The 89,304-nt window shown below is 43.7% G+C and carries 73 protein-coding genes, 2 tRNA genes and 1 rRNA gene; 24 read left to right on the forward strand and 52 right to left on the reverse strand.

Going from position 1 to position 89,304, the window contains the following annotated elements; all coding sequences use genetic code 11:
• Positions 1-422 precede the first annotated feature (422 nt).
• Together BTW00_RS03935 and corA are read left to right on the forward strand one after the other, a co-directional pair.
• Positions 423-812 (forward strand): DUF2237 family protein, encoded by a 390-nt coding sequence (locus tag BTW00_RS03935; protein WP_058024362.1) that lies wholly within the window; start codon positions 423-425, stop codon positions 810-812.
• Between the two features lie 154 nt (positions 813-966).
• On the forward strand, positions 967-2,121 hold the full coding sequence (gene corA, locus BTW00_RS03940) for a magnesium/cobalt transporter CorA (RefSeq protein WP_371915057.1): 1,155 nt from the start codon (positions 967-969) through the stop codon (positions 2,119-2,121).
• A gap of 64 nt (positions 2,122-2,185) precedes the next feature.
• On the opposite strand, the gene BTW00_RS03945 is transcribed toward corA, so the two are convergent.
• From BTW00_RS03945 to BTW00_RS04030, 18 genes are all read right to left on the reverse strand, one after another.
• Positions 2,186-2,704 carry a phosphate-starvation-inducible protein PsiE gene (locus BTW00_RS03945; protein WP_071003358.1) on the reverse strand — a complete coding sequence of 173 codons (519 nt, stop codon included), beginning with the start codon at positions 2,702-2,704 and terminating at the stop codon, positions 2,186-2,188.
• A 99-nt stretch (positions 2,705-2,803) separates the two neighbouring features.
• Positions 2,804-3,682 carry a bifunctional methylenetetrahydrofolate dehydrogenase/methenyltetrahydrofolate cyclohydrolase FolD gene (gene folD / locus BTW00_RS03950; RefSeq protein WP_075106328.1) on the reverse strand — a complete coding sequence of 293 codons (879 nt, stop codon included), beginning with the start codon at positions 3,680-3,682 and terminating at the stop codon, positions 2,804-2,806.
• A 230-nt stretch (positions 3,683-3,912) separates the two neighbouring features.
• Positions 3,913-5,394, reverse strand: a complete 1,482-nt coding sequence (locus BTW00_RS03955) for a capsule assembly Wzi family protein (protein WP_075106329.1) — start codon at positions 5,392-5,394, stop codon at positions 3,913-3,915.
• A 26-nt stretch (positions 5,395-5,420) separates the two neighbouring features.
• The gene (locus BTW00_RS03960) at positions 5,421-6,956 is read right to left on the reverse strand and encodes a hybrid nucleoside-diphosphate sugar epimerase/sugar transferase (RefSeq protein ID WP_075106330.1); all 1,536 of its coding nucleotides are present in this window, start codon (positions 6,954-6,956) and stop codon (positions 5,421-5,423) included.
• Positions 6,957-6,979: 23 nt separating this feature from the next.
• Positions 6,980-8,098, reverse strand: a complete 1,119-nt coding sequence (locus BTW00_RS03965) for a glycosyltransferase family 4 protein (protein ID WP_083603562.1) — start codon at positions 8,096-8,098, stop codon at positions 6,980-6,982.
• Between the two features lie 27 nt (positions 8,099-8,125).
• Positions 8,126-9,289: a hypothetical protein gene (locus tag BTW00_RS03970; RefSeq protein WP_075106332.1), complete on the reverse strand. Its 1,164-nt coding sequence runs from the start codon at positions 9,287-9,289 to the stop codon at positions 8,126-8,128.
• Between the two features lie 9 nt (positions 9,290-9,298).
• Entirely contained in the window at positions 9,299-10,648 is a 1,350-nt protein-coding gene (locus BTW00_RS03975; RefSeq protein WP_075106333.1) for a phenylacetate--CoA ligase family protein, read from the reverse strand.
• 9 nt (positions 10,649-10,657) lie between these two features.
• A complete protein-coding gene (locus BTW00_RS03980) occupies positions 10,658-11,779 on the reverse strand; it encodes a glycosyltransferase (RefSeq protein ID WP_075106334.1) in 1,122 nt (373 codons plus the stop codon).
• On the reverse strand, positions 11,776-12,720 hold the full coding sequence (locus BTW00_RS03985) for an ATP-grasp fold amidoligase family protein (RefSeq protein ID WP_075106335.1): 945 nt from the start codon (positions 12,718-12,720) through the stop codon (positions 11,776-11,778). Before BTW00_RS03985 ends, BTW00_RS03980 begins: the two co-directional genes overlap by 4 nt.
• Positions 12,721-12,909: 189 nt before the next feature.
• Positions 12,910-14,001 (reverse strand): glycosyltransferase, encoded by a 1,092-nt coding sequence (locus BTW00_RS03990; RefSeq protein ID WP_075106336.1) that lies wholly within the window; start codon positions 13,999-14,001, stop codon positions 12,910-12,912.
• Between the two features lie 109 nt (positions 14,002-14,110).
• A complete protein-coding gene (locus BTW00_RS03995) occupies positions 14,111-15,313 on the reverse strand; it encodes a polysaccharide pyruvyl transferase family protein (RefSeq protein WP_075106337.1) in 1,203 nt (400 codons plus the stop codon).
• A gap of 2 nt (positions 15,314-15,315) precedes the next feature.
• Positions 15,316-16,635 carry a polysaccharide biosynthesis C-terminal domain-containing protein gene (locus tag BTW00_RS04000; RefSeq protein WP_075106338.1) on the reverse strand — a complete coding sequence of 440 codons (1,320 nt, stop codon included), beginning with the start codon at positions 16,633-16,635 and terminating at the stop codon, positions 15,316-15,318.
• Positions 16,636-16,677: 42 nt separating this feature from the next.
• Entirely contained in the window at positions 16,678-17,712 is a 1,035-nt protein-coding gene (locus BTW00_RS04005) for an NAD-dependent epimerase/dehydratase family protein (RefSeq protein ID WP_075106339.1), read from the reverse strand.
• 39 nt (positions 17,713-17,751) lie between these two features.
• Positions 17,752-19,029, reverse strand: coding sequence for a Vi polysaccharide biosynthesis UDP-N-acetylglucosamine C-6 dehydrogenase TviB (gene tviB / locus BTW00_RS04010; RefSeq protein ID WP_075106340.1), 1,278 nt, complete (start codon positions 19,027-19,029; stop codon positions 17,752-17,754).
• Between the two features lie 40 nt (positions 19,030-19,069).
• On the reverse strand, positions 19,070-20,989 hold the full coding sequence (locus BTW00_RS04015) for a nucleoside-diphosphate sugar epimerase/dehydratase (RefSeq protein ID WP_256713998.1): 1,920 nt from the start codon (positions 20,987-20,989) through the stop codon (positions 19,070-19,072).
• Between the two features lie 112 nt (positions 20,990-21,101).
• On the reverse strand, positions 21,102-23,381 hold the full coding sequence (locus BTW00_RS04020) for a GNVR domain-containing protein (RefSeq protein WP_075106341.1): 2,280 nt from the start codon (positions 23,379-23,381) through the stop codon (positions 21,102-21,104).
• 45 nt (positions 23,382-23,426) lie between these two features.
• Positions 23,427-23,858 (reverse strand): low molecular weight protein-tyrosine-phosphatase, encoded by a 432-nt coding sequence (locus BTW00_RS04025; protein ID WP_075106342.1) that lies wholly within the window; start codon positions 23,856-23,858, stop codon positions 23,427-23,429.
• 12 nt (positions 23,859-23,870) lie between these two features.
• Positions 23,871-24,956 carry a polysaccharide biosynthesis/export family protein gene (locus tag BTW00_RS04030; protein ID WP_058024345.1) on the reverse strand — a complete coding sequence of 362 codons (1,086 nt, stop codon included), beginning with the start codon at positions 24,954-24,956 and terminating at the stop codon, positions 23,871-23,873.
• A gap of 551 nt (positions 24,957-25,507) precedes the next feature.
• Here BTW00_RS04030 and rluB point away from each other — a divergent pair.
• Positions 25,508-26,434, forward strand: a complete 927-nt coding sequence (gene rluB, locus BTW00_RS04035) for a 23S rRNA pseudouridine(2605) synthase RluB (protein WP_075106343.1) — start codon at positions 25,508-25,510, stop codon at positions 26,432-26,434.
• Between the two features lie 111 nt (positions 26,435-26,545).
• On the opposite strand, the gene BTW00_RS04040 is transcribed toward rluB, so the two are convergent.
• The 3 genes from BTW00_RS04040 to BTW00_RS04050 all read right to left on the reverse strand — a co-directional run bounded on the left by BTW00_RS04040 (position 26,546) and on the right by BTW00_RS04050 (position 28,781).
• Entirely contained in the window at positions 26,546-27,103 is a 558-nt protein-coding gene (locus tag BTW00_RS04040) for a hypothetical protein (RefSeq protein WP_075106344.1), read from the reverse strand.
• 53 nt (positions 27,104-27,156) lie between these two features.
• Entirely contained in the window at positions 27,157-27,825 is a 669-nt protein-coding gene (locus BTW00_RS04045; protein ID WP_075106345.1) for a hypothetical protein, read from the reverse strand.
• A gap of 206 nt (positions 27,826-28,031) precedes the next feature.
• The gene (locus BTW00_RS04050) at positions 28,032-28,781 is read right to left on the reverse strand and encodes a hypothetical protein (RefSeq protein ID WP_075106346.1); all 750 of its coding nucleotides are present in this window, start codon (positions 28,779-28,781) and stop codon (positions 28,032-28,034) included.
• Positions 28,782-28,960: 179 nt separating this feature from the next.
• Here BTW00_RS04050 and BTW00_RS04055 point away from each other — a divergent pair, with 179 nt between their 5' ends.
• Entirely contained in the window at positions 28,961-29,563 is a 603-nt protein-coding gene (locus BTW00_RS04055; protein ID WP_075106347.1) for a LysE/ArgO family amino acid transporter, read from the forward strand.
• Between the two features lie 119 nt (positions 29,564-29,682).
• Here BTW00_RS04055 and BTW00_RS04060 read toward each other — a convergent pair whose 3' ends face one another.
• From BTW00_RS04060 to BTW00_RS04070, 3 genes are all read right to left on the reverse strand, one after another.
• Positions 29,683-30,324, reverse strand: coding sequence for a MarC family protein (locus BTW00_RS04060; protein ID WP_075106348.1), 642 nt, complete (start codon positions 30,322-30,324; stop codon positions 29,683-29,685).
• A 219-nt stretch (positions 30,325-30,543) separates the two neighbouring features.
• Complete coding sequence (nadC, locus tag BTW00_RS04065; protein ID WP_075106349.1) at positions 30,544-31,404, reverse strand: carboxylating nicotinate-nucleotide diphosphorylase; 861 nt, start codon at positions 31,402-31,404, stop codon at positions 30,544-30,546.
• Positions 31,405-31,564: 160 nt separating this feature from the next.
• Positions 31,565-32,596, reverse strand: a complete 1,032-nt coding sequence (locus BTW00_RS04070; protein ID WP_075106350.1) for a hypothetical protein — start codon at positions 32,594-32,596, stop codon at positions 31,565-31,567.
• Between the two features lie 376 nt (positions 32,597-32,972).
• Here BTW00_RS04070 and nadA point away from each other — a divergent pair, with 376 nt between their 5' ends.
• The 3 genes from nadA to BTW00_RS04085 all read left to right on the forward strand — a co-directional run bounded on the left by nadA (position 32,973) and on the right by BTW00_RS04085 (position 37,192).
• Positions 32,973-34,112: a quinolinate synthase NadA gene (nadA, locus tag BTW00_RS04075; RefSeq protein WP_075106351.1), complete on the forward strand. Its 1,140-nt coding sequence runs from the start codon at positions 32,973-32,975 to the stop codon at positions 34,110-34,112.
• A gap of 1 nt (position 34,113) precedes the next feature.
• Positions 34,114-36,084, forward strand: a complete 1,971-nt coding sequence (gene nadB, locus BTW00_RS04080; RefSeq protein ID WP_256713999.1) for an L-aspartate oxidase — start codon at positions 34,114-34,116, stop codon at positions 36,082-36,084.
• Between the two features lie 196 nt (positions 36,085-36,280).
• Positions 36,281-37,192: a lysine exporter LysO family protein gene (locus BTW00_RS04085; RefSeq protein WP_075106352.1), complete on the forward strand. Its 912-nt coding sequence runs from the start codon at positions 36,281-36,283 to the stop codon at positions 37,190-37,192.
• Between the two features lie 116 nt (positions 37,193-37,308).
• Here BTW00_RS04085 and BTW00_RS04090 read toward each other — a convergent pair whose 3' ends face one another.
• The 4 genes from BTW00_RS04090 to BTW00_RS04105 form a co-directional block, all read right to left on the reverse strand.
• Positions 37,309-37,899: an OmpA family protein gene (locus tag BTW00_RS04090; RefSeq protein ID WP_075106353.1), complete on the reverse strand. Its 591-nt coding sequence runs from the start codon at positions 37,897-37,899 to the stop codon at positions 37,309-37,311.
• Between the two features lie 12 nt (positions 37,900-37,911).
• The gene (locus tag BTW00_RS04095) at positions 37,912-38,529 is read right to left on the reverse strand and encodes an OmpA family protein (protein ID WP_075106354.1); all 618 of its coding nucleotides are present in this window, start codon (positions 38,527-38,529) and stop codon (positions 37,912-37,914) included.
• A gap of 81 nt (positions 38,530-38,610) precedes the next feature.
• The gene (locus BTW00_RS04100) at positions 38,611-39,870 is read right to left on the reverse strand and encodes an FAD-dependent monooxygenase (protein WP_075106355.1); all 1,260 of its coding nucleotides are present in this window, start codon (positions 39,868-39,870) and stop codon (positions 38,611-38,613) included.
• A 108-nt stretch (positions 39,871-39,978) separates the two neighbouring features.
• A complete protein-coding gene (locus tag BTW00_RS04105; RefSeq protein WP_075106356.1) occupies positions 39,979-41,286 on the reverse strand; it encodes a UbiH/UbiF/VisC/COQ6 family ubiquinone biosynthesis hydroxylase in 1,308 nt (435 codons plus the stop codon).
• Between the two features lie 608 nt (positions 41,287-41,894).
• Here BTW00_RS04105 and BTW00_RS04110 point away from each other — a divergent pair.
• Entirely contained in the window at positions 41,895-42,980 is a 1,086-nt protein-coding gene (locus BTW00_RS04110; RefSeq protein WP_058024365.1) for a PhoH family protein, read from the forward strand.
• A 285-nt stretch (positions 42,981-43,265) separates the two neighbouring features.
• Entirely contained in the window at positions 43,266-43,871 is a 606-nt protein-coding gene (ybeY, locus tag BTW00_RS04115) for an rRNA maturation RNase YbeY (RefSeq protein WP_083603564.1), read from the forward strand.
• Positions 43,872-43,882: 11 nt separating this feature from the next.
• Here the strand turns inward: ybeY and BTW00_RS04120 are convergent, their stop codons facing one another.
• Complete coding sequence (locus tag BTW00_RS04120; protein WP_075106357.1) at positions 43,883-44,758, reverse strand: mechanosensitive ion channel family protein; 876 nt, start codon at positions 44,756-44,758, stop codon at positions 43,883-43,885.
• Positions 44,759-44,934: 176 nt separating this feature from the next.
• On the reverse strand, positions 44,935-45,822 hold the full coding sequence (locus tag BTW00_RS04125; protein ID WP_178379248.1) for an energy transducer TonB: 888 nt from the start codon (positions 45,820-45,822) through the stop codon (positions 44,935-44,937).
• 351 nt (positions 45,823-46,173) lie between these two features.
• On the opposite strand from BTW00_RS04125, the gene BTW00_RS04130 reads away from it, so the two are divergent.
• Complete coding sequence (locus BTW00_RS04130; protein WP_256714000.1) at positions 46,174-46,953, forward strand: hypothetical protein; 780 nt, start codon at positions 46,174-46,176, stop codon at positions 46,951-46,953.
• A gap of 100 nt (positions 46,954-47,053) precedes the next feature.
• Here BTW00_RS04130 and BTW00_RS04135 read toward each other — a convergent pair whose 3' ends face one another.
• From BTW00_RS04135 to ndhC, 14 genes are all read right to left on the reverse strand, one after another.
• Entirely contained in the window at positions 47,054-47,869 is an 816-nt protein-coding gene (locus BTW00_RS04135) for a ferredoxin--NADP reductase (RefSeq protein WP_075106358.1), read from the reverse strand.
• 177 nt (positions 47,870-48,046) lie between these two features.
• The gene (locus BTW00_RS04140) at positions 48,047-49,525 is read right to left on the reverse strand and encodes an NADH-quinone oxidoreductase subunit N (RefSeq protein WP_075106359.1); all 1,479 of its coding nucleotides are present in this window, start codon (positions 49,523-49,525) and stop codon (positions 48,047-48,049) included.
• 3 nt (positions 49,526-49,528) lie between these two features.
• A complete protein-coding gene (gene nuoM / locus BTW00_RS04145) occupies positions 49,529-51,151 on the reverse strand; it encodes an NADH-quinone oxidoreductase subunit M (protein ID WP_178379251.1) in 1,623 nt (540 codons plus the stop codon).
• 5 nt (positions 51,152-51,156) lie between these two features.
• Positions 51,157-53,031 (reverse strand): NADH-quinone oxidoreductase subunit L, encoded by a 1,875-nt coding sequence (gene nuoL, locus BTW00_RS04150; protein WP_075106361.1) that lies wholly within the window; start codon positions 53,029-53,031, stop codon positions 51,157-51,159.
• 4 nt (positions 53,032-53,035) lie between these two features.
• Positions 53,036-53,344: an NADH-quinone oxidoreductase subunit NuoK gene (nuoK, locus tag BTW00_RS04155; RefSeq protein WP_025653102.1), complete on the reverse strand. Its 309-nt coding sequence runs from the start codon at positions 53,342-53,344 to the stop codon at positions 53,036-53,038.
• Positions 53,345-53,442: 98 nt separating this feature from the next.
• Entirely contained in the window at positions 53,443-54,174 is a 732-nt protein-coding gene (gene nuoJ / locus BTW00_RS04160) for an NADH-quinone oxidoreductase subunit J (protein WP_075106362.1), read from the reverse strand.
• Positions 54,171-54,719: an NADH-quinone oxidoreductase subunit NuoI gene (nuoI, locus tag BTW00_RS04165; protein WP_010198902.1), complete on the reverse strand. Its 549-nt coding sequence runs from the start codon at positions 54,717-54,719 to the stop codon at positions 54,171-54,173. Before nuoI ends, nuoJ begins: the two co-directional genes overlap by 4 nt.
• A 55-nt stretch (positions 54,720-54,774) precedes the next feature.
• Positions 54,775-55,818, reverse strand: a complete 1,044-nt coding sequence (nuoH, locus tag BTW00_RS04170) for an NADH-quinone oxidoreductase subunit NuoH (RefSeq protein WP_075106363.1) — start codon at positions 55,816-55,818, stop codon at positions 54,775-54,777.
• 1 nt (position 55,819) lies between these two features.
• Entirely contained in the window at positions 55,820-58,900 is a 3,081-nt protein-coding gene (gene nuoG / locus BTW00_RS04175) for an NADH-quinone oxidoreductase subunit NuoG (protein ID WP_075106364.1), read from the reverse strand.
• Between the two features lie 10 nt (positions 58,901-58,910).
• Positions 58,911-60,335, reverse strand: coding sequence for an NADH-quinone oxidoreductase subunit NuoF (gene nuoF / locus BTW00_RS04180; RefSeq protein ID WP_075106365.1), 1,425 nt, complete (start codon positions 60,333-60,335; stop codon positions 58,911-58,913).
• The gene (nuoE, locus tag BTW00_RS04185) at positions 60,332-60,841 is read right to left on the reverse strand and encodes an NADH-quinone oxidoreductase subunit NuoE (protein ID WP_058024550.1); all 510 of its coding nucleotides are present in this window, start codon (positions 60,839-60,841) and stop codon (positions 60,332-60,334) included. Before nuoE ends, nuoF begins: the two co-directional genes overlap by 4 nt.
• 168 nt (positions 60,842-61,009) lie before the next feature.
• On the reverse strand, positions 61,010-62,785 hold the full coding sequence (nuoC, locus tag BTW00_RS04190) for an NADH-quinone oxidoreductase subunit C/D (RefSeq protein ID WP_075106366.1): 1,776 nt from the start codon (positions 62,783-62,785) through the stop codon (positions 61,010-61,012).
• 126 nt (positions 62,786-62,911) lie between these two features.
• The gene (locus BTW00_RS04195) at positions 62,912-63,580 is read right to left on the reverse strand and encodes an NADH-quinone oxidoreductase subunit B family protein (RefSeq protein WP_058024548.1); all 669 of its coding nucleotides are present in this window, start codon (positions 63,578-63,580) and stop codon (positions 62,912-62,914) included.
• A 179-nt stretch (positions 63,581-63,759) separates the two neighbouring features.
• Positions 63,760-64,383, reverse strand: coding sequence for an NADH-quinone oxidoreductase subunit A (gene ndhC / locus BTW00_RS04200; protein ID WP_075106367.1), 624 nt, complete (start codon positions 64,381-64,383; stop codon positions 63,760-63,762).
• 801 nt (positions 64,384-65,184) lie between these two features.
• On the opposite strand from ndhC, the gene BTW00_RS04205 reads away from it, so the two are divergent.
• From BTW00_RS04205 to BTW00_RS04230, 6 genes are all read left to right on the forward strand, one after another.
• Positions 65,185-67,218, forward strand: coding sequence for a UvrD-helicase domain-containing protein (locus BTW00_RS04205; RefSeq protein ID WP_075106368.1), 2,034 nt, complete (start codon positions 65,185-65,187; stop codon positions 67,216-67,218).
• A 120-nt stretch (positions 67,219-67,338) separates the two neighbouring features.
• Positions 67,339-68,730 (forward strand): magnesium transporter, encoded by a 1,392-nt coding sequence (gene mgtE, locus BTW00_RS04210; protein ID WP_178379252.1) that lies wholly within the window; start codon positions 67,339-67,341, stop codon positions 68,728-68,730.
• Positions 68,731-68,856: 126 nt separating this feature from the next.
• Positions 68,857-69,321, forward strand: a complete 465-nt coding sequence (gene dut / locus BTW00_RS04215) for a dUTP diphosphatase (RefSeq protein WP_075106370.1) — start codon at positions 68,857-68,859, stop codon at positions 69,319-69,321.
• A 163-nt stretch (positions 69,322-69,484) separates the two neighbouring features.
• On the forward strand, positions 69,485-71,332 hold the full coding sequence (locus tag BTW00_RS04220) for a phosphomannomutase (RefSeq protein ID WP_075106371.1): 1,848 nt from the start codon (positions 69,485-69,487) through the stop codon (positions 71,330-71,332).
• Positions 71,333-71,406: 74 nt separating this feature from the next.
• The gene (gene argB, locus BTW00_RS04225) at positions 71,407-72,324 is read left to right on the forward strand and encodes an acetylglutamate kinase (protein WP_075106372.1); all 918 of its coding nucleotides are present in this window, start codon (positions 71,407-71,409) and stop codon (positions 72,322-72,324) included.
• Between the two features lie 13 nt (positions 72,325-72,337).
• Positions 72,338-72,574: a hypothetical protein gene (locus BTW00_RS04230; protein WP_075106373.1), complete on the forward strand. Its 237-nt coding sequence runs from the start codon at positions 72,338-72,340 to the stop codon at positions 72,572-72,574.
• 22 nt (positions 72,575-72,596) lie between these two features.
• On the opposite strand, the gene BTW00_RS04235 is transcribed toward BTW00_RS04230, so the two are convergent.
• On the reverse strand, positions 72,597-72,968 hold the full coding sequence (locus BTW00_RS04235; protein WP_075106374.1) for an arsenate reductase: 372 nt from the start codon (positions 72,966-72,968) through the stop codon (positions 72,597-72,599).
• Between the two features lie 236 nt (positions 72,969-73,204).
• Here BTW00_RS04235 and leuS point away from each other — a divergent pair, with 236 nt between their 5' ends.
• The 7 genes from leuS to BTW00_RS04270 all read left to right on the forward strand — a co-directional run bounded on the left by leuS (position 73,205) and on the right by BTW00_RS04270 (position 82,249).
• Positions 73,205-75,892 (forward strand): leucine--tRNA ligase, encoded by a 2,688-nt coding sequence (gene leuS, locus BTW00_RS04240; RefSeq protein ID WP_075106375.1) that lies wholly within the window; start codon positions 73,205-73,207, stop codon positions 75,890-75,892.
• 50 nt (positions 75,893-75,942) lie between these two features.
• The gene (locus tag BTW00_RS04245; RefSeq protein ID WP_083603566.1) at positions 75,943-76,656 is read left to right on the forward strand and encodes a hypothetical protein; all 714 of its coding nucleotides are present in this window, start codon (positions 75,943-75,945) and stop codon (positions 76,654-76,656) included.
• 161 nt (positions 76,657-76,817) lie between these two features.
• Positions 76,818-77,903 (forward strand): DNA polymerase III subunit delta, encoded by a 1,086-nt coding sequence (locus tag BTW00_RS04250; protein WP_075106376.1) that lies wholly within the window; start codon positions 76,818-76,820, stop codon positions 77,901-77,903.
• Positions 77,904-78,181: 278 nt separating this feature from the next.
• Entirely contained in the window at positions 78,182-79,501 is a 1,320-nt protein-coding gene (locus BTW00_RS04255) for an efflux RND transporter periplasmic adaptor subunit (RefSeq protein WP_075106377.1), read from the forward strand.
• Between the two features lie 250 nt (positions 79,502-79,751).
• Positions 79,752-81,701, forward strand: a complete 1,950-nt coding sequence (locus BTW00_RS04260; RefSeq protein ID WP_075106396.1) for a MacB family efflux pump subunit — start codon at positions 79,752-79,754, stop codon at positions 81,699-81,701.
• Positions 81,702-81,895: 194 nt separating this feature from the next.
• Positions 81,896-81,971: transfer RNA gene (locus BTW00_RS04265), tRNA-Lys, on the forward strand.
• Between the two features lie 202 nt (positions 81,972-82,173).
• Positions 82,174-82,249 (forward strand) — tRNA-Lys (locus BTW00_RS04270).
• Positions 82,250-82,323: 74 nt separating this feature from the next.
• Here the strand turns inward: BTW00_RS04270 and BTW00_RS04275 are convergent.
• The gene (locus tag BTW00_RS04275) at positions 82,324-83,112 is read right to left on the reverse strand and encodes an MBL fold metallo-hydrolase (protein ID WP_075106378.1); all 789 of its coding nucleotides are present in this window, start codon (positions 83,110-83,112) and stop codon (positions 82,324-82,326) included.
• A 280-nt stretch (positions 83,113-83,392) separates the two neighbouring features.
• Complete coding sequence (locus BTW00_RS04280) at positions 83,393-85,480, reverse strand: catalase (protein WP_075106379.1); 2,088 nt, start codon at positions 85,478-85,480, stop codon at positions 83,393-83,395.
• 441 nt (positions 85,481-85,921) lie between these two features.
• On the opposite strand from BTW00_RS04280, the gene BTW00_RS04285 reads away from it, so the two are divergent.
• Positions 85,922-86,713, forward strand: a complete 792-nt coding sequence (locus tag BTW00_RS04285) for a dienelactone hydrolase family protein (RefSeq protein ID WP_075106380.1) — start codon at positions 85,922-85,924, stop codon at positions 86,711-86,713.
• A gap of 99 nt (positions 86,714-86,812) precedes the next feature.
• On the opposite strand, the gene BTW00_RS04290 is transcribed toward BTW00_RS04285, so the two are convergent.
• The 5 genes from BTW00_RS04290 to rrf all read right to left on the reverse strand — a co-directional run bounded on the left by BTW00_RS04290 (position 86,813) and on the right by rrf (position 89,279).
• Complete coding sequence (locus tag BTW00_RS04290) at positions 86,813-87,472, reverse strand: DUF938 domain-containing protein (protein ID WP_178379249.1); 660 nt, start codon at positions 87,470-87,472, stop codon at positions 86,813-86,815.
• 67 nt (positions 87,473-87,539) lie between these two features.
• Positions 87,540-88,004, reverse strand: a complete 465-nt coding sequence (locus BTW00_RS04295; RefSeq protein ID WP_075106381.1) for a flavodoxin family protein — start codon at positions 88,002-88,004, stop codon at positions 87,540-87,542.
• A gap of 1 nt (position 88,005) precedes the next feature.
• Positions 88,006-88,419, reverse strand: coding sequence for an OsmC family protein (locus BTW00_RS04300; protein WP_075106382.1), 414 nt, complete (start codon positions 88,417-88,419; stop codon positions 88,006-88,008).
• A 236-nt stretch (positions 88,420-88,655) separates the two neighbouring features.
• Positions 88,656-88,895, reverse strand: coding sequence for a hypothetical protein (locus BTW00_RS04305; RefSeq protein WP_075106383.1), 240 nt, complete (start codon positions 88,893-88,895; stop codon positions 88,656-88,658).
• A 270-nt stretch (positions 88,896-89,165) separates the two neighbouring features.
• Positions 89,166-89,279 (reverse strand): 5S ribosomal RNA (gene rrf / locus BTW00_RS04310).
• Between the last annotated feature and the right edge of the window lie 25 nt (positions 89,280-89,304).

Here is an 89,304-nt window from a genome sequence, read left to right on the forward strand (position 1 = left end):
TTTACCAAGTATTGACGCCGAGTGTTTTTATTTTTAACGCGCAACATCATTGACCCAATTATTTATAAACAAACCAGGTGACTTTAAGAGGGTGAGTAATAAGTATAATTTGGAATGATAAGACGAGTATCTTTATGCGCTAAAAAATTGCGACCAATAATCAAGGCACTTTATGCTTTAGTTTAGCATAGCACTCAAGGTTCGCCTAGTGACAATTAGCCACAATCCGCATCTAATTACCGTCTAAGTGCTTCTCATTAGTACGGTAGAGGTAGCCGTTGACACTCATATATTCAGCTCGGCATTGACAGACCACAACAGCGTTTATTTTTTGTTATACATACACTGATGAGCATGATTACGGCAGCGTCATCAATACCGACTCATGGTACACTAACACATATTTTTATCTCGGAAGCCTTATGTCATCTGATTACCACCCAAACCCTGCCATCAACCAAACCAATGTCTTAGGCACAGCGCTTGCCAGCTGTTGCTTCGACCCTATCACTGGCTATTATCGCAATGGCTTTTGTCATACGGGCAACCATGATGTTGGTCAACATACCGTCTGTGCCAAGATGACCAGCGAGTTTTTAAACTTCTCAGCCAGTCGTGGCAATGACCTTATCACCCCGCTGCCTGAATATAACTTTGCTGGTCTCAAGCCTGGTGATTACTGGTGTATCTGCGCCCTGCGCTGGGTTGAAGCACTAGATTTTGACATTGCCCCGCAGATAAAACTAGAAGCTTGCCACGAGAGCCTATTGGCATTGGTAGATATCGACACGCTAAAAAGCTATGCATTGTAAAAGGTTGTTCATAGATAGTGCGATCAAATGATAATGGCTTTGCTTAAGACAAGTTTTGATTCTTGCAGCTGTTTATTATATGACAGGAGGGTGTGTGGAAAACGACAATAACCAATTAATCAAAAAAACGGCTCACATTGCACCTGACTCTAATATGAGCCACATTTATGCCAATATGAATGATCGGCATCTCTACCTAGATGACGATGACAGCTATATCTACGGCGATGCTGAAGCCACGACTCAGGATACCATCGAGACCATGACGGTCTACGATCCTGACTCTGAGCGTTATGAAGATATTGATTCATCAAGTAAGGATGAAGTGGTTAATTGCTATGCGTATTCGCGAAAAACAGGCGAAAATCTAGATAAAGTGGCACTTACTGATGTGAGCCGTGCGCTGAGTAATAACGGTCAGTTTATTTGGCTCGGTCTTTACGACCCTAGCCTAGAGACCATGGTCAAGGTGAAAGACGCCTTTGATCTACACGAATTGGCGATTGAGGATGCCTTTGCTGACCACCAGCGAGCCAAGGTAGAGAACTACGACAACGATATGGTCTTTGTGGTGCTACGTACGGCCAAACTCGAAGACAATGTCATTCGTTATGGTACGACTGCGATATTTATGGGCAAAAACTACCTGATTACGATTCGTAATGGTCCGTCAAACTCCTATGCGCCTGTACGCGAGCACTGTCATCGTCGCCCAGAAAAGCTACGCATGGGGCCCATATTTGTACTCCATGCCATACTCGATTTTATCGTTGATAACTATATGCCGATCACTGATCGATTGGGACGATATTTGCGTGAGCAAGAGCGTTATGTCTTCACCTATGAATTTGATAAAGGCACATTAAAAAATCTGTATCAGCTCAAATCACAGCTGGTACATATGCGCGCTATCATCCTACCCGTGCAAGACATCTGTAGCTTCTTTATCAATCATAAAAAAAGCGAGATAGTCTCAGGGTTTTCTCAAGCAGCCAAGCCATATTTTCGCGATGTGAACGATCATCTCCTGCACTCATTGGATGCCATTAATGGTCTTAATGAGATGCTAAGCGTGGTCATGAACACTTATATGGCCATGGTCAATATGGGACAGAACGAAGTCGTACGTAAGCTTGCGGCATGGGCGGGTATCCTTGCCGTCCCAACCGCCATCGCTGGTATCTATGGTATGAACTTTGATTTTATGCCCGAGCTCCATTGGAAGTACGCTTACTTCATTATTATGATAATCATCATCGCTCTTTGTAGCTTCTTGTATTACAACTTTAAGCGACTCAAATGGCTGTGATAACTCATTCATACACAAAAAAGGGCTACCACTGGTAGGCCTTTTTTATGCTGATCGTCAATCATTATTCGCGGCGGTGCTTGGTATGGCTGTCTGGTGCTTGCGCATTATCAGGCAGCATAGCCTTGACCGTTAAATTTGCATACTGTTTATCAAGATTGTCTTCTGGGCGACCAAATGTTTTTGCCGTCCAAGTGAGTATGACAATAGCCCCACTCAATAGCATGATTGCCACAGAAATCGTGGCCAGCAACCATAGATGAAAATAATCTGACACTGCCTGCACATCAACCACTAAATGTCGTGATAAAGCCGTTATGGCAATAAATATCAAAAACTGTACGGGCAGACGATGGGTTTTAAAGTAAATCCCTATCATAGCCAGCAGCTCAAGATAAATGAATAGCATCAAAATATCTTTTAAATCCGCTGAGCCTTTTTGGACAATATAGATAAACTCTTTACCTGCCGTCCAGACCACCACCACGCTGATTAAAAATAAGATAACGTAATGACAGACATCGACAAACTCTCTACCAATACCTTGTAGTCGCTCATGAATACCTACGTCTTTTTTAGCCATTTTCAGGTCCTATCAACTAAGAGGTGGTTGATTTGGCCTGAGGCTACTTTGCCTCAAGCCCGTTATTTATTGGCGATCAGCACTCACATGACTATCTTTTTAGTTAATACCCAAACCTGCTGATTTTTCAGCCGCATCGACTGTCTGGCGAATAAGCGTGTTGATGGTCATTGGGCCAACGCCACCTGGCACTGGTGTATACGCGCTAGCAATGTTTTCCATGCCTTGCATTTCGATATCGCCAACACCGCCGTTATCCGTTGGATGGAAACCAGCATCAACGACTACCGCGCCTTTTTTGATCCAAGCGGCTTTGATCAGCTCAGGCACACCCACAGCACCAACTACAATATCGGCACGCTTGATATGCGCCGCCAAATCTTGCGTTCTTGAATGGCAGATAGTCACCGTACAGTTCGCATTCAATAGCATCATCGCCATTGGTTTACCCAAAATAGCGCTACGCCCTACGACCACTGCTTCTTTACCCGCAAGCTCGATATTATGATGCTCTAATAGATGCATAATGCCTTGCGGTGTGCACGAGCCGTAAGCAGATTGCTGCATCGCCATACGACCAAAACCAAGACAAGTCACGCCATCGACGTCTTTTGCCAAGTCGATTTGCTCAAAGCAAGCACGCTCATCGATATGTCCAGGGACAGGATGCTGTAACAAAATACCGTGTACGTCTGGATTGCTGTTTAGCTCATCAATCTTTGCCATGAGCTGCTCAGTGGTCGTGGCACTCGGCATCTCAACACGTATAGAGTCCATGCCAACACGCTTGCAAGCGTTGCCTTTCATACGGACATAAGTGGCAGAGGCTGGATCGTCACCAACCAATATCGTCGCTAAGCTTGGGGTGCGCCCCGTTTTATCTTTGATCGCATCCACGCGCGTGCGTAGATCCTGTTCTATTTGTTTGGCAAGTGCTTTGCCGTCCAAAACGGTGGCGGACTCGTGGGCAATAGACATAGTAACTCCAATAGAGGATACGATATAAAAAAATAAAGACAGCGCGTGCAAGTACTTTGCATGCCTGTCTTTTGCTTCGTCAACCTTTGACTGATAATAATATTGTACCTGTGTACGCTGCAAAATCCTAGCGTGTATTGGGATACAATAAAAAAATGGCCTACTATCATCTAGCAGACCATTTGACTCTCATGTATTCACGTTATTTATTAGCCGCTATAGGCTTTGGGCTAATAAGTCAGAAACTCTAGCCCAACGCCTGCTCCAATATCACTCGACTGAGTATCAGAGTCTACGCCCCATAAGCGAGATGTCACTAAAGTTTTTGGATTCAACTGATGCGCCCATGATATGTCAATAGCGGTCAGTTTATCTTTCATTGGAAATGCTTGGTTATCAGACTTCCCAGTGCGACGATCCAACTCTCCTGACTGATTAACCTTAGCATATTGCAGTTTTGTATTGACAAAGTTTCGACTATCTAGCCATAACTTGCCACCTACTGATATGCTCTCAGCATCACCGCCAAGAGCGTGACCGAGCGGATAGCCTTGCTGATAGTACCCATCGGTATAGAGAAAATGATCATACGATACTCCTTTGACATCGCCACTACTCCGCGTGTCTGCATACTCAGCATAAACCTGATAAGGCAGGCCTTGGTAGCTTGACGCATAGTCTGCGCCAGCTAAGTACATGTTTTTAGCAGGCAAGCCGCCCGCTTCATCTTCACCAATGTATTGTGCATAGAAGCTAGCTGGAACATTGATCAATGAGGATAACTGAACTCTAGCGTCAAAACCGCCTAGCTGATTAGCAGGATCATCGTCAGTATTGCCAGCAGTAGAGTCGTTATCTCTAGTACCTAATAGAGCATCTCCAAAAGAGCTAAAACTCTCAGGTCGACCCTCACCGCCCCACATAAAGGTTCGAGACGCACCAACTTCTAGCCATGGTAAAGGACTGGCCGTCAGACGAGCACCAAATAGCTTAGCATCTGGTACGGCATCATAATCTTCAAGTTGACCTGCAAATAATTGATACTGCCATGGACCAACCCATGAAAGATAAGGCGAGGTTGGTGCATTTTGCTCATCACGTTGCATGGTGACACCTGCAACAGGACGACTGGCATCGCCACGAATCAAACTGCCGTCAGTACCAGGGCCCCACCATGTCGGGATCTGACCAGCAATCAACCATTGATTGGCAGCAGAGCCAGCAATATATGAGCCTTCAAAACTCAAATCATTACTGTCTTCGAGCAAACTGTCGTTTTTTAGATTGGCTTGAAGTTTCATTTCCCAATTTTCTTCACTCAAACTGAGCGCTGCTGAAACCTCTTGCCCTGCTAAATGGTCATCAGCAAAAGTTTGCGGCAACTGCTGACGATCGGTCTGTACATAAGCGTCTACTTCAGCCTTCACCAAGGAGTTGGGGTTTTTAGCAAGTGTTGCACGGACTGACTGTAGTACTTTTTGCTGTGCGTCAGTACTCACCTGAGCCGTGGTGATTGCTTTTGTAATTTCATTAGCAGTTAAAGGCCATGTACTGGTACTAATGTGAGTGACGCCTTGCGCATTTAACCATTCTAGCTCTGACTTGAGCTTCATATCATTCATATACAAATTCTGTGCTGAAGCACTCATCGACAATGTAGAAATAGCAAGTGAGCTACTGATAATGGCCAGCAAAGTCATTTTTTTAGACATGTTTGAATACTTCCCAATATTTAAGTTTATTTAACAGCATCCCCACTACCTTTGCCTAAAGCTGTTCTAGCAATATAGTAAAAGTAATTTTTCAAGTTGAGATTATCGATCATTTCTTTATCAGTTTTGGCTAAAAGCTTGGGAGTAGACATATCTACGCCACTTAACTGAGCTAGCCCTGTAATACCAGGTAACACGTCATAAACGCCTTGATCTGTTCTGGCTTTTATGAGTTCCTCTTGATTGAATAGATTAGGTCTCGGTCCGACTAAGCTCATCTCGCCTTTTAATACATTAATCAGCTGTGGCAGTTCATCAAGTTTGGTCTTGCGTAATACCTTACCCAATTTAGTGATAGAGCTATTATCAGCTAGGTGACTCGCTACAGACGCTGTATCTACTTTCATAGTACGAAACTTCACTAGTTTAAAGGGCTTTTGGTCTTTACCGACACGTTCTTGCACAAATAAAGGCGAGCCTGTATCCAAGTAACCAATAGCAGTTGCACCAATTAACAAGGGTGACGCTGCTACTAACCCCGCAGCTGAGAACATAATATCCAATGGTCTTTGTAAAGGCATAGACTGGGAAGTTGCTAAACTTGACTTATAACATTTAGCAGTTTCCTGAATGGACTCACTAGTTGAATATTTAGGCTTCCAACCTAATAAGGTTTTAGCCTTACTAATATCTACTTGCAATGAGCCTGATAACCTTTGAGCCACACCTGACTTACCAACTGCACTTGCTGCCGTATTAATAAATTCAACAGGTATATTTACCGCTTTGTTTTTAACGCCTAAGCCTTTTGATATCTCTTCTAACAAACCAGCGGTAGAAATATCATCATTGTCAGATATCAAAAAAACTTCATTTTTAGCATCTTTGTGCTCGATACAGGTAATAATAAAATCAACCAAATTATCGACATATACTAAGCTACGTAGGTTCTTTTTGATGCCACCTATAGGAAGTGGAATACCTTTATAAGTCCATTTCATTAAAGAATGAAAGTTACCTTTTACATTTTCGCCATATACTAAAGTAGGACGAATAATTACAACTTCTAATGGCGTAGTCTCTGCTAACTTGAGTAAACCCTGCTCAGCTTCATATTTTGAGATGCCATAAGGATCGGTAGGATTAGGCTTAGAACCTTCTGTATAAGGTTTACCGATCTTCGTGCCTTCACCATTAACTTTAATTGAGCTAATAAATATAAAACGCTTTACACCTGAATCAGCTGCTTGGCGAGCTAGATTTAAAGTCCCTTCCACATTTACTTTACGAAACTCAGTTAAAGGATCGGTAGACTTGTCATCCATTACATGCACACGAGCAGCTGTATGAACAACTACATCGACACTTTTTAGTGCATCACTCCAATCAGTGCTAGTTGTCAAATCATCAACTTTGACAATCCGTACAGCGTCCGACTGCTCATTAACATTACGCACAGCAATCGTTAAATCATAGCTCCCATCTGCTACAATACGTTTTTGTATAGCACTGCCAACAAACCCAGTTGCCCCAGTGAGAAGTAATCTATGTTTATTACTCATGGATAGATATCCTAAATCAAATTTCAATTGGTTTGCTGATAAATAGATAGATGCTGCTCTATCACTTTTTCAATCGCAAATTCTCTCTCTGCTAGCTGACGTCCAGCAATACCCATTTCTACTCGAAGCTCAGTATCTGTCACTAGCTTTTCAATAGCATTAGCTAATTCCTTCGAGTCTTTAACTGGAACTAATAATCCCGTCTTATTTTCTTCTATAGCATCACGGCATCCGGGTACATCTGTAGTAATCACAGCCCTACCACATGCGGCAGCCTCAATTAAAACTTTGGGTAATCCTTCGCGATAAGACGGTAGCACTACAACATTAGAGTCTCTAAATACAGTAGACATATCCTTCTGATACCCCAATACAACTAAATTGGGGATAGCTTTCCATTCTTCAATATCTTGCTCTGTGGCGCTCGTATTATTACCTAAATCTAGATCTCCCACTATCTGATAGTTGGCTACCACACCTTTTTTATTCAGTAGTCTGATAGCTTCAATATATTCTGCTAATCCTTTATCGAATAGCAGACGTGCTGCGAAAGTCACTACAGGCGTATCATTTAAGTTTTCAGGAATAGACTGAAAGGTAGATAGGTCTATACCTGAACCACGTATGAGTGTAGTTTGCTCAGCCTTGACAGCTTTTAAATCTATTAATAACTGCTTGTCATCAGGATTTTGCAGTATAACTGTGGTTTTTTTAGAGCGTAAAGCAAAACGATATAAGCCTACTCCAATTTTTCGTTTTAAGTCTGCTTTAACACCTTCTGCCAAAAATAAAGTGCCTAACCCTGATACAGCAGCCACTACCTTATTAACTGATGTAAAGCGAGAAGCTATACCGCCATATAAAACAGGCTTAATAGTAACTAGATGCAATACATCTGGCTTAATATTATCTATAAGCTTCCAAAACGCTAATAAACTATTTAGCTCACTTGGTATACTGCTACCGTTACGTGATAATGGTATCTCATGATGGACAAAACCGTTGTTTATAATCTCTTGAACAGCTGCGCCATTTCTAGTAGCCACGTGTACTGCATATCCCTGCTCTTGAGCCGCTATAGCGATAGGCAAGCGATGTGATAAGAAGAACCAAGGCTCGTTAATTATATATAATATTTTCAATTTTATTCCTATAAAACTAGTATAGACTCACTGCCTATAGAACAATATTCTTTTATTTGGAAATAGTTTATCAACCTTACAGTCAGCACAGACGAATAACACATATATAACTACGAAAGCATAGCGATAGCGAACAGCTGTCCCATAGTTTGCAACAACCAAACCATATACCGACATTGCTAGCGCCATAAATAGCAACCAAAAAGCAAGCTTATCTAAATTTTTCCTCCAAGCTTGTCGAGTAATTAAAAATAAAACACCCAAAACAAATACATTTTCAAGTGACTGTATTAACTGTAAGGCACTAGTTGCTTCCCAAGGCAGTGGTTTGGAGAGAAAATAGAAACCTGAAGTAAGACCCTGAAATACAAAGTCTCCTGCACCTGTAATAAGTTCAATATCTTCTGCATCACCACCATCTTCGACGAACATAGCCACTCTAAACTTATTAACTAAAGGTAGAGCAATAGGAGCAGAGGCTAGTAACGATGCTAAAGCAATGGCACCAATAATTACTGCTTTAGTCAGACTCATACCTTTCTTGGCAACATTGAATATGAAGTAAAGCAATACTATTGGACCAACAATATAAAAATTCTGGAACTTAATTAAATATATTGGAATAATACAAACAGCACTCTTTAAAGCTTTAGACTCACGAGCAAAGATTATCGCCAAAGTCATAAAGAAAAATATTAACGTCTCTCTTAAGCTCAGAGCCGTATACAAAGCCATGCTTGGAAACAATAAGTAAAACCACAAAGATAGCTTCGTAAATATTTTTTTTATATAAAGTATAAAAAATAAAACTATATAAATAAAAGTGTTATAAAACCCCAAGCTAATAGGCGATACAGGAGTAGGAAATGGCATTAATGCAAAAAAGACACTAGCTTGTACAGTATTTTTACCACTCGCTAATGCTTCAACAAAGCCAATATTCCCATTTCTTAAATCATTAACGCCATACCAATATCTATATTGATCAGGCATATAATCAACACTAAACAACACATCATTTAAAACGAATGGCAAAAAACAATGTAATGCTAGTACAGTCTGGTACTTAACTGAGATTTTAAGTTCATAACCACCTATTAATATTAATAACAAACATATAAATAAGCTGGGAATTTCAAACAGTCTAACACCCAAAAAACCATATGTATAAATCCAATTTAGATCTGACATACACTATCTCTATATTTTAAGACTGTTTTTAACAAATCTAAATTTGCCACTTTTTTCTTTTGGTATTTCATTAACTACTTGCAAATGAATCTCTAGCTGCGGGCCAAAACGCTCTGCTAAGTTTTTCTTAAATTTACTTTGTTCTTTAGCAACAAAGGCTGGTCCAGCAACAACCAACACATTCACACGCTCTAATTCTTTTTGAATTACTTGAAACTGAATAATGCCTGCGATATTTTTAGTACTGTTACTAATATTGCCAAGGTTTACCTTACCATGTGTCGGTGACAGAATATAGTCTGAGGTACGTCCTTCAATACTCTTAACTAGTGGAAATATTGAACCGCAGGTACAGGTATCTTGGGTATCTGCCAATGTGATACGATCGCCTATACGATAACGAATGAGTGGTGTCCCATGCGTTGTATAAGAAGTCACCAACAGCTCGCCACTTTGTGCAGGTTGTAAGTGCTCATCTACTACTTCAAAAACACCTGTCAATGGATGAATATGTAGACGACCATGCGTACACTCCAATATAAATGGGGCACCTTCAGAAGACGCATATTGATCAACCAATTGACAGCCCAACACACGCTCAATAACTTCACGATACTTTGGCAACACTGTCTCAGCTGTAGGAAAAAACACTTTCACAGGTGTTAGCAATTGCAAACCTAAACTATCTGCAATCTCGCATAGCTCATAAACACTAGACGGAAAGCCTACTATAAACTCTGGCTGAAACTTAACTAGCGACTGCCAGTACACATGAAAACTGTCTTGATTAATATGAAAAGTAGAATAGAAACGAATCTTATTAATAAAGTCATAATGCGAGCAGATATTATTTTGAATGTCATTCTCAGATATTAAGTTTTTTCCAGAAAACCAGGCCGTCTTTTTACCTAAACGGTAGCCATGTTGCGCCCTAAAGTGATCTAAAATAGCAAAACGCTCTTGCATATCTTTTTTTGTGTACACAACTTTCATAGACGCACCTGTCGTACCGCCCGTCAAGCTCACAATGCCATTCTTTTCTTTAATCGTTTTAATTCTATCAAAATCGTTAATGATATCCTGCTTTTCTAGGGGAACATTTTTTGTTAAATCTCTAGTATTGAGTTTATTATACCAAGCCGATTTTCTTTTAACGTATTTGAAAAAAGATTTTTGTTTCTTTTTGACTTCTTTATCCAGTTGGCTAGCAGTAAAACCTTCAACTTTAGCATAATATTCACGAAATTTTTTATATTCACCGCCATGGCGAACCTTATACTGATATGTATTGAATAAAGAAATGGCAGAACTCTGTACGAACATAGGCGTTTTTTTGATTACTTTCTCTTTCAAGGACATATTGACCTCCTAGCGATACAGTGCTTCAAAATCATTGACAACTTTATCTAAAGTATAGTTTCTCTCAATAGTTAATCGCGCCTTTTTAGCAACAGCTTCTAACTGCGAAGGCTCGGCATTTAACACATTTTTCTCAAGTGTTTTAGCAATATCCTGATAATCAGTCGACGGTATATGATAGCCACTATCGTTCAATATAATCTTTGCGTCCCCTGCATCAGTACTCAAACATACTTTTTGCGTTGCCATTGCTTCACCTAATACATTAGGAAAACCCTCTGTAATTGAGGTTAAGCAAAATACATCTATAGCGTTGTAAAAGATAGCGGTATCCTGTACTTGACTTAAAAACACGAAACTATCTTTGTATAAGTTATTGGCAAATAATCTCGCAATTTCAGGATTATCTAGGTCAACCTCACGACCGCCTAGAAGCACTTTAAAACGATATCCTTTATCAAGCAACAATAAGCACGCCTTAATAAAATTGATATGGTTTTTAGCAGGTGCAAAGCGCCCTATGTGACCAATTGCTAGCTCTTCAGAGGATATATTGAGCTGTGTCCGCAGTCTTTCTCTTTTTTGTTCATCAGGATAGAATATTGACAAATCAAAACCATTAGGAATGACGACCATTTTTTGATCATCGTAACCTATTACAATATGTACTTCTTTTGCTTTATTTGCAACACAAACGATAGAAGAAGGTATAAAGTTCGAAACGCCAGCACAAGCTTGGCGAATCACTTTTTTAGCAATACCACTATTGCTGTCTATCTCAGAGTTACGTATACCCCAAATAATTTTTTTAATACCTAAGCTTTTGGCTGCCATTCCTCCTAAAAAATCAGCATGATACATCCAAGTCTGCACTACATCAGGATTAATTTTTTTTAACAGCTTTCTCAGACGTATGAAAGCAACAGAAGTTGATGCAAAGGAATTCATACCTACACTATATACTTCTATGCCAGCATCTCTGAGTTGTTGCCCAATAATTCCCAAGTCTGTGAGAGATATTACACAATGCTCAAACTTACCTTTTGCTGAACTATGCAACACCAATCGCTTAAGCATTAGCTCTGCACCACCAACGTTGAGGCCGATAATTATATGCACTATCTTCATCATTTCACCCTCAACCAACTCGAAACCATTCTATCTGACTCGTCTGTACTGAACTGTTGAGTTGCACCACCAGGGAAAAAAGTTATTTCTCCAAACTTTATTTCTCCATTATTATTATATAAATCTACTCGACAAAATGGGAATGGACTAGAAATTTTTTCAGCATATTCAATCATAAGCTCTAGATTTTCAGGCTTCTTAACCAACTCATTATCAAAGTTTTCTCGCCCTACAGTGAAATTTTGCAAGTTAAATTTTCTATCATAAATATTTCTCTTAGCGCTTGGATTATGACTACCATCTATTGCAGCAGTATCGATATCTACAAAAATTAATTTCACTTCCCCATGAAAACAAAAAAACCTATAATCTAATAGCGCAGACTGACTTTCTATAAAGTTTTCGACTATAATTTTTGGTTCAATATTTTTATAATTCCATTCTCTAGACTGATAGTAATAGTTCATTTTTAATGCTTTATTAAACGTTTTTTCAAATTCTCTGATATCAAAATTTGATTCATTCTCGGAATCAAATATTCTATTGATTCCTGAAACATGATTGCATTTAATAAAGTACTTTCCTTTCATATCTTTAAAAGGAACTTCTTCTGCTTTATCGTATACTCCGTAAATATCAGTCAGTAACTTGCCTAAGCCAATTCTAGCGATATAGTCTCTAACTCTCACTTTATCACTACACTCAGTCATCAGCGAGTGACGATAATTTATCTTTAGCCACCACAGTTTCTCATTGAAATACTTAGGATTTTCAATATTTAACCTTTGTCCAGTTGCTTCCCAGTATTTAATTTTAGCAAAGACTTCGTCATTGAATATATTCAAACTTTGGGTTTTGAAATTATTCAAGCTAGAGTATAAATACTTTAATTTCTGAGATGAATATGTAAGCTTTCTAATTTTTTTCTTAATTTGATAGTACATTCAGTAGCCTTGTGAATAATTTAGATTAATGTTTACTATTCAGTAGAAGTAAAAAAATGATTATCAGTAGTAATTAAATTTATAAGATTCAAATTTATATAATTCTCCCTCGATCTAAAGAATCTCAAAAAAGTCAGTATAAACTATCAAGTAGCGTTCAAACATATCTAGCAATAAGGTTTTACGAGCTTAGCGAGTAAGCAATTCATAATATTTGTCTACAGAGTTTGTTACACTGAAAAAAGAGGCTCTATCTTTTACATCTTTTTGCACGGAGTTATTTAATGTCTTTATTATAGCCTGGGCTAATAGATTAGAATTGCGTGGAGGAACCAGCTCTCCCCAAAGTCCATCTGCTAAAATCTCACTTGGTCCACTTGGGCAGTCTGTGCTTACCACTGGAGTTCCACATGCCATAGCTTCTACTAGTACGTTACCAAACCCTTCATATATTGATGACAAGACGAATAGGTCGGCGTGAGACATCCAAGCGTAAGGATTATCAACGAAGCCTGGTAACTGTACACTATCATTTAGGTCCAAATTATTAATTAACTGCTCTAGTTCAGATCTTAGCTTACCTTCACCCAGAATCATCAAGTTGCAATCTTTTTTCTCACGAACTTTCTTAAAAGCGTGAATTAATGTCTCAAAGTCCTTTTGGTGCGTTAGCCTACCCACACCCATGATTAAGGGCAATGAACCTTCTTTAGTCCAACAATGTGAAAGCGGCTCTTTTGAGCGCTTTACAAGATCTTTTGAGAATATAGGATTGTAAATCGTCGTAATCTTATTGCGACCAATATTAATTTCATTCACCAAAGAATGTGCAACCCCGTCTGAAACAGCGATAATCGCATGAGGTTTTTTATAAGCCCAACGCATTAATGAAGTAACAAGAGTACTCTTCATCCGCCCAAGGTTTTTCTTTGACTCTGTTAAGTCACAATGTTCACTAAAAACCACTTTTGTATTTGACCCACTAATTAACTGTGCCAGTATTGTGGCAATATTAACGTAATTCATGGCTGAAAGAATGGCATCAGGTTTTTCTTTGTATAAATACTTTGATAAAGGGATGATACTATTTAATACTCTCGATGTACCTAGATTGACGATATTTACTTTTGGAGAGGCATCCTTTATATATGGTCCGTCTACTCTGTTCAATACTAAATCAACCAGAATATCTTTTTCAGCTAAGCCGTTCGCGAGAGCAAGCATAACTCGTTCTGCACCCCCTCCATTCATTGAAGGGATATATAATGCGACTTTTTTCATGCGATGTCCTATTAGCTTTCTTTGTCTACTGATATTTTACTAAGTAGCTAAAAAGTCTTGTTTTTATTTCGACAGATGCTTATCTTTAGTAAAAAATATTGCTTATCGTTTAGTTGTAAATTACTTCCAAGCATTTATCTACACTGATAGATATTTTTCTATTTAAATCAGAAAGTAAAATATTGTTAGAAGCTTCAAACGCTGACTTCACCTCATCCCAAGGATGAGGATTTAGGATGATGTCGCTGTTAATAGCTACCTTTTGATCACCCGCTTCTTGCCATACCCCAGGAATCTTATCATCCCAGATCAAGGTAGATACTGATTTACCATAGGCTTTACCAATTATTCCAGCGTGCATACGCATCGTAATCAAATAGTCTACATCAGATATTTGGTCATATAGGTTGAGGGGAGATGAGGGTCTATCTAGTAGCCTTACGTCCAAATCTTCTAACAATATCGACTTATATATAGACGTTGCTTGTTCATAATCTTGAATACTACCGTTAGTCACTATATGAATTTGCATATTTTCTTTAGCAGTAGCCTGAGCCAATTGCTTCCAAAATATCACGTAGGCTTCAGCATCAACGTCTCGTAAATTTGGATTATATTTCTTGAAAGCAGCAAGAGGCATAATATTAAAGGCACAGACAGTTTTCTTCAGTTCAGGCTCTTTTTGGAAAGTATTGTTGTTATTGGCTGAACTCAATGCAAATGCTAAGTCAGGATATACATTTAATGATATATCTTTTCTTACAAAATGTTTAAGCCTATTTGCAGAATCAAGATCTCTTAGAGAGACAAACCTTGCAGAGTTCAGAATTTTTTTAATATTTTTTTGTGCTTTCTTACTAAGGTCACTTCCAACGCCACAACCTAATATACAAATAGGTTTATTAAACTCATTAGCTATATCAGTTATGAGTGCTAACTTAGTGAGAAAACCAGCGCTAGTATCTGTTAATAATTGACCACCTCCAATTATTACGGCATCAGAACTGCTAATTAGTTCGCTCCAGTATGTCGTAATTTCCTGTTGATGAAATACATACCACATAGTACGGGTTATGATATGCTGAGTTAGTTTATGATGCTTTATTTTCTTTGGGATAAATGACTTCCAACTTCTGTTAGTCAATTTTGGCTGTGAGTCAGTGCAGCCTACAGGAAAACCACGTCTGAAAGATATGTCTAGAGGTATAGCTTCAATATCTCTTGATGAAAGAAGTGTGCTCAAGCTATCATAAATAGCATAGTCTCCAAGGTTAGAGCTAAAGACCTCTGCTGCTATTACTATCTTTTTCATTTTCAAGCTATCCTTCTAATTAAACCAAAGAAAGTACAATCTATATTTAATTGTTTTTTTATTACTATCCAAAGATAAATATTCCAAACTAGCAGAGCTGTAGTGGCCCCTAAAGCTGCCCCATCTATGCCAAGATGTGGTATTAAAGCTAGATTTAATACCACATTTATTATGGTAGATAATGACATACCTTTAATTACGAATTTTTCATTACCTGACATTGTCAAGATTGAGATGGAAGAGCCAAAAAAAGCATTTACCGCTTGTCCCAATGAAATTATTAGTAGTGCACGATAGCCAACTACATATTCATTACCAAAAATAAGACCCAATATTTCTGTACCAAAAAAATAAAAGACCAATACTACTGGAAAAGTGAGACCAAAACTTAGAATTGAGCCAAGAGAGGCTGTTTTTTGAGCTTTCAAGGTATCCTTTTGGGCAAAAGCACTTGCCAGTCTAGGTGTAATAACCATATTTACGACTTGTAATCCAAAGACAGCTAGAGCAGCACCAGATACAACGATTTTATATACACCTACATCTGAAGCTATTCCCATACTACCTAGCATTAAGATATCTACTTGTGAGCTCAGCGACTGCATTCCTGTCATTAAAGCTAGTGGTAGAATAGTAAATAACCAAGGCTTGTTGTAAAAAATAGGCCTAGTAACCTTTAGCTCTGGAGGTTTAGCTTTTAGTAGGAGTACTGCCCCTATTATGAATGCTATCAGCGCTGCTACAAGATGGATGCCCATGGAGTATGCTGGATCTAAAGTAATATCTAACTGTATTAGTATTAGCAAAAATGCTGCAAAAAGGATAGGTCTTATTAAGCTCTCAGGAAGTTGACCTTGGATTATTAGCCCTAATCCTCTAAGGGCAGCTCCTCGCACATTTCCCATTGCCATGAGAAGAGACATAGCTAAGCCTAAAGCAAAAGTTTTATACTCTATAAATACTTTAGATCCCTCAAAGAAGTTCAAAATTGCCAAAGTAGAAAAAGAATATATTACGAGTGATAGTGTTATTATTACAAAACCACTCCATAACCATATACCCTTCATCTTACCCCAATCATTTAAAGCTTTAGTACTAGCAGTCTCTCTAAGTACTAGTGTGGGCATCCCTGCTGTCGCAGGTAAAGCTAAAAGGCTGACCATAGCTAGAATGTAAGAATAGATCCCAAAATGCTCAGGTCCTAAGGTTCTAGCAAGTAATACAGAACATAGGAAAGTAGCTCCTACGGATAATACTCGTACTAAAAAAGTTCCTGCAAGCAACCTAGATAGTTTAGATGTTAGGAGGCTTTGTTTACTCATATCTTAATTAGCCTGAGTTGAAAAGTTCTAATAGTATAATTATTATTTATTAGTTAAATAACTAACATACCAAGGCATTGCTTTTTGGATCCCTTGGATAATATCGAACTGTGGCTCATAGCCTAATGCATTTTGTATCTTAGTAATATCAGCCTGACTATGACGCACATCCCCTGCTCTAAAATCTCGATAGACTGCTGCTTGAGTGTAGCTAACACCATTAGTACTTAAATGCTCTGTAAGCGCTGAAAACAGCGTATTAAGGGTCGTACGTCCACCTACTGCCACGTTATACACCTGATTTTTAGCTTCTTCAGTGGCAGTTGCTGCCAGAATATTGGCCTGCACGGCATTTTCAATAAAATTAAAGTCGCGACTGGTATCACCGTCGCCATTGATGAATACCTCATCACCTGCGATCATAGCGGCCGTCCATTTCGGTATCACCGCTGCATAGGCACCATCTGGTGTTTGACGCTTACCAAAGATATTGAAATACCGCAGACCGATCGTCTTAAAGCCATAAGTACGTGAGAATACATCTGCATATAACTCATTGACATATTTAGTCACCGCATACGGCGATAAAGGATTACCGATATTTTCTTCAACCTTAGGCAGCACCGGATGATCACCGTATGTTGAGCTACTAGCAGCATAAGTAAAGCTAGCTACATTAGCATCACGAGCGGCTACCAACATATTTAAGAAGCCTGAAATATTAGTCTCATTGGTTGCGATAGGATCAGCGATAGAGCGCGGTACTGAGCCTAGCGCTGCTTGATGCAGCACGTAATCAACACCTTGACAGGCTTTCGAACAATCAGTTAACTGACGAATATCACCCTCTATAAAAGTGAAACCTTCCCACTGTTCAGCGCTTACTAAACTTTTTACTTCATCTAAATTATGCTGAAAACCTGTGGCGAAATTGTCTAACCCAACCACTTTTTGATCAAGCAATAATAGTGTCTCAAGCAAATTAGAGCCGATAAAGCCCGCTACTCCTGTGATAAGCCAAGTTTTAGGCGTCTGTACTAATGTTTCTTTCACTTTATTGTAGGTTGTCGCTGTCATAGTATTGCTCGCATGCTGTTATTGTAAGACTATATAGGCTTATAGACGGATATCTGTGTCTTCTTTGGCGAACACATATTTCAGATCATATAGCACATGATTATGTTTACCTAAACTTCTTATATGCGCTACGCCCATATCGACAAACTCACTGTGAGCTACTGCTAAAATAATACTATCATAGCTATTGGCTGTAGCCTCATTGACAGGCTTAACACCGTACTCTTTTTGAGCCTCTACAGCATCTACCCATGGGTCGTACACATCGACATCGATATTATATTCTTGCAGCTCGTGTACGATATCGATGACTTTCGTATTACGCACGTCTGGGCAGTTCTCTTTAAAGCTCAATCCCAAAATCAGTACCTTAGCGCCCTCTACCTGAATGCGCTTTTTGATCATGGTTTTAATAAGCTGCGTGGTGACGTATTCGCCCATACTATCATTGAGGCGACGACCTGCCAAGATAATCTCAGGGTTATAACCGATTGCTTGAGCCTTATGCGTCAAGTAATACGGATCGACACCGATGCAGTGACCACCGACCAGACCTGGGCGGAATGGCAAAAAGTTCCATTTGGTGCCTGCAGCTTCTAGTACTGCCTGCGTATCGATACCCATCTTATTAAAGATAACGGCAAGCTCATTAATCAGTGCAATATTGACATCTCGTTGCGTATTTTCGATAACTTTTGCTGCCTCCGCTACCTTAATACTAGGTGCTTTATGAGTACCAGCAGTGATGATTAAGTTATAGACTTCGTCGACAAAGTCCGCAATCTCAGGCGTTGAACCAGCTGTGACTTTTAAAATATTAGTCACACGGTGCTCTTTATCACCTGGGTTAATACGCTCAGGGCTATAACCTGCATAAAAGTCTTGATTAAAGGTTAGGCCTGATACCTGCTCTAGTACAGGGATACACACTTCTTCAGTCGCGCCAGGGTATACGGTTGATTCATAAACGACGATATCACCTTGCTTCAATACGCCGCCGATGGCCTCTGAAGCTTTGATAAGCGGTGTCAGATCTGGCTGCTTATACGCATCAATCGGTGTCGGTACAGTAACGATAAAGAAGTTACAGTCCTTTAACTCATTGATATCTGAGCTGTACCCTAAATGTGTAGCTTCTGCTAACTCCTCTTCACTGACTTCTAAAGTATGATCAATACCTGTATTAAGTGCTGAAATACGTTCAGCATTGATATCAAAGCCTATAACCGAGTGATTTTTACCGAACTCTACTGCTAATGGTAGCCCCACGTAACCGAGACCAATAACGGCAATTTTAATATTATCAATATTTAGCATAGTATCTATCAACCAACCTTATCAATGAGTGTTTTCCAAATTAGGAGTGAACTGTAGTATCTTCTTTATATCCATCTACAAAATATTTGAACTGCAACTTTAACCATACAACGTCGTATAATTGAGATTTTTCTGGTAACTTCTCTAATACCCGTTCAAGATCTGCTAGAGAAAACCTATGCTCCATAGCTTGCATAATAAGAGGATGAGCAGTTTCTTCAACATTGTCATCACCGATTATGAGCTCTTCATAGAGCTTCTCACCAGGACGAAGACCTGTAAAGACAATTTCGATATCACCATTAGGATGCTTATCGTCTTTGACCTCATGCCCACTTAGGCGAATCATACGCTGAGCCAGATCGACAATCTTTACTGGCTCTCCCATATTAAGCACAAAAACCTCACCACCTTGCGCCATGGCACCTGCCTGTATTACTAGATTAGCAGCCTCTGGAATAGTCATAAAATAGCGTGTCACATCAGGATGGGTGACAGTAATCGGAAGACCTTTTTCGATTTGTTTGGTAAAAACAGGTACTACAGATCCTGATGAGCCTAGTACGTTGCCGAATCGAACCATACTGATACAGGTTTTGCTATCTGGCTTTATTGAGGTAGCTTCATAACTTAATGCCTGACATACAAGTTCTGCCAAACGCTTTGTGGCACCCATCACATTAGTAGGTCTAACAGCTTTGTCAGTAGATATCAAAACAAAAGTTTCTACATCTGATCGAATAGCAGCACGAGCACAATGGTAAGTACCGCGACTATTATTAATAACCCCTTGAAACGGATTGTGCTCGACCATAGGCACATGTTTATATGCTGCTGCATGGTAGACTGTTTGTACATGATAAGTCTGAAATATCCGCATAAGGTTATGCTCATCAGTCACATTACCAATAATGGATACGATTTGAATGTCCTGATATTCATTACTACTAGCCTGTTTTGCCAAAAGCTCTTGGTGAATACTATAAAGGGCAAACTCTGATAGCTCGTATAACACCAGACAAGTTGGTTTATTTTTGATGATTTGACGGCACAACTCACTACCGATAGAGCCACCCGCTCCAGTTACCAAGACGGATTTATGAGCGATATTTTTCTTCAGCAACTCTTCGTCTGGGTCTACAGTTTGGCGGTCTAATACGTCTAATATATCGATCTTGCGCATATGGCTAACCGTGACTTTTTCGTCAGCCAATTCTTGTAGACTGGGTAGCTCTTTTATCTTGATAGAGATATGTGAAAGCTTCTCAATAATTTTGCGCTTACGAGCACGGCTAATCGAGGGTACTGCCAAAAATACTTGGGCAATATCAAGGGTATTTACGATATCCAATAAGTTATCAGTATGGTAAATCTTTTTACCCATAATATGGGCACCTGTTAGCTGACGATCATCATCAACAAAAGCAACCACACTATATTTATGTGAGTTACTCAAACCTTTCATCAACTCCTGCCCTGCGTCACCTGCACCATAAATCAAAATATTATCGTAATCTATAAGCTCACCCTCAAAACGCTTACCTTGCCATCGCTTCAATAATTCTTTAATTGTCAGACGACTGTTCCACAGCCAGATATAAAGCAAAAACAGAAACAAAATAGGGGTCGATCGAGGGATTTGTGGCAGTACATCAAAGTAGATAATCAGTTCATAAAAAACAATCAGCACAAAAAACAGCTGCAATACACCACTCATAACCGTATCAAGAAACCCTCTAGATACGCCATGATAAAAGCCTACAAGGTATAAACCAATGACAGGAATTAAGGCATATAAACTTAATGTCCATAAACTAATATGAAGCTCGATATAACCATATCGCAATAATAGTGACAAAAACAGACAGGCAATAGCCATTATAAAGTCTGCGCTAATCAAAATCAGACGCTTGACATATCTTGGCAGCGACAACAGGTACTGAGCGATAGATTGCAACACATTTCCACCTATAAGCTTCGGCTACGTTTGACACTATGTAAAGACTTTTCAACCATATGGATTGTCTATTCATCCCACATCGTTTTTAAGAACTAAGTTAGTTAATAGCATACTACTGGTTGTTACCATAGGCATAACTATAATGATAGCTGTATTTGCTCATGATACCCTGCTGTACGTCATTTAAGATAATTCCATCTACTTCTATATTTGCCTTATTCATCTGATTGACCGCATAGACCAGTTGTCCCTCAATTGAGTTATCGTATCTAGTTACCATCAATACTTTATTAGCATATTGCGCCAGTATCATTGCATCGGAAGCTGCGAGGATCGGCGGTGAATCAATAATGATATAGTCATAGTGTGAGCTTAACTCTGTTATTAGGTTATTGAGCCTGCTATCAGACAACAGTGATGCAGGATTGCGTGGATACTCACCTCTTGGCATAAAATCAATATTATCTATATTGGTCGGATGGATAAAGCTCGCTAGATTACTGATCTTTTGGGTGGTGATAGCTTCTGGGACTTGAGCGTTATTCTGCGCAAAATCAGTCATATTTTGTGATAATTTATCTTGCGATAGATAGTCGGCCAAACCGTTATCTTGGGTCATACCAAATATTTTATGCAGCTCACCCAAGCGCATATCTGCGTCCATAATCAGCACCTTCTTGTCTAACTGAGCAAAAACTTCCGTTAGATTGGCCGAGATAAATGATTTACCAACGCCAGGGCTCTCACCAGTGATAAGTATAACTTTCGCCCTTTGGCCCCCTTGCTCTGGTGTCGTCATACCGAACATCAGGCTCGTTCTTAAGCTTTTGATGGCTTCATAACTCAAGCTGTTACTATCAGCATAGGCCAGCAAACGATTAGGCACTTTCTTATCTTTACGTAATCTGGTCAGTAGAGGTGAACGAGGAATCGTTGCGACCACAGGTACACCCGTTTTTGCTTCAATACGTTCAGGGTCTTTAACCACATTTCTAAGCATGTTTTTCAGGAGTACGAGCATTGTTCCAAGCATCGCCCCTGACAACATCGCCAATATGATAATTTGTAGTTTCTTTGGCGCAATAGCATTGAAAGTATTGATTGGTAAATCAATGATACGGGCGAAACCAATTTGACCAGCTTTGACGATCTTTAACTGTTCATAGTTTTTGAGTAGCGTGAGATAGATCTCTCTGTTGATCGTCGTATCAGCTGATAGTTGTAAAAACTCTCTTTGTATCTCAGGTAATCCTGCAATAGTGTTATCTATTTCTTGTCTTCTAGCATTAAGTACCGCAAGTTGATCATTAATTTGAATTACTAATGGATGCTCTTCCGTATAATAAGTAGTGAGATCCGCTTTTTTCAATTTTAGCTCATTGAGCTGTAGCTCGATTTGCGAGCTTTCGGTTAAGAGCAATTCGGCTTCTTTCGCCACATCAATAGTACCGTATTTTTTACGGAATTCATTAAATATTGCTTCAGAATCTTCCAATCTTTTCTTTAGGGTCGGGATTTGAGTTTCCATAAAGCTGATGGTTTTAGTGGTTTCTTCAGAGCCACGAGACTGATTTTGATCAATATAAGACAAAACGATTTGTTTTAGGATCAGACTGGTTTGTTGCTGATTGTCTCCGGTCATAGACAGCTGAATAATACCTGTTTGCTTGCCTTTTTCAACCACAGATAAAGCACTATTTAACCGCTCTGTCGTCATTTGAAGAGACTGCTTAGTAAGATTGATTGAATAACCATCGGCAGGTAAATTATTTACTGTGATTTGAATTTGACCATCTGTGCCTCTAAACTGCTGGGGCTGGCCAATCTCACCTTTAAAATCTTCAAAGCCGTTACTTAAGACAAATCCAGTCTCTGAGCGCATCAAGCTAAATGATTGATTTAAATACTCTTGAGATACATTAAACTGACTAATTTCTACTTCACCATCTTTAGTTTTAAGCGACACACCTTCAGGTTTATTTATTTGAGTCGCAGTACTATCACTTTTTATTCTATCTAAAGTTCCAATATTAGGGTCAGATAGGCGAATACGTAAATGCAATAAACTGACAACAGGCTCTAAAATCATACGTGACCTTATCAGCTCTGCCTCTGCTTGGGCTTTACTACCTTCCGACCCAACTAACTCAGAAATATCAGCCCCTAGTGCTGCAACTCCTTTGGAGTTCTCTTCAATTTGAATAAGTGCATCTGACTTAAAGGTAGGGTTGACATATCTACTATACAAAACCCCAATTATCAGGCCTAACACAGCAAAAAATACGATGATTTTCCAACCACGCAAAATGGCAAACAGCAGCGCCATAAGATCAATGTCATCATTATTTTCTTTCGAAACAGGGTTTGATAAATTTTTCGAATCTGTACTCATAACTATAGGTCTACCACTTCAGCTTGTTCATCGGATAAGCATTACTTAGTTAATTTTATCGGCCCACTGATCGAGACCATCAACAATATCTTGATATGCTGTCTCAAAAGCGCTCATTTCATGTTTATATGGGTCAGCAATATCCTTATTTTGCCAGTGACCAAGCTTGAAGGTTTTACCACGGCAAAATGGCCAACGTTCCTCAATCCATTTAGTCTGACTATCTGACATGGTAAAAATAAGATCAGCCTTTTTTACTAATTTTTCGTCGATTTGTTTGGCTATATGGTCTGTAATATCTATCTGCTGTTCAGACATAATTTTGAGAGCAGATGAATCTGCAGGATGCCCAATTAGAGCGCCAACGCCTGCGGAGTCAATTACTTTGTTAGGATAACGCTTTTTTAGTAACGCTTCTGCCATCGGGCTGCGGCAAATATTACCTACACAAACAACCAAAATATTATCAAACGCCATGCTTATCACTTCCTATAAAGTTGAAAAACTTCTGATTGCTGAAGTTGATGGTAACAAAGCACTGATAACACGGTTCCAGCGCGTCAGACCAGTTGGGTCGACATAGACAATATCATTAGGCAACATCTCAAACCGGCTAGTCAGTGGAAAGCTAGTGAGCGCCTGCATATCTACATAGTATATATTTGTACGCTGATATTCAGGTTGATCACGTACTACGTAGATCTTAGCCGCATTAGCCGTATTAGAATTCAGACCAGCTGACTCCCCAATCACCTGCGCTAAGCTCAACCCCTGGTCAATAATAGGTACAGGTGCAACTTTGCCAAACTCTCCCAAAACATACACTTTATTGATGTCTTCGCTACTGACACGAATAGAGTCACCATCTTGTACATAAATTTGATTGGCTGATAATCCCGCCTGCTGCAGAGACTGTAATCCCATACGATAATCAATACCATTTCTTCTCAATACAATACTGTTTGAGTTACCTTCTCTCGTCGTACCACCAGCCATAGATATTGCACTGTACAATGACACAGGTTCGTCAGCAATATTGAATTGACCAGGCTTGTTAACCTCACCATCGATAAAAAACTTATTGCCTCGATACTCAGCAACTTTCACTTGCGGATCTGCATACTTTAGGTAGCGTTGCAATCTTGAACTTAAGTTTGCGGTGAACTGTGGAACACTTAGCCCGCCAGCTTGTATACGACCTATCAACGGAAACTGTATAAACCCCTGCTGATCAACAGGATAACCAGATGCTCCTGCAGCATTAATATCAGGATAATCTACCAAAATAATACTTAATACATCAGAGGATGCAATACGGTAATTCATCCTATTAGACGATCGTACTAGGTCAGATAGGTTGGCACTCATTTGTGAGCGGGCGATTTGTTTAGGTGGCAACGTGGCGAGAGTCAATGGCAGTACATTGAAATTAATACCATTCTCTGCAGTAAAAGATCCACTGGGCGGTAACTGACCAGCTTGAAGCCCAGAATTGATGGTTGTAGTAGCACAGCCGTAAAGCATACTACTAGCTAACAAACACGCTGCACTCAACAACTTAGTTGTCTGTCTCATATCAAAAAGCCTCTTCTATTACTGCAATCACATAAAACGACTAAAAACAGTTTTGTATTAATAAATTTGTATCGATGTTATTTTTTTACATCTTTCACAAAAATAATCGGCATCATAACATAAGTTATCTGTTATACAGTAATGTTCTTATTGATTGATACAAAAAGCTATTCTTAAACTAATTACTCCATGTAGGATATAAATTCTTTTTATCAATTACAACTAAATATATTACGTATATTAATAATTGATTGAATTTATACTAAATTCTTACACTGCTATGTTGCTGCATATGTACGGTTATCTAAAAGCTATTAAACATTCTTAGTAAAAATATGCAAGATTTTGTTCAAATTGGCTTGAGTACAGTTGCAAGGTATATACATCGGAGAAATAAGCCAAAAAATACAGTGTAAGTAGTCTTTTACTAGTATAATGCTGCTCACAGCAAACAATGCATTTTCTTACCTATTATCATTTATAATCTAGTATAAACAATTGTGAATCATTATACATTGAGAAATGTAACCCACCGACTCAAGGAGCTTCAGATGAAAGACGAAAAATTGCAAAAAGCACTCGCCCGTATGGGCCTTGGCTCACGCCGTCAAATGGAAGAAGTGATTAAAGCAGGTCGCGTATCTGTTAATAACGGTCCAGCAACGATTGGTGACCGTGTCACACCAGGCGATGAAATACGTGTGGATGGTCGTCAGATCAAATACACCGCCGAAAACGAGAAGCGTCGCCGAGTGATCGCTTATTACAAGCCTGAAGGTGAAGTCTGCTCAGCCAAAGATCCAGAAGGTCGTCCGACTGTGTTTGAGCGCTTGCCAAAGCTCACTCATGATCGTTGGGTCATGGTTGGACGTTTGGATATCAATTCAACTGGCTTACTATTATTTACCAATGATGGTGAGATGGCGCATCGCCTGATGCATCCCTCTAGCGAAGTGACGCGTGAATATGCCGTTCGTGTGTTGGGTGAAGTCACTCCTGATATCGCCCGCACCTTGACTGCTGGTGTCATGTTAGAAGACGGCATGGCGCAGTTTGACGACATTAAAGAAGGCGGCGGTGAAGGGGTTAATAAGTGGTATCACGTTCAGCTCAAAGAAGGTCGTAACCGTGAAGTACGCCGCTTGTTTGAGTCACAAGGTCTGAAAGTTAGCCGCCTATTGCGTACACGTTACGGTACGATTGCCTTGCCAAAAGATTTACGTACAGGTCGTTTCTTAGAGCTCGATAAAAAAGAGATCAATACATTGACCGATTTGGTGAGCTTACGTCCACGTTATGGCACAGGTCTACATGGTGCGGCTAAAGAAAAGCAAGAGCGTATCAGAAACAAGCCGCTTAAAGCGCGTCGCACGGACACTCGTAATGACAATCGCAACAGCAGCGCGAAGCCTAAAAGTAGCGCCAGCCCTGCAAGTCGCGGGACACGCAACACCCGTGATCGCAATAACAAACGCTAATTCACGCTACCCTTAAGAGTCTTATAGTCTCAGACTTATTATAAAAAGCGGCCAAAGATTATAAATCTTTGGCCGCTTTTTATATCCAGTACAAAAACTGAGTGTTGCCTTCTACTGATCATGACTGTCGATATAACGATCCATCACGCGCAGATCCTGTAGATGCTGTCCTTCTATTTGTGCCAGCAATTCATCCAAGCGCTGCTCGATATTGTCTAGCATTTTTTGCAATAAGGCATCGGCTTCAAGTTTTTTCTCATGACGCGCACCATTGTCATTGGTATTGAAGCTTATGAAATGATGATGACTGGCTAGCATGTCAGGGAGTCTGGTTTGTAACATTTTATTCAAAACAAACTGCGCTTCTGTTATAGCAGGTGTTTTATGTTGAGCTTGTAATGCTGCCTGATAAGCTTGATAGCTACTCACTTTGTTATCGATACGCTTTAATTGCCGTAGCTGCTGATCTGACAAGCTTTTTAAGTGCTTTTTATTCAAGTTAAGCTGTTCCCAACTTAACGTAACCAGTGACAATGGCGCATAATCATCTTGATATATAAGCACACCTGGAGTAATACCGACCGCTTTGTGCAATGCATGCCAGCCTTTTCTACCTAGATAAAAAGTCGTGACGGTCGTCACAATACCGATGCCTATTAATATACTCATAACTGCTCGCTACTCATCACTCAATTCTATGTATGACTACTTATCGTTGGCACTTAGCGTTTAATATCTTCTGCTACTGGATTTTTCACATCCGTGCTACTCAAAGTAGGTGACTCAATAGCCTCTGTTTTCTTACTGAGATTACTCAGCGGCTGCATTGTTGAATCCATATTTGGATGATCAAAACGCGTTTGCAGATAGCGATTGGTCGCGAGCAGTTTTTGCCCATCTTGATGGTATGAGGCATTGAGTAAATCGTCAAACTGGGTATTTATCGTCTTAAGCACTTCTAACAATGCTTGTTTACCAGTGACGTCTGAATGTTTGATTTTGGTGGTATCAGCACGCGCCCCATCTGTCACATCTAGATCATACAAGCGGCGATAATCGGCCACTGCTTGCGGAATGTGTCGGTCCATCAGATTTTGGATCATAATATAAGTTTCAGTGACAGTGTCTTTATCATCAATTTTACCGTCATTATTGGTATCACCATAAATCAAGCGGAGTTTTTTGCCTTTTCGATTGATTTGCTCAAGTGCTGTTTTGACTTCAACGGGTAGGCTTTTCTCTGGTATATAGCCCAGTTGCGGCATGGCATTATATTCCAGCATTTTGGGCGCGGTAACTTTCTTAATACCACGATACCCCAGATATAACCCAGCGGCCGGCAGCACTCCGTATAATACAAACATCACTAACATAGCAGTCACTTGGGTCATCAGGTTGTCCTTATTATTTGACAGAATAGTTTGGCAAATTTCTTGTTATTTTAATCAGTATTTTAAGCTAGGCGGTTTTAGTGTCATCAACTTTATTGCTTAGCACTGCTTTTATTAAACAAAAAAATAAGGCTCTATGAAAGCCTTATATTGTTATACATTGAGTCTGCACTGTTTTTGGATAATCTTTTATTTTATAAAATACGCTAGCTTTGCGTGCGGCTCTTGACGTAACGATGGGTTGAGGCAAGACGATTTAAAACGGTTTGATGCAATTCATCCAATAGCTCATCAAGCTCATAATCAACTTCTAAAAACAAATCGGTCAACATATCACCTGCGGTCATTTTTCCCTGAACCATATTGTTTTTGGTGCGATGCGGACTGAAGCGCTGCAACTGCTCGTAATGATGTAGCGCTTCAGGGATACTTTCGGACACCAGCTTGTCAATGACAAACTGACGTTCATTATGTTGCTGCTGCTGTTGCTCGTTTAGCTCACTACTCCACTCACGATAGCGTTTTAGCTTGCCATTGATACGGTCTAATATCGCAACGGCTTCGATGGGCATCGCATTTAGGGTGGCCTCATCGACCACATCAACAAGCTCAGTCATAATCGGACAACGTCCATGTTTGAGATACCACAAGGTATCGGGGTCAAAAGGTGGTCTATTGGTCGGGCACATGTGCGCACGATTGGACAAATAGCGATCAGTCAATGGGGTTGATGAGTGAATATCATTTACCTGCGCCAATGCATCACGTATACGGTCTACCCGCTCAGGTGGCGTTAATGCAGCACGCTCGTGATTTGATTGAGTGCCGTCATTATTATGATGGATATCGACATTATCACTATTGTCATTTAAATTATGGTTAACACCCATCTCCTGCGCATTGTTGGCAGCTAGCGTTGGTAGGTCATCTTGCGCTTGCCCAAATGACTTTAGCATTCTTGTCAAACTAACGACCATAACTTGCTCTGCCCCTCGTTCGATACCTGCAATCTGTGCTCATATTGCATACGTTCATTCAATAGCGTATCTTAACAGGTTTTTGCTGACCTGCCAGTACGCAAAGTGTCAACATTCCTACTCTCCATACTTACTCTGTCAATGCTAAGCGCCTTGTTATGAATGCTCCCGATTATCTCTCTGGTTTTTTGCTTGGGTTATCGCTCATCATCGCCATTGGCTCACAAAATGCCTTTGTACTCAAACAAGGTCTCAAACGTGAGCACATATTTTTTGTTTGCCTATTTTGCGCAGTGAGCGACGCGCTGTTGATATCAGCGGGCGTTGGCGGATTTGGTGCGGTCACCGCACGCTATCCGCATGTGATAGATATCGCAAAAATAGCAGGCATTTTATTTTTATTAGGCTACGGCTTACAGAGTTTGTATGCCAGTGTGCGCGTATCTCATGCGCTGACGGTCGAGGGACAAGTAGTGACCAGCTTAAAAAAAGCGCTGCTGCTCTGCTTTGGCTTTACGTGGCTAAACCCGCACGTCTACTTAGATACATTGGTACTCGTTGGGATGGTTTCAACAGGCGCAAGTAGTAAGCTCACCTTTGCCATTGGGGCAATTAGCGCCTCATTCTTTTTCTTTTTTGGGCTCGGTTACGGTGCACGCTTGCTGAGACCTCTGTTTGCCAAGCCAAAAGCGTGGAACATACTAGATGCTTTGGTAGGGTTACTGATGCTGTATCTGGCTTGGCATTTATACCAAAGCTAAATACAACAGTAGGCATTAAATCCAGATAAATTAAGAGGCCATTATCAGCTATATGATAAGGCCTCTTAATTCAATTATTAGGATTTTAAGTGCTCAATATTAGAAACACAATAAACATCCTACATCAAAGCAGGGAACAGCGTACGCAGACCACTAACAATAATCTCGATAGACACGGCTGCCAATAGCATACCCATGATTCGGCTCATAATATTCAGACCAGTATCACCGAGCAAGCGGCTGATACGACCAGCTGCCATCAATGCCAGATAGCAAAATAGACTAATGAAGAGACCAGCAATGATGATGGCAGATACCTGCAAAATGCCTGAGACTTGTGATGAATAAATAATAACGGTAGAAATACCACCTGGTCCAATCATCATCGGTATCGCAAGGGGGACCACTGCTGAGGCCATCGTCGGCGGTGCATCTTGCACGTGGTCGACATCGAAGTTCTCTTGATCAGGCTTAACAGGGTTGCCTTCACCGTTCATCATATTTAGTGAAATCAAGAACACCAATATACCACCAGCCAGCTGAAACGAGCCAATAGAAATACCTAGTGCTTTTAGTAAGGTCTCACCCGCCACCGTAAAAAAACTGATGGTGATAAAAATGGTCAGACAAGCAACACGCGCAACTTTGCGTCGATTGTTCATCGAATAGCCGCGAGTCAAATCCAAGAACAACGTCAATGCGCTAAATGGATTGATCAATACCATAAAGGCTAGGATTATCTTGATAATTTCAGTATTCACTGAGCGCTCGCTTGTCTATTGATACCACTGGTGCAAAAAGATAAGGCCATCGTGCGAGTGCGACGATGACCCAATAGGCAATTCATAATGACATTGTAACATAGGCAGATAAGCGAGTTAAATCATTAACTTTGCTCGGTTACCCTTCTATGTCATCTTGGCGAGAAATCCAGCGAATATAAAAGCTATGACTCAGGTTAAGCTGAAATAATTGATGGCCTATGCACTAAAATCTAAGCCAATATCCAAAGCGGTAGTACTGTGCGTTAGGTAGCCTATCGCGATAAAATCAACCCCTGTACTGGCGGCGGCTCGTACCGTTTCAGGCGTAATACCACCGGATGCTTCAGTCTTTGCGCGACCTTTACACATAGCAACCGCTTGCGATAGCGTTTCAGGCGACATATTGTCTAGCAATACCAAACTCACACCCGCCTCTAGCGCCTGCTCTAATTGCTCTAGTGTATCGACTTCAACCTCTATAGGAATCAGATGCCCAGCAAAATGTTGTGCTTGCTCGATAGCCGTCTTTATGTCACCAGCAATGGCGATATGATTGTCTTTGATTAAGATCGCATCATCCAGTCCCAAACGATGATTGCGACCGCCACCGCAGCGTACCGCGTATTTTTGTACAATACGCAGACCTGGGATGGTTTTACGCGTACAAGTAATTTGTGCCGGATATTGCGCCACGCTATCGACAATCTGGCGGGTCGCAGTCGCAATACCGCTAAGATGCGTCATGAAGTTTAATGCTGTACGTTCTGCTGTGAGCAGATGGCGTGCATTACCTTTTACAGTAGCCAATACGGCACCAGCGGCGACTGTTTCGCCATCCTGCACTTGAGCCACAAACTCAATGCTTGCATCAACTAAGGCAAAAGACAACCGCGCCAAATCCATACCGCATATCACACCTGATTGCCGCGCCTTAATCTGTAATTGTGCTTGCATATCTGCTGGGATAGTGGCTTGCGAGGTGACATCACCACGCCTGCCCAAATCTTCCGCTAGCGCATCTTCTACCAAAGGTTTAAGCAATACGTCATCCAATACTGGCTCTTTTTCAATTGTCATGTTTGACCCTTATGTAGGCGTAATATGAATAAAAACGTCTAAATATTTAAACTCAAAATGAGCATAAATATAGCGTAAAGTTGACGCTCCTGCAAGGGAAGGTGAAAAAGTTTTTATTGAGCAAGTCGATTTCTATATGAGCTGTATTTGTTAGTAGCAATTATTTACGCTTAGGAAGTTTGCTGTCCATCAATAAGCTTTGTAGCTCGATATCATGGCGAAAACGATAGAGTTTGGCGGGGCGACCACGCTGAGCACTACTACTCTCTCCTGTCTCCATCACAAGATTCTGAGATTCCAGCAAACGGCGAAAGTTTTGTTTGTGCAAGCGTATGCCTGATAAGGCCTCAACACTTTGCTGCAATTGGGATAAAGTAAACACATCTGGCATCAACCCAAAGATAAGCGGTCGATATTCAATCTTGGCGCGTAGTCTGGAGATAGCGGTGGCAATCACGCGGCGATGATCGTAATACATCGGTATGCCGATACGCTGAGACCAGTCGCTTGGCAGCTCAACCGTTTGGTAATTAGGCGGATAATTGGGCGCTTCTGGTATCAGTCCTGCTTCATACAGCATCTCGTAGCGCAGCAGCACATGCTCTGCGATCCATTCTCTGCTTTCATCAGCCTTATCGCCAACTGGTTCAGTTTCTATGAACTCGCTATCTGTCAAAAACTCTTCGCTAAGTCCCCAGCACAAACCAATACGCTGACGCCGGCGCTGCCGGGCAACTGAGTCTTCAGCGGTATCTGCCCACTCTAAGAGCATAGGAACGATAAAGTCGGTAATAATACTGGGCATACCATCCAAATGATTTTCCCACGGGAAATAATCATACCAATCTCGCCATAGCGCTTGGCTTTGCAATGCCTGCATTTGAGTTTCTTGTACCAAACCAAGGTAGCTGACGTACACCAATGCATGACCATCAACGTTACGTCTGTTGGTATCAACAAAGGTATATAGCTGCTCCAAATATCCGAGCGGCTGCTGCGTCTGCTCTTCTACCCATTGACGTACGCCTGCCTGTAGCGAGCGATGTAGCGGCATAAGCGGCCCATTTGGCAGCAGCTTACCTTGATCAACGGTTAGGACACGAGCGATATGATCGGTAATCGCGACCAATACAGCGACCACTTCTGTCGTGCCGCTACCTTGCTGGTGCGCATGTGAATAAGACAACGTCATAGTTTTGGGGGTTATCCTGTCTCTTTAAAATAGCATAAAAGTCATAAAAGGGTTCTCAAGGCTAATAATGATGGTACGCCTCAAATCTAAAACAGTATAACGTGAATCTTGAAATATCATAGTCTGGCGTTGTAATCATAAAACATCAAAACCAATGGCTAAACGTTAGCTTCTGTATAAAGACAAACTAGAAATGCAGATCATTTGGTTAAATCATAGGTTATGAAAATAGCTGTACTTAATCAGCAGGTATACAAAAAACACTTGTATTTATGCTCAAAATGAGCATAATTAAAACAACGGATTAATTTTATTTAACCAAACATCTTGTTTTAGCACACCATTTATCACTATAGCGCCAACAGAGGTTGCCATTATGAAAAGTTATCCTTACGACGCACCCATCATGAGTACCGACAATCGCATCGCCACTCAGATGAACATCGAATATGCCAGAGCAAAAATGCCAGCAGACTTGCCTCGTGCTGAAAGACTCGTGGTTGAAGAAAACATCAAAAAATTATTGAAAGATAATAACGCCGTACTAGTGGCACATTACTACGTTGACCCTTTTATTCAAGACTTAGCACTCGCGACAGGTGGCTGCGTCGGTGATTCACTCGAAATGGCTCGGTTTGGGCAAGCCCATAGCGCCCAGACTCTAGTCGTGGCGGGTGTACGCTTTATGGGCGAATCAGCAAAGATTTTAAGTATGGAAAAAACCGTGCTTATGCCTGATTTGGAGGCGGAATGTTCGCTCGATTTGGGTTGCCCTGCTGATGAGTTTTCCGCATTTTGTGATGCCCACCCTGAACGTACCGTCGTCGTTTATGCCAATACCAGCGCCGCGGTAAAAGCGCGCGCCGACTGGGTCGTGACCTCGTCGGTCGGTATCGACATCGTCCGTCATTTGCATGCACAAGGAGAGCCGATCATCTGGGGGCCTGACCGTCATTTGGGTAAATACATCGCTCGTGAGACGGGTGCAGATATGCTGCTGTGGCAGGGGTCTTGCCTTGTACACAACGAGTTTAAAGCCACTGAATTGCTGCAATTAAAAGCCGAGTACCCAGAAGCCAAAGTATTAGTACATCCTGAGTCGCCCGATAGCGTGGTGGCACTTGCTGATGTTGTCGGTTCAACCAGTAAACTGTTGCAATCAACATATGAGATGGATGCTGACACCTTTATCGTTGCGACTGACCTCGGCATATTGCATGAGATGCAAAAACGCTCGCCGAACAAACGCTTTTTGGCAGCGCCTACCGCTGGTGAAAGTGCGAGCTGTAAGAGCTGTGCCTTTTGTCCTTGGATGGCGATGAATGGCCTAAAAGGTATCGAGCAATGCTTGACCAATAACAGCGGTGAGGTACTAATGACGCCTGAGCTTGCCGCCGCCGCTAGAAAACCCTTACAACGTATGCTTGATTTTGCTGAATCACAAAAGCAACGCGTGGCGGCCAGTGGCGATATCGTCCAAGACCGTGCATTGTTTGCCAATGTTGGGGCAGCCTAGCATGAGTCAGCCACACTCAGCCAATCAAACCCGTACCACCATCCCTGATAACTGTATTCCTGATAACTATAGGAGTAGTCACATGAGCCATATTGTCAACACTGACGTCCTTATCATTGGTGCTGGACTGGCAGGCTTGAGCACGGCGTTATCGCTACCGAAGTCACTGAATATCACGGTTTTGAGTAAAGCGGGACTTGAGGTTTGCTCAAGTCACTATGCTCAAGGCGGCATTGCCGCTAGTCTAGACAAAGATGACTCTGTGTCTGACCATGTTGCTGATACCTTAGTGGCTGGTGCAGGGCTTTGCACACCGGATAATACTGCCAGTATTTTGGGTGCAGGACAGCAAGCGGTTCAGTGGCTATGCGCGCAAGGTGTCCCTTTTACGCAGAACTCAACTAACGCTTTGGATAATACAAACACACAGGAATTTTCTCAGTTACAGACTAGCGACTTGCATTTAACAAAAGAAGGCGGTCACGGCTGTAGACGCGTCGCCCATGCAGATGATGCGACGGGTCGACACGTGATGGACGCATTAACCATCAAAGCGCAAGCTGCTACCAATATCACTATTTTGCCTTATCATGAAGCGCTTGAGTTATTCACACTGCCTATAGCGAGCAGTCAGCCTTTTTTTACAGATAATAGCGATGCTAAGCATTGCCGAGGGGCGCTTGTCTTTGATCATATCAATGGGCGCCCGCTCACCTTTCATAGTCGTGCAGTGGTACTAGCTAGTGGCGGCTTAGGTCAATTATTCAAGCGTGCCAGCGCGCCTAATGTCTGCGTCGGTGATGGCGTGATGATGGCATGGCAAGCAGGCTGCCGCTTAGCAAACTTGGAGTTCATTCAGTTTCACCCAACAGGCTTAGCGTTAGATGACAGCAGCTTTTTGATATCTGAAGCACTGCGCGGTGAAGGGGGACGATTATATTGTCCGCAAACTGGTGTCCGCTTTATGTTGGATGTGGACGCACGTGCTGAATTGGCACCGCGCGATATCGTCGCTCGGGCGATAGCCGCGCAGATTGATAACAACGGGCTTGGCTACGTGCATCTTGATGTCAGTCACTTAGCCACTGACTTTGTAAAAGCGCATTTCCCGCAGATTTACCAAACGCTATTAACGCTTGGGATTGATATCACGACAGATCCTATTCCAGTCGCCCCGACGGCGCATTATAGTTGTGGCGGTGTGGTGACTGATGCCAATGGATTGACGGATGTACCAGGACTTTATGCGGCTGGTGAAGTCGCTTATACAGGGCTACATGGGGCGAACCGCTTAGCAAGTAATTCTTTGTTGGAGTGCGTGGTGGTTGGTCGCCATATTGCAGCCCACTTGCCTCAGTATTTAGAAGACTTAGAAGAGATAAATGGTGACATTTATTATGAGGCAGCTCAATCAGCTACTACTGTTTGGTCAGCGCCAATTCTTACAGATATGCAGCCTGTGGTCTTGCCTATCTCTGGGCTTGTCGCACAACAATATGGTCATGGCAATAAAACACTCGATGTTGTTGACACTAATCTCGCAAAAACTGATGTCGCAACCATAGCCACAGAACTAAAAGCACTCATGACAGCCAATATGGGTATCACCCGTAGCGCCAGTCAATTAGAGCAAGCACTAACCCAAATACAAAAGTGGCAAGACTGGTTCACAGATGCTGAGTCTGATCAATCCGATGCAAGTAATAGACGCAGCCCTACTACTGCTAGCGAACTTGCATGCTTTCAATTAACAAGACAGCTTGAATTAGCGACCTTAATTATTCAGTCTGCTTATCAGCGTATGGAGAGTCGCGGCGGACATTATCGCCATGATTATCCCAAGCTATCGGATATACCTCGGGCAAGTGTGGTTGAGCCGCAGCGTGAGCCATATCAGCAACATATCTCTGCTGCTCAATCTATAAATATATCGAAAACGCTAAACAATATGTGGAAAACGTTGATTGCTTGACGGAGCAGTGTGCACATCAACGTCCTAGAAAAAGTCAGCCAATAGCAGAGATTGATTAACTTGCCGCAAGTCCTATCAGCTCACAAAATATCAATCAATGTAGGCTACCTAGTGGGTTTTTAGTATTCGGTCAGGGTTATGGTACAATCGCAAGCTTCCTAAAATGTCTTGTTAAAATCGCTGCGAGCTGACCACCATGCAAAGCCTAATTACCCTCGTTTTGGTCTTGATGCCAATGTTTATTGGCTTTGCCATTCCCTCTAATCCGACCTTGACCAAACTTGCCGATACAGGCTTGTCTTATTTAGTCTATCTTATCTTGGCACTGATCGGTATTGAGCTATCACAGGTAGAAGGGCTGGGTAACCAAGTTGGCGAAATTGCACTGTACGTGACTGTCTTATCCATATTGACGATTGGCACAGGATTGTTTGCACTGATGGTATTTGACCGTGTCCGACCATGGCATGCCAAAAAACCAAGCGTCAAATCTAAAGAGCATCGTGTCAGTATCCGCGGTAGCCTAGCACAGGTCGTTTGCGTGGTGATTGGCATGGTGATTGGCTACTTCTTGCCTGCTGATTATATGCCGCCTGAAAACTCTATGACGGTCATGCTGATGATTTTGATCTTATTGGTCGGTATCGGCTTAAAAGGCTCAGGCATTACGTTAAAAGAAGTCATGCTCAATAAGCGCGGCGTCGAGATGAGCGTTATTTTTACGCTGTCGGTGTTGGTTGGTGGGCTTGTGTTTGCCTTACTATTTACCGATGTGTCGTGGATGAAAGGCTTGGCAATGGCGTCAGGGTTTGGTTGGTATTCGTTATCAGCGATTGTCATGACCGATGCTTATGGCGCTGTGTGGGGCAGTGTCGCGCTATTTAATGATTTGGTACGGGAGTTCTTTGCGCTGCTATTCATTCCTGTATTTATGCGCAAATACCCTTCTGCTGCGGTGGGGCTTGGCGGTGCGACCAGTTTGGATTTTACCTTGCCTATTATTCAACAGTCAGGTGGTCTAAAAGTTGTACCACTGGCGATTAGTTTTGGCTTTTTGATTAATATTGTCTCGCCAGTGCTGATGGTGTTCTTTTCGGCTTTGGGGTAAGTATAGATTTAATAGTCGCTAATTCAGCTGATAGCTAAGACCGATAGCAAATTTACTTAAAACTCAACGTATTAATCTGTACATAAATCGTTTATCGAGATATAAAACAAGTTGCTTTAAGGCTCTTGAGCTAACCCATAAACTCGGCGGTTCATAGACCTACCCTCTTCGGTATCAGAAGAGGCTATGGGCCGCTGAGCACCATAACTGGCGGTACTTAGACGATTAGGATCAATTTGATGCTGCATTATCAGATAGTTTTTGACGATAATTGCTCTATTTCTTGCCAGAGAATTTGATCGCAATTTTTTATCTACTTCATCTGCTGAAGCGTGCCCCTCAATACGCATAGTTGCTGTGTCGTACTCTTGCAATTTTTTTGCTACTTTATCAAGCTCAAGCTGGTACTCTTTTGATAACTCACTACTACCCTTGGCAAAAAAAGCACGATACTCCATTTTGAGACCTACTCCAATACCTGCAATAGGACAACCTACTTCATCTACTATCACTTTCCAAGGTGTGGCTGGACACTCGTCTATATCATCAAGCACACCGTCACTATCTGGGTCAATCGCTGCTTGCGTCGTCCTGATGTTTTCATGTTGAGGTAACTCTTTAGACGGCGCAGTTGAAGTGGTTTGGCAGGCTGATAACGCCAAAGCACTTACCAAAATTAAAAATGCATTTCCCAATTGAGTTTTCATAATATTTTTCCTTTAAAATTCTCTACAATCTAGTAGCATTTGGTCATACCTATCTCGCGCTGATATCCAACCGAACGCTCGCTGATTCATAATAGCTCCCTCCTCGGTATCATTAGGAGCAATAGGATTATCAGCGCTACAGTCAAAGGTGCGAATTCTATGCGCTGGCAGGTCAAGATTAACCAAATAATTTTTGATACTTTGTGCACGATCACTCGCTAATGAGATAAAGTCCAGTTGCTGAGACGAGCCTTTGAGATGTATAGCTTTCTCGTCAATGGCTTGCTGTTCAATTTTGGAGGTATGCCCTTGGACAAAAAAAGTCAGGTTAGAACATCGTTCCGCGAACGTTATGATCTTATTTAATTCCGGAGCATATTGTTCCTTTAGTGCGGCACTATCTTTATCGAAAAACACTCGTAACTCCATAGATAATCTATCGTCCAAATCCACTGGCATAGGTTTGCCATTTTCATCAACAGGTGACGGTTCAACCACGCAAGTGGAGGGCTTTAAAACCTCTTGTGCAACGTTACTTGTGGTTGGATTCACTGATTGGCAGCCTGCTATTACCACAATCCCTATCATCCATAAGGCAGTAGAGACTTTTATTGTTTTAAACTTCGTCATAGTGAACGCCTTACTGGTTATGATAGGTCATACTTATACTTACTCTGTGTCACAACTCTATGTCACTAAAAATAAGCAACCTCAAACCCCACTCGCCTGCTTCGCAAACAAGCGCATCAATGGCTTGATTTTGCCGACGCGGTACATGCCTTCATTACGAATTTGCTGCACAGGGCGCACTTGGGCAAGCGACCCTGCAAACAACCAGTTGAGTGCAGAGAAGCTGTGCATCATTAGGCTGTTGTGCGGACGACGCGAACGCTCATAATGACGCAGCGTTTGATTGCTGCCCCACAGCGTGCCGCCACTACGGGTAAAGTCATGCGCTAATTGCTCACTTAATACCTTCACATCGAGCATACCGAGGTTCAACCCTTGACCTGCGAGCGGATGCACGCCATGGGCGGCATCGCCGATGAGTACCAGGTTGTCAGCTACATAGCTTTTTGCTTGTTGTGCCGCTAAAGGAAAACTGGCGATGGATTCGATCTGATGGATAGCGCCCAGCTCGTAATGGCTCGCTGCTGCAAGTTTGTCCGCGATAAAGCGATCCTCTTCCTCTATCAATGCCAATGCCTGATTGCGGGGCAATGTCCATACGATAGATTGCCAATGTTGTGGATTTGCCTTATCGTCATCAGTAATATCCGCTAGCGGCAATAGCGCTAGCGTCCCCGTTGGCAACATGGCTTGACGAGCAGTCGCTTGATGCGGTTTCTCGGTCTGAATCGCACAGCAAATCGCTGTTTGATTATAATTGAGCGTATCGAGCCCAATCCCTGCTTGCTGACGGACAAATGAGCCACGACCATCAGCACCAACCAACAGACGCGCATCAATCGCTGTCCCATCATCCAAGGTCACACGGTAACCTTGCTGTGCACCTAGCCAATCCATATTCACCACTTTATGCCCAGCGATAACGGTCAGGTAGTCGCTGACATCCGCTTCATGCAAACGCTGCCATAAGGCGTGCTCAATAACGGCTGGCTCCACCATACTACCGAGTATCTCAGGCGCAGCGCTCTGGTCATGACTATCACCAAATAATAGCTCGCCCATGCCGTTCAACTGCCATACCTGCATTTGCGAATAGTCGGCTTTACGCTTGGATGCGGTAATGTGTTGCCACGCGCCAACCTCTTCGAGCAAGTTAATACTCGCCAAACTGAGCGCATAGACACGCGCGTCGCGTTTACTCAGCACCGCTTGCCACGCTGACTCATCACGGGCAGGACAGGCATCAACCAATGTCACTGGCATTTTATCCTGCGCAAGCTTTAGCGCGAGCGTCGCCCCAACGATACCGCCACCGATAATCAGCGTATGATTGTCTTTCATGAATCATCCTTTTTGGAGCATTATCCATCCATCATCCTATAAATGATGCACGGACCACTCCCATTTTATTTATTGTATATTTTAAAAAAATCGTATTTTGATACGCTGTTATGACTTTAGACCCATCGCGTAGGTCGCAACCAATGGCTTGATATTTGGCAACTTATCAAAGGCCAGTAATGCCATATTACGTGCCAGCTTAATGGCTGGATTAGGATGGGTGAAGCCATGTACCACGGCATCACAAAAGCGAATCACCCGTTTTTGATCCGTTTGACGTGCTTTCTCATAGCGCTGTAGTAATTGTGCATTACCGATATCTTCACCTTTGAGCACTTGTGAGCTCATCATCTGCGCCAATACATGCGCATCGCGCATACACAGATTGAACCCTTGACCCGCGACAGGATGCAAAGTATGAGCGGCATTGCCCATAATGACGCAGCGACCCTCTACTTGCTTATCTGCTAGCACACGCGATAACGGATACGCGCCGCGGCGACCAGCAGCGATAAACGTGCCCGCGCGCTGCCCAAATGCTTGCTGTAGCGTCTGTAAGAAATGGGCGTCGTCTTCTAGATATTTGGTTTCTTCACCTGTTGGACAGACCCAAACCACAGATCGTCTATAGCCTTGTTGATAGTCATCATTGCCGTCACCCTCTGGATCCGTCAGCGGCAGCACCGCCAGTGGCCCTGCTGGGCTAAAACGCTCAATTGCCACATGCTCGTGCGCCGTATCGGTCTCTACCACGCCAACGATAGCCGTCTGCTGGTAGTCATAGGTGGTGGTGCCGATATTTAACAACTGACGTACCGTAGAATCGCTTCCATCACAAGCGACTAACACGCTGGCTTGTAGCTGTTGCTCACTTTCTGCTGCGTCATCGTTGCTAAAGCTCAGCGTCACGCCATCCGCTTTTTGGGTCACTGCGTTGACACTGGCATTATCAATCAAGGTAACGAGTGGCGACTGCTGTGCGGCTAATAAGAGCTTACGTCCTAGCCAAGCGTTTTCAATGACTTGTCCAAAGGATTCTACTTTCTCTTCGGCTTTATTCAGCTGCGCGCGCCCAAAACTGCCTTGCTCACTAATTTGCACGCTATCAATACGGCACGCATGGCTTTGCAATTCATCCCACAGCCCAATCTCTTGATAGATCTGTACCGTACGCCGCGATAATGCCGTATTACGGCTGTCTAGATAATGACTGCGCGTACGGTCATCGGTCGGACTGATGGTTGGATAACGGTTTTTTTCTAATAGCGTGCTAGCAATGCCGTGATGCGCCAGTAGTAAGGCAAAAGACAAACCGACATGACCGCCACCAACGATAAGCACTTGCTGGTCGGTGATTGCTTCTCTTTTTTCAGGTAGGCTTTCAGAATTGGATAAAGGTGAACCTGTTTCTTGCATCGTTATTGTTCCTATTATAATTGTTGGGCAGACACGTCTTTAGTGATCGATAGCCGTTTTATTGGATAGTCTTCATCTGGTAAAGGCCGCTTCTGGCTCAATCGTAAAGCGTTGTAATATCGCTCATAGATTACCACAAATTGCCTATCATGCTGCGCTCTTAACCGTAGACAAATCGTTCGTCCATCCTCATTGCAAGCAAGGTTTATATCGGTAAAATCAGTAAAAACTCAACTTATTCATATCTCAATGCGAGCGTCACTTTTCACTGATCATATTATTTAACCGATAAATGAACTTAATAGACATGCCGTTGACTCGATTTAGAGTAGGCCTGTGTGTTGATTGCAATCGACATACAAAAACAACGCTATCTGCTCAATGTATCGCTTGAATTTTAAAAATTCTCTACCATAATGAAGACAAGACTTTTATTTATTATCTTCCACAAAACCAACAATAATATTACCGTCATTTTTAGTATCTACTATAACTACTCGACACCTATATAACGCTACTAACTACTTTATCTCTGAAACCCGTGACGCTATCAAAATTAAATCACAGCGCCGGGCACACAATACAAGGATAATCGCTTGACTGATACCATGAGCCGCCGTATAAAGTTTGAATCCCTAACGCCAGCACAGCTCAAAACCGTGCTGGGCGAATATAACAATCACATGAAATACATCCAAGAACGCCTCGATATCAAAATCATGCAACGCCAAGGCGATTTTTGCTTAAGTGGCGATGTAACCGCTGTCGAGCGCGGTGAACGTATCATCTATAAGATGGTCGATGAAGCCCAAAATACCAAGGATATCAGCGCAGAAGAGCTGCATCTGATTATCCAATCTAGCATCTCGCGTGATGAGGATATGGACGACGATGAGCAGGATGATGATATCGAGGATGCAGAATCAGATGAGGCTAATGAGTTTACGCCTGTCAGTCTGCGTACGCGCAAAGGTCGCATCATACCGCGCGGTGGCAACCAGCAGCGCTATGTAAAAAACGTCTTAAGCTCTGATGTGTCGTTTGGTATTGGCCCTGCTGGTACTGGTAAAACCTATCTTGCGGTCGCTTGTGCAGTCGATATGCTAGAGCGTAACGAGATTGAGCGTATCTTGCTAGTACGTCCAGCTGTAGAAGCTGGCGAAAAACTGGGTTTCTTGCCTGGTGATTTGACGCAAAAAATTGATCCTTACTTGCGTCCATTGTATGACGCGCTCTATGAGATGATAGGTTTTGAGAAAGTTGGCAAGATGATCGAAAAACAAATCATCGAAATTGCACCGCTTGCGTATATGCGTGGTCGTACGCTCAATAACTCATTTGTCATTTTGGATGAAGCACAGAACACCACGCCCGAGCAGATGAAAATGTTTTTGACACGTCTGGGCTTTGGCTCAAGAGCTGTCATTACTGGTGACATCACGCAGGTCGATTTGCCGCGCGGTCATAAGTCAGGTCTCGCGCAAGCGATGGAGATCTTAAAAGACATCGAAGAGATTCATATCACCAAATTTGATTCAAAAGACGTGGTACGCCATCAGTTGGTACAACAAATCGTTGAAGCGTATGACGTATACGATGAAGAGCAAATGGCTCTAGAAGAAAAACGTAAGTTTGAACGTATCAAAGAACAAGAACGTAGACAAGCTGTGGCTAATGCTGCTGCCAAACTATAATATAGTCAATCCACTATAAAAGCGTTATAGCGTTAACCTCGCTTGAAGTATGACATATACATCTGCACTCGGTTGCCTTGTACCGCTCTTAAATTGGATCAACTATAATAATGCTGGAACAATTTACTATAAAGATTTATTTTGCATAGAAAAACCGGATTACTAAAGTAGTCCGGTTTTTTCTTGGCAGAGATTGCTTAGGTTTAGCATTACTTGGGTGAGGCATGGTCTAGATTGAGTATAGCCAACTAAACACGCCCATTCATAATAAAACAGGACAACGATATGAACCAATTTGACAGTAATAATAGCCACCAAGATCATAGTGCCACTAATGATGATGACAGCTTGGTAGCACTAGATATTAATGCAGCCGATAGTATCGATGATGAGACGCTTGATACATTTTATGATCGTAAGTATCTATTATCTGTCATGATGGCGACTTTAGATTATATGAACGCGCGCATCAATGAAGGGCTGACACTACCCTACTTTGCAGATATCGATTCTGAGCTGTGGCAAGAAAAACCTAAAACCTTGGATATATATATTACAGATGAAATCGAAGGCCAAGCCCTCAATTTAGAGGCGCGCGGTAAGGACTACGCGACCAATATTTTGTCCTATCCAAGTGAGTTGCCTATCGCCATCATCGGACTAATGCCAACACTGTCTCTTGGTGAGCTTATTATCTGTCATGAGGTCATGGTACGTGAGGCACAAGAGCAAGACAAAACCGTGGTGCAGCACATCAGTCATTTACTGATACATGGCGTGCTGCACCTACTGGGTTTTGATCATGAGCTCGGAGAGGCCGAGCAAGATGAGATGGAGCGCTTTGAGATTGAGATTTTGGCAGGCCTAAACCTACCAAATCCTTATCTTTAATTCAGTCTTAATCAATCTTTAGTGGTCAGCAGCTTTTGCGCTTGACCCATTTGATTGATCATTTGATCCAAGCCTTTGACATGGACACTGCGCTGCGGGAATGGAATCTCAATATCCTCATCATCCAACGCGTGTTTGAACTGCTCAAGCAACTGGCACTGCATGGTCCACCAATCAGCATTGGTCGTCCATACGTTCAATGTCAAATCAACTGAATTGTCGCCAAGATTGGTCACTCGTACAATAGGCTCAGGATCAGTAAAAGACAACGGGTTATTTCTGGCGAGGCTCAGCATCAGATCTTTGGCCGTTTTGATATCTGCATCATAGCCAATGCCCACGGTGATATCGACGCGGCGATTGGGTAGTGCTGTATAGTTGACCACCGCTGAGGTTGTGATGTCGCTGTTAGGAATGATGATGTCATGATTGTTAATGGTCGTTAGATGCGTGTTGACCAAGGTAATCTCGGTCACTGTACCCGTATAGCTGCTGATCTGCACATAATCACCGCGTACAAATGGGCGAAAAGTCACGATCATAATGCCAGCGGCAAAATTTGATAATTGATCCTTTAGTGACAAACCAACTGCAACCGCGGCACCGCCCAATATAGCAACGACCGAGGTGGTCTGTACGCCAACTTTGCTAAGTGCGGCTAAGACTACGACAACCAATAGCACGCCATACAACAGACGGCTTAAAAAGCCAGAGACTGTTTCATCTAAATGACTACGCGCCATGAGACGGCCAGAAAAGTCGACTGCTTTTTTGGCAAGCCAACGTCCAACGATAAATATAATTATTGCCAAAGCCACCTTGATGACTATCTCTAATGCATTGCTGGTGAGCGTTGCAACATCTACTGTAAAACCTAAAAATTCCATACTAACTCTTTACTCGATAGCGGTGTGTTATAAATTTGGGTGTCGATTAATCTTAATTGCCGATTAATCTTAATTATTGTCGTCAAATATTATGACGTATTCGTTGATATTCTATGTTTATTTATCGTGTCACTGATTTTTTATCGCTTTAGTTTTGTAGTTTTAGTTTTGTGGCGTTAGTAGGTGACATCCACTTCGTCGCTATAGCGATAAGTACGTATCAGTCGTAACTCGACAATATCACTCATCTCTTTGGTAAATTGTCCAAAAGGTGCTGCTTGTCGTACTGACTGTTTTGCGGCCTCATCCAGTATCGTCGAATTTGAGCTTTCTAGCAGACGAATGGCTTTGATATTGCCATTATTACTAATGATGACCATGAGCCGCACTTCACCCGTAATGCCTTGCGCCCGTGCTTGAACAGGATAATGCAGATTGCCGACACGCTCGACATGCTCACGGAAGGTATTTATATAGTCAGCTGCTGCCCCGCGCGTGGTCGAGTTACTATCCATAGTGACCACTTTGGATTTGGTCGCATAGACTTGCTGACGTTGAGACAATTGCGCTTCTAAAGTAGCGATTTGCTTACGCAGACGCGCTTCTTGTGCCATGATGTCATCTTGTGCTTGTTTGCTATCATTATCCGACTCTACGCTTGCCTGACGCCAGCTTAACGTGGTGCGCAGATAGCTCTCTTGGTAGCGCTGCTGTCGAACTTGGCGCTGTAGATTGATGACGTCTTGTGTCTCGCTCATTTGCTCAGCAGACAATGGACTCATTTGGTCATTCTCTTGTCTCAGTCGCTCCTCTATGGTACCGCCGCCTTCTTGTGATGCGTTGGCAATAAAATGCGCGTCTTCGTTTGGCTTCATATTATCGGTGAGTGCCTTTGCCACATCCTGCATCATAGCAGCCGGGTTTTTACCCATCGAAAAGCTGATGCCAAAAATAATCAATACGTGTATGGCGACCGCAATGACAATCGCTACAGGTAAGCTCACATCACGCTTGGGAGGCTGCGCCGAAAAATGGTAGCTCTGTGAGTCTTTGATATAGGCCACAATGGGTCTCAGCTGATAGGTAAGGCGTATGATTTATAAATGAGCATGTAGTGATATGCACGATATATGTCGGCGCTATCATAACATGACATAAAACTATGTCGCTAGCCTAACCATCAATGGCATAGTTTTGACCTAATCCTTCAGTGTTTATGACCTTTGATTCATTTAATAAAACATTTATCGCCTTAAGAAAAACTATATCGACAAAAACATTATAAAACAGGTATAACACTCATGATATCAAATGAATTGTCATAAAACGCATGTGTCCATTTTGAAGCCACTGTATTTGTTATATACTGTTTTAGAATGGTAGTGCTAAGCCCTATAATTGTAAGGATAATAAGTTTGAGCGACTTTGATAATGTGAATAATTCAGACAGTTTTGACGAGTTCTTTGAGAACATCGGCTATCGTTTTGACGAGTCACTTGATAGTGGTTGGGAGCGTATCGCTCAATCGGTTAAAGACATCTATCATAAAACGACAGACAAACTCGAAGATGAGATATCCCTACCAGTCGCACAAAAATACGTCAACGAGGCGCTACAAAGCTTTGTGACGGATAATGTAAAAGCCATACTAGAGCTGCGCGTTGAAATGCATGATGATTGGTTTCGCTTATACTGTACGGTTGATGCTGGCGGTATTTACGCTGAAGTGGCCAGTAACTTTAGTTTGGTCCATGTGCAGCTAGATCGTAATGTTCAACGTTTTGTGTTTGGTCAGCAGACGTATACCGATATATTAAATCTACGCTGCGAGTCTTTTGTTAAGCGCCAAGGGATCAAGCTTGCTATTTGGTTTTATCATAGCGTCCTCAAAAAAGACCCATTGGGCTTTATTCTCTCCTACGTCAATATTGCTCGCCCAAAAGATGAAGTGATTTACCTCGATATTAACCGCTGGCTAAAAAACAACAAAAAGATCATGAGTACGTTGTATAAAGTACAGGTCAACTATGGAAAGCTTGAAGAAGAGCAAATGGTTTTGAAGGCGCAGATTAACTATCGTGACTTATTGGCCTCAAGCAATAACGAAGATATCATTAGCGACTATGATGAGCCGCAATTGATGCAAGGCCCTATCAACCCTGTAGACGATGCCACCGAACCCAGCCAAGAATAACGATCCATAAACGATGTCTCCAAAAAAACGCTACATCTCACAGGTTATTAGCCTAATAGATGTAGCGTTTTTTATTAGATAAGACAATCGTCAACTGCCCCTACCAATAGTTCTCAACAGCGATATTACCCTCACCGCGTCGATTCATCACCAGACCCAATGTCTTCAATGCCTCTTTGGTATCATCTACCATATCTGGATTGCCGCATAGCATGACATGGGTGGTATCAACATCCAAATCGATACCCGCACGCGCTTGCAACGTGCCTTCTAATAACAGCTTTGGCAGACGCTCTGATAACGCGCCGTCGACAGTCTCTCGGGTGACGATAGGAATGAAAATCAGCTTTGCTGGATTATCGACCAGCGAGCCAAAATCGTCTTGCAAGCGCTCGATTTGCTCAACGTAAGCAAGCTCATCCGTCGAGCGTGCGCTATAGGCTAGCACGATATGCTCGTAATCTTCCCATGTCTTTAGGTCTTGTAGCATCGATAAAAATGGTGCAAGACCAGTCCCTGTAGCGAGCAGCCACAAATCCTTTGGCAATGGTTTTTGATAACGCGCTAACGTTAAGAATCCAAATGGCATGGTATTAAGCAGTAACTCATCGCCCACTTGTAGATGTTGCAGCTGTGAGGTAAAGGCACCATCAGGAATCACAATAGAAAAAAACTCTAGCACCTCATCGAATGGCGAAGACACAATCGAATACGCTCGAAAGATATCTTCATTCAATGCTTCATCACTTGCCTCAACCTGTTGGTAATATTTCAACTGGCTGGGATTGACACCCAAGCGCACAAACTGTCCGGCAGTAAACTTAAAACTATCAGGACGGCTGACGGTAAAGCTAAATAAATTTGGCGTCCATGTGGTTTTGCTGAGCACCGTTACCGTTTGAATATTATCACTCATAACTGTTCATCACTCATATTTTATTAAATGGTATTTTTATAAGATAAGTTTGCCAAAGACAAAAATTAAGCAAAAAAAGATGCGCCAAGCTTATCATAAAGCGGGCGCATCTTGGTTTTTTAACCGTAACAACAGATAAGCAACAAATGGCTTATCTTATCGCATAAATCATTGAATCTACCAAATACGAGCCAAGCTTGCCCATTCGATCATACTATTTGGCAAAATACCAAAGAACAGGATAATGGCCGTCACCGCAATAACCATAATACCGCCGGTACGAATACCCCATTGTCCGGACACGTCAAACTCGATGAACTGCTTAGGACGTTTGAATAGTGTGAGTAACACGCGCAAATAGTAGAACAGGCCAATCGCACTACCTAGGATAATCATCGCAGCTAAGAACCAGTTGGTTCCTTGTACAGCAGCCAATATCGCAAATAGCTTGGTGATAAAGCCTGCGGTCAATGGAATACCAGCCAATGACAACATCATGATAGTCATCACAGCCGTCAATACTGGACGACGCCAGAATAACCCTTGATAATGTGTCAGCTCATCGGCCTCACCAGATAGGCGATATGGACTCGACATCAATGTCACCACACCAAAGGCACCGATAGAGGTAAAGGCATACACCGCCATATACATACTAGAGATGCTATCAGCAGCAGCGCCAATACTGACGATGACGATCATCACATAACCCATATGGGCAATGGATGAATAACCCAATAGACGTTTGAGGCTGGTCTGACGCACAGCCAACAAGTTACCTACCAAGATAGACAAGGTTGCCATGACCATTAATAGCATCTGCACTGATGGTAATGCCAGCAAAGCAGTATCGATTAAGAAACGCACGGCTAGTGCCATCATCGCCACTTTTGATACTGATGCTAAAAAGGTAGCGATAGGCGCTGGTGCACCTTCATAAACATCTGGTGTCCACATATGGAAAGGAGCAGCTGAGAGTTTAAAGGCGATACCAAACATCATCATTGCCGCACCCAATATCAGTAGTGGCGACTCAAAGATATTGCCTAGCACCATGCTGATTGGCTTAAATGCCAGTGAGCCTACTTCTGCATAGATAAAGGCCATACCCATCAGCAACGTCGCTGATGCAGTCGCCGACAATACCAAATACTTCAATCCCGACTCAAGCGACTGGTTGCGCTTGTAAGTATAAGCGAGCAAACCATATAACGGTACTGACAGCATCTCTAGGCTCATAAAGAACGCTGCCATATGCTGCGCAGTTACCATTAGCAGTGCACCAATGGTCGATAGCAACATGAGCAAGTACAGCTCTTCTTTATTGTCTTTGAGGTTGGCCAGATACGCATAAGACAGCGTACAACAAGCCAAGGCACAGATAAAAATCACCACCATATTAAACTGAGCAAAGTTATCTATAACAAATAACTGCTCAGCGTTTGGCGCAATAGCACCGCTTTCAATAAAGCCCATCATTTGCCCAAGTAACGTAACCAGAGCAATATTCAAACCGACTACGGTGATTGTACCAGTGACCATATGCGAGCGTTTAAAGGTAATCGCGATCATAACCGTCAGTACCGTAATCACTACGGCGATAATCGGCGCGTAAGGCAACAATCCTATCAAATCATTCATCGTAATATCATTCATGACTTAACGTGCCTCCATTACATCAAGCAGCTGCGACGCATCTACCTGTGTCACTTGACTGTATATATATGCGTTGTTGATCCACTGCATTGCGTGACTTGAGGTATCAAGGAACGGCTGTGGATATAATCCGAGCCATACCAAACCAGCCGCTAACATCAATAGTAATGACAGCTCGCGCTTGCCCAAATCTTTTAATCTACGTGCAGGCAAACCATGTGACTTAGTCTCTCGCTCTGCCAATGCAGCGATGTTGTTTTCACCAAATAACGCGCGATGAATCAAAATAAGTGAGTATAGACCTGCAAGCACCAAGCTGAATGTCGCAAATACCACAAACACGGGATACTGAGCAAATGAGCCAAATAAAATCATGAACTCGCCAATGAAGTTACCTGTACCTGGAATACCAAGCAACGCTGCACAGAAGAACATCAATATCGGTGCGTAGTAACGGAACTGTCCCCACATACCACCCATCAAGGTCAAATCACGTGTATGCAGACGCTCATATAGCTGCCCTGCCATGATAAATAGTGCGGCTGAGCTAAGCCCGTGCGCAAGCATCTGAATCATCAGACCTTGTAAGCTGAGTAATGTTCCAGCATAGATTGCTAATACCACAAAGCCCATGTGCGAGATACTGGTATACGCTAGCAAACGCTTCATGTCGGTCTGCATAAACGCGAGCCAAGCACCGTAGAAGATACCAATCGTCCCTAAGGTTATCGCAATCGGTGCAAACTCTTGTGACGCTACTGGGAATAGCGGCAACACAAAACGAATCAAACCATAGGCAGCAGTTTTAATGAGCACACCTGCCAAATCCACCGAACCTGCCGTTGGTGCTTGCGCATGCGCATCTGGCAACCAGCCGTGGAACGGAATAATTGGCAACTTCACCGCAAAACCAATGAAGAAGCACAGCATGATGGGATATTCCCAGCCGCCAAGTGACGTACCGAGCAAGTCATTATAGTTAAAGCTGACCACCCCAGTTTGGGCGTAGCTGATAATGACCAATACCAAAATACCGATGAGCATGATAAGCCCAGACGCTTGGGTATAGATAAAGAATTTGGTTGCGGCGTATTCTTTGGTTTTGCCAACCACATCATGACCCCAAAGCGCGATCAAGAAATAGATAGGAACCAGCATCATCTCCCAAAAGAAGAAGAATAAGAACAGATCAATCGCTAAGAAAACCCCGATAACGCCGCCCAAACTCCATAGCAAGTTTAGGTGAAAGAAGCCAACGCGGCGCTGAATCTCATTCCACGAACAGGCAACAGCTGCCACACCAAGCAAGCCTGTTAAGGCTACCATCATCAGTGACAAACCATCTAGCGCCAAGTGAAAGCTAATACCAAAGCTCGGTATCCACGGCACACTAAATTCTGCGACCCAAGGCACGGCAGCATCTGGCGCAATAACCTGCTTACTCATACCGCTAAAATCACCCTGCTGCCAAAGTACTAATGACAAAGCAAAGGTCAACATCATACCGATCAAGGCAATCCAGCGCGGCAGACGTTTATTAAATCGCTCCACCAACCAGCATAGCAATCCTGCAATAAAAGGAATTGCGATTAATGCTGGTAGCATCCACGTTTGTTGTAACTCCATCATCTTTACACCACCGTCATCATTACCAGCACCAGCAATACAGCCATACCCAAGCCAAAGCTTGTGGCATAACCTCGAAGAGACCCTGTTTGCGTCGCAGACAATACTTTATTACCTGCCGAAGCCAGCTTAGGCAAGAATAGCCACGTTTTATCGATAGGGTCGGCTTTTAATAAGCGGCCGATGAACAAAAAGGGTTTTACAAAAATTATATCGTATAGCGCATCAAAACCTAGACCGTGATAGCACCAATGATATAGCGCCCCGCCAATACGTGAGCGCTTAAAGCTCATGAGCATGCGACCTTTATTGACGACATATAATAGTGCTGCCAATATCAAACCGACCACCATCGCACCCATCGCGATATACTCTGCGGTGTGCTTAGCATGGTCTTGACCCGCGACTTCTAATAAGTGACCTACGCTCTCTGGCAATACACCTTGTAGTGGCGGTGTAATCCATGCACCAACAGCGGTAGACAATACAAGTAATACCGTTAAAGGTAACCAGTACGACACCCCTGATAGCTTGTGCGCATGGGTTTTTTCTTCACCGAAGAATATGATCCAAATCATACGGAACGTATAGATTGCGGTTAAGAATGCGCCGAACACACCCATATAGAATAGTACTAAGTGACCTGTGGCATAAGTTTCCCAAAGAATCGCTTCTTTAGAATAAAAACCAACGGTAACCCAAGGTATCGCAGCGAGTGCACCGCCACCGATGATATAACACCAAAATACCAATGGTATCTTTTTGCGCAGACCGCCCATCTTAAAGATATCTTGCTCGTGATGTACCGCAAGGATGACCGCACCTGATGATAAGAATAGTAATGCTTTAAAGAAAGCATGGGTCATCAAATGGAAGATTGCCCCTTGCCACGCACCCACGCCAAGCGCTAAGAACATATAGCCAATTTGACTCATGGTCGAATAAGCAAGGATACGTTTAATGTCTGTTTGCGCGAGCGCACAGAATCCAGCAACGACCAGCGTCAATGCCCCGACGCCGCCAACCCAATATAATAAGATGCCTGGGGTCAACTCAAACAATGGATGCAAGCGGGCAATCAGATAAACGCCAGCCGTTACCATTGTTGCCGCGTGAATCAATGCCGATACGGGTGTTGGACCTGCCATCGCATCAGCAAGCCATGTGTGTAGTGGCAACTGCGCTGATTTACCCATCGCGCCGCCGACCAACATCATCGTGGTAAGTATCATCGTTGGGTTATTTACATCGAACACTTCTGGCGCGCGCGTAATAATCTCTTGAATATTAAGCGTACCGAATTCGCGGAATAATAAGAACAAACCGAAGGCTAAGAACACATCACCAACACGTGTGACGGTAAAGGCTTTCATCGCGGCGCGACCGTTGGCTCTGTCATGGTAATAATAACCAATCAATAAGTACGAACAGATACCCACGCCTTCCCAGCCAAGATATAGCAAGAACAAATCATCTGCGAGTACCAGTAACAGCATACTGGCAACGAACAAGTTCATATAGCTAAAGAAACGGGCAAAGCCAGTGTCGCCTTTCATATACCAAGAGGCAAACAGATGAATCAAAAAGCCAATCCCAGTAATGACGCCTGTCATAGTCAATGCAAGACCATCAAAGCTCAAGCCAAAATGCGGCGCAAAGTCGCCAACTTGGAACCACGTCCATAGCGGAACTTCAATTACCGTTCCAGCTGGATTGGTGGTCAAAAAAGTATAACTAACGACTAGCGTACATAATGCTGATAACAGCATGCTACCCACGCCAACAATCGCTGCGACCGTCTCTGATAATTTGTCGCGCATAAAGGCTAAAATCAAAAAGCCAATGAGCGGGAATATAAAGGTTAATGGTAATAAACTCATGACATCATCCTTTCATCTCATTGGCGCTATCGACATCGAGATGCCCACGCTGATGATAAAAACGCAATAATATTGCCAGACCAATCGACGCTTCAGCCGCGGCCAAGGTCAAAATAAAGATAAACATAATCTGCCCGTCTGGATCGACCCAGCGACTACCTGCCACGACAAATGCTAGTGCTGCCGCATTCATCATGATCTCAAGACTCATGAGCATAAATAAGAAGTTACGTCGTACCATGACGCCGCACAGACCAATAGCAAATAAAATACCTGCCAAAATCAGTCCATGGCTCATGGGTATCATACCCAGTACATTTTGCGCCTCAGCAACCGGCTGTACTAAGCCTGCCACCTCGTGGGCAAACGGCACGTTTGACACATCTTGTGCCACGCTTGCTGCTAGTACCATTAGTCTGCCTCCTTGCGCGTCACTTTGTTCGCACCTGTTTTCATGCCTACCTTCATACCAACATAGTCATGCGGGTCAACATCTTTATATTCGTAAGGCTTAGCCATTTCTACGCCATCATGCTGTGTAAGCGTACTGTCATTGTCATATTGTTTGATACTGCCTACACTTGGCTGAAAGTCTTGACTCGCATGACCGACGATCTCTTCACCAATCGACTCTTTACCTAAGTGATATGCCGCCACCAAAGCCGCTAATAGTAACAAAGCTGCAATTTCAACCAGCATGATATATTTGGTAAATAGCACCGTACCGACTGCTTTGGCAGAGATAGTCGTGCCACCCATCATAACGGTATCATCATGACCCATACCAATCATTGCATAGAGCACAACGGCAATGATTATCGTCAATCCTGTCGGTATCGCCCAAGTGCCTGCATCGAGCCAACGCTCTTCGCGCTCGTCATTACTCATACCAAGATTCAGCATCATGATAACAAAAACAAATAGCACCATAATGGCACCTGCATAAACAACAATCTCTAGCGCACCTGCAAATGGCGCACCTAATACAAAAAATATCCCAGCGATTGCCAGTAACGACACAATCATCGATAAGATAGCATGCACTGGATTGGCCTGAGTCACGACGCGCAGACTGGCAAATATCGCCACTGCTGCAAGTGAATAAAACCCAGCCAGTTCAGGATGGTTCAAAATATTCATCATGGTAGCAAGCTCCTTAGATCAATCGGTGCAGACTCGTTTTGTGCTGCACCTTTTGGTTTATCTGCTACCGCCATACCTGTCACACGATAATAGTTATAATCAGGGTATTTACCTGGTCCTGAAATGAGCAAATGCTCTTTTTCATAGACCAAATCTTGGCGCTTATATTCACCCAGCTCAAAATCTGGGGTCATTTGAATCGCTGTCGTTGGACAGGCTTCTTCACACAATCCACAAAAGATACAGCGTGAGAAGTTAATTCTAAAAAACTCTGGATACCAGCGTCCATCTTCACGCTCGGCTTTTTGTAATGAGATACACCCTACCGGACATGCCACCGCACACAAGTTACAAGCGACACAGCGCTCGTCTCCATCAGGATCACGCGTGAGGACAATACGTCCACGAAAACGCGGCGGTACTGGTACCGGCTCTTCAGGATAAAGAATGGTGTCACGCGGTCTGAGCGCATGACTATTGACCATCCACATGCTGCGGACAATGGTAAATATACCAATGACGGTCTTTTTTATGGTAGTAAACATGGGATTATTATCCTTATCAGCTTTACCCTAGTTCATCAGTGATGGCTAGTAATGACTATAACGTTGGGGAAAAGATCAAAATGACCGCAGCAGTGATTAATAGATTAATCAGCGTTACTGGCAGACATACTTTCCAGCCAAAGTTCATCACCTGATCATAACGCGGACGCATGAGTGAGCCTCGAGCCAAAATAAACATGGTCATAAAGAACAGCGTTTTAATCATGAACCAAAAAGCTGGTGGAATAAATGGGATATCTAAATTGAACGGCGCAAGCCAACCGCCAAAGAACAAGCAAGTCATCAAGGCAGAAATCAAGACAACGTTGACATACTCACCAATGAAGAACATACCAAACTTCATGCCCGAATATTCGACATGATAGCCCTCAGCCAGTTCTTGCTCTGCTTCTGGTTGGTCAAATGGATGTCTGTGCGTAACCGCCACACCCGCGACCACAAAGGTTAAAAACCCAAAAAACTGCGGAATGATATACCAGCCGTCGACTTGTGACTCAACAATGGCGCGTAAGTTAAATGAACCTGTCAGTGCAACAACGCCCATCAACGACAAACCTAAAAACACTTCGTAACTGATCGTCTGTGCAGCTGAACGCAAACCACCGAGTAGCGAGAATTTGTTGGCAGACGCCCAACCACCGAACATCACCGCATAAACAGCAATACCCGCCATGGCAAAGAAAAACAGAATACCAATATCCCAATCAACCACGCCAAGCGTTGGCGAAATAGGAATAATGGCAAATGATGCCAAGGCAGTAAACATCGCGACCGCAGGTGCCAAGGTGAACATAAACTTATCAGTAAAGTTTGGTGTCCAGTCTTCTTTAAAAAAGATTTTGAGCATGTCAGCGACTAACTGCAACGAACCAAAAGGCCCAACACGGTTTGGACCATAACGATCTTGCCATAATGCCAGCATGCGGCGCTCATAGACAATCATCATTGCGGCAACCAATACCACGACCAAAAAGATGACTAGCGATTGACCCACCAAAAACAGAATAGACCAAGTATCAAAGCTTATGCTACCCGCCAAAAAGCTTGGCACATCAGGGATAATACGGGTAACTTGCATATTACACCTCCTGTGTGGTGGTCGGCGCTGCGTTCATTTGCGCTGTGTCGTTATTGTTCATCATATCGTTAGCCATGCTACCCATCATCGTTACTGGTGCATCTACTTTCCGTACCGACGCTGGCATTGATGGATGGATGATACTCACCTGACCGACTGGGTAACCGATACAACCTTCTGCCAAATAACCAACCAGCTGTACTGGCAAGGTGATTTGTTGCTTGTCAATTTCAATCGCCAAGTAATCACCAGCAGCAATATTCCAGTCTTTGGCATCATCTATACCGATACGCCATGCTGCAACTGGCAGTTGCTCTGCGACGATTGGGCTACGTGATGCCATCATTGAGCTGGCATAGATATTATGAATCGGTACTAGCTTCGCTTGGCCTTGCTGTAAGTCAGTTGTATTCGAAGACATGGCTTCTGGCGTCACATATTGACGAGTAGCTAGACGCTCTAGCTGATCGAACAAACGCACCCCTGGATCACCATTTTTCAGATGTCCGCCGACTTTGTCTTGGTATTTGTTCCATGCTTGTGGTGAGTTCCAACCTGCCGCATTGGCAAAAGGAATCATCGAGCTTGGTGATTCTTTACCGCTATAACCTTCCATTGAGAAGGTCAAACCAGTGTCCAAATCTTTTGGCTGCATCGGCTCATGGACTGAGATTGGCGCACGCATAGCAGTACGACCTGAGTAACGGCGCGGTTGACGCGCGATTTTCAGACCAGTCATACGGTAGTCCGCTTCAGGCGCAGCGCCTTTGATACCTGCAAGCTTAGGATGGGTGGCGATCAGTGCATTGATAACATCATCTAGCTGCGTCCAGTCGACATCACGACCTTCAATACTGCTATGCACAGCATGTATCCAGCGCCAGCCTTCTTTAATACTGCTCATCGGATGGTAGTATTCGTTATCATAAACTTGGAAGAAACGCTGCGCACGACCTTCAGCTGATATCAATGTGCCATCCGCTTCTGCAAAGCTAGCCGCTGGCAATACAATATCGACGTCCTTATGCCAATCAAGCAGCTGATGATCTAACGCAATGACCGTTTTATCAGTCAGTAGCTGTGTCAATTTATTGGCATCAATCGCATCTGTTAGCTGGTTTTCTGCAACCACAACCACATCGTAATCAGTGGCTAGCAGCTCTTCAACTGACTGACCGCCAAGCATACAAACGCCCATGCTATTGGCATCAGGAACCGTTAGATAGATACCTGCCTGTGCCTGATACTGTGCGTTCACTTCTTTTAACTCAAGGTTTTCAGCAGGTGCGCGTTCGACATTATCCTGCGCTTCTGTATTTACGCCCGTTTCCAGTTTGTTTGGCTTAGCAGATAAATCTTGGTCTTCTTCAGGTTGGTCATTAGCCGCTTTCGCTTGCGCTGCCTGTACTTTGGCATTATGTGCCTCAACCTGCTGCTGCTCAGTCGCTTTGATTGCTGCACGTTTTTGGGTCAACGCTTGGGTAATCTGCGCCGCCGCCTCTATGAGTGCGGTAGAAGACAAGCTGCTACCCGAGACAACTAACGGCTTATCAGCTTGAATCAAGTCATAAGCGATTTGTTTGGCCAACGCTTGCATACCATCAGTCTCAGTACTAGCATCAGCATTTTGTTCAGCTGCTTGTGGATCTGCTATGTCTGCTAAGTCATCAGCGAAGCTCGCAATCTCATCAGCGACTTTGAAGCCAAGTTTAGTGATGTCTTCAGGGGTCGCCACTACGCTCACTTTACTGATGTCTTCTAGCTTGGTTTGGGTTACATCGATGACATAGACTGGGCTTAGCGCATCTTGAGCGATACGTTTGACGGGTTCAGCAAGCCAAGGTTGCGTTTGCAGCGCCGCTGCCATTTTCAAACCTTCATTTTTTGCGGCTTGACGTACTGACAGCGCGACACGTGATGACGTTTGCGTGATGTCTTCACCTAATACGAGCACTGCATCATGCGTCTCGATATCAGTCATGCTAGGGTTATAAATGCCTTCAGTGCTAAGCACTTCGATGCACTTATTGACCAGTGCTTGCTGCTGATGGTTCAGACCTGTTGAGAAATTATCAAAGCCGACCAGATTTTTTAGCGCAAAGTTGGTCTCTAAGCTGGCACGTGGTGAGCCAATCCCGATAACTTTTTTATCTTTGATACGTTTGATGGTTTCATCAAGTGCGTAGTCAATATTGATTTTGACATGCTTATCATTGATACGTTCAAGCGCTTGGGTTGGACGATCATCACGATTGACATAGCCATAACCAAAGCGGCCACGGTCACATAAGAAATAGCGGTTTACTTCACCGTTGTAGCGGTTTTCGATACGACGTAATTCACCATAACGCTCGCCCGGTGAAATATTACAACCAGCCGAGCAACCATGACAGATGCTTGGCGCATACTGCATGTCCCATTTACGGTTGTAGCGCTCAGAGTGGGTTTTATCAGTAAACACACCGGTTGGGCAAACTTCGGTTAAGTTGCCTGAAAATTCGCTTTCAAACTGACCATCTTTATCACGGCCAAAGTAAACGCGGTTGTTTGAGCCATAAACGCCCAAATCCTCGCCGCCCGCGTAGTCTTTATAGAAACGTACACAGCGATAGCAAGCGATACAACGGTTCATCTCATGCGCGATGAATGGCCCAAGCTCTTGGTTGTGGTGCGTGCGTTTGGTAAAGCGATAGCGACGGCGGCTATGACCTGACATATACGTCATGTCCTGCAAATGACAATGTCCGCCCTCTTCACAGGTTGGACAGTCATGCGGATGGTTGGTCATGAGTAGCTCAACCATCGACTTGCGGAATGCTTTGGCTTCATCGTCCGTCACAGAGATGTACATATCATCGCCAGGAGCGACCATACATGACATGACCAGACGACCACGACCTGCTTCCATATCGTCTTTATTCTGGAATTGCTTGACCGCGCACTGACGACATGAGCCGACTGAGCCAAGGGCTGGATGATAACAAAAATACGGCACATCAATGCCGAGTGATAAGCAGGCTTGTAGTAAGTTGTCGCTGCTATCTACTTCGACAGTGGTTCCATCAATATGTATGACTGCCATGCCGCTCTCCTTATTTCACTGCTGGCTGTTGGTTGGCTGCCGCATCAATCACATCGACACCAACCGCCTGCGCGATTTTTTGATCAAACTCTGGACGGAAATATTTAATCGCACTCATGAGGGGTTCTACCGCACCTGGTGCATGGGCACAAAACGTCTTGCCAATCCATAAATCACGCGTCAGACCCTCTAGTTTTTCGACATCGCCCACTTGTCCCTCACCGTTATTGATAGCGGTCAGCAATTTGACGCCCCACGGTAGACCATCACGACACGGTGTACACCAGCCGCATGACTCACGCTGAAAGAAAATCTCAAGGTTACGAAGTAACGGCACCATGTCTTGTGATTCATCGACGACCATGATAAGCCCAGTACCCATACGGCTACCCGCTTCTTGAATGGTGTCAAAATCTACAACCACATCCAAATGTTCTGCAGTTAAAAAGTCAGTCGAGGCGCCGCCTGGTAGCCAAGCTTTGAGCGTTTTACCATCTTTCATGCCACCCGCTAAATCTTCAATGATTTCGCGAGCGGTATAACCAAAGGGTAACTCCCAGAGACCTGGATCATTGACCAAGCCTGAACAGCCAAATAATTTGGTGCCTGGCGTTTTACTTTTGCCTTTGATTTCAGATAACGACTGATACCACTCAACGCCGTGATTCAAAATCGCTGGCATATTGCATAGAGTCTCAACGTTGTTAACTACCGTTGGACGACCCCATGCCCCAGAGATTTGTGGGAACGGCGGCTTGGTACGGGGGTTGGCGCGGCGGCCTTCTAGACAGTTAATCAGTGCCGTTTCTTCACCGCAAATATAACGTCCAGCGCCAGTATGCACGTGCAAATTAAAGCTAAAATCTGAGCCTAGAATATTGTCGCCCATCAGATTATTGGCTAGGCACTCATCGATAGCAGCGACCAAACGCTCAGCGGCCAAGATATACTCACCGCGGATAAAGATATAACCGTCAGTAGCACCAATCGCATGAGCGGTAATGAGCATACCTTCGATCAGCTGAAAAGGTAGACGCTCCATGAGTAAACGATCTTTAAACGTACCCGGCTCCATTTCATCCGCATTACAGATGAGATAACGTGGCAAACCATCCGGCGGCGACATAAATGACCACTTTAGACCCGCGTTAAAACCCGCACCACCGCGACCTCGAACATTGGCCGCTTTAATCATATTGCCGACGTCTTTAGGCGATTTAGATAGCGCTTCTTTTAGACCAGTGAAGCCTTTTAGAGACTCATAAGTGGCTAAATCAAGCACCGCATCATGATGCGCCAAACGCCACGTCAATGGCTTGGTTTCGCTAGTGGCTGTCGCTTTATCACCATAGATTGGAACACGCTGTGCATTTAGCTGGCTTGGCGCTTGGCCTTGACCGCGACGAGCAATTTGCTCTGAAATCGTTAAACTCATGCGTATAGCTCCAATAATTGCGCGACCTCAGATGGCTGGACAGGGCCGTAAGTGTCTTCATCAATCAGTACCGCTGGTCCCTTGTCACAGTTGCCCAAGCAGCAAATTGGCAATAGCGTAAAACGTCCATCAGCAGTTGTCTGACCATACTCAATACCCAGCTGTGATCTGATCTCAGCTGACAGCGCTTCATAACCTGTCAAATAACAAGCCACGGAGTCACAGATGAGAATCACATGGCGACCGACAGGCTGGCGATAGATACGGTTAAAGAAAGTGGCGACCCCATCCATGTCTGACATCGGGATGTCTAGGATGTTGGCAATAGCGTTTGCTTGCGCATCATCGACCCAGCCGTTGCGCTTTTGCACAATTTTTAGCGCATCTAATGAGGCAGCACGCGCCTGCGGATAATGATGCATAAACTCATGAATGGCAGCGATTTCCTCAGTGGTGAGGATGCTTTCCACATCTACTTTTGGCATTTTGTCGGAAACAATTTTCATAATCTTCTGTCTTTCCTCACTCATCCTGCTCTATCACAAGCCAATATCAGTCTGCTTAAAACCGTGGTTATATCGACAAGCGACGGCATTTTGGTGTGCCATCAGGCAATAATATATTGATGAACAAATACTTTTGAAGCAGCGGCTTTAGCCTTAAAGATCAAAATCTTAACGATCGCAGTCCGCCATCACAATATCAATCGATGCCAAATACATAATGGCATCAGAAACCAGTGAGCCATTAATGACCGATGGCATCTGCTGTAAATGCGCAAATGTCGGTGTACGAATACGGGTACGATAGCTCATCGTGGCCTTGTCTGAGGTGATGTAATAACTGTTCAGACCTTTGGTCGCCTCGACGATCGTCGTACATTCACCTGCTGGCATCACAGGACCCCAGGATACTGAGATAAAATGATTAATCAATGTCTCAATATCATTTAGCGTACGGTCTTTTGGCGGTGGTACGGCCAGTGGATGATCCGCTTTGTAAGGACCTTGTGGCATATTGTCCATACATTGACGAATGATACGTAATGACTGACGCATCTCTTCAACTTTGACCATACAGCGATCATAAGCGTCACCGTTGTAACCAACTGGCACTTCAAAATCGTAATTCTCATAGCCCATGTATGGACGTGCTTTACGTAGATCAAAATCCACGCCTGTCGCGCGCAGACCAGCGCCCGTCACGCCCCAAGCAAGTGCTTGCTTGGCATTGTACTGAGCAACCCCTTGAGTACGGCCTTTGAGCACGCTGTTTTGTAATGCTGCTTTGACATATTCGTCCAAGCGTTTTGGCATCCAATCTAAGAACTCACGCACCAAACGCTGCCAACCGCGCGGCAAGTCAGCCGCCGTACCACCGATACGGAACCAAGCTGGATGCATACGGTAGCCTGTCACGGCTTCGATGACGTCATAGGCTTTTTGGCGATCGGTAAACATATAAAATACAGGGGTCATACCACCTGCATCCTGAATGAATGTACCGACGTATAGCAAATTGTTGGTGATTCGGAAAAACTCGCTCATCATCACACGGATAGTCTCGGCGCGAGGTGGGACGGTAATGCCTGCAAGCTTTTCGACTGACATGATATAAGGCAGCTCATTCATCACACCGCCTAGATAATCGATACGGTCGGTATAAGGGATGAATGAGTGCCATGTCTGGCGCTCAGCCATCTTTTCTGCGCCGCGATGGTGATAGCCAATATCAGGGATACAGTCGACGACTTCCTCGCCATCTAGCTGTAGTACCAAGCGAAACGCACCGTGAGCGGAGGGGTGGTTAGGACCGATGTTCAAGAACATAAAGTCTTCGTCACGACCTGAGCGCTTCATGCCCCACTCTTCTGGGACAAAACGTAGGTTTTCTTGCTCATATTGCTGCTTGGCAGTATTCAAGAAATACGGGGTAAATTCCGTCGCACGCGCATGATATTCTTTACGCAGTGGATGACCTTCCCAGTATTTTGGCAATAAAATACGGGTCAAATGCGGATGACCTGTAAAGACAATACCGAACATGTCCCACACTTCGCGCTCATACCAGTTGGCATTTGGCCAAATATTGGTCGAGCTTGGGACATTGAGCTCATCTTCGCTCAGTGCGACCTTGACACGTATATCACTATTGCGCTCAAGCGACATCAGGTGATAAAACACCGTAAAGTCACTGTCAGGTAACCCTGCACGATGCTGACGCAAGCGCTCATCTATCGCTGACAAGTCAAATAGCATGACGTAGGGCTTGGGCAGTTTGCGCAAAAATAAAAGCACGTCTAATAAATCTGCACGCGCCACCCAGACTGTTGGAATCTCATCCACAGTGTGCTGTACGACAAATTTACCAGCATACTTTTGCTCCAGCTCTGTGATGACGGCTGGGACGGGCTTGATCTTAGGATCTGTGTTTTCGACTACCGTGACCATGAATGATGTATTCCTTCATTAATCATAACTGAGCGATGTCAATCACAGTGAAGCTATGTCAGTCATAACCAAACCATGATGAGCGCATAAAATATTGAGGTTGCTAAATCTACATGCTATCTAAACTTAGATGCTGTCTGGGCTGCGCAGGTTTTTTACAGCGATACGATCTGCTTGTTTACGGTCACGCTCAGGGGTCATCTGCGGTTGATAGATACCCTGCTCATTGACATGGATGCCCAGCGGACGACGCTCTTTGGTGATAGATTCTTGTAGCAACATCAAGCCTTGAATCAATGCTTCTGGACGCGGCGGACAGCCTGGCACATACACATCGACAGGGATCACTTTATCCACCCCTTGTACGACAGAATAGATGTCATACATGCCGCCTGAGTTGGCACAAGCACCCATAGAGATGACCCATTTTGGCTCAAGCATTTGCTCATAAAGACGCTGAATAACAGGGGCCATTTTGACAAAACATGTACCAGCAACGATCATGACGTCTGCCTGACGGGGTGAGGCACGGATAACCTCTGCCCCAAAGCGTGACAAATCATGAACGGCGGTTAAGGTAGTGGCGTATTCAACATAACAGCAAGACGTACCAAAGTTAAATGGCCAGAGCGAGTGCTTGCGCCCCCAGTTTGCTGTCGAATGAACGAGGTCTTCGAGACGACCCATAAAGACGTTTTTATTGACTTCATCTTCGATAGGATCATTGACCGTTTGGCGGGTCTGTGCAGGGTAGGTATCTGCATCAGGGTTGGCTTTTGTTAATGTGTATTTCATAACATACAACCTTCATATTAGGCTTGGCGTGGCAATCATCTTGCTCGCGCTGTCGCCATAATTTTATTATTAATAAGTGGCTAATCATCAGCGATCATCGATATAAACAGACTGGTGTCTTTATATCTTGCTGCCTGTCCTTTACAAAAAAACCTAGCCGCTAAAACCATCAACTGGCATTAACGCGCAGCTTTATCTTTTTGACTAGACGTCGCAAAGTCCACAGACGTCACATTACCTGTGGTATTAATATGATCGATGTTTTGTAGATGACGGCGATTGGCTTCGATATTGTTTGAGACATTGATTTGACCGGATGATTGTGCGGGTACTTTACCAGTAGGATCGACCATCAGCTCATGAGCACCATCAAACTTGGTGATATCTGCTAAGTTAAAGCCAGCAGGCGCGGCATATAAGCGTGCCTTTTTACGCAGCTTGTCAGCAGGTGCCCAGTTCATCGCACCCAAGCTCAGCTCATAAATCAAACCGATAATCAGAATAGTGATAAAGGTAGCAGCAGCGGCAAAACCAAGCCAGCCGGCCTCTCGTACTGACACAGAATACGCGTAGAGATACAGCGCCTCTAAATCGAAAATCACAAAGAAAATCGCGACCAAATAGAATTTAGCAGACAAACGAATACGGGCGTTGCCAGATCCGACAACACCCGCTTCAAATATCTCTTCTTTTTGTAAGCCTTGAGAGCGACCGCCAAGTAAACGCGGTACCACCAGCATAAAGACAACTAGCCCAATGGCGGCTAAGATAAAAGCAACTGCTGACCAATTAAAAGCAGACATGATAATACGTGCTCCTCACCCAATCGAGTGTTAGACACAGCGCAGGCACTGACCCACTAAGGCCGCCTCACGACAGGTATAACGCAGACGAAAACACAAAGCAAATGTCATTCACTGACACTGTGTTTAAGTAACTGTCATTGAGTCACATGTTAGGTATTTTGCTGGTAATAACCAATTATCAAGCTTATTAACGACGATGTCAGACCTGACCAACGGTAGAGATTCCGGCATGCACGCGGATAAAGGCTGGTCGCCCAACGCATCTTCTAACAACGTAAGATCAACGTATTAAATCAATATCATATCTGACTGCGTACTTAATTGATTTAATAGCTCATTACACGTTGTTAATAATGACGTGACAACTGGCATAAATTATTTATGTACTATACGCATATCAGTGCCTAAAAGCTAGTTTTTAACTGTATTCGACGGTCATTTTCTATGAAACAAAATGTGTTTTTTTTACCAAAAATTATGATATAGACGTTACCTTATATTAACCCCAAATCCATGCTTTGTTCGATGCGCAAACGCTGTCACGCTATTTACCAAAAATCAAGTGCGCTCATACCCTATTTTCATCACCCAACTCCTCCCCCAAAGTGACCGTTTTTGCTTTATAATGACCCACCTAATTTTACGATATGTCATCATCAAACCTTAAATTCTATTATCCTTATAACAAACATTATTAAGATATCACTACGATATCAATTTTGGTGGTACGCACCGCGTTCATCTACTTGTGCTATATCAGCGCTACCCTCTTTTTGCTTTTGTCTTACAGGTCACGTTATGAGTCAACTCAATCCCAAACAACAAGAAGCCATGCTCTACGTATCCGGCCCACTACTTGTGCTCGCAGGTGCTGGCTCCGGTAAGACCTCGGTGATCACGCGTAAAATTGCGTATCTGATTCAAGAGTGCGACATGCCAGCTGAGCGCATCACTGCCGTGACCTTTACTAATAAGGCGGCACGTGAAATGAAAGCCCGTGTGAGCAAACTGCTCCCAAGCGAAAAAACGCGCGGCTTGACTGTATCGACCTTTCACCAATTTGGTCTCCAGTTTTTGCGCTATGAGCTGATGCATACGCCGCTAAAAGGCAACTTCTCTATCATGGACAGCGATGATAGTAAGCGCCTCTTGATGGAGCTGATGATGCGCGACAACTTAAGTGGTGCTGAAAGTCGTGAGCTGGTTGGTAAAGCCATCAAAATGATCTCTGATTGGAAAAACGATTTGATTGAGCCTGACAAGGCGATGGAGACGTTAGACGATCCAGAAGACATGATTTTTGCGACCTTGTACGCCCTTTATGAGCGTAACTTGCGTGCGTATAATGCCGTCGATTTTGATGACTTGATTGTACTGCCGACCAAAATCTTGCGTGAAAATAGAGAGCTGCGAGACAAATGGCAAAACCGTATTCGTTATCTATTGGTCGATGAGTATCAAGATACCAATACCGCCCAGTATGAAATGATTAAGCATTTGGTTGGTCCGCAAGGTCGTTTTACCGTGGTGGGTGATGATGACCAATCTATCTATGCGTGGCGCGGGGCGAAGCCTGAAAACATGGCACTGCTAAAAGAAGATTTCCCAAAACTAAAAATCGTCATGCTTGAGCAAAATTACCGTTCAACTACCCGTATTTTGACCTCTGCCAATGCCGTTATTCTGAACAACGAGCATTTATTCGAAAAGAAACTATGGTCAGATAAAGGTCAAGGCGAAAAAATTCGGATTATCAACTGCCGTAATGATGACGATGAGTCTGAGCGCGTCGCCAAAGAAATCGTCACGCACAAATTGCGTTTTGGTAATGAGTGGGAGCAGTATGCAGTACTCTACCGCAGTAACTTTCAGGCACGAATGCTTGAGGCACAATTGCGCCAGCTACAAGTACCCTATAAGTTATCGGGCGGTCAATCGTTCTTTGCGCGTAGTGAAATCAAAGACATCATGGGCTATCTACGCCTGATTTTGAACCCTGAAGATGACAGCGCGTTTTTGCGTATTATCAATACACCCAAGCGTGGTATGGGACCTGCCACGCTAGAAAAGCTTGGCTTATTTGCTCAAGAGCATAGTATCTCGCTACTGGCTTCTTGTACTCATGCCGGCTTGGCTCATGTGTTGCCGTCAAAAGCGTATGGCACGATCAAAGAGTTTGGCGAGTTCATCGAGCACTATACACGTGAGCTCGATCAACACCCTGATCCTGTGCCAATCGTACGCCAAATGATTGATGAGACGGGCTATATTGATTTTGTCCGTAGCGATGCCAAAACCCCGCAGCAAGAAAAAAACCGTATTGATAATATCGATATGCTCTATACCAGTATCCAATCGCTCATTAATCGCGCGGAAGAAGACGAAGACCGCACGATTGATACCATCATTCGTAAGCTGGTCTTGCTAGACATGCTTGAGCAGCAGCAAGAAGAAGAAAACACCAACAAAGTCAATCTAATGACCTTACATGCTGCAAAAGGTCTAGAGTTTGACTTTGTCTATATCATGGGGCTTGAGGAAGAAATGCTGCCACATCGTAACTCTATTATGAGTGAGACGATCGAAGAAGAGCGTCGCCTCATGTACGTGGGCATCACCCGTGCGCGCCGTGAGCTGACACTGACACTGGCAACCCAGCGCCGTGCTGGTGGTCAAATGCGCGTGACCTCAGAATCACGGTTTTTGGACGAGCTACCTGAAGATCATGTTGACTGGCCCGCCAAGGCCAAAAAGAAAAAAGCCACCAAAGACCCAGAAGCGGTCGCTGATGAGTATTTAGCCAATATTCGCGCTTTATTGGGTAAGCGCTAACATCAATATTGACAGTGCTGATGCCAAAAAGAACTGACTCGGCAAACGCTAACCCGACGCTTTGCCATTTGCTATTATTAACACTTTATAAAAGATATTGGAATCCTTATGCCTACCTCGATGCCCGATCAGGAACGACCATCAGTGCTATCAGGAGATTATAATCCGGCTGAATATAGTGCCGAATATAAACTGCTGTATTTGCAGGATTTGGTTGCTGATAAAGCATATGAGGCGATTACAGAGTTTTTAGAAAAGCAGTCTGAGTATGAAATTGCAAGCCTACTAGAGTCTTTCCCGACTCAAAACCGCCTACTCATCTGGGAGCAAGTACCAGAGAGCATTAAAGGTGAGGTACTTGCTGAGCTCGAGTACGATACCCGCCAGCCATTGCTGGAGAATATTTCTTCTCAAGAAATATCGCTATTTACCCAAGATCTTGATGCCCAAGACATCTCTGAGATTTTGGATACTGTCACTGAGAGCGTACGTACCTCAGTCATGGCAACGCTCGATGAAGAAACGCGCGTCCAAGTCAATAAACTTGATACGTATGATGACTGGGAAGTTGGGAGCTACATGGATCCCGATATTATCCAAATACGGGATGATATCTGTCTGGCGGATGTACAGGATTGGCTACGCGAAAACGAGGATCTACTCGATGACGAAAGCCAAGAGCTACTCGTGGTCGATCAAAGCCAGCAATTACTTGGGCTATTGAGTCTGGTAGATCTGATTAAACATGACCAAAATACGCTGGTCTCAGAACTGATTGATACGGCTATCACCATTAATGATCGCCTAGATATCCAAGATGCCGCGGCAATTTTTCGCTCAGAAGATATCCGCTTTGCGCCCGTGACGAACAGCTACGGCGAGCTGGTTGGACAGCTAAATGGCGAAGACATCATGGAGATTATCCAAGATGATGTCGATAGCACTATGAAAAATCTTGCTGGTGTTAGCCAAGATGAAGAGCTGTTCGCGCCTATTCTAACTAGTGCCAAAAGCCGTAGTGTCTGGTTGGGCATTAACCTCTGCACCGCGCTTTTAGCAGCAGCAGTGATTGGACAGTTCGAGGAAGTGTTGGCAGAAGTGGTGGCGCTGGCGATATTGATGCCTGTGGTCGCTAGTATGGGCGGTATTGCAGGCTCGCAAACCTTGACCGTCGTTATCCGCGGTATGGCAATGGGTCAAATCGGTGGTTCTAACCGAGTCTGGCTCCTTAATAAAGAGCTGTGGGTTGGCGCGATAAACGGTATCATTTGGGCGATAATCATGGCATTTATTGCCCAATTATGGTTTCATGACATCGAAATTAGTGCTGTCATTGGCTTTGCCATTGCGATCAACATGACGGCGGCGAATGTCTCGGGAATTAGTATACCGCTGATGCTAAAACGTATGAATATCGATCCTGCACTATCCGCCTCAGTGATTCTAACCACTGTTACAGATATTGTCGGTTTTATGTCATTTTTAGGCTTGGCGAGTGTGTTAATACTCTAGTGAATTGCTGGATGATAAAGTATCCAATAAAAACACAGCATTGCTATTTATATATCATTGTTGTTTATAAAATATTGTTAAATAGTCTTAATTTATAAAACTTCTAAATCGTTAAGTGAGTGTGTTATGCAAGCTGTACAAGTGAAAGTAGTCAACCCTAAAATTACTGAAGATGACGCGTTTTCTCTACCCACTCGCGCTACCGATGGCAGTGCTGGTATCGACTTACGTGCTTGTATTGATGAGCCTTTAACGATCAAAGCAGGCGAAACTCACTTGATAGGTACGGGCCTTGCCGTTTATATTCAAGACCCTAACTATGCAGGCATGATTCTACCGCGCTCAGGCCTTGGTCATAAGCACGGCATCGTCTTAGGTAACTTGGTTGGGCTGATTGATGCCGACTATCAGGGTGAGCTGATGGTTAGCATCTGGAACCGTAGTGAGAATGACTTTGTTCTCAATCCAAGCGATCGCATGGCACAGTATATCGTGGTGCCTGTTGCCCGTCCTGAGTTTGAAGTGGTCACAGAGTTCAGTGACAAAAGCGTACGCGGTGCAGGCGGATTCGGGCATTCGGGTCGTCAGTAACTACTCATTGGCAAGTAAGTTTTGGACAGCGACTTAGGTCGTCACTAAGCCAAATCGTAACCAAGATAGCGATTAGAATTTATTTTTTACATTAATAGAATATTGCGCTGTCCATTTTGTATTCATAATCACCTATTTACCACGTCAATAAGGAGAATAAGCCATGCCATCTTTTGCGGCGCAGCAATCCTTATTTCGTGCTTATGACATCCGTGGTACAAACACGCATTTCACCGATGAGTTTGTACAAGCGCTGGGCCATCGTTTTGCTCAGCTCTATGGCCCTCAACGCAGCCAATTCACAAAAAATAGTAATGCCCATGCTGCTACTGATGTTACTTGCCCTCCCAATAACAACGTTAACTTCCAACAGAATATATCAGCCGAAATTATCGTCGTTATTGGCTATGACATGCGTCATGGCAGCGAATCGATTGCACGTACACTCTCTACTGTATTAGCCCAACAGGGTTTATGCGTTATCCAGCTCGGTCTTGTTACCACACCCATGATGGCGTTTTGGGCAAAGCAGTATCAAGGTCATGGCATTATTGTAACCGCCAGCCACTCTGCCAAAGACATATTGGGTATCAAGTGGCTGGTCAATCATAAATCTCCTAGTAGCTTAGAGATACAAGCCCTTTATCAACAATTAATCTCTCATACTCATTACTTATCTAAAAATCAGGTCGAGCAAGCAACTTTAGACTCAGAACCAGACTCACACTATATAAATATTAGCAGCAATACTGAACTGTCTAGAGCTTTGCTTAAAGAGCTGCCTGCCAAGCAAGTAGCAGATGTCTATATCGCGGCTATTGAGCAAGTCTTTTGCCAGTTGACTCAGGATAATCAGACAGCACCTACAAACAACCGAAAAACAGCGTCTAAGCTTGATTTGGTTGTGGTTATTGATTGTATGCACGGTGCCACTGGCAACATCACTCAGCGCTTATTTGACCGTTTTTGCCAGCATGTTATTGTGCTCAATGACACGCCAGATGGCAGCTTTCCTCTTGGTAATCCTGATCCAGCCGAGCCCAACCGTCTAACAGCGCTGCAGCAAGCTGTTGCTTCTCATTGTGCCGATATTGGTTTAGCATTTGATGGTGATGGTGATCGTTTGATGATCGTTGATAATAACGGCAAAGTGGTCATGCCTGATCACCTACTCTACTTGTTAGCACGCATTGCCATTACAGAGCGTCCGGATTCTTTGACCAGCTCCTTAGCGTCTGAGGTGCTATTTGATATTAAATGCGCGCATCATCTGCCAAAGCTACTGGCGGATCTTGGCGCGATGCCAGTGATTAGCAAAACCGGTAGCAGCTTTATGCGCCAACAGGTACAGCATCCTGATAGTCAAATTGTCTTTGCAGGTGAGCTATCAGGGCATTTTATTTTTAATGATGGCCGCTTTATCCCTTATGATGATGCCATATATGCTGCATTGCGCTTACTGCATTGGTTTGTCAAGTCTCGTAATATCTTAGATGATAAAAATGCACTATCAGATATTCTCCAACGCTTGCCCGCCATGGTCAGTACAGCAGATCATTATTTGCCGGTGCCGCAGACTGCTAGGACAGATTGCTCAATCATGGAGCAATTAACGAGGGTTTGTACCTACTTGCAAGACCTAGCAAGCGTGACGACTCATGCTGATTCGTTTGATATTTCTGATTACCGACTAGACGCCGCTAATCTACCAACTGCTTTATGTGCGTCACCAGTCTGTAATTGCTCCACTATCAGATCCCATATAGCTGTCGAACAAGCCAAGTCTTTATTGCCAGCAGGCACTAGACTTAGCTGCATTGATGGTGTCCGCTTGGATTTTGCGCACGGATTTGGCGTGTTGCGTCAATCAAATACCAGTAATAGCCTGACTGCGCGCTTCGCTGGTGACAGCATGGATGACCTAAAAGACATTCAAGCGACTTTTGCCGCGTTGTGTCGCCCATTTGATGCGGAGCTGGCAACACAGATTATCGCCATGCCTGCTGAATAACGGCATTAAACCTGTATCGATTAAATATGCTAAAAAGAACAACCCATTTAAAACCCGCCCTTTAGGAGTTAGGAATGACACTTAATTTAGATGACGCCAAAAACACCGCTGAAGTATTAACCACCGCACTGCCCTATATTCAGCGCTTTGTTGATAAACTCATCGTGGTGAAATATGGCGGCAATGCCATGACCGATCCTGAACTCGAAAGCTCATTTGCTCGTGATATCGTCTTGCTGAAAACGGTCGGTATACATCCAGTCGTTGTACATGGTGGTGGCCCACAAGTTGATAACTTACTAAAAGAGCTGGGGCGTCAGTCTGATCGTATCGATGGGATGCGTGTGACTGACAAAAGCACGATGGATATCGTAGAAATGGTGCTTGGCGGCAGTGTCAACAAATCGATTGTTAGCTTGATTAACAAGCACGGCGGTCGCGCAATTGGTCTCACGGGCAAAGATGCCAACTTGATTCAAGCCAAAAAACTGATGATGGAAAAAATCGGTACCGACGGTGTCGCGGTTCCCGTAGATTTAGGATTTGTGGGCGACGTAGTCAGTGTCAATAAAGACGTCATCAATATGCTCATTGCCTCTGATTTCATTCCCGTTATCGCACCACTTGGTGTCGATAAAGAAGGCAATACTTATAATATCAATGCAGACCTAGTCGCTGGTAAAGTGGCTGAGTTTTTACAAGCAGAGAAACTGATGCTATTGACCAATATCAAAGGCGTATTGGGCCGTGACGGCGAGGTAGTGACTGGGCTAACACCCAAGAAAGTCGATGCTTTAATCGAAGATGGGACGATCTCAGGCGGTATGATTCCCAAAATACAGTGTGCGCTTGATGCCGTGCGTAGCGGTGTTAAAAGTGCCGTTATCGTCGATGGCCGTGTGCCGCATGCGACGCTACTTGAGATTTTTACCAACGAAGGCGTTGGTACGCTGATTAGCCGCGAGATAGACGCCGCTTTGAGCCAATCATAGGAGTGAGTCAATCATGCCGCTGTGGCTGTGGTGCCTACTGTTTGTTTTAGAGAGCCTATATTGCTGGTGGATTATTGGCTACGGCGGTGCGCGCTGGATAGAGGGCTGGAAGTCGTTTTTTATGATTGACTGGTTTGCCCTTGATTGGACAGCGGAGCAAATCCGCCTCTATGTCCTCATTATTTGGGGCTTTAGTGTGATTTGGTTTATTGTTGGCGTTATTAAGCCTGAGCTAAGGTTTTATTATTAGCTCGGGCTCTTTATGCCCGTTTTTAACCAAACACGCGCTCAAACTCCGCTTCATCAAAACCGCAAAGCAATATCGGCTGATCTTTATCTGCTAATTGACCTTCCACAATCGGACGTTTGATCATACTGGTGTTTTCAACCAATAGCTCAATGGCATTGTCCACACTGGCGTCAGCCGCTTGCTTTTGAGCGTCATCAAGTTTGCGCCATGTCGTACCACGCTTATTAAGCACTTTGTCGATACCTAGCTTATTTACCCAGCGCTGTACTGCTTCTTTGTCGATACCTTGTTTTTTATAATCATGAAACTCATAGCTAACGCCCAGCTCGTCTAGCTTAGTGAACGCCTTTTTCATCGTGCTACATGATTTGATGCCGTAAACGGTGATGGTCATGATGACTCCTTATCATTACTCATAAATACTGGTGAACGTTTCTATTATACCGAAGGCTGACTGGATATAAAAAATACCTCACTTTTAATCGTCAAACCTGATGAGCAAATGCATCATATCGTCGCAATTTTTGCCAAATTACGCTATGCTATGGCATTGTCAAATTCCACCTATTTTGAACAGTATTAAACAAATCCGTCTTAAATAAATCAGTATCAACCAATTTCGAGCCGACTATGAGCAACGCCGTGACAGCAGACCAAACCGACAACCATCATTATAACCCGCAAGCGATCGAAGCTGCGCAGCAGACCAAATGGGCCACTGATAAGCGCTTTGAAGTCAGCAATGAGCCAAGCGACAAACCAAGCCGTTATATGCTGTCAATGTTCCCCTACCCAAGCGGCAAGCTGCATATGGGCCACGTACGTAACTATACGATTTCTGACGTCTTAAGCCGTTATTACCGCCTAAAAGGGTATGAGGTCATGCAGCCAATGGGCTGGGATGGTTTTGGCTTGCCAGCAGAAAACGCCGCGATTGCCAATCAAACGCCACCTGCTGCGTGGACGTTTGCCAATATCGACAATATGCGCGCGCAGCTTAAATTGCTAGGCCTGTCTATTGACTGGTCACGCGAGTTTGCCACTTGTAGCCCTGAATACTATCAGTGGGAGCAGTGGCTATTTTTGCAATTATACAAAAAAGGTCTAGTCTACAAAAAGCTATCGACGGTCAACTGGGATCCCGTTGATAATACTGTCTTAGCAAACGAGCAAGTTATTGATGGCAAAGGTTGGCGTAGTGGTGCGGCAGTCGAAAAACGCGACATCCCCATGTATTACTTCAACATCACTGACTATGCCGATGAATTGCTCGACGATTTGGATCAGCTAGAAGGTCATTGGCCATCTGAAGTATTGACCATGCAGCGCAACTGGATTGGTCGTAGTGCCGGTATGGAAGTACATTTCCCTTATAAGCTTGCTGGCGAAGAAAACACCTTAGATGTGTTCACCACTCGTCCTGATACCTTAATGGGCGTGACTTATGTCGCGGTTGCCGCAGAGCATCCACTTGCCCAATACGCTGCTGAAAATGATGACATGATTGCCCAGTTCTGTGCCCTTTGCAAAAAAGGCTCAGTGGCTGAGGCCGATCTTGCTAAAGCCGAGAAAATCGGTATGGATACAGGTCTAACTGTGACGCACCCTTTAACTGGCGAAGAAGTGCCTGTTTGGGTCGCCAACTATGTACTGATGAGCTACGGCTCAGGCGCAGTGATGGCTGTGCCTGCTCACGATGAGCGTGATTATGAATTTGCGGTGAAATACAATCTACCGATTAAACAAGTCATCAATACCCCTGATGGCTATTTTGATGATTTAAAAGCAGATGCTAAGGCAAATGATAGTGAAGTCAATCTTGCTTATACTGAGCGCAATACTTTGGTTAACTCAGGTGAGTTTGATGGTTTAGATTTTGAGCAGGCGTTTGATGCCATGCTTGCCAAACTTGAGCCAAAATCGCTGGCTAAGAAAAAAATCCAATACCGCCTGCGGGATTGGGGCGTGTCGCGCCAGCGCTATTGGGGCTGCCCTATCCCAATGATCAACTGTGAGCATTGTGGTACGGTGCCAGTTGAAGAGCAAGACTTGCCAGTTGTGTTGCCGACTGATGTTGTGCCTGATGGTCGCGGTAATCCACTCAAGAATATACCAGAGTTTGTCAATACCACTTGTCCTAAATGTGGTAACCCTGCTGAGCGCGAGACCGATACCTTTGACACCTTTGTAGAGTCAAGCTGGTATTACGCCCGCTTTGCTAGTCCAACTGACACACAAAACATGGTCAACAAGTCTGCTGCCAATAAATGGCTGCCAGTCGATCAATACGTGGGCGGTGTTGAGCATGCAGTGATGCATCTGTTGTATGCGCGCTTCTTCCATAAGCTCATGCGAGATGAAAACTTGGTCACTGGCGACGAGCCATTTGCCAACCTAATGACGCAAGGTATGGTACTCGCTGGCACCTTCTACCGTGTCAACGCGGATGGCAGTACCACTTACTACTTTGCAGAAGACATCGATATCGACTACAACGACCGTGGACAGCCGATCAAAGCGACCTTAAAGCTGGATGGTCAGCCAGTCACGATTGGCAAAATCGAAAAAATGTCTAAATCAAAAAACAACGGTGTCGATCCACAGCTGACTATTGATAAATACGGTGCGGACACGGTACGTTTATATACGCTATTCACTGCACCTGCCGATCAGACGCTTGAATGGTCAGACGACGCGTTAAAAGGTCCTTATAACTTTGTGAAAAAAGTATGGCGCATTGCCAATGATCATATGCAAGCGCTAACGGCCGCCAATATCAGTATTGATACGCTGAACAGTGCGACCTTGAACACAGACGGACTAAGCAAAGAAGCCAAAAACTTACGCCGTAAAACGCACGAAACCATCGCTAAGATTGATAGTGATTTGGGTGATCGTTTAGCACTCAACACGCCAGTCTCCAGCCTGATGGAACTTGCCAACGAGTTGACGGCCTTTAACGCCAGTAGCGAGCAAGAGCTACACGTCAAACACGAAGCACTGACCAATCTGCTGATTATGCTGTCTGTCTATGCGCCGCACGTTGGCGAGCATTTGCTTGAGCAGCTCGGCCTTGATACTTTAACCTTAGATTACCCGACTGTTGATGAAAGTGCGCTGGTACAGGACATGATTACGATGGTCGTTCAGGTCAATGGTAAAATGCGTGGTAAGATGGATGTCGCACCGAACAGCGATCCTGAGCAGCTAAAAGAGCAAGCTCGAACGATGGAAAGTGTGGCAAAATTCATCACAGGCGAGATCAAAAAAGAAATCGTCGTACCCAACAAGCTGGTTAATATCGTGGTTGCAGGCTAGTCGCCTAGGCTTAGTGCTCTAAGCCTTTTTATCATATGAGGATAGCGTTTATGTCGTATAAGCATCGAGCTGGGCAGTCACAACCAACGCCAAGCGCACTGCACTTTGGTACAAAACAATCTGGTGGGCGTAAGCTTGCAACCGCAATGCTCGCAGCATTACCTATGTTTGCGATATTGGGTGCAACGGCAGGTCTAAGTGGTTGCGGTTTTCAGCTACGCGGCTATGACACCCCTATGCTGCTCAATGCCAACAAAACAGCCGTCATTATCGAAGACAATCGCACCTCATTTCCTCTAAAATTGCCATTGACGCGTCGCCTAACCACATTAGGTGTCGATGTCATTGGCAATATGACAGTTGATGATGTGATTCGCAGCAATCAACAAGCTGGTGCTAAACCGATTGCAGCGATCGATATCAGTAACGTGCGTTTTAAACGTTACGAGTTGGTGGGTGTATTGACAGAGATTCGCTTGGTACTCTCTGCTGATGTCAGCTACCAGACGATCGAGAAGGGCAAGCCCGTCACGCTTACCAATCCCATTCAAGTCGAGCGTAGCTATCAATACAATGAAGCATCCGTCAGTACTGATGACCAGCAAGGCGACCAGATTCGTGATTGGCTCTATGACAGCTTAGCACGCCGTATCACGGATCAATATGTGGCGATTTCGCTACCAAAAGTTGCACCTGCTGCCAAGCAGTCTGTACTGATGAATAAAGGCGCAACGCCAACGGTTGTTGTCGTACCTGAGAAGTAACTTTTAACAAATACTGTTATTAAGCTCTACCATTTGCAGCCATTTAAGTATGAAGAACAACGAGCGTACGCACTAACTTAGTCAGCTAAGCAAGTTCGACAGCGCTCGTCATATTTTTACAAATGCTATCATCTGTTTACCAACCTGTGTCCTACCACGCTATGCAAAACACCTTTATACAAGCTTATCCCAAACTCCTGCAGCCTTCGGTTGCGGTTGCGGGCTTGTGGCTGGCGCATGGTGATGAGCCACTGCTCAGTCAATGGCTCATCGATGCACTACGTCCCCATTGGCGCGCGCAAAATTATGCTATCAAGCGCATTGAGCTGGTCTCTGTCAAAAGCTGGCAAGAGGTATTGTCAGAGCTTGGCAGCCAGTCTCTATTTGATGATGCCAGTGCGGTAATCGTGACTGGCAATCATAAACCTGATAAAGCAGTTATTGCTGAGCTTGAGCGCTTTGCTGTTGAGGCGCAAACAGGTGCGCACAGTCATAGCGTATTATGGCTAACACCCAAGCAAGACAAACGCAGTCAGAGTAGTAAATGGTTTGCCCCTTTTGCTCAATACGGCACTGTCATTGATTGCAATTTATACAACGAGCAGCAGCGCCAGCAGTTGTTGCAAATACAGGCTCAGAAGTTTGGATTACGACTATCACAAGAAGCGTGGCAACTTCTTATGTCACACACTGAGCACCACCTACTCAGTGCTTATCAAACGCTATGGCGCCTGTCTTATCTGTTTGCACCGCAATTAGCTACTAGCAATAGTGATAATAATGAAGATAACGAGCACTCTAATAGTTTTACACAGCCGGTAAATAATGTGGCATTGGATATTGCAGACTTACAAGCAGCCTTAGTCAGCGACGCGCAATTTAGTGTGTTTGATTTGTCTGATGCGATGCTCGCGGGTAATAGCACGCAGGTTGCCAAAATCATGTTTCAGCTAAAGTCGACCGATGAGCCTACTACTTTAGTACTCTGGGCTATTAGCAAAGACATGCGTCAAATTATGCAACTGATGGATGGTCAAGACCCTCAAGCATTAGGCATTTGGCGTAGTAAGCAAGGGTTATACCAACAAGCGTGTCGCCGTCAGTCAAAAGAACAAACGAGCGAATGGCCTGCTCTGCTCTATCGCTGTGACCAAGCCATCAAAGGCCTTATTCGCCAACCAGCATGGGAGCTGTTATTGCAAGCAGCATTGGAGCTGGCAGGTAAGCGCTTGTTTGCGATGCGATAGACGAGTCGCTAATGATTGGGCATGCCTTTCTATTTTCCCCCTTTCTATTACTTTTTTGTCAAAGTCATCCTACTGAAAACATTTTCTAAAACACACCTCTTTGTTATCCATTGCTAAATATATTCTTTCTAATATCCAACCATTAGCAGCCACTTATTTTCTGTCATGTTATCTGTACTACATAGGCCTTAACCTTTCGTAAACTAATTATCATTCCCTTTCGTACATGAAGTCTCTACTATATCTACACTTGATTTAATTGTGATTGGATTGTTGTCATGCGCAAAATAAGCAGAAAATCTGCTATTAAATGGGGTGTCATCACCTTAATTATCGTAGCATTAGGGGCTTTGGCCTATACTTTTTTAAAACCAGAAGAAACCACACCTAACTATTTAACCGCAACCGTTGAAGTCGGTGATATTGAAAACAATGTCATGGCCTCTGGTAAGGTAAAAGCGTTAAATACCGTTGATGTCGGCGCGCAGGTATCTGGCGAGGTAAAACGCCTGTACGTTGAAGTCGGTGACGAGGTGCAAAAAGGCGATTTGATCGCACAGATTGACCAAGTGACCCAAAAAAACAACCTGAGCAACGAACAAGCAAGCCTTGAGCAAAGTGAAGCCGCGCTACAAAGTGCGCAAGCAGAATCGCTCAGCAAACAGGCAGCACTAAAAAGTGCCTATTCCGATCTTGCTAGCCGCCAGTCTGAGCTCAAACAAGCACAGTCTGATTTTGCGCGTTTGCAAGACTTAGTCGCTATCGATGCTATCTCACAACAAGAATATGACACGCAGGCGACCAGTGTCGAGACTGCAAAAGCAGCCGTTGCCAATGCACGTGCGGCTATCGACACAGCTAAAGCCGCGATTGCGACCACAGAAGCCAATATTAACAGTCAGCAAGCAGCATTACGCAAATCACGAACTAACGTCAGTACTGCTGAAGAAGATCTAAGCTATACCACGATTCGTGCACCAATATCAGGTACAGTCGTTTCTATTACGACTGAGCAAGGTACTACGGTCAATGCTAACCAAACGGCGCCCACATTGGTGACGTTAGCAGATTTATCGACCGTACGTATCAACGCGCAAATCTCAGAAGCTGATGTCATTAACGTCAGTGCTGGCATGCCTGCTTATTTCAATATTATCGGTAATCCAGACAAACAGTATGATGCGACATTAACCGCTATTGAACCTGCCCCAGAGCAGATCAGTAGCACCAGCTCGACAGACGCTGCTATCTATTACGTCGGCTACGTAGAAGTACCAAACCCTGACCGCTTGTTCCGAATCGATATGACGGCACAGATATATATCATCGTCAACGAAGCCAAAAATACTCTATTAGTACCATCAACAGTGATACAAGAAAAGCGAGCTAAAGAAAAAGGCAAATCAACAACGGGCAAGTTTGTACGTGTATTAAGAGATGACGGAACCGTAGAAGAGCGTACTGTAGAAGTCGGTATTGATAACCGAGTAAATGCGCAAATCTTAAGTGGTTTGAAAGAAGGGGAAGAAGTAATCATCAGTGAAGAGAGCGGTAAGAAATCAGATAGCGGCCGCGTACCTGGCGGACCTCGAATGTAACTTGTGCTTTGACTATGTTGAGTAAGAAAGGCTTGCTAAACATAGCAGCCCTTTCATCACAACACTATAACGCTTATTAGCCTTTATTAAAGACACTGCTATGACTATATCTCAATCTCCTAAACCGTCGACTGAAGATAGCTCTGAAAGTAGCACGGCTCAAAACTTAGGGTCACACACTTCTGCTAATCGCTCAAGCAACTCAGCAAAAACCAATACCGCTAACCACTCTGCATCAGGCAAGCCCATTATGGAACTGTCTGGCATTATCAGAGAGTTCCCTGCTGGTGAGCAAACCATTCGCGTCTTGCATGATATCAATCTGACGATTCACCAAGGTGAGATGGTCGCTATCATTGGACAGTCAGGCTCTGGTAAGTCCACCTTGATGAATATCTTAGGTTGTCTAGATCAAGCCACTGCTGGTGATTATAAGATTTATGGTCAATCCGCCCGTAAGCTTGATGCCGATCAGCTAGCAGAACTGCGCCGTGAGCACTTTGGTTTTATTTTTCAGCGCTATCATTTGCTTGGTGATATCAGTGCCAAAGACAACGTCGCCGTCCCTGCCGTGTATGCGGGCATGGATACCGAGGCACGTACCAATCGTGCTGAGAAGCTACTAATTGACCTCGGCCTTGGCAATAAGGTCAACAATCGTCCCAATCAGCTCTCAGGTGGACAGCAGCAGCGTGTTTCTGTCGCTCGTGCACTGATGAATGGTGGCGATGTTATCTTAGCAGATGAGCCAACTGGTGCCCTAGACAGTAAGTCTGGCGAAGATGTCATGGTGATTTTGCATGACCTCAGCGCACAAGGTCATACCATTATCATGGTCACTCATGATCCAAAACTAGCAGCACAAGCGGAGCGTGTGATTGAGCTCAAAGATGGCCATGTCATCGCTGACTATCAAACTGAGCATTATAAGCACACAGACAAAAAACCAGAATCTATCCTTGGCGAGCATCGCAAAAGTGCCTTTGGTAGTTTTATTGATCGACTGCTTGAAGCTTTCAAAATGTCTTTGCTTGCCATGCGCGCGCATAAGATGCGTACTCTACTAACTATGCTCGGCATTATTATCGGTATTGCCGCAGTCGTATCTATCGTAGGTCTTGGACAAGGCTCTCAGCAGCAAATCCTTGCCAATATCAGCTCGTTAGGTACCAATACCATTACCGTCAATGATGGCTACCCTAGAGGCGACCCTAGACGCCGCTATAATGATGACAATTTGACACCAGAAGATGCAGAGGCGGTCGGCAATCAGCCCTATATTATCAGCGTCAGCCCTCAGGTAAATGCCAGCTCTAGTGTCCGCTATCGTAATATACAGGAGGATGCTACCGTCAATGGCGTTGGTGAAGACTATCTAACCGTCACTGGTGAGACATTAGCACTGGGCCAAGGGTTTGATGCAAAAAGCATTACATTACGTAGTCAAGATATCATCATCGATGACAACGCTAAACAGACCTTTTTCTCAGATATTGATAACCCTGTTGGCGAGGTAATATTGGTTGGTAGTGTGCCTGGACGCGTGATTGGCGTACTTGAAGAGAGCGATGGTGGCTTTGGTCCCAGTGTGACGACGCCTACTATCTATATGCCTTACACGACGGTAATGTCGCGCGTCACCGGTAGTACCAATATCGACCGCTTTGTGGCGTTGTTAGATGATAGTATCTCTTCTAGTGCCGCAGAGACGGCCATCTCTGACTTGATAGAAAGTCGCCATGGCAAAGATGACTTTGAGCTACGAAATTCAGACTCTATCCGTCAAACCATTGAGTCAACGACAGGTACGATGACCCTACTTATCTCATCAGTTGCAGTTATTTCGTTGATTGTTGGTGGTATTGGGGTCATGAACATCATGCTAGTCTCTGTCACCGAGCGCACTAATGAGATTGGTGTTCGTATGGCAGTAGGTGCGCGTCAAAGCGATATCATGCAGCAATTTCTCATTGAGGCCGTTCTAGTCTGTATCCTAGGGGGACTGATTGGTATTGGAATGGCATTTGCCATTGGTGAGCTGATTAATAGTGTGGGCGGTGATAGTTTCAAAGTCATCTACTCACCGACTTCTATTATTGCCGCGTTTGTTTGCTCGACATTGATTGGTGTAGTATTTGGATTCTTGCCAGCACGTAATGCTGCCAAACTAGATCCTGTTGAGGCGCTTTCTCGAGACTAATAATTGATTATTGACTCGCTTTAACCAAAAATAGAGCAGTCAATATCGATATAATGGCAAAAATTTAAAGAAACTGGAATAAATTGGCAATTTTATAAGAGAATTACACTTTTTTTATCATGTGGGGTTGTAATTGTCAGAATTATATATATAATGTGCTCTCACGTTTAGGGATACAAACACTTTAAACGTTAGGGCTGTTAGCTCAGTTGGTAGAGCAGTTGACTTTTAATCAATTGGTCCCGCGTTCGAGTCGCGGACAGCCCACCATATTTTAGTTTAACCTTTATTCATCGTTCTACCCTATCCGGTAGTTGTTTAATAAAGTTAAGTTTAAAAAGCTCTTTTTTAAATGAATTACTCTTGTTGGCAATAATATACATTTATTGTTAGCATAACTTTTAGAAAATTCTATTTAAAGAATTTTCTCTTGCGAAGCTAAAATTGCAGTGCAATTTTTATACGCTTCTCAGGGCTGTTAGCTCAGTTGGTAGAGCAGTTGACTTTTAATCAATTGGTCCCGCGTTCGAGTCGCGGACAGCCCACCATATTTGAAAAGCCCAGTTACTATGATAGTAACTGGGCTTTTTTTCGTCTGGGCTTTTTGATCGTTATTTTATCTCTATTTACTCTTGCGACGTTTAAAGAGGTTAAAATCGTTTTTCTTACGCCATAGCAGTTTATGTCTGATCGTATCTTTGATGGTGCGCGGGTATTTGGGGGCTTGGTCGATGAACGCATCAAACTCTACCTCACTCATTGCACGCTCTCGGCCATGAGCCATCATTACCATTAATGGTTTTAAATCTCTGATTTTTTTTAACGATTGCTTATAAGCTTTGGGATCATAGACAGGAAATGGCGCCACAAACTTATGACGTAATTTGATGATGAGATCAGCCGTATATACTTGACGACTGGGCAAATGAAATAAAGACAAATCGCGATCGGTATGCCCAGGCGTCTCTAACACTTGCCACTCATCGAACCTTGGTACAATATCACCATCGGTGACGGTGATATCTGGCTTTAGGCTTGCCGAATAGTACAGATTTTTGAATGGGCGACCTTGCCGTCTCGCCACATAGTACGCAAGATTCATATCGACAAAATGCATCGCTCGTCCACCAATACCGCCGTACCACTGATCTTTCTTGTCAGCAGAGATAATGCGGCAGCCAGTCTCTTGGCGAAACTTGCGCGCACCGCCCGCATGATCCGGATGCATATGAGTGACCACCACCACTTTTAGGTCTGTTATCGGCCTATTTAGAGTATCTTTGATATACCCAAGCACCATTGGCACATCGGCACGGCAACAGCCGTCTAGTAGCATGATTTTATCTGGATACACCGCAAGGTAGCTACTTTGGATATAGCCCTCTAGACGTACAATTTCACATAGACTCATTGGTATTCCTTACCGCATTCATCCTCATTATTATGATGAGCTTGTGCTCCCTTCCGTAGATACTATTTAGTATAACGCCCGTCAATTCAAAAAAAATGACTTTGAGTGAACGCTTGTGACTATAGATACGGTTGATAATAGTTGCATAATGCGTAATATCATTAATGACGACGTTTATACTTCCAGTAAAAACGCAAAAAACCCAGCGCTTAGGCTGGGTCTTCTACATTAAGCATTTACTTTATAGATTTAAAGCTTATCCCATCAATTACGCTATCAACTATGCAAGGTCACGAACCTTTGGCTCGCGCTCCCACAGACGGGTCTTAGCGTTTTCGATGAAACCATCAACGTCATCCAGTGGCGTCACAAATTTATCTTTTTCGATAGGCAATTTGCTCAAGATGTGTTCTTCAGTCGCAGGGCAATAAGCAATCGCTTTGCAATGTGCATAAGCATCGTTGAACCAATCTAGTGCTGCGCTGTCCATAGCCAGCTTTTTGGCTGGTGGATGCATAATTATACTGACCACAGCGTCGAAGAGCACGGAAGGGCCACCAGCAAGACGTTCGTCCGCTTGAATGTGTGTACCATCATCTAGTGTCACTTCTTTATTAGGCGCGACGATCTTGACGCTAGCACCAGCGTCGATAGCGGCTTGTTCAAACTTCTTGACTTCACTATGGCTAGAACCTTCAGCAACTAAGATACCAATTAAGCGACCTTTTAGGCTCTTCGGTGAGATACCGATGGTTTGCAGCGCTTTTGACGTGCCTAGATCCTGTACAGGTGCAGCGGCATCAGCAGGCTCTGGTAATTCCATACCGAGGGCTGAAGCCACACGATTAGCCAAGTCTTCATCGATATGCGGCAGATGGCTAAGCATACGAGTACGTACATGTGCAGTATCTACTTTACCCAGCTCAAACGCATAAGCAGAGGCAATGTGTGCCTTGCCTGCCTCTGTCTGGCTGCGATAGAACATGCGCGGCTGACTATAATGATCGGCAAAGCTTTCGGCACGGATGCGACCTTTGACACCATCATCCATCTGCTCTTGGAATGAGGCAAATCCGCGTTTGGCGCTTTCGCGTGGACGCGTTGGATCAAGGCTTTGTGGCTCATAGAGCACCCGCGTTTTAGGCACCTGCATTTGCATATGGCCATCTTGCTGGTTGTTGGCAAACGGGCATTTTGGCGCATTGATTGGAATTTGCGCAAAGTTTGGTGAGCCCAAACGTGACAACTGCGTATCTAGATAACTAAATAGACGGCCTTGGAGCAATGGATCATTACTATAGTCGATACCAGGAATTACGTGTGATGGGCAGAATGCGACTTGCTCTGTCTCTGCAAAGAAGTTATCTACATTGCGATTCAAGACCATTTTACCAACGATTTTCACGGGCACTAGCTCTTCTGGAATGAGCTTGGTCGCGTCCAAATGGTCAAATGGGAAGTTATTCGCTTCTTCTTCAGTAAATAACTGGACGCCAAATTCCCATTCAGGATACATGCCATTGTCAATTGACTCAAACAAATCACGGCGATGATAATCAGGATCTGCGCCAGAGATTTTTACGGCTTCGTCCCACGTGGTTGATTGTACGCCAAGTACTGGCTTCCAATGGAAACGTACAAAGGTGCTCTTGCCGTCTTTATCAATCAAACGGTAGCTGTGAATACCAAAACCTTCCATCATGCGTAAGCTACGTGGCAGGCTACGATCACTCATCAACCAGATCAGATTATGCATGGTTTCAGGACTCAATGAGACAAAATCCCAAAACGTATCATGGGCAGACGCCGCTTGTGGGAATCCGCGATCTGGCTCAGGCTTGACCGCATGGATCAAATCTGGGAATTTAATGGCATCTTGGATAAAGAAAATGGGCATGTTGTTGCCCACGATGTCCCAGTTACCTTCTTCGGTATAGACTTTGACAGAAAATCCGCGCACATCACGTGGCGTGTCTTTTGAGCCTTTATTACCGGCAACGGTCGAAAAACGGGTAAAAAGTGGTGTTTGTTTACCGGTTTCGGTCAAAATTTTGGCCGTTGTATACTCTTCTAATGATTCGGTCAGCTCAAAATAACCGTGTGCCGCACTACCGCGAGCATGGACGATACGCTCAGGGATACGCTCATGGTCAAAGTGGTTGATCTTTTCACGTAGTACAAAATCTTCTAATAGCGTAGGACCGCGTGCGCCTGCTTTTAGTGAGTTTTGATTGTCGCTGATAGCCACGCCTTGTTGGGTAGTCAATACTTTGGTGTCATCACCTGCGCGCTGATGGGTTTCGCCCCCATTGCCACGTTCAGTATTCATGTCTTTGGCTGGGTCGGTATGATCGATATTATTATTCATAAAACATCCTATCTAATGAGTAAAATAGTCTCTTCTAAGACCATTAAAAATTAAGACCATTAAAAATGTGCTTACACAGGTGTTGTATCCTTTGGGATAATACTGACTTCATCTGTCGATTATCTGTCTGTGATGCTGCATGACCAATTATTAAAAAAGATAAAGGAATAAAAGGCATACGGCTTATCTTACCCAAAAACTAAGTCGCTTATAGTTGCGTATATAGTGAAACTTGTTGATGTTTGGTTAAAGTTTACGTGCGCAGTTACTCAACCGCTTGACGGCTTTTGAGCCAGCCTAAACGTTAACAATCCAATCTTGTAATTTAGTTATTCTTTAAGGTATGCTTTATGGCGTACTAGAGATCATCGATAAATAACATTGGCATGGTTTTTAGCCATATATTTATCTCTTTTTTATATAACTATAAGGCTATCGACTATGTTACCAACTTCGAATTTCTCGTCCAAAAAACCTTACCGCTCATTATTGGCGGGTGCATCAATGGGGCTCCTGGCATTGACCATCAGCCAAACCGCTGCCGCTATCACGACCAAGAACGTCACTTATACGGTGGATAACCAAGCATACGAGGGCTATTACGCCAAAGCCGATAAGCCCTACGCTCCTTTTATCTTGTTGATTCATGACTGGGATGGTCTAACCGACTATGAGCGCAAACGCGCTGATATGCTAGCGAATGAAGGTTACAACGTACTGGCAGCAGACATGTTTGGGCAAGGCATTCGTCCGACCTCTGTCGAAGAAAATAAGCGTTTAACAGGCGAATTGTATGACGATCGCAACAAAATGCGCCGCATACTACAAGGTGCATTAAATGCTGGACGACTGGAGGGCAATGATGTGCGTAACGGCACGACCATGGGATATTGTTTCGGTGGTACGGTTGCATTAGAGTTAGCACGTTCAGGCTTCCCGCAAAAAGCCTTTGTCCCCTTCCATGGTGCCTTTGATACTCCGACCGGTCAAAGTTATGACAAGACCACTGGCGAGATATTGGTATTCCACGGCTCAGCTGACCAGTCTGTCTCTTTAGAGAGCTTTGCGACTCTGGGCAAAACGCTAGAAGCGGCAAAAGTTCCTCATGAAATGGTCACTTACAGCGGCGCACCCCATGCCTTTAGCGTATTTGGCAGTGACAGATATGATGCACGCGCCGATGAGCGCTCTTGGAAACGTTATTTGGACTTCTTAGCAGATGAGTATAAATAATCTAATCGTATAAAAATATCAGTCACCATATAAGCAATGCAAAAAAAAGACACCTCAACGAATCATCAGTGACGTGTCTTTTTTTGACGTTCTAATCATTTAATACTTCTGAAAGACCAATAGCTGATTATTGGCAGGCATCGCGTACGTTCTGCTAAGCGTTAGATGATGCATATTTGCTAAATTTACAATGTCTTCTTTATGACGGATACCACTGTCAGAATTACCTTGCCTTAACATCGCATCAAATCGCTGGTTGCCTGCGCTGGTATAGTTACCATGTTCGTTAAATGGGCCATAGACAATCAGCTTACCATCCACAGGTAACGCATCATCAGCCAGTGCAAATAATTTTTCGACCAACGCCCAGCTGATGATATGTAGCGTATTTGCCGTAAATATCGCATCATAAGGGTTGTTTGAACGACTACTCTCTAAATGACTGTTGATAGGTACAGAATCGTAAGCCAAATTAAACGCTAATGGCAGAGATAGATTGGGCGCAGGATAAGCATGATGCCAAGCCGCTATATGACGGTGGTTGCTAGTGACATCGCTGGTTTGCCACTGTATCTTAGGTAAACGCGGTGCAAAATAAACACTATGTTGACCCGTTCCAGAGCCAATCTCTAGCACATGTGTAAAGCCTTGTAGCTCGTTTTGTAATATATCTAGAATAACCTGCTTGTTGTTCTCACACGCTTGAGAAAATGGCAACGCGTCGATATCCACTTGACTGTTTAGATGATCGTTCTGCATGGATACTCTCCTGAGACTGCCCATTAGGTTTGCAGTATCTTTCGCGAATCATTGACAAAATATGCTATCAATAAATACCTGCCTCAACGCCAGCGGCTAACGTCATGGCAAGCTCTTGTACTTGTTCGGTAAAGCTATCCTGCCACTCGCCTTGTAGTATCAGCGCCTCTTGAATCCACGACCAACGTAGCCCTGTTGTGATTGTCTTTATTGCAAGCTTGGTACCCGTACCATCATGCCCCGCGCGTATATATAGTGCAAATGGTATGCCTTGCTTCTTTTCTAGCACAGGATAATAACAGCGATCAAAGAAGTCTTTGGTCAGCCCTGCCATATATGCCAGATTTTCAGTCGTGCCTAATAGCAAAGCATCAGCAGCCAACACATCTTCAGGCTGCGTGTCCTGCGGCGACTTCAGGACAACATTGACATTAATATCTGTGTGATTGGCCCCGTTGTAAGCCGCCTCAGCGAGTTTTTTAGTGTTCGATGATGGCGCATGAGCCACAATGAGTAAAGTCTTAGTATTCATCTCATTCACCACGACCATAAACAAAGGTGACATCCTGTCTAATATCAGGATGAATACTTTTTGCCACAGGGCAAGTGAAAGCAGCGGCTTCTAATATCTTCTTAGTACGCTCATCTAACTCTGTTTTGAACTCAATGCGCACTTGAATCTCACTCACACGGCGAGGATCTGCAGCCATTATTTTCGTTACTTCAGCTTTTGTTCCGACCACATCAATATCCATATCAGCGGCTTTAATACCAATAATGGTCAACATACAACTGGCCAAACTGGTGGCTAGCAAATCAGTCGGTGAAAACGCCTCGCCCTTGCCTTGATTGTCAGTGGGTGCATCTGTAATAATTTGATTGTTGGACTGTAGATGTAAGGCTTGGGTGCGTAGGTTGCCTTGGTATTGAACGGTTGATGTAGTCATAGGTTCTTTCCTAAGCTAAAATTCAGAAATATACAATCCACTATAAGGTTCAAATAGTGGTTTTATAATGAATCACCAAACTATATTATCAGTATAAGGTAGGTTTTTATACTTCATAAAATCTGAAATTTTAAATAAGGACTTATTAGAAACTGTTAATTCCCACATAGCACTGTATTGGAACCATGGATCTAATAATATTTGAATAGTATCTTCATTGATTAACCTTAGTCTTTCTATCCAGCAAACTGTTCTGTTTCAAATTTTGTGAGCTTATTATTTCCCTCATAACAGTCCCAAAGAGTTAAATGCTTACCAGCTACGATTGCATATTTGTTATTTGGATCAATTAAAGCACAAGATGGACCACCGTAAAAACTATCAGTAAATAAGATATCGCTGCTTTCTTTATCGATGAGATATGCATCTTCATAGCTGTCATATAAATACAATTTATCCGTTTCTTCTAATATCATCAGATTATCTCAATAAACTTTCAGTTGACCATCTATAGTTATAAATTATTATCAATAAATAAGCCAATAAAAAAGCCCTCTTTCGAGTGAGCGGGGCTTTTAGGTATAAGAGGCTAGTGATGATTTGGGCAAGGAAAGAGTTGAAGAACTGCTTTGATACGAGCGAAAGATAAAACCATTTAAATAAAGAGATTTTCTAGGGAAGTCAGATAAGTTCAAGATAAAAAAAAGCCCCCACTCAGATATGAGTGGGGACTTTTTAGAATAGAAAGCTGACGATGACCTACTCTCACATGGGCGAACCACACTACCATTGGCGCAACGATGTTTCACTTCTGAGTTCGGGAAGGGATCAGGTGGGGCCATCGCGCTATTGTCGTCAGCAAAGGGGGTTAGATATGAGTCTGTT

Source organism: Psychrobacter sp. C 20.9 (assembly GCF_001921765.1).
Taxonomy (GTDB): domain Bacteria; phylum Pseudomonadota; class Gammaproteobacteria; order Pseudomonadales; family Moraxellaceae; genus Psychrobacter; species Psychrobacter piscatorii_B.

What these genes read in the sequence shown, in the direction of transcription:
- BTW00_RS03935 (WP_058024362.1), top strand. Translation starts at nt 423, where the DNA reads ATGTCATCTGATTACCACCCAAACCCTGCCATCAACCAAACCAATGTC.
- corA (WP_371915057.1), top strand. Translation starts at nt 967, where the DNA reads ATGAGCCACATTTATGCCAATATGAATGATCGGCATCTCTACCTAGAT.
- BTW00_RS03945 (WP_071003358.1), bottom strand. Translation starts at nt 2,704, where the DNA reads ATGGCTAAAAAAGACGTAGGTATTCATGAGCGACTACAAGGTATTGGT.
- folD (WP_075106328.1), bottom strand. Translation starts at nt 3,682, where the DNA reads ATGTCTATTGCCCACGAGTCCGCCACCGTTTTGGACGGCAAAGCACTT.
- BTW00_RS03955 (WP_075106329.1), bottom strand. Translation starts at nt 5,394, where the DNA reads ATGTCTAAAAAAATGACTTTGCTGGCCATTATCAGTAGCTCACTTGCT.
- BTW00_RS03960 (WP_075106330.1), bottom strand. Translation starts at nt 6,956, where the DNA reads ATGAGTAATAAACATAGATTACTTCTCACTGGGGCAACTGGGTTTGTT.
- BTW00_RS03970 (WP_075106332.1), bottom strand. Translation starts at nt 9,289, where the DNA reads ATGTCAGATCTAAATTGGATTTATACATATGGTTTTTTGGGTGTTAGA.
- BTW00_RS03975 (WP_075106333.1), bottom strand. Translation starts at nt 10,648, where the DNA reads ATGTCCTTGAAAGAGAAAGTAATCAAAAAAACGCCTATGTTCGTACAG.
- BTW00_RS03980 (WP_075106334.1), bottom strand. Translation starts at nt 11,779, where the DNA reads ATGATGAAGATAGTGCATATAATTATCGGCCTCAACGTTGGTGGTGCA.
- BTW00_RS03985 (WP_075106335.1), bottom strand. Translation starts at nt 12,720, where the DNA reads ATGTACTATCAAATTAAGAAAAAAATTAGAAAGCTTACATATTCATCT.
- BTW00_RS03990 (WP_075106336.1), bottom strand. Translation starts at nt 14,001, where the DNA reads ATGAAAAAAGTCGCATTATATATCCCTTCAATGAATGGAGGGGGTGCA.
- BTW00_RS03995 (WP_075106337.1), bottom strand. Translation starts at nt 15,313, where the DNA reads ATGAAAAAGATAGTAATAGCAGCAGAGGTCTTTAGCTCTAACCTTGGA.
- BTW00_RS04000 (WP_075106338.1), bottom strand. Translation starts at nt 16,635, where the DNA reads ATGAGTAAACAAAGCCTCCTAACATCTAAACTATCTAGGTTGCTTGCA.
- BTW00_RS04005 (WP_075106339.1), bottom strand. Translation starts at nt 17,712, where the DNA reads ATGACAGCGACAACCTACAATAAAGTGAAAGAAACATTAGTACAGACG.
- tviB (WP_075106340.1), bottom strand. Translation starts at nt 19,029, where the DNA reads ATGCTAAATATTGATAATATTAAAATTGCCGTTATTGGTCTCGGTTAC.
- BTW00_RS04020 (WP_075106341.1), bottom strand. Translation starts at nt 23,381, where the DNA reads ATGAGTACAGATTCGAAAAATTTATCAAACCCTGTTTCGAAAGAAAAT.
- BTW00_RS04025 (WP_075106342.1), bottom strand. Translation starts at nt 23,858, where the DNA reads ATGGCGTTTGATAATATTTTGGTTGTTTGTGTAGGTAATATTTGCCGC.
- BTW00_RS04030 (WP_058024345.1), bottom strand. Translation starts at nt 24,956, where the DNA reads ATGAGACAGACAACTAAGTTGTTGAGTGCAGCGTGTTTGTTAGCTAGT.
- rluB (WP_075106343.1), top strand. Translation starts at nt 25,508, where the DNA reads ATGAAAGACGAAAAATTGCAAAAAGCACTCGCCCGTATGGGCCTTGGC.
- BTW00_RS04040 (WP_075106344.1), bottom strand. Translation starts at nt 27,103, where the DNA reads ATGAGTATATTAATAGGCATCGGTATTGTGACGACCGTCACGACTTTT.
- BTW00_RS04045 (WP_075106345.1), bottom strand. Translation starts at nt 27,825, where the DNA reads ATGACCCAAGTGACTGCTATGTTAGTGATGTTTGTATTATACGGAGTG.
- BTW00_RS04050 (WP_075106346.1), bottom strand. Translation starts at nt 28,781, where the DNA reads ATGCTAAAGTCATTTGGGCAAGCGCAAGATGACCTACCAACGCTAGCT.
- BTW00_RS04055 (WP_075106347.1), top strand. Translation starts at nt 28,961, where the DNA reads ATGAATGCTCCCGATTATCTCTCTGGTTTTTTGCTTGGGTTATCGCTC.
- nadC (WP_075106349.1), bottom strand. Translation starts at nt 31,404, where the DNA reads ATGACAATTGAAAAAGAGCCAGTATTGGATGACGTATTGCTTAAACCT.
- BTW00_RS04070 (WP_075106350.1), bottom strand. Translation starts at nt 32,596, where the DNA reads ATGACGTTGTCTTATTCACATGCGCACCAGCAAGGTAGCGGCACGACA.
- nadA (WP_075106351.1), top strand. Translation starts at nt 32,973, where the DNA reads ATGAAAAGTTATCCTTACGACGCACCCATCATGAGTACCGACAATCGC.
- nadB (WP_256713999.1), top strand. Translation starts at nt 34,114, where the DNA reads ATGAGTCAGCCACACTCAGCCAATCAAACCCGTACCACCATCCCTGAT.
- BTW00_RS04085 (WP_075106352.1), top strand. Translation starts at nt 36,281, where the DNA reads ATGCAAAGCCTAATTACCCTCGTTTTGGTCTTGATGCCAATGTTTATT.
- BTW00_RS04090 (WP_075106353.1), bottom strand. Translation starts at nt 37,899, where the DNA reads ATGAAAACTCAATTGGGAAATGCATTTTTAATTTTGGTAAGTGCTTTG.
- BTW00_RS04095 (WP_075106354.1), bottom strand. Translation starts at nt 38,529, where the DNA reads ATGACGAAGTTTAAAACAATAAAAGTCTCTACTGCCTTATGGATGATA.
- BTW00_RS04100 (WP_075106355.1), bottom strand. Translation starts at nt 39,870, where the DNA reads ATGAAAGACAATCATACGCTGATTATCGGTGGCGGTATCGTTGGGGCG.
- BTW00_RS04105 (WP_075106356.1), bottom strand. Translation starts at nt 41,286, where the DNA reads ATGCAAGAAACAGGTTCACCTTTATCCAATTCTGAAAGCCTACCTGAA.
- BTW00_RS04110 (WP_058024365.1), top strand. Translation starts at nt 41,895, where the DNA reads ATGAGCCGCCGTATAAAGTTTGAATCCCTAACGCCAGCACAGCTCAAA.
- ybeY (WP_083603564.1), top strand. Translation starts at nt 43,266, where the DNA reads ATGAACCAATTTGACAGTAATAATAGCCACCAAGATCATAGTGCCACT.
- BTW00_RS04120 (WP_075106357.1), bottom strand. Translation starts at nt 44,758, where the DNA reads ATGGAATTTTTAGGTTTTACAGTAGATGTTGCAACGCTCACCAGCAAT.
- BTW00_RS04135 (WP_075106358.1), bottom strand. Translation starts at nt 47,869, where the DNA reads ATGAGTGATAATATTCAAACGGTAACGGTGCTCAGCAAAACCACATGG.
- BTW00_RS04140 (WP_075106359.1), bottom strand. Translation starts at nt 49,525, where the DNA reads ATGAATGATATTACGATGAATGATTTGATAGGATTGTTGCCTTACGCG.
- nuoM (WP_178379251.1), bottom strand. Translation starts at nt 51,151, where the DNA reads ATGGAGTTACAACAAACGTGGATGCTACCAGCATTAATCGCAATTCCT.
- nuoL (WP_075106361.1), bottom strand. Translation starts at nt 53,031, where the DNA reads ATGAGTTTATTACCATTAACCTTTATATTCCCGCTCATTGGCTTTTTG.
- nuoJ (WP_075106362.1), bottom strand. Translation starts at nt 54,174, where the DNA reads ATGATGAATATTTTGAACCATCCTGAACTGGCTGGGTTTTATTCACTT.
- nuoI (WP_010198902.1), bottom strand. Translation starts at nt 54,719, where the DNA reads ATGTTTACTACCATAAAAAAGACCGTCATTGGTATATTTACCATTGTC.
- nuoH (WP_075106363.1), bottom strand. Translation starts at nt 55,818, where the DNA reads ATGCAAGTTACCCGTATTATCCCTGATGTGCCAAGCTTTTTGGCGGGT.
- nuoG (WP_075106364.1), bottom strand. Translation starts at nt 58,900, where the DNA reads ATGGCAGTCATACATATTGATGGAACCACTGTCGAAGTAGATAGCAGC.
- nuoF (WP_075106365.1), bottom strand. Translation starts at nt 60,335, where the DNA reads ATGAGTTTAACGATTTCAGAGCAAATTGCTCGTCGCGGTCAAGGCCAA.
- nuoE (WP_058024550.1), bottom strand. Translation starts at nt 60,841, where the DNA reads ATGAAAATTGTTTCCGACAAAATGCCAAAAGTAGATGTGGAAAGCATC.
- nuoC (WP_075106366.1), bottom strand. Translation starts at nt 62,785, where the DNA reads ATGGTCACGGTAGTCGAAAACACAGATCCTAAGATCAAGCCCGTCCCA.
- BTW00_RS04195 (WP_058024548.1), bottom strand. Translation starts at nt 63,580, where the DNA reads ATGAAATACACATTAACAAAAGCCAACCCTGATGCAGATACCTACCCT.
- ndhC (WP_075106367.1), bottom strand. Translation starts at nt 64,383, where the DNA reads ATGTCTGCTTTTAATTGGTCAGCAGTTGCTTTTATCTTAGCCGCCATT.
- BTW00_RS04205 (WP_075106368.1), top strand. Translation starts at nt 65,185, where the DNA reads ATGAGTCAACTCAATCCCAAACAACAAGAAGCCATGCTCTACGTATCC.
- mgtE (WP_178379252.1), top strand. Translation starts at nt 67,339, where the DNA reads ATGCCCGATCAGGAACGACCATCAGTGCTATCAGGAGATTATAATCCG.
- dut (WP_075106370.1), top strand. Translation starts at nt 68,857, where the DNA reads ATGCAAGCTGTACAAGTGAAAGTAGTCAACCCTAAAATTACTGAAGAT.
- BTW00_RS04220 (WP_075106371.1), top strand. Translation starts at nt 69,485, where the DNA reads ATGCCATCTTTTGCGGCGCAGCAATCCTTATTTCGTGCTTATGACATC.
- argB (WP_075106372.1), top strand. Translation starts at nt 71,407, where the DNA reads ATGACACTTAATTTAGATGACGCCAAAAACACCGCTGAAGTATTAACC.
- BTW00_RS04230 (WP_075106373.1), top strand. Translation starts at nt 72,338, where the DNA reads ATGCCGCTGTGGCTGTGGTGCCTACTGTTTGTTTTAGAGAGCCTATAT.
- BTW00_RS04235 (WP_075106374.1), bottom strand. Translation starts at nt 72,968, where the DNA reads ATGACCATCACCGTTTACGGCATCAAATCATGTAGCACGATGAAAAAG.
- leuS (WP_075106375.1), top strand. Translation starts at nt 73,205, where the DNA reads ATGAGCAACGCCGTGACAGCAGACCAAACCGACAACCATCATTATAAC.
- BTW00_RS04245 (WP_083603566.1), top strand. Translation starts at nt 75,943, where the DNA reads ATGTCGTATAAGCATCGAGCTGGGCAGTCACAACCAACGCCAAGCGCA.
- BTW00_RS04250 (WP_075106376.1), top strand. Translation starts at nt 76,818, where the DNA reads ATGCAAAACACCTTTATACAAGCTTATCCCAAACTCCTGCAGCCTTCG.
- BTW00_RS04255 (WP_075106377.1), top strand. Translation starts at nt 78,182, where the DNA reads ATGCGCAAAATAAGCAGAAAATCTGCTATTAAATGGGGTGTCATCACC.
- BTW00_RS04260 (WP_075106396.1), top strand. Translation starts at nt 79,752, where the DNA reads ATGGAACTGTCTGGCATTATCAGAGAGTTCCCTGCTGGTGAGCAAACC.
- BTW00_RS04275 (WP_075106378.1), bottom strand. Translation starts at nt 83,112, where the DNA reads ATGAGTCTATGTGAAATTGTACGTCTAGAGGGCTATATCCAAAGTAGC.
- BTW00_RS04280 (WP_075106379.1), bottom strand. Translation starts at nt 85,480, where the DNA reads ATGAATAATAATATCGATCATACCGACCCAGCCAAAGACATGAATACT.
- BTW00_RS04285 (WP_075106380.1), top strand. Translation starts at nt 85,922, where the DNA reads ATGTTACCAACTTCGAATTTCTCGTCCAAAAAACCTTACCGCTCATTA.
- BTW00_RS04290 (WP_178379249.1), bottom strand. Translation starts at nt 87,472, where the DNA reads ATGCAGAACGATCATCTAAACAGTCAAGTGGATATCGACGCGTTGCCA.
- BTW00_RS04295 (WP_075106381.1), bottom strand. Translation starts at nt 88,004, where the DNA reads ATGAATACTAAGACTTTACTCATTGTGGCTCATGCGCCATCATCGAAC.
- BTW00_RS04300 (WP_075106382.1), bottom strand. Translation starts at nt 88,419, where the DNA reads ATGACTACATCAACCGTTCAATACCAAGGCAACCTACGCACCCAAGCC.
- BTW00_RS04305 (WP_075106383.1), bottom strand. Translation starts at nt 88,895, where the DNA reads ATGATATTAGAAGAAACGGATAAATTGTATTTATATGACAGCTATGAA.